This window comes from Celeribacter ethanolicus (genome assembly GCF_001550095.1).
Lineage (GTDB): Bacteria > Pseudomonadota > Alphaproteobacteria > Rhodobacterales > Rhodobacteraceae > Celeribacter > Celeribacter ethanolicus.
Map to the genome: position 1 here is coordinate 1 of NZ_LRUC01000006.1, position 111,712 is coordinate 111,712.

At 61.9% G+C, this 111,712-nt stretch carries 118 protein-coding genes (1 of these 118 cut by a window edge); 51 read left to right on the plus strand and 67 right to left on the minus strand.

The features are described 5' to 3' along the window. Positions 1–616: transposase (locus tag NH195_RS01850; RefSeq protein ID WP_155846031.1), on the plus strand; the 616-nt coding region annotated here is incomplete at its 5' end. 229 nt (positions 617–845) lie between these two features. On the opposite strand, the gene NH195_RS01855 is transcribed toward NH195_RS01850, so the two are convergent. The 3 genes from NH195_RS01855 to NH195_RS01865 are packed head-to-tail and all read right to left on the minus strand — an operon-like array spanning position 846 to position 4,737. Then, a complete protein-coding gene (locus tag NH195_RS01855) occupies positions 846–1,967 on the minus strand; it encodes a polysaccharide pyruvyl transferase family protein (protein ID WP_066702230.1) in 1,122 nt (373 codons plus the stop codon). Next, positions 1,967–3,433, minus strand: a complete 1,467-nt coding sequence (locus NH195_RS01860) for a lipopolysaccharide biosynthesis protein (protein ID WP_066702243.1) — start codon at positions 3,431–3,433, stop codon at positions 1,967–1,969. Before NH195_RS01860 ends, NH195_RS01855 begins: the two co-directional genes overlap by 1 nt. Then, the gene (locus NH195_RS01865) at positions 3,430–4,737 is read right to left on the minus strand and encodes a Coenzyme F420 hydrogenase/dehydrogenase, beta subunit C-terminal domain (protein WP_155846054.1); all 1,308 of its coding nucleotides are present in this window, start codon (positions 4,735–4,737) and stop codon (positions 3,430–3,432) included. The genes NH195_RS01860 and NH195_RS01865 overlap by 4 nt, the downstream gene beginning before the upstream one ends. A gap of 227 nt (positions 4,738–4,964) precedes the next feature. Here NH195_RS01865 and NH195_RS01870 point away from each other — a divergent pair, with 227 nt between their 5' ends. After that, positions 4,965–5,852 carry a glycosyltransferase family 2 protein gene (locus tag NH195_RS01870; protein WP_066702248.1) on the plus strand — a complete coding sequence of 296 codons (888 nt, stop codon included), beginning with the start codon at positions 4,965–4,967 and terminating at the stop codon, positions 5,850–5,852. Positions 5,853–5,869: 17 nt separating this feature from the next. On the opposite strand, the gene NH195_RS01875 is transcribed toward NH195_RS01870, so the two are convergent. The 4 genes from NH195_RS01875 to NH195_RS01890 all read right to left on the minus strand — a co-directional run bounded on the left by NH195_RS01875 (position 5,870) and on the right by NH195_RS01890 (position 8,547). Then, on the minus strand, positions 5,870–6,115 hold the full coding sequence (locus tag NH195_RS01875) for a hypothetical protein (RefSeq protein WP_066702258.1): 246 nt from the start codon (positions 6,113–6,115) through the stop codon (positions 5,870–5,872). A 12-nt stretch (positions 6,116–6,127) separates the two neighbouring features. Next, positions 6,128–6,871, minus strand: a complete 744-nt coding sequence (locus NH195_RS01880; protein WP_066702260.1) for a hypothetical protein — start codon at positions 6,869–6,871, stop codon at positions 6,128–6,130. After that, a complete protein-coding gene (locus NH195_RS01885; protein ID WP_066702262.1) occupies positions 6,868–7,143 on the minus strand; it encodes a spike base protein, RCAP_Rcc01079 family in 276 nt (91 codons plus the stop codon). Before NH195_RS01885 ends, NH195_RS01880 begins: the two co-directional genes overlap by 4 nt. A 135-nt stretch (positions 7,144–7,278) precedes the next feature. Beyond that, positions 7,279–8,547, minus strand: coding sequence for a hypothetical protein (locus tag NH195_RS01890; RefSeq protein ID WP_162265844.1), 1,269 nt, complete (start codon positions 8,545–8,547; stop codon positions 7,279–7,281). A gap of 155 nt (positions 8,548–8,702) precedes the next feature. Between NH195_RS01890 and NH195_RS01895 the strand changes: the two genes are divergently transcribed. Next, on the plus strand, positions 8,703–9,302 hold the full coding sequence (locus tag NH195_RS01895) for a WcaF family extracellular polysaccharide biosynthesis acetyltransferase (RefSeq protein ID WP_066702267.1): 600 nt from the start codon (positions 8,703–8,705) through the stop codon (positions 9,300–9,302). Next, a complete protein-coding gene (locus tag NH195_RS01900) occupies positions 9,289–10,386 on the plus strand; it encodes a glycosyltransferase family 4 protein (protein WP_162265845.1) in 1,098 nt (365 codons plus the stop codon). The genes NH195_RS01895 and NH195_RS01900 overlap by 14 nt, the downstream gene beginning before the upstream one ends. 102 nt (positions 10,387–10,488) lie before the next feature. Here the strand turns inward: NH195_RS01900 and gmd are convergent, their stop codons facing one another. Together gmd and NH195_RS01910 are read right to left on the minus strand one after the other, a co-directional pair. Beyond that, the gene (gene gmd, locus NH195_RS01905) at positions 10,489–11,607 is read right to left on the minus strand and encodes a GDP-mannose 4,6-dehydratase (RefSeq protein ID WP_066702947.1); all 1,119 of its coding nucleotides are present in this window, start codon (positions 11,605–11,607) and stop codon (positions 10,489–10,491) included. 55 nt (positions 11,608–11,662) lie between these two features. Then, entirely contained in the window at positions 11,663–12,916 is a 1,254-nt protein-coding gene (locus NH195_RS01910; RefSeq protein ID WP_066702272.1) for a WcaI family glycosyltransferase, read from the minus strand. A 269-nt stretch (positions 12,917–13,185) separates the two neighbouring features. On the opposite strand from NH195_RS01910, the gene fcl reads away from it, so the two are divergent. Next, entirely contained in the window at positions 13,186–14,166 is a 981-nt protein-coding gene (fcl, locus tag NH195_RS01915; RefSeq protein ID WP_066702278.1) for a GDP-L-fucose synthase, read from the plus strand. Between the two features lie 19 nt (positions 14,167–14,185). Here fcl and NH195_RS01920 read toward each other — a convergent pair whose 3' ends face one another. The 6 genes from NH195_RS01920 to NH195_RS01945 all read right to left on the minus strand — a co-directional run bounded on the left by NH195_RS01920 (position 14,186) and on the right by NH195_RS01945 (position 21,127). Beyond that, positions 14,186–15,568, minus strand: a complete 1,383-nt coding sequence (locus tag NH195_RS01920) for a phosphomannomutase (RefSeq protein WP_066702280.1) — start codon at positions 15,566–15,568, stop codon at positions 14,186–14,188. Between the two features lie 6 nt (positions 15,569–15,574). After that, entirely contained in the window at positions 15,575–17,026 is a 1,452-nt protein-coding gene (locus tag NH195_RS01925) for a mannose-1-phosphate guanylyltransferase/mannose-6-phosphate isomerase (RefSeq protein ID WP_066702282.1), read from the minus strand. A gap of 403 nt (positions 17,027–17,429) precedes the next feature. Continuing rightward, positions 17,430–18,263, minus strand: a complete 834-nt coding sequence (locus NH195_RS01930) for an alpha/beta fold hydrolase (protein WP_066702285.1) — start codon at positions 18,261–18,263, stop codon at positions 17,430–17,432. Positions 18,264–18,269: 6 nt separating this feature from the next. Continuing rightward, positions 18,270–19,568: a TRAP transporter large permease gene (locus tag NH195_RS01935; protein ID WP_066702288.1), complete on the minus strand. Its 1,299-nt coding sequence runs from the start codon at positions 19,566–19,568 to the stop codon at positions 18,270–18,272. 16 nt (positions 19,569–19,584) lie between these two features. Further along, positions 19,585–20,127: a TRAP transporter small permease gene (locus NH195_RS01940; RefSeq protein ID WP_066702290.1), complete on the minus strand. Its 543-nt coding sequence runs from the start codon at positions 20,125–20,127 to the stop codon at positions 19,585–19,587. After that, the gene (locus NH195_RS01945; protein WP_066702292.1) at positions 20,111–21,127 is read right to left on the minus strand and encodes a TRAP transporter substrate-binding protein; all 1,017 of its coding nucleotides are present in this window, start codon (positions 21,125–21,127) and stop codon (positions 20,111–20,113) included. The genes NH195_RS01940 and NH195_RS01945 overlap by 17 nt, the downstream gene beginning before the upstream one ends. 205 nt (positions 21,128–21,332) lie before the next feature. Here NH195_RS01945 and NH195_RS01950 point away from each other — a divergent pair, with 205 nt between their 5' ends. Continuing rightward, positions 21,333–22,043, plus strand: a complete 711-nt coding sequence (locus NH195_RS01950; protein WP_066702295.1) for a GntR family transcriptional regulator — start codon at positions 21,333–21,335, stop codon at positions 22,041–22,043. A 33-nt stretch (positions 22,044–22,076) separates the two neighbouring features. On the opposite strand, the gene NH195_RS01955 is transcribed toward NH195_RS01950, so the two are convergent. Genes NH195_RS01955 through NH195_RS02000 form a run of 10 tightly spaced genes read right to left on the minus strand, consistent with a single transcriptional unit; the run spans position 22,077 to position 29,620 of the window. Next, on the minus strand, positions 22,077–22,643 hold the full coding sequence (locus tag NH195_RS01955) for an antibiotic biosynthesis monooxygenase (protein ID WP_066702297.1): 567 nt from the start codon (positions 22,641–22,643) through the stop codon (positions 22,077–22,079). 10 nt (positions 22,644–22,653) lie between these two features. Then, positions 22,654–22,845: a 2-hydroxymuconate tautomerase gene (locus tag NH195_RS01960; RefSeq protein ID WP_066702299.1), complete on the minus strand. Its 192-nt coding sequence runs from the start codon at positions 22,843–22,845 to the stop codon at positions 22,654–22,656. A 3-nt stretch (positions 22,846–22,848) separates the two neighbouring features. Continuing rightward, a complete protein-coding gene (locus NH195_RS01965; RefSeq protein WP_066702302.1) occupies positions 22,849–23,616 on the minus strand; it encodes a 2-keto-4-pentenoate hydratase in 768 nt (255 codons plus the stop codon). Then, on the minus strand, positions 23,613–24,632 hold the full coding sequence (dmpG, locus tag NH195_RS01970) for a 4-hydroxy-2-oxovalerate aldolase (protein WP_066702305.1): 1,020 nt from the start codon (positions 24,630–24,632) through the stop codon (positions 23,613–23,615). The genes NH195_RS01965 and dmpG overlap by 4 nt, the downstream gene beginning before the upstream one ends. Before the next feature lies 1 nt (position 24,633). After that, positions 24,634–25,578 (minus strand): acetaldehyde dehydrogenase (acetylating), encoded by a 945-nt coding sequence (locus NH195_RS01975; protein WP_066702308.1) that lies wholly within the window; start codon positions 25,576–25,578, stop codon positions 24,634–24,636. Between the two features lie 4 nt (positions 25,579–25,582). Beyond that, on the minus strand, positions 25,583–26,377 hold the full coding sequence (locus NH195_RS01980; RefSeq protein WP_066702311.1) for a 2-keto-4-pentenoate hydratase: 795 nt from the start codon (positions 26,375–26,377) through the stop codon (positions 25,583–25,585). Between the two features lie 11 nt (positions 26,378–26,388). After that, positions 26,389–27,858 (minus strand): 2-hydroxymuconic semialdehyde dehydrogenase, encoded by a 1,470-nt coding sequence (locus NH195_RS01985; protein ID WP_066702314.1) that lies wholly within the window; start codon positions 27,856–27,858, stop codon positions 26,389–26,391. A 19-nt stretch (positions 27,859–27,877) separates the two neighbouring features. Further along, complete coding sequence (locus NH195_RS01990; RefSeq protein WP_202906477.1) at positions 27,878–28,279, minus strand: GlcG/HbpS family heme-binding protein; 402 nt, start codon at positions 28,277–28,279, stop codon at positions 27,878–27,880. 37 nt (positions 28,280–28,316) lie between these two features. Further along, positions 28,317–29,237, minus strand: coding sequence for a catechol 2,3-dioxygenase (locus tag NH195_RS01995; RefSeq protein WP_066702317.1), 921 nt, complete (start codon positions 29,235–29,237; stop codon positions 28,317–28,319). A gap of 35 nt (positions 29,238–29,272) precedes the next feature. Continuing rightward, positions 29,273–29,620 (minus strand): 2Fe-2S iron-sulfur cluster-binding protein, encoded by a 348-nt coding sequence (locus tag NH195_RS02000; RefSeq protein ID WP_066702319.1) that lies wholly within the window; start codon positions 29,618–29,620, stop codon positions 29,273–29,275. Between the two features lie 347 nt (positions 29,621–29,967). On the opposite strand from NH195_RS02000, the gene NH195_RS02005 reads away from it, so the two are divergent. Further along, positions 29,968–30,495: a redoxin domain-containing protein gene (locus NH195_RS02005; protein WP_066702325.1), complete on the plus strand. Its 528-nt coding sequence runs from the start codon at positions 29,968–29,970 to the stop codon at positions 30,493–30,495. A gap of 41 nt (positions 30,496–30,536) precedes the next feature. Here the strand turns inward: NH195_RS02005 and NH195_RS02010 are convergent, their stop codons facing one another. From NH195_RS02010 to NH195_RS02065, 12 genes are all read right to left on the minus strand, one after another. Then, complete coding sequence (locus NH195_RS02010; protein ID WP_066702327.1) at positions 30,537–31,337, minus strand: energy transducer TonB; 801 nt, start codon at positions 31,335–31,337, stop codon at positions 30,537–30,539. Beyond that, complete coding sequence (locus NH195_RS02015) at positions 31,334–31,774, minus strand: ExbD/TolR family protein (RefSeq protein WP_066702334.1); 441 nt, start codon at positions 31,772–31,774, stop codon at positions 31,334–31,336. The genes NH195_RS02010 and NH195_RS02015 overlap by 4 nt, the downstream gene beginning before the upstream one ends. A 4-nt stretch (positions 31,775–31,778) precedes the next feature. Further along, positions 31,779–32,162 (minus strand): ExbD/TolR family protein, encoded by a 384-nt coding sequence (locus NH195_RS02020; protein WP_066702337.1) that lies wholly within the window; start codon positions 32,160–32,162, stop codon positions 31,779–31,781. Positions 32,163–32,164: 2 nt separating this feature from the next. Beyond that, positions 32,165–32,806: a MotA/TolQ/ExbB proton channel family protein gene (locus tag NH195_RS02025; protein WP_066702339.1), complete on the minus strand. Its 642-nt coding sequence runs from the start codon at positions 32,804–32,806 to the stop codon at positions 32,165–32,167. 57 nt (positions 32,807–32,863) lie between these two features. Then, positions 32,864–34,918, minus strand: coding sequence for a TonB-dependent receptor domain-containing protein (locus NH195_RS02030; protein ID WP_066702342.1), 2,055 nt, complete (start codon positions 34,916–34,918; stop codon positions 32,864–32,866). Between the two features lie 95 nt (positions 34,919–35,013). Then, positions 35,014–35,427 (minus strand): DUF2946 family protein, encoded by a 414-nt coding sequence (locus NH195_RS02035; protein ID WP_155846056.1) that lies wholly within the window; start codon positions 35,425–35,427, stop codon positions 35,014–35,016. 75 nt (positions 35,428–35,502) lie between these two features. Then, positions 35,503–36,063: a PqiC family protein gene (locus tag NH195_RS02040; protein WP_066702347.1), complete on the minus strand. Its 561-nt coding sequence runs from the start codon at positions 36,061–36,063 to the stop codon at positions 35,503–35,505. A gap of 3 nt (positions 36,064–36,066) precedes the next feature. Beyond that, on the minus strand, positions 36,067–38,175 hold the full coding sequence (locus tag NH195_RS02045) for an MlaD family protein (protein ID WP_066702349.1): 2,109 nt from the start codon (positions 38,173–38,175) through the stop codon (positions 36,067–36,069). Beyond that, complete coding sequence (locus NH195_RS02050; protein WP_066702351.1) at positions 38,168–38,827, minus strand: paraquat-inducible protein A; 660 nt, start codon at positions 38,825–38,827, stop codon at positions 38,168–38,170. The genes NH195_RS02045 and NH195_RS02050 overlap by 8 nt, the downstream gene beginning before the upstream one ends. Next, positions 38,794–39,432: a paraquat-inducible protein A gene (locus NH195_RS02055; RefSeq protein ID WP_066702353.1), complete on the minus strand. Its 639-nt coding sequence runs from the start codon at positions 39,430–39,432 to the stop codon at positions 38,794–38,796. Before NH195_RS02055 ends, NH195_RS02050 begins: the two co-directional genes overlap by 34 nt. 128 nt (positions 39,433–39,560) lie before the next feature. Further along, positions 39,561–40,403 (minus strand): alpha/beta fold hydrolase, encoded by an 843-nt coding sequence (locus NH195_RS02060; RefSeq protein WP_066702356.1) that lies wholly within the window; start codon positions 40,401–40,403, stop codon positions 39,561–39,563. Then, positions 40,400–40,816: a hypothetical protein gene (locus NH195_RS02065; RefSeq protein WP_238379678.1), complete on the minus strand. Its 417-nt coding sequence runs from the start codon at positions 40,814–40,816 to the stop codon at positions 40,400–40,402. The genes NH195_RS02060 and NH195_RS02065 overlap by 4 nt, the downstream gene beginning before the upstream one ends. 233 nt (positions 40,817–41,049) lie before the next feature. Between NH195_RS02065 and NH195_RS02070 the strand changes: the two genes are divergently transcribed. Together NH195_RS02070 and NH195_RS02075 are read left to right on the plus strand one after the other, a co-directional pair. Further along, complete coding sequence (locus tag NH195_RS02070; protein ID WP_066702365.1) at positions 41,050–41,922, plus strand: dioxygenase family protein; 873 nt, start codon at positions 41,050–41,052, stop codon at positions 41,920–41,922. 117 nt (positions 41,923–42,039) lie between these two features. Continuing rightward, complete coding sequence (locus NH195_RS02075) at positions 42,040–42,930, plus strand: LysR family transcriptional regulator (protein ID WP_066702366.1); 891 nt, start codon at positions 42,040–42,042, stop codon at positions 42,928–42,930. Between the two features lie 18 nt (positions 42,931–42,948). On the opposite strand, the gene NH195_RS02080 is transcribed toward NH195_RS02075, so the two are convergent. Then, positions 42,949–44,112, minus strand: coding sequence for a muconate cycloisomerase family protein (locus NH195_RS02080; RefSeq protein ID WP_066702368.1), 1,164 nt, complete (start codon positions 44,110–44,112; stop codon positions 42,949–42,951). A gap of 173 nt (positions 44,113–44,285) precedes the next feature. Continuing rightward, on the minus strand, positions 44,286–44,447 hold the full coding sequence (gene hemP / locus NH195_RS20725; RefSeq protein WP_081423747.1) for a hemin uptake protein HemP: 162 nt from the start codon (positions 44,445–44,447) through the stop codon (positions 44,286–44,288). Positions 44,448–44,841: 394 nt separating this feature from the next. On the opposite strand from hemP, the gene NH195_RS02085 reads away from it, so the two are divergent. Genes NH195_RS02085 through NH195_RS02100 form a run of 4 tightly spaced genes read left to right on the plus strand, consistent with a single transcriptional unit; the run spans position 44,842 to position 50,712 of the window. After that, positions 44,842–45,897: an efflux RND transporter periplasmic adaptor subunit gene (locus tag NH195_RS02085; protein WP_162265846.1), complete on the plus strand. Its 1,056-nt coding sequence runs from the start codon at positions 44,842–44,844 to the stop codon at positions 45,895–45,897. A 20-nt stretch (positions 45,898–45,917) separates the two neighbouring features. Then, complete coding sequence (locus NH195_RS02090; protein ID WP_066702373.1) at positions 45,918–46,979, plus strand: efflux RND transporter periplasmic adaptor subunit; 1,062 nt, start codon at positions 45,918–45,920, stop codon at positions 46,977–46,979. Next, entirely contained in the window at positions 46,976–50,023 is a 3,048-nt protein-coding gene (locus tag NH195_RS02095; protein WP_066702376.1) for an efflux RND transporter permease subunit, read from the plus strand. Before NH195_RS02090 ends, NH195_RS02095 begins: the two co-directional genes overlap by 4 nt. Then, positions 50,020–50,712, plus strand: coding sequence for a TetR/AcrR family transcriptional regulator (locus NH195_RS02100; protein ID WP_066702379.1), 693 nt, complete (start codon positions 50,020–50,022; stop codon positions 50,710–50,712). Before NH195_RS02095 ends, NH195_RS02100 begins: the two co-directional genes overlap by 4 nt. Here the strand turns inward: NH195_RS02100 and NH195_RS02105 are convergent. The 5 genes from NH195_RS02105 to NH195_RS02125 form a co-directional block, all read right to left on the minus strand. Beyond that, complete coding sequence (locus tag NH195_RS02105; RefSeq protein WP_066702381.1) at positions 50,704–51,363, minus strand: aspartate/glutamate racemase family protein; 660 nt, start codon at positions 51,361–51,363, stop codon at positions 50,704–50,706. The genes NH195_RS02100 and NH195_RS02105 overlap by 9 nt on opposite strands. A 1-nt stretch (position 51,364) precedes the next feature. After that, on the minus strand, positions 51,365–52,201 hold the full coding sequence (locus NH195_RS02110; RefSeq protein ID WP_066702383.1) for an ABC transporter permease: 837 nt from the start codon (positions 52,199–52,201) through the stop codon (positions 51,365–51,367). Between the two features lie 3 nt (positions 52,202–52,204). After that, positions 52,205–53,059, minus strand: coding sequence for an ABC transporter permease (locus tag NH195_RS02115; RefSeq protein WP_066702386.1), 855 nt, complete (start codon positions 53,057–53,059; stop codon positions 52,205–52,207). A gap of 92 nt (positions 53,060–53,151) precedes the next feature. Continuing rightward, positions 53,152–54,417, minus strand: a complete 1,266-nt coding sequence (locus NH195_RS02120; RefSeq protein ID WP_066702389.1) for an ABC transporter substrate-binding protein — start codon at positions 54,415–54,417, stop codon at positions 53,152–53,154. Between the two features lie 32 nt (positions 54,418–54,449). Continuing rightward, positions 54,450–55,424 (minus strand): ABC transporter ATP-binding protein, encoded by a 975-nt coding sequence (locus NH195_RS02125; protein WP_066702392.1) that lies wholly within the window; start codon positions 55,422–55,424, stop codon positions 54,450–54,452. A gap of 249 nt (positions 55,425–55,673) precedes the next feature. Between NH195_RS02125 and NH195_RS02130 the strand changes: the two genes are divergently transcribed. From NH195_RS02130 to NH195_RS02170, 9 genes are all read left to right on the plus strand, one after another. Further along, a complete protein-coding gene (locus NH195_RS02130; protein WP_066702395.1) occupies positions 55,674–56,360 on the plus strand; it encodes a GntR family transcriptional regulator in 687 nt (228 codons plus the stop codon). Next, positions 56,357–57,190, plus strand: a complete 834-nt coding sequence (locus tag NH195_RS02135) for a GNAT family N-acetyltransferase (RefSeq protein WP_155846057.1) — start codon at positions 56,357–56,359, stop codon at positions 57,188–57,190. Before NH195_RS02130 ends, NH195_RS02135 begins: the two co-directional genes overlap by 4 nt. 42 nt (positions 57,191–57,232) lie before the next feature. Beyond that, on the plus strand, positions 57,233–57,916 hold the full coding sequence (locus tag NH195_RS02140) for an HAD family hydrolase (RefSeq protein WP_066702396.1): 684 nt from the start codon (positions 57,233–57,235) through the stop codon (positions 57,914–57,916). Further along, positions 57,906–58,874 (plus strand): sugar-binding transcriptional regulator, encoded by a 969-nt coding sequence (locus NH195_RS02145; RefSeq protein WP_066702400.1) that lies wholly within the window; start codon positions 57,906–57,908, stop codon positions 58,872–58,874. The genes NH195_RS02140 and NH195_RS02145 overlap by 11 nt, the downstream gene beginning before the upstream one ends. 109 nt (positions 58,875–58,983) lie before the next feature. Beyond that, positions 58,984–60,294, plus strand: a complete 1,311-nt coding sequence (locus tag NH195_RS02150; RefSeq protein WP_066702403.1) for an ABC transporter substrate-binding protein — start codon at positions 58,984–58,986, stop codon at positions 60,292–60,294. A gap of 70 nt (positions 60,295–60,364) precedes the next feature. Further along, positions 60,365–61,237: a carbohydrate ABC transporter permease gene (locus tag NH195_RS02155; RefSeq protein ID WP_066702406.1), complete on the plus strand. Its 873-nt coding sequence runs from the start codon at positions 60,365–60,367 to the stop codon at positions 61,235–61,237. A 12-nt stretch (positions 61,238–61,249) separates the two neighbouring features. Next, the gene (locus tag NH195_RS02160) at positions 61,250–62,080 is read left to right on the plus strand and encodes a carbohydrate ABC transporter permease (protein WP_066702409.1); all 831 of its coding nucleotides are present in this window, start codon (positions 61,250–61,252) and stop codon (positions 62,078–62,080) included. A 29-nt stretch (positions 62,081–62,109) separates the two neighbouring features. Beyond that, on the plus strand, positions 62,110–63,114 hold the full coding sequence (locus NH195_RS02165) for an ABC transporter ATP-binding protein (protein ID WP_066702412.1): 1,005 nt from the start codon (positions 62,110–62,112) through the stop codon (positions 63,112–63,114). 107 nt (positions 63,115–63,221) lie between these two features. Then, the gene (locus NH195_RS02170; protein ID WP_066702415.1) at positions 63,222–64,685 is read left to right on the plus strand and encodes a mannitol dehydrogenase family protein; all 1,464 of its coding nucleotides are present in this window, start codon (positions 63,222–63,224) and stop codon (positions 64,683–64,685) included. Here the strand turns inward: NH195_RS02170 and NH195_RS02175 are convergent. From NH195_RS02175 to NH195_RS02185, 3 genes are read right to left on the minus strand one after another with little or no spacing between them, the layout of a single operon-like run. Then, on the minus strand, positions 64,673–65,476 hold the full coding sequence (locus tag NH195_RS02175; protein ID WP_066702419.1) for a metal ABC transporter permease: 804 nt from the start codon (positions 65,474–65,476) through the stop codon (positions 64,673–64,675). The two genes, NH195_RS02170 and NH195_RS02175, sit on opposite strands and share 13 nt — an antisense overlap. Beyond that, a complete protein-coding gene (locus NH195_RS02180; protein WP_066702422.1) occupies positions 65,473–66,279 on the minus strand; it encodes a metal ABC transporter ATP-binding protein in 807 nt (268 codons plus the stop codon). Before NH195_RS02180 ends, NH195_RS02175 begins: the two co-directional genes overlap by 4 nt. Continuing rightward, entirely contained in the window at positions 66,276–66,764 is a 489-nt protein-coding gene (locus tag NH195_RS02185; RefSeq protein WP_066702424.1) for a Fur family transcriptional regulator, read from the minus strand. The genes NH195_RS02180 and NH195_RS02185 overlap by 4 nt, the downstream gene beginning before the upstream one ends. Positions 66,765–66,883: 119 nt before the next feature. On the opposite strand from NH195_RS02185, the gene NH195_RS02190 reads away from it, so the two are divergent. From NH195_RS02190 to NH195_RS02225, 9 genes are all read left to right on the plus strand, one after another. Continuing rightward, on the plus strand, positions 66,884–67,942 hold the full coding sequence (locus NH195_RS02190) for a zinc ABC transporter substrate-binding protein (protein ID WP_066702427.1): 1,059 nt from the start codon (positions 66,884–66,886) through the stop codon (positions 67,940–67,942). Between the two features lie 92 nt (positions 67,943–68,034). Beyond that, positions 68,035–68,829: a S49 family peptidase gene (locus NH195_RS02195; RefSeq protein ID WP_066702430.1), complete on the plus strand. Its 795-nt coding sequence runs from the start codon at positions 68,035–68,037 to the stop codon at positions 68,827–68,829. A gap of 4 nt (positions 68,830–68,833) precedes the next feature. Continuing rightward, positions 68,834–69,001, plus strand: a complete 168-nt coding sequence (locus tag NH195_RS21505; RefSeq protein WP_202906478.1) for a hypothetical protein — start codon at positions 68,834–68,836, stop codon at positions 68,999–69,001. Beyond that, a complete protein-coding gene (locus NH195_RS02200) occupies positions 69,001–69,945 on the plus strand; it encodes a calcium/sodium antiporter (protein WP_066702433.1) in 945 nt (314 codons plus the stop codon). The genes NH195_RS21505 and NH195_RS02200 overlap by 1 nt, the downstream gene beginning before the upstream one ends. Before the next feature lie 9 nt (positions 69,946–69,954). Then, the gene (locus NH195_RS02205; RefSeq protein ID WP_066702438.1) at positions 69,955–70,740 is read left to right on the plus strand and encodes an SDR family oxidoreductase; all 786 of its coding nucleotides are present in this window, start codon (positions 69,955–69,957) and stop codon (positions 70,738–70,740) included. A gap of 342 nt (positions 70,741–71,082) precedes the next feature. Further along, the gene (uvrC, locus tag NH195_RS02210; protein WP_066702958.1) at positions 71,083–72,939 is read left to right on the plus strand and encodes an excinuclease ABC subunit UvrC; all 1,857 of its coding nucleotides are present in this window, start codon (positions 71,083–71,085) and stop codon (positions 72,937–72,939) included. An 18-nt stretch (positions 72,940–72,957) separates the two neighbouring features. Beyond that, positions 72,958–73,524 (plus strand): CDP-diacylglycerol--glycerol-3-phosphate 3-phosphatidyltransferase, encoded by a 567-nt coding sequence (gene pgsA / locus NH195_RS02215; RefSeq protein WP_066702440.1) that lies wholly within the window; start codon positions 72,958–72,960, stop codon positions 73,522–73,524. Continuing rightward, positions 73,514–73,765 (plus strand): molybdopterin converting factor subunit 1, encoded by a 252-nt coding sequence (gene moaD, locus NH195_RS02220; RefSeq protein WP_081423751.1) that lies wholly within the window; start codon positions 73,514–73,516, stop codon positions 73,763–73,765. The genes pgsA and moaD overlap by 11 nt, the downstream gene beginning before the upstream one ends. Positions 73,766–73,779: 14 nt before the next feature. Beyond that, positions 73,780–74,217, plus strand: a complete 438-nt coding sequence (locus NH195_RS02225) for a molybdenum cofactor biosynthesis protein MoaE (RefSeq protein ID WP_066702442.1) — start codon at positions 73,780–73,782, stop codon at positions 74,215–74,217. Positions 74,218–74,298: 81 nt separating this feature from the next. On the opposite strand, the gene NH195_RS02230 is transcribed toward NH195_RS02225, so the two are convergent. The 3 genes from NH195_RS02230 to ubiA form a co-directional block, all read right to left on the minus strand. Continuing rightward, positions 74,299–74,625, minus strand: coding sequence for a hypothetical protein (locus NH195_RS02230; protein WP_066702445.1), 327 nt, complete (start codon positions 74,623–74,625; stop codon positions 74,299–74,301). After that, positions 74,622–76,535: an OmpA family protein gene (locus NH195_RS02235; protein WP_066702447.1), complete on the minus strand. Its 1,914-nt coding sequence runs from the start codon at positions 76,533–76,535 to the stop codon at positions 74,622–74,624. The genes NH195_RS02230 and NH195_RS02235 overlap by 4 nt, the downstream gene beginning before the upstream one ends. A gap of 63 nt (positions 76,536–76,598) precedes the next feature. Further along, the gene (ubiA, locus tag NH195_RS02240; RefSeq protein WP_066702449.1) at positions 76,599–77,564 is read right to left on the minus strand and encodes a 4-hydroxybenzoate octaprenyltransferase; all 966 of its coding nucleotides are present in this window, start codon (positions 77,562–77,564) and stop codon (positions 76,599–76,601) included. A gap of 11 nt (positions 77,565–77,575) precedes the next feature. Here ubiA and NH195_RS02245 point away from each other — a divergent pair, with 11 nt between their 5' ends. The 3 genes from NH195_RS02245 (at position 77,576) to NH195_RS02255 (ending at position 80,278) form a co-directional block, all read left to right on the plus strand. Next, a complete protein-coding gene (locus NH195_RS02245; RefSeq protein WP_066702451.1) occupies positions 77,576–78,313 on the plus strand; it encodes a 16S rRNA (uracil(1498)-N(3))-methyltransferase in 738 nt (245 codons plus the stop codon). Continuing rightward, positions 78,310–78,816, plus strand: coding sequence for a hypothetical protein (locus tag NH195_RS02250; protein ID WP_066702452.1), 507 nt, complete (start codon positions 78,310–78,312; stop codon positions 78,814–78,816). The genes NH195_RS02245 and NH195_RS02250 overlap by 4 nt, the downstream gene beginning before the upstream one ends. Positions 78,817–78,907: 91 nt before the next feature. Next, positions 78,908–80,278, plus strand: coding sequence for a glutamate--cysteine ligase (locus tag NH195_RS02255; RefSeq protein WP_066702454.1), 1,371 nt, complete (start codon positions 78,908–78,910; stop codon positions 80,276–80,278). Between the two features lie 28 nt (positions 80,279–80,306). On the opposite strand, the gene NH195_RS02260 is transcribed toward NH195_RS02255, so the two are convergent. The 7 genes from NH195_RS02260 to NH195_RS02290 all read right to left on the minus strand — a co-directional run bounded on the left by NH195_RS02260 (position 80,307) and on the right by NH195_RS02290 (position 85,368). Continuing rightward, a complete protein-coding gene (locus tag NH195_RS02260; RefSeq protein WP_066702457.1) occupies positions 80,307–80,762 on the minus strand; it encodes a DUF805 domain-containing protein in 456 nt (151 codons plus the stop codon). 108 nt (positions 80,763–80,870) lie between these two features. Next, positions 80,871–81,386, minus strand: coding sequence for a DUF805 domain-containing protein (locus tag NH195_RS02265; protein WP_066702460.1), 516 nt, complete (start codon positions 81,384–81,386; stop codon positions 80,871–80,873). Between the two features lie 85 nt (positions 81,387–81,471). Next, the gene (plsY, locus tag NH195_RS02270) at positions 81,472–82,065 is read right to left on the minus strand and encodes a glycerol-3-phosphate 1-O-acyltransferase PlsY (RefSeq protein WP_066702466.1); all 594 of its coding nucleotides are present in this window, start codon (positions 82,063–82,065) and stop codon (positions 81,472–81,474) included. Between the two features lie 45 nt (positions 82,066–82,110). Further along, positions 82,111–83,376, minus strand: a complete 1,266-nt coding sequence (gene pyrC, locus NH195_RS02275) for a dihydroorotase (RefSeq protein WP_066702467.1) — start codon at positions 83,374–83,376, stop codon at positions 82,111–82,113. Next, entirely contained in the window at positions 83,373–83,888 is a 516-nt protein-coding gene (locus NH195_RS02280; RefSeq protein ID WP_066702472.1) for a hypothetical protein, read from the minus strand. The genes pyrC and NH195_RS02280 overlap by 4 nt, the downstream gene beginning before the upstream one ends. Then, positions 83,885–84,412, minus strand: a complete 528-nt coding sequence (locus NH195_RS02285) for a hypothetical protein (RefSeq protein WP_066702474.1) — start codon at positions 84,410–84,412, stop codon at positions 83,885–83,887. The genes NH195_RS02280 and NH195_RS02285 overlap by 4 nt, the downstream gene beginning before the upstream one ends. Next, positions 84,409–85,368 carry an aspartate carbamoyltransferase catalytic subunit gene (locus NH195_RS02290; protein WP_066702476.1) on the minus strand — a complete coding sequence of 320 codons (960 nt, stop codon included), beginning with the start codon at positions 85,366–85,368 and terminating at the stop codon, positions 84,409–84,411. Before NH195_RS02290 ends, NH195_RS02285 begins: the two co-directional genes overlap by 4 nt. A 117-nt stretch (positions 85,369–85,485) precedes the next feature. Here NH195_RS02290 and NH195_RS02295 point away from each other — a divergent pair, with 117 nt between their 5' ends. The 5 genes from NH195_RS02295 (at position 85,486) to NH195_RS02315 (ending at position 92,429) form a co-directional block, all read left to right on the plus strand. Next, positions 85,486–86,292, plus strand: coding sequence for a uracil-DNA glycosylase (locus tag NH195_RS02295; protein ID WP_066702477.1), 807 nt, complete (start codon positions 85,486–85,488; stop codon positions 86,290–86,292). After that, positions 86,289–86,918, plus strand: a complete 630-nt coding sequence (locus tag NH195_RS02300) for a LysE family translocator (RefSeq protein WP_066702478.1) — start codon at positions 86,289–86,291, stop codon at positions 86,916–86,918. The genes NH195_RS02295 and NH195_RS02300 overlap by 4 nt, the downstream gene beginning before the upstream one ends. Then, positions 86,915–87,457 (plus strand): molybdenum cofactor biosynthesis protein B, encoded by a 543-nt coding sequence (gene moaB / locus NH195_RS02305; RefSeq protein ID WP_066702480.1) that lies wholly within the window; start codon positions 86,915–86,917, stop codon positions 87,455–87,457. Before NH195_RS02300 ends, moaB begins: the two co-directional genes overlap by 4 nt. Before the next feature lie 131 nt (positions 87,458–87,588). Beyond that, positions 87,589–89,046 (plus strand): efflux RND transporter periplasmic adaptor subunit, encoded by a 1,458-nt coding sequence (locus NH195_RS02310; RefSeq protein WP_066702483.1) that lies wholly within the window; start codon positions 87,589–87,591, stop codon positions 89,044–89,046. Positions 89,047–89,051: 5 nt separating this feature from the next. Continuing rightward, positions 89,052–92,429: an efflux RND transporter permease subunit gene (locus NH195_RS02315; RefSeq protein WP_066702485.1), complete on the plus strand. Its 3,378-nt coding sequence runs from the start codon at positions 89,052–89,054 to the stop codon at positions 92,427–92,429. Between the two features lie 13 nt (positions 92,430–92,442). Here the strand turns inward: NH195_RS02315 and NH195_RS02320 are convergent, their stop codons facing one another. Next, positions 92,443–93,237, minus strand: a complete 795-nt coding sequence (locus tag NH195_RS02320) for a protein-disulfide reductase DsbD domain-containing protein (protein WP_081423752.1) — start codon at positions 93,235–93,237, stop codon at positions 92,443–92,445. A gap of 164 nt (positions 93,238–93,401) precedes the next feature. Between NH195_RS02320 and NH195_RS02325 the strand changes: the two genes are divergently transcribed. The 6 genes from NH195_RS02325 (at position 93,402) to NH195_RS02350 (ending at position 98,153) form a co-directional block, all read left to right on the plus strand. Beyond that, the gene (locus NH195_RS02325; RefSeq protein ID WP_066702497.1) at positions 93,402–93,971 is read left to right on the plus strand and encodes a YqgE/AlgH family protein; all 570 of its coding nucleotides are present in this window, start codon (positions 93,402–93,404) and stop codon (positions 93,969–93,971) included. 87 nt (positions 93,972–94,058) lie between these two features. Further along, positions 94,059–95,768 carry an acyl-CoA dehydrogenase family protein gene (locus tag NH195_RS02330; RefSeq protein ID WP_066702501.1) on the plus strand — a complete coding sequence of 570 codons (1,710 nt, stop codon included), beginning with the start codon at positions 94,059–94,061 and terminating at the stop codon, positions 95,766–95,768. Beyond that, a complete protein-coding gene (locus NH195_RS02335) occupies positions 95,768–96,799 on the plus strand; it encodes an MBL fold metallo-hydrolase (protein ID WP_066702503.1) in 1,032 nt (343 codons plus the stop codon). Before NH195_RS02330 ends, NH195_RS02335 begins: the two co-directional genes overlap by 1 nt. 2 nt (positions 96,800–96,801) lie before the next feature. Further along, positions 96,802–97,290 carry a DUF6173 family protein gene (locus NH195_RS02340; RefSeq protein WP_066702506.1) on the plus strand — a complete coding sequence of 163 codons (489 nt, stop codon included), beginning with the start codon at positions 96,802–96,804 and terminating at the stop codon, positions 97,288–97,290. Positions 97,291–97,346: 56 nt separating this feature from the next. Beyond that, positions 97,347–97,481, plus strand: a complete 135-nt coding sequence (locus NH195_RS02345) for an aa3-type cytochrome c oxidase subunit IV (protein WP_066702508.1) — start codon at positions 97,347–97,349, stop codon at positions 97,479–97,481. 39 nt (positions 97,482–97,520) lie between these two features. Beyond that, the gene (locus tag NH195_RS02350) at positions 97,521–98,153 is read left to right on the plus strand and encodes a hypothetical protein (protein ID WP_096805937.1); all 633 of its coding nucleotides are present in this window, start codon (positions 97,521–97,523) and stop codon (positions 98,151–98,153) included. 12 nt (positions 98,154–98,165) lie between these two features. Here NH195_RS02350 and NH195_RS02355 read toward each other — a convergent pair whose 3' ends face one another. From NH195_RS02355 to greA, 4 genes are all read right to left on the minus strand, one after another. Beyond that, positions 98,166–98,489: an AzlD domain-containing protein gene (locus NH195_RS02355; protein ID WP_066702510.1), complete on the minus strand. Its 324-nt coding sequence runs from the start codon at positions 98,487–98,489 to the stop codon at positions 98,166–98,168. Further along, positions 98,486–99,202, minus strand: a complete 717-nt coding sequence (locus tag NH195_RS02360; protein ID WP_066702512.1) for an AzlC family ABC transporter permease — start codon at positions 99,200–99,202, stop codon at positions 98,486–98,488. Before NH195_RS02360 ends, NH195_RS02355 begins: the two co-directional genes overlap by 4 nt. 106 nt (positions 99,203–99,308) lie before the next feature. Beyond that, positions 99,309–100,319, minus strand: a complete 1,011-nt coding sequence (locus NH195_RS02365; protein ID WP_202906479.1) for a hypothetical protein — start codon at positions 100,317–100,319, stop codon at positions 99,309–99,311. Between the two features lie 27 nt (positions 100,320–100,346). Next, positions 100,347–100,817, minus strand: coding sequence for a transcription elongation factor GreA (gene greA / locus NH195_RS02370; RefSeq protein ID WP_066702519.1), 471 nt, complete (start codon positions 100,815–100,817; stop codon positions 100,347–100,349). 408 nt (positions 100,818–101,225) lie between these two features. On the opposite strand from greA, the gene NH195_RS02375 reads away from it, so the two are divergent. The 3 genes from NH195_RS02375 to NH195_RS02385 all read left to right on the plus strand — a co-directional run bounded on the left by NH195_RS02375 (position 101,226) and on the right by NH195_RS02385 (position 105,525). Further along, positions 101,226–102,878 carry an electron transfer flavoprotein-ubiquinone oxidoreductase gene (locus NH195_RS02375; RefSeq protein WP_066702522.1) on the plus strand — a complete coding sequence of 551 codons (1,653 nt, stop codon included), beginning with the start codon at positions 101,226–101,228 and terminating at the stop codon, positions 102,876–102,878. A gap of 120 nt (positions 102,879–102,998) precedes the next feature. Next, positions 102,999–104,705 carry a tetratricopeptide repeat protein gene (locus NH195_RS02380; protein ID WP_066702528.1) on the plus strand — a complete coding sequence of 569 codons (1,707 nt, stop codon included), beginning with the start codon at positions 102,999–103,001 and terminating at the stop codon, positions 104,703–104,705. Then, the gene (locus NH195_RS02385; RefSeq protein ID WP_066702534.1) at positions 104,695–105,525 is read left to right on the plus strand and encodes a 4-(cytidine 5'-diphospho)-2-C-methyl-D-erythritol kinase; all 831 of its coding nucleotides are present in this window, start codon (positions 104,695–104,697) and stop codon (positions 105,523–105,525) included. Before NH195_RS02380 ends, NH195_RS02385 begins: the two co-directional genes overlap by 11 nt. Before the next feature lie 24 nt (positions 105,526–105,549). Here the strand turns inward: NH195_RS02385 and NH195_RS02390 are convergent, their stop codons facing one another. Beyond that, positions 105,550–106,548 carry a polyprenyl synthetase family protein gene (locus tag NH195_RS02390; protein ID WP_066702535.1) on the minus strand — a complete coding sequence of 333 codons (999 nt, stop codon included), beginning with the start codon at positions 106,546–106,548 and terminating at the stop codon, positions 105,550–105,552. Positions 106,549–106,598: 50 nt separating this feature from the next. On the opposite strand from NH195_RS02390, the gene NH195_RS02395 reads away from it, so the two are divergent. From NH195_RS02395 to NH195_RS20730, 3 genes are all read left to right on the plus strand, one after another. Continuing rightward, entirely contained in the window at positions 106,599–106,817 is a 219-nt protein-coding gene (locus NH195_RS02395; protein WP_066702537.1) for a putative signal transducing protein, read from the plus strand. Then, positions 106,814–107,575 carry a tRNA1(Val) (adenine(37)-N6)-methyltransferase gene (locus tag NH195_RS02400; protein ID WP_066702539.1) on the plus strand — a complete coding sequence of 254 codons (762 nt, stop codon included), beginning with the start codon at positions 106,814–106,816 and terminating at the stop codon, positions 107,573–107,575. The genes NH195_RS02395 and NH195_RS02400 overlap by 4 nt, the downstream gene beginning before the upstream one ends. A 133-nt stretch (positions 107,576–107,708) precedes the next feature. After that, positions 107,709–107,876 (plus strand): YdcH family protein, encoded by a 168-nt coding sequence (locus NH195_RS20730; RefSeq protein ID WP_081423753.1) that lies wholly within the window; start codon positions 107,709–107,711, stop codon positions 107,874–107,876. Between the two features lie 9 nt (positions 107,877–107,885). On the opposite strand, the gene yddG is transcribed toward NH195_RS20730, so the two are convergent. The 4 genes from yddG to NH195_RS02420 all read right to left on the minus strand — a co-directional run. Beyond that, a complete protein-coding gene (gene yddG, locus NH195_RS02405) occupies positions 107,886–108,749 on the minus strand; it encodes an aromatic amino acid exporter YddG (RefSeq protein ID WP_066702545.1) in 864 nt (287 codons plus the stop codon). An 87-nt stretch (positions 108,750–108,836) separates the two neighbouring features. Then, positions 108,837–109,559, minus strand: a complete 723-nt coding sequence (gene phbB / locus NH195_RS02410) for an acetoacetyl-CoA reductase (RefSeq protein ID WP_066702547.1) — start codon at positions 109,557–109,559, stop codon at positions 108,837–108,839. 141 nt (positions 109,560–109,700) lie between these two features. Further along, a complete protein-coding gene (locus NH195_RS02415) occupies positions 109,701–110,876 on the minus strand; it encodes an acetyl-CoA C-acetyltransferase (RefSeq protein WP_066702548.1) in 1,176 nt (391 codons plus the stop codon). 152 nt (positions 110,877–111,028) lie between these two features. After that, positions 111,029–111,712, minus strand: the 3' portion of a protein-coding gene (locus tag NH195_RS02420; RefSeq protein WP_066702550.1) for an EAL domain-containing protein. The gene runs 144 nt beyond the window's last position; the window shows 684 of its 828 coding nt (coding positions 145–828); the start codon falls outside the window, past its right edge; its stop codon occupies positions 111,029–111,031.

The window sequence follows — 111,712 nt, forward strand, 5'->3', positions numbered from 1 at the left end:
TACCCGTGTCAAAGACCGGTTCGATCTGCACCCCGAGCGTTTGATCGCAGACACAGCTTATGGATCAGGCCCAATGCTGGGTTGGCTGGTTGAGCGTGAGATTGCGCCGCATATTCCCGTCATCGACAAGGCGGGGCGCAGCGACGGCACTTGGTCACGCGCGGAGTTCGAATGGGACGCGGAGAATGATCAGTATATCTGCCCCGAAGGTCACGAACTGAAGCAGTTCCGGCGAAACTACTCCGACCCGAACCGAGGTCCGACCGGCAAAGGCACAGCCCGCTATCGAGCTTTGAAGGAGGTTTGCCAAACCTGTCCATCGAAACCAACTTGCTGCCCGAATGCAGAAGCCCGCAAAATCACCCGCGAAGAACACGAAGACGCCCGCCAAGTTGCCCGTGATATCGCCAAAACCCACCAATACGATATCTCGATGAAGCTCCGAAAGAAGGTCGAGATGCTCTTCGCGCATCTCAAACGAATTCTTGGCCTGAACCGGCTCAGGTTACGTGGACCCTGCGGCGCAAATGACGAATTCCTCCTCGCCGCAACCGCCCAAAACCTCCGTAAACTGGCCAAGATCTTTCCTGCGCCGCAGCAACCGCGAAAAGCCTGAAAAGAAAGGCGCTCACGCCCATTCGGGAACCGCAAATTCTGCGCTCGCAAACATCAGTTTTTCAACAGAATCGGCGGACTGCGGACATTCGCTGCATCTGACGCGAAAGTCTGCGTCGCTACGCGCCAATATAGGGGGTAATGATTATCTGAGATAGATGTCACAGCCGGGGTCAGATGCAACGCTTACGTTGGAAGCAACGTGCAGGAAGTCGAAAAGTATTGCCCCCTCAGTGTGGCGAGCTGTGTGCAAGCCCCTGTCGCAGAAGCGCCATGGAGGCTGCGCGGCGCGTGTCGAGACGTGTGTTGACACTGCCATAGTCGATTGGTTCCTTCGGCAGATGCGCTGGTCCCTGGCTCGGGATCAGACGGTCTTCCAGCCCCAATTGGGATGCAAGTGAATGGAAGCGATCCGCGCCTCTCCCGTTGTTGATCAGGACAGCGAATTGTTTCTGGAAGAGGATCGAGAAGGCCATGCCGTGAAAGGAATCCGTTATGATGAAGTCGGCATCGTGAAAAGCGCGCAGCCATTCGCCGACGGTTACGCGATGCCCCGCCTTTCCCAGAAGAATTTCCCGTGTGACGGCCTGTGGCCCCAATCGAGCCAGTGCCTGCGTCTCAAGATCTTCAAGGACGGGGGTCGTGTCGAGCACGTATTTGGTCACGCGCGGCGCGACCTCGCTCGGGGCCGCGGGCATCATGCCTTGGTAAAACTCCGCTGGCATCAACAAGGTCGGGTCCAGGACAAGCTGGGCATCCTCGCGGCCGAAGGTTTCATCGCAAATGCGTTTGCCCGTCTCCTCACGAACCGTAACCTGCTCGAACCGGGCGAGCAGATCCGACACCTGGTCCGTCAATTCGTGATCCCGCCACTGCGACCGACCGAACGAGGCGGCATAGGAAATCTTGGCAACTTCGTCCCCAACGAAATCGAGGAAATAGGTCAGCGGGTTCCCGCCATACCGCGCGTAATCCGGGCGCCAGACCTGGTCGCTGCCGACGACGAACGCAGCCAGGCGCCGCCGCTCGACTTCCTGCGACAGGCGCGCGCTTGAGCGCAACAAGGCGGTGGTTTCCGGAAGGTATCGTTTGAGAAACGGGGCGTGAGTGCGCCGGTTCATCTCTCGTTCGCGAAGGCCGCGCACATTCTGTGCCGGAATGCTGCGCAGAAGCGCGGCAAGCGCGCGCTGCAAGAGGCTGCGTCGGGGAGCCGAGCGGAACAACACCGGCTCCCAGCCCTCACGCTGGAGAACATTGTAGAGCGCCACGATCTGCAACATGCCACCGTAATTGTCATTCAGTGGCAGGGTCAAAAGGCCAACCCGTTGCTCTGGTTTCAGAGGTTTTTGCATTACGCTCTCAGCCTTCTTACGAGTTTCCCGACGATCCAGCTTTCGGCGCCTTCGGGGCGCCCTGTCAGGTGCCAGCCACCGAACAGGACGACGAGATAGGTGAAAAGCCCCGTCGCCACGCAGGCGGAGAGCCAGAGGAGTTGCATGCCGACGTTGCTTCCCGTGGGCAAGGCGAGATCTGCGGCAAGGCTGGCCCCCACGAGCGCGGCCAGCGCCACGAATGAGCGCGCACAGCCCCTGAGCTGAACCCAGACCGAGGTTGCGAGCAGATTGGATGCAAGCCCCATGAGCCACAGGATCATCACGGTGGACGCGATGGCACGCGCGGCGGCGGCGGCCACAAGTCCGAAAAACCACGCGGCGGCCAGTGTGGCAGGCAAACGTAACAACAGTTGCAGCGTCTCGCGCACGAGAAGCAGGCGTGGACGCCCCATGGCCATGACCAGGGATTGTGTCGGAATCGTCAGCATCTGCAACGAGATAACCGGCGCCAGCCACCAGATCAGGGGCACCATGGGACGCCAGGCTTCGCCCAGGGCGAGGGGGATGAAACGCGAGGACAGGACCGCGAACAGGAAGCCGATGGGGGCAATCACGGTGAACAGGATTTGTTGCCCGCGCAGATAGGCCTGACGCAGGTGATCCCGGTCGTCGTGCATGGTGGAGAAACCCGCAAAGAGCGGCTGCATGATCGGCTGTGCCAGCGTGTAGGTCACCATCGAGGACAAGTCCCCGGCCATGGAATACTGTCCCAGCTTCGCCTTGCCGAGGATCGCCCCGACGAAAAAGCGGTCCATCTGCATGTTCAGGGTGAAAACCATGCGCGACAGGGTGATCCAGCCGGAAAACGCAAAGATCACCCCGATGCGGTTCAGGCGGAGGCGTGGGCGCCAGGGGGCCAATACATGGGTCGACAGCCCAGCCACGACAGGGTTGACGACGAGCCCGGCGACCAGCGCCCAATAGGATTGCAAAACGATTGCACCGATCACGATGGCCGCGAATGCCGCGACCTTGCCGGCCAGTTGCGACAGGGCCAGCAAGCGGAAATTCACGGATTTCAGTGAGTGCGCGATCCCCGGGCTGGCGAGCCCTTGGATCAGCGGCCCGATGGCCAGCACCCGGATCACCTCGGCCAGCCGCGGATCGTCCAGCCAATATGCGATCGGCTCTGCCACCAGCCACAGGATCGCGGCAATGCCGATGCCGCGCAGCAAGGTGAGGGTGAAGGCAGAGCCGAGGTCATCCTCGGAAATCGTTTCGCCACGGATCAGGGCTTCTGCCACGGGCACTTCGGTCAGAGAATTGGCGATCAGCATCACGCTGCTGGCCAGAGCGACGAGTCCGAAATCCTCTGGCGTGAGAAAACGCGCCACGATCAGGACCGCGATAAAATCGAGACCTTTCGCCAGCCCCTGGGCCGCCACCATGAACAGGGCACTGCGAGAAACCTTGTTGCCGATCATTGTGCCCGCATGCGCCTGCTCAATTCCCGCTTCAGTCGACGCAGGAGGCGTGTCGGGAGACTGCCATAGGTCGCGCGCTTCAGTTGCCGCAAGAGCGGCGCCATTTTGCGGTCGAACTGGGCCAGCGCGCCCTGTTGTTTCGCCACAAGAAACGCGTCGTTGGAGGTTTCCGCCACTTTCAAACGCAGATCGTAGATCTTCCGGCGTTCCGCTGACTGCGCCAACTGGGGCGCAACACGTTTGCGTGGGACGGAGCGACCGGCGTCGATCCTGCGTGCCAGGCGATGTGCCAGACCTTCCCGACGATGCCGCAGGCCGCTGGACTGGCTTCGGGCAACCTCCTGCGGGGTCACGTCTGACAGCACAAGCTCGCCGCTTGCACCGGCCTGCGCAATCCGTTCGGCCAGACGGGCATCGCGGACCACGACGACATTCTCGCCACGCGGATCGTCGACAAAGCCGGGCAACCATGCATCTCCGATGGCGATATCCGCACATTCTGCAAGAACGTCGTCGCAGAATTCGCAGGCCGTGAGACGGAACAGCCCCTCTCCCCAATCCTTGCCTTTCAGATCGGCCATCGGCACGATCTTGGCGGGCTGATCGGGCGTGCTGCCCTTGGCGCGCATGGCGAAACCGTAATCCGAGGCCGGACGATCCAGCAGCTTCTCGCGGAAATCGCACCACGCCAGATTGCCGGGGGCGATGCCACCTTGCCAGGCGAGATATTCGGCAAAATGTGTGGATTTGAGATGGCCGCACACCAGTCCGATCATATAGGGCACCTGATCGCCTGAAAGGTAACCCGAAGAGATCAGGCCCCGTGCCGCCTTGATGAAACAGGGCACGCCAACCAAGGCGGCACGCCCCTCGCTCGCGGCGAGGTCTTGCAGTATCCGGGACATCTCGACCGGATAATAGCGCGATTTCGCGCCATTGCGTACGTCGTCCGGATTGCGCGAAATCGCGTATTCGAACAACAGTGGGTCGTCTGTTCCGGTTGCGCGGACATGGATGACCCGATCAATCTCGCCGCGCTTCAGCAGATCCTCCGCGAGCCATGTCACCAACCCGCCGGAACCACTTTTCATACGGCGTGCCTCATCGGCGACATGCACGGCCAAGGTCGTTCGGTGACGTCCGATTTGCGGGTCTGCCGGAAGCTCTGGCCAAAGCCGCCCGGCCATCGCTGTTTCGTCTTCACCGGCGCCGGACATCGGGCAGATTTCCAGAGGGGGCAGCCCGGCCTCTTCCGCATTTTCCTTGAGTTCGGGCTGAAAGGTGCCGTCGGGTTGCTGGGCCATCTGCAAGGCCGACGGGTGCGCAAAGGCACATGCGCCACATCCCGAGCAATACCCGTCTCGGGCCACTTTGAGAAAACTATCCACTTGTCCGATCCGCGCTCGAGAAGATACCAAACCAATGCGCCCGCTCTCGCCTGAACGATCGAAGGACACCCCTATTGACAGGGGGATTAAGCCTTGAAAAGGCTGTAATCACAAGTGGAAACACGAAAAAATGAGGATGCAGCATGGTTGCTCCCCCCAAAGTCGCGGTTATCGTCGCCTCGCTCGGCCGCCCGGATGCTGTGGCGCTTTTGCTGGACCGGCTGGCTCGTCAGAGCCTTCCGCCGCACCGCACGATCCTGTCTGTCGAAAAGCCTGCGGACCTTCCTCCGGTCATGCCGGACACCCTCAATGTCGAGGTCATCATCGGGCCGAGAGGATCGAGCGTGCAGCGCAACCGAGGGTTGGACCGGCTGGGTGAGGATGCCGATTTCATCGCGATCTTTGATGACGATTACGTGCCGTCGTTGCGGGCACTGGAAGGTATCCTGCGCGGTTTCGAGGTCTGCCCCGATGCGTCCGGCCTGTGCGGGGAGTTGCTTGCGGACGGGGCGTCCGGTCCCGGGGTCGATCCTGAAAGCGCCATTGCAATGGTGGACGCCGAAGATGCCGTCCGCGATCCGCAGCGCAGGGTGACGCGCCTGCCGGGGGTGGGGGTCTATGGCTGTAACATGGTGTTCCGCAGACCCGACATCGGCGATGTGCGTTTCGACGAATCCCTGCCGCTTTACGGTTGGCTGGAGGACAGCGATTTCGGAGCTCGTCTGCCGGGGCCTGTGATCTATTGCGATGCTTTTTTCGGGGTACATTGTGCCGTGAAATCCGGACGGGAAAAAAGCGGCGTCAGGCAAGGTTATTCGCAGGTGATGAACCCGGTCTACCTGCAAAGGAAAGGAACGCTGTCCGCCGGTCGCGCGCTGAAGCTTGTCCTCCGGCCGTTCGCGGCCAACCTGATGCGAACCCGGCGACCGGAGCCCTGGATCGACAGGGCGGGGCGTCTGCGCGGCAATCTGCTGGCCTTCGGCGATTTGCTGCGGGGCCGGATAACCCCGCAGCGCATTACGTCTCTGTAGCCCGGCAACACTGGGGCTCAGGGGCCTGTCGCCGCGATGACCGCCACGGCTTCGGCGGTCAGCAGCTCTTGCCAGTGTTCGGCGATCACGACGCCTTCGAGCACCATCAGGGTCTCGACGACCTCTGTCGGGCATCCCGTCCAGTTGCAACCGAGGTGGCTCGCCGGTTCCTGTCCGTTGGCAGACAGGCGGACGTTGAATCGCAGCCCGACGGCGGCCTCGGTCTCGCTGAGGGCTGTTTGTGTCACAAGAATTGCCGTCATTGTTCCTCTCCCTCACGCAGCCAGATATTGCACGAGTTGCCCGCGTTCGGTGTCGCTCAGAAGCCGGTCGAACTCGACGACACCCTCGATGCGACCACTGTACGGCGTGCCCAGACCACCTCCGGCGTTGATCCCGCCGACAATGCTGGACAGGGTGCCCGCCGCACTGCCGGACTGGCCCGTGGCGCCGATCTGCACCCCGTTGACGAAGAGCCTGACGGTGCTGCCGTCGTGCGAATAGCCAAGCACACAGCGCGTTCCCATCAGCGCGGCGATGCCGTTGCTGATCTTGAGCTGTGTCGTGCCCGCGCCAGCCCAGAGCTGATGCACCCCGGCGACCTGCGCGACGACCAGATAGGAGAGTTGCGTGAAATCGGCTTTGCGGGCGCCGAACACCCCTTGGTAGGTGTCGCCGACAAACGCGGGCGGGAGCGTCGTCGCGACATGAACCTCCCGAAGGCCGGGATACCCCGCAACGGAGGCCACGAGATAGTCGTCGATGCCATCGAAGGACAGGGCACGCGTGCTTGCGGACAGCGTGGGCTTGGTGGCCGCTGTCGACTGAACGAGGTCGCGCCCGGTGCCGAGTGAACCGACAAGACGCCCCACCGGCCCGTTCGCGACGGCAGGCACCGTGCCCGCACTGTCTTGCCAGATCGCGCCGCCGCCGAACACGGACCAAACATTGAGCGGCCCCAGCGTTTCGGGGCGAAAGACCGCTCCGCCCCGGAACAGCTCTGTCGCGAACCCGATCATGCCACTTTCCCGACGACAAATGCCTGGATGCCGCTGGCGGTCGTTCCGGTGGCAAAGACCCGGTTGACCCCGACCGGCAGGATCGAGAAGGCGGCAACCTTGGTGGTGCGCTGCTCACCGGCGACGCTGGTATAAACAAGGGTCCCGGCCGTTTCGACATAGAGCGCCAGCGCCGTGTCCGGCAGATCTGCGCTGTCGGAGGGCGTGACCGGAACGAGGTCATGAGCCGGGCCGTTGAGGCTGGGCATGCGGTTCTTGAACGGGTTGGTCATGGTGTTCCTTTCCTGATGAGCAGCCTGCCCTGTCCAGCGGCGCAGACCTGCGTGAATGGGCAGAGGCTAGGAGAGGTCGTTCAAGAAAGGATGAAAGGAGAGTGCGGTGGTTTTGCCAGAGATTGTATGCTTGCTTCAAGACGTTGCCAAAGCATGGCCTTGGAGGAGCGGTCTCTTTGAGTTTCGAGCCTCCAAGCGAATGCTGTGGCTGCCAAGAATGACCATGGCACCAACAATGAAATCCGTCACAAAATAGTTGGAAGCTGTCATTGCATAGATAACACTGGCTATCGGATAAATCGCAAAGAAGAGTGTCGAAACAGTGCGAATTTTCAGTCTCCAAATCTCATAAACATTTAGAAACGATTTAACGATGACGAAAATCAACACACCCAGCCCGGCTATGCCGTTTCTGTATGCGAGCGCATGTGGCAGGCTGTGGATGTTGTGCACATCCTGACCGCCAAGAAGTGCCGCCCATGTGGTTGAAGCGTCGGGCGCAGCGGAAAAATCGAGTGTTGCGCCAAAGCCCGCGCCGAACATGCCTCTCAGACCACTCTGCGCAAAATAATCTTCGACCAAATTTATTTCGAAAATGCGCTGTTGGAGAGACACGATTTCCCTGATCTCTACGGCTCCTGAGACGAGATTGTTAATCTCAAGAACTCGTCGGTAGAGTTGTGTCCCTTGCGGAATATAGTTCAGCGCGACCCCGTTCACGATGACAAGATAGACCATGAAGCTCGCACTGATTACGGAGAGGAACAATAATCCCCGTCTGGCGACGATTGCTGCGATCAATAAGGCAACAAAAAAGGCCAAAATCCCTGCACGGTTCATCGCGCTAAGGTTGAGGAGTATCGGCGACAGAAAAAAGAGCGCCATAACACCTTTACGAAAAACCACTGCGTAAATTACCGCCCCGACAATTGAGAGCAGAAACAACTGACTCTTTGCGCTGCTTCCCATCAGGGCGATCAGGAGAAACATGACGATCAGAGGTGGAGCCCATGTGTCGAAATCGGCCTCATGCTTGCGCCAATTTACAGCACAGGCAACCAGAATGAGGCCCGCGAAGTTTAGCGCATAAATGAGGTCGGAAACGATATATGATTTATCATTTTGGCCGACCACTCCCATTACAAGTCCGCTTACGATCACCACTATCGCCGTGAGCAAAAGTGCGGAGCCTTCCTTGTAAACGATAATAGGGTAGCCCTTCAGGACCCAAGAAGCCAGATACAGGGTGCAATAGGAAAAAACCGCGAGTGCAAAAAGCGCGCTCATATATGGTATCAGCGCAAATCCGCTCTTTCCTAGGCCGATCGACATGATGGGGGTCGCGGTCGAGACAAGCCCCGCGATTAGGAAGTACAGAGCTACGGGATTTTTATAGCTTTTCAAATACTTGTTTAGTGTACTTCTTGCTATCATACCAAGCCTGTTTTCGTTACAGAACGATTGCCTCTCGGCGAAAGATAGCTATCCTTGTGGTTGAGTTCAAATGCAGACTTTTTTGAATTCAAACACTTATGTGAACCATCGGATACTGACCGCCAATGTCTCGCCATCAGAACCTTGCCCTCTTCACCCTGCCACCCGGCTTTCGGGGGCGCAGTGCCATTGTCGTTCAGCTTTGGTGGATCGTCCAGTCCGTTTTCTTCCACGCATCTCCTCAGGTTGCCTATGGCTGGCGTCGCATGCTGTTGCGGCTGTTCGGGGCGCAAATCGGCAAGGGGGTGATCCTGCGGCCTTCGGTTCGCATCACCTACCCCTGGAAGGTCAGGATCGGGGATCATAGCCAGATCGGTGACCGGGTCGAACTCTACTCCCTGGGCGAGATCGAGATCGGTTCGCATAGTGTGGTCTCGCAGGATTGCTACATCTGCACGGGTGGGCACGATCCGGCGCGCAGCGACTTTGCGATTTACGAAAGCCCGGTTTCCATCGGGGACGGGGTCTGGCTTGCGGCGGGCTGTTTCGTCATGCCCGGCGTGCATGTGCGCAACGGCACCTTCGCGAAGGTCCGCAGTCTTCTGGTGAAAGACACGGAAGAATCCGGGATCTATGCGGGATCGCCGGCCCGATGGGTCGGCAACCGCGCCGAACTTGCACCGCTTGAGATTTCTCCGGAAGGACGTCGACTTGACCGAGACTGAAGTTCGAAACCGGGTGCTTGTGGTTGCACCTTTCCCGCCGCCCGTGCACGGTTTTGCCGTGATCATGGCCGCGCTTGCCGACGAGATCGAGCACAAGGTTTCCCTTGGCCGGGTCGATCTTTCTGCCGACCGGGGCGGGCGCGTCGCAACCCATCTGGCGCAGGCGGGGCGTTGCCTTGCGGCCTGTCTGAGGATTGCCCGTCCGCGCAACAGGGGGGCGATTGCCGCAATCGGTGTCAATGGCGGCCTCGGGCAACTGTACACCATTGCCCTCGCGGCCACGGCCCGGCTGTTCCGTCGGTCTGTGATCCTGCACCACCATTCCTATTTCTACATCAACAGGCCCTCCCGGCTCATGGCCACACTCGTCCGGGTTGCCGGGCCACAGGCCGTACATGTCTTCCTCTCCGAGGCGATGGCGCGGGCCTTTCGTGCCCGATACGCGGCGCCGATCCGGCAGGATGTTCTCAACAACGCGCTTTTCGTGCCGCCTCGTCCGCAGCGCCCCCGCGAGGACGGGCCGTTGCGCATCGGTCTGCTCAGCAACCTGTCGCGGGAGAAGGGGCTGCATGACTTTCTCGCCCTGGCACGTCGTCTGCACGAGGCGGGCAGCCCCGTCGAATGCCTGTTGGGGGGGCCGGCCCGGCTCGATTCGGACCGCAAGCTGATCGAGGAGGCGCAGCAGCGCGGCGAGCTGCTCTGGCGCGGTCCGCTTTACGGGGCGCAGAAGGACGATTTCTTCGACGAGATCGACCTGTTCGTGTTCCCGACGCGCTACGAATTCGAAGCCCAGCCGACGGTGATTTACGAAGCATTCGCTGCGGGTGTGCCGGTGATCGCCCGGCAACGTGGCACGATTGCCGAACAGGTGCGCGCGTGCCTGTCGAGTATTCCGCCGGATGAGGATTTCACCACCTTGGCTGCGGCGCAGATTTCGGCCTTGGCGACCGGACCCGCCGACGGGGTGCAGGCCCTTAGCGACATGGCCCGCGCGTACCATGCCGCCGATGCGGACGAAGGGCGCGCGACGATTGAGCGCCTGTTCTACACACCGACGGGGCAGCCCCCGGAACCGCATTCGTGAAACCGCCTTCGGGGCGACAAGGGCGGTTGTTTGGGTGACGCACCGGCAAAACCAGATGGGCGTCCCCCCGTATGATTTCATGGTCTAAGGGGCGGCGGCCCGTCAGCCTTCCACGCTCACGGGCAGTTCAAGCCCGTGCTGCTTGAGCAGGGCCACGCGCTTGGCGGCTTTCAGGTCTTCCTCGACCATCTCCGCACACATTTCCTGCGCCGTGATTTCCGGCACCCAGCCCAGCTTTTCCTTCGCTTTCGTCGGGTCGCCCAAAAGCGTCTCGACCTCTGCGGGTCGGAAATAGCGGGGGTCGATACGCATGATGACATCGCCGACCTTCAAGGCCGGGGCCTTGTCGCCGGTGATCGCGGCAACTGTGGCAGTTTCCTCCACCCCCTCGCCTTTGAATTCAAGCTCCATGCCAAGCTCGCGCGCTGTCCAGGTGATGAACTCACGCACCGAATACTGCACACCGGTTGCGATCACGAAATCTTCGGGCTCGTCCTGTTGCAGCATCATCCACTGCATCCGTACATAATCCTTGGCATGGCCCCAGTCTCGCAGCGCGTCGATGTTGCCCATGTAGAGGCAGGGCTCCAGGCCCATGGCGATGTTGGACAGGCCGCGGGTGATCTTGCGGGTCACGAAGGTCTCGCCTCGGCGCGGGCTCTCGTGGTTAAAGAGAATGCCGTTGCAGGCATACATGCCGTAGCTCTCCCGGTAGTTCACGGCGATCCAGTAGGCATACATTTTTGCCACGGCATAGGGTGAACGCGGATAGAACGGTGTCGTTTCCTTCTGCGGGATTTCCTGCACCTTGCCGAACAGCTCTGAGGTCGAGGCCTGATAGAACCGGGTCTTCTTTTCCAGCCCAAGGAAGCGGATCGCTTCCAGCAAACGCAACGTACCGGTGGCATCGACATCGGCCGTGTATTCCGGCGCTTCGAAAGACACGGCAACGTGAGATTGCGCGCCGAGGTTATAGACCTCATCGGGCTGAATATCGGAAAGCAGACGCGTCAGGTTGGACGTGTCGGTCAGATCGCCGTAATGCAGTTTCAGCCGCGCCTTGTCGGTGTGCGGATCTTCATAGATGTGATCCACGCGCTGGGTGTTGAACAAGGAGGCGCGACGCTTGATGCCATGGACTTCGTAGCCCTTTTCGAGCAGGAATTCCGCGAGATAGGACCCATCCTGGCCGGTAATTCCGGTAATCAGCGCTTTTTTCATGAAACTGCGTTCCTTATCGTTTTTGGCGAACCGTGCCATATTTCTTTCTGTGATTTTATGGGTGCTTCTCAACAGAGTTGCGACGCTCTGCAAGCTCACCCATTTCCGTCTCGAGGCGATCCAGGATCGCCGTCATATCCCAGTTTTGCAGCGCGGCCTGACGGGCGTGTCGTCCCAGATCCGCACGCCGATCCGGATCGTCGAGAAGCGTCACGATGGCGGCGGCGAAAGCTTCGGCATTGCCCGGTTCGGTCACCAGCCCGGAGCCCTCGACCTCCTGTGCCAGCGCGGTGCCCGGATAGGCGGTGGCCACCACCGGACGCCCCGAGGCCAGCATGTTCGTCAGTTTCGAAGGCAGCACCAATTCCGCCACCCCCGCGATTTGCGGCAGGAGATGCATATCTGCCATGCCAAGCGCGTCGCTCAGCTTCTCGAACGGTTGCAGCGGATAAAACCGAATGTTGGTCAGGCCCTCGGCCTTGGCCTTGAGCGTGTCGAGATAGGGGCCTTCGCCACAGATCACGAAGGTCAGATCGCTGCGCCCAGCAAGAAGGCGCGCCGCCTCGGGGATGATCTCCAGCCCCTGTTTGGCGGCGACATTGCCGGAGTAATAGGCGACATAAGGCGTGTCGATGCCAAGCTCCGCCCGCATCGGCGAGGGGCCGTCGAGCACCTTGATCCGTTGCAGGTTGGCCCAGTTGCGGAATTCGTAGATGCGGGCGTCCGGGATGCCCTTTTCCCGCAGCTTGTCGAGCATCGGGCTGGAAATCGAGCTGATCCGGTCGAACCGGCGCAGCATCCAGCGCTCGAATGCAAGCGCGGCCTTGCCAAGACGGCTCTCCGGCGCGATCGCCCCGGTTGCGAAAGCGGCTTCGACCTCGAAATCCTGAATATGCAGCCAGAGCTTGGCCCCGGTCAGCCGCGCCACCAGCCAGCCGCTCATCGCGGACACCAGAGAGGGGGCGACGACGAACACGATGTCCGGGCGGTCTTTGACCGCATCTGAAAGCAGACGCGGCAATGCAGTTGCAGCAAAACTGGCGTAATGGAGTAGTCTGGACTTGGCCGAAGGCTTGTGCGGGACATAGAGCGGGCAGTGCACGACCCTGGGAGCGTCTGGGTGCCGTTCAGTCCTGTAGCCCAGTTTCGGCCAGCCGTCCCAAATGCGCCACTGCGGGTAATAGGGATGGGCGCAGACCACGGTCATCTCATGCCCCCGGGCGGTGAATGCCTCGGCTAAACCTGTGGAATAGACCGCGATTCCAATCTCCTCCGGCGCATAATTGAGGCTCAGGATTTGTATTTTCACGCTTCTACCCAAACTCTAACTTTCACCCCGGCGGGCGGGCTCACACGGTGTTCCCTTCCGATGTTTGTCACAAACCCGAAGCTCAGCCTAGTGACCGTCTGTGTGAAAGCGCGGATTTCTGCCGGTTACTGTATGTTTCTTGTGCAGATGCAGAAAAAATGACACATCTGGACCGGAAATTGATGTCCGCGCAGCCGTCATGCCGCGATCCGGTGGCACTGGTACATCTGATGCGCGATGATTTAAACTGTTTGTGGACGGGGTAGGCGATGGCGAAGAAAATTTACGTTGCGGGGCATCGTGGCATGGTCGGCGGTGCGATCCTGCGCAAGCTGGCCGCGCGACAGGCGGCAGGCGAGGATCTGGCTCTGATCACCCGGACTTCTGCCGAACTGGATCTGACCGATCAGGCCGCCGTGCGGGCGTTCATGCAAACCGAGAAACCGGATCAGGTCATTCTGGCTGCGGCGAAAGTCGGCGGGATCATTGCCAACAACAGCTATCCGGCGCAGTTCATCTATGAAAACCTGATGATCGAGTGCAACGTGATCCATGCGGCTTACGAGGCCGGGGTTCAGAAGCTGCTCCAACTCGGTTCCTCCTGCATCTATCCCAAGCTGGCAGAACAACCGATGCGTGAAGATGCGCTGCTGACCGGGACGCTCGAACCCACCAACGAACCCTATGCCATCGCGAAGATCGCGGGCATCAAACTTTGCGAAAGCTACAACCGGCAATACGGTGTCGATTACCGTTCCGTCATGCCGACAAACCTTTACGGGCCGGGAGACAATTTCCACCCGGACAACTCCCATGTTCTGCCGGCTCTGATCCGACGCTTTCACGAAGCCGCTCAGGCCGGTACACCGACCGTGACCGTCTGGGGCTCCGGCAAACCCATGCGTGAGTTCCTCCATGTCGATGACATGGCGGAAGCCTCGCTCTTCGTGCTCGATCTCGACCCGGAGATTTACCAGCGCGAGACCGAGCCCATGCTCAGCCATATCAATGTCGGCTCCGGGACGGATGTCACGATTCGGGAACTGGCCGAAACCGTCGCGCGCGTGACCGGGTTCAAGGGGGAATTGGCGTTCGATGCCAGCAAACCCGATGGCACGCCGCGCAAGCTGATGGACGTCAGCCGACTGGCGCGGCTCGGCTGGACCGCGTCGATCCCGCTCTCCCAGGGGATCGAGGAAACCTACGCATGGTTTTTGCGCCAGACCCCGGATGCGCTCCGTTCCAAGTGAGCGGAATGCGCCCTTGCGGTCAGCTCACGGCGCTTGCGACGCTTTGATATGCATGCCTGACGAGGGCGAGGGCTTTGTCTTCGTTTTGCGCCTGCGCGTAGATGCGGAACTCCGGGGCGTTGCCCGAAGGGCGCAGGTGGAGCACGTCCCCGCTGTCGAAATCGACCCTTAGCCCGTCGGTCAGATCGGTGGTCGCGATATGGCCAAAGGGGGCAAAGAAGGCCGTTCGGGCCGTGTCGTCCCGGATCAGGGCGTCGAGAAAGGCTTTGGCCTTTTCGGTGTCGATGTCCTGCACACGGTCGGCGGCGGTAAAGCAGGGCGGGAGGGCGGCCACCAGTTCGGTGAGGCAGGTTCGGGACCTTTGTGCCGCAGCGAGCGGTGCGAGAATCGGCAACATGCAATCGCGGGTCGGCAGGGGAGAGAGCGGGGCGGCAATCCGGGCCTCGAAGCCGAGAAGGAAGCCGCCGTTCGCTTCGAAGCCCACGATCTCCGGATGAGCCGCCCGGGCCATACCCTCGATGACGAAGGGCGAGCCGATACGGGTCAGGATCACCTCATCGAACTCTGGCAGGCGACGCACCATGTCATTGGAGGACACCGGCGTGACCACGGATTTCGCGCCCAGCAGGCGTGCGCTCAGCACGCCGAGAATATCCCCGGGAATGACCTTGCCCGTCTCATCGCTCAGCATGGGACGGTCGGCATCGCCATCGGTGGAGGCAATGGCATCCAGCCGGTGCTCATGGCACCATGACCGCAGTCTGTCGCGAGTCTCGGGATCGACGGCCTCGGTATCGACGGGGATGAATGTGTCGGACTGTGCGAGGGGGACGATCTCGGCGCCGAGGCCGCGGAAGATCGTTTCCATCGTGTCGCGTGCGACGGAGGAATGACGGTAGACGCCGATCCTCAGCCCCCCGAGCGCGTCCGTGCCGAAGGCGTCGATATAGCGCGCGACATAGCGGGCTTCGGCCTCGGGCGCGTCGCGACAGGCGCCGGTCTCGTGACCTTTGTAACGGGACCTCTCGGCATAGGCCGCGTTGATCGCCGCTTCGTCCTGCTTCGACACCTCCCCCTCGGGGAGATAGAATTTGAGCCCGTTGCGGTCCGCAGGGATGTGGCTTCCGGTGACCATGATCGCCGGTGCTTTGGCACCCATCGACGCCAGTGCGAGGGCGGGGGTGCCAAGCGCGCCGCAATCCGCCACGTCGACCCCCGCCGCCTGTGCCGTGTCACGGATCACCTTGGCGATCCGGGGCGAGGACGGGCGCAGATCGCGTCCGAGATAAAGCGTGCCGGGCCGCACTGTGCTCAGGAACGCATGGACGTAATCCGCGACAAGCTCGTCTGTCAGCTCGGTGACGAGACCACGCAAGCCGCTGGTGCCGAATTTCGGAGCCATCTTGTCTTATCCCTTTGCGCCCTGACCGCGGGCATAAACATCCTCATAGCGGATGATGTCGTCTTCACCGACATAGGAGCCGGTCTGTACCTCGATCAGGACCATCGGGACCTTGCCGGGGTTTTCCATGCGGTGGACCGCTCCCAAGGGAATGTAGACGGATTGGTTTTCGGTGACGAGCCGGACTTCGTCATCGACGGTCACGCGCGCCGTGCCCTCGACCACGATCCAGTGTTCGGAGCGATGGAAATGGCTCTGCAGGCTCAGCGCGGCCCCGGGGTGCACGTGGATTCGCTTGACCTGAAACCGTCCGCCGACCACGAGGCTCTCGAACCAGCCCCAGGGGCGGTGGTCTTTCGGAAAATGCGTGGCCTGCGAAGCGCCCTTCGTCTTGAGCGCTGCCACCGCTTTCTTCACATCCTGGGCGCGCGACATATCCGCAACCAGAACCGCGTCGTTCATGGCGATGGCCATGATGTTTTTCAGACCGATCCCGACCAGTTCGAGATGCGCGCTGTCGGAGCGGATCAGGCTGTTTTCGCATTCGATCGCGGTGGCTTCCCCTGAGGTGACGACGCCGTTTTCATCTGGCCCGGTCTCCCGCCAGACCGCATCCCAGCCGCCCAGATCGGACCAGCCGCCGTCAAAGGGCACCACCGCGAGATTGTCGGCTTTTTCCATGACCGCGTAATCTATGGAAATATCCTCGGCCTGTGACCATGGCGCGGGCGCAAGGCGCAGGAAACCGAGGTCGGCCTGGGCCGTCTCGACGGCATTTGTCACCGGGGCGCTCAGACTCGGTGCATATTGAGCAAAGGCCGCAATGATGTCGCGTGCCTTGAACAGGAAAATCCCGGCATTCCAGAGAAAGGTTCCCGCCGCCAGCATGTCGGCGGCATGGGATGCGTCGGGTTTTTCGACGAACTGCTTGAGATCGACGGCGGCGCCGGAGGCATCGGGCTGAGACGCCAGCTCCAGATAGCCATAGGCGGTTTCGGCATGGGTCGGCTTGATCCCGAAGGTGACGAGTTTGCCATTCTCGACCGCAGCCAGGCCTTTTTCAATCGCGGCATGGAAGGCATCCACATCGGGCACGACGTGATCCGAAGGCGCCACCAGCATGATCGCGTCCGGGTCCCTGTCGAGCAGGTACAGCGCCGCAGCCAGAATGGCGGGCGCGGTGTTGCGCCCTTCGGGTTCGATCAGGATCGCTCCGGGATCAATGCCGATTTCCTGCAATTGTTCGGTGACGATAAAGCGAAAATCCGATCCGGTCAGAATGGTCGGCGCGCCGAATTGCAAATCTCCCCGGCTGCCGCTGAGCCGTTTCGCCGAGGCCTGAAACAAGGTTTCATCGTCAATCAGTGGCACGAACTGCTTGGGATAGCTCTTGCGCGACAAGGGCCAAAGCCGTGTCCCGGAACCGCCGCATAGAATGACCGGAGTTATGAGTGGCATGGCTGCGTTCCTATCAAATGACCCAATTTACTGTTTTATTTATAATAAATGTGAAGCTGGCATGAAGTCTAGCCAAGAGAGCCGGGTGCGGGAGAGCAGGGCGGGCTTTTGCCGGTATTGCACAAGAATTTCCCTTGAGGCGGCCCTCTCTCAAGGCCACAGCGACGGTCCTGAAAAACGCCATCCGGAGGTGGCGCCCTGTGTCTGGTTCACCGGTGCACGTCGGAACGCCAAAGCTGGGCCGTAGGGCCGATGACATATGTCAATTTCAGGAAGCTTCTTTTTGTCTTTCCCTGAAACGTGCGGGCCCATGACGTGTCGCGACGGGCCCCCTCTGAACTCACCTTTGTCGGGGCGGGAGGGGCTTTGGGCGAACGGGGCGCGGATCACGCCGTTCGGTCGATCAAAGCAGAAACCCGGTCAGAAGATCGTTGAACCGGGCAGTTTTCTCGATCTGAGTCCAATGGCCGCAATTGCGAAACAGGTGCAGCTCCGAATTGGGCATGAGTTCGAAGAATCGTTTCGAGTTTTCCACCGGGATGACCTTGTCCTCCCTCCCGTGCACGATGAGCGCAGGCGCCTCGATCCGGGCGATGTCGTCCTCGGCGGAGGCCATCATGCGGACACTCTCTTGTCGTGGAGTCGGAAACATGGCGGAGAATTTCTCCATCACACCTTCGCGCAGGGTCGCCCTGTGGCGCATCTCGGCGAGATCGTCGTTCACGAAACGTGTGTCATGGGCGAAGACACCCAGGAGTTTGCGCATATTCTTGAGGCTCGCCTCATAGCCCCAGACCAGATCGAGCCCCTCGGTGATCGGGAACTCGACGCCGACCGCCCCCATGAGCACGATCTTGTCGATCTGCTCCGGATGGCGGATGGCATAGGCCAGCGCCAGCGCACCGCCAAAGGAGTTGCCGACGATGGAGAATTTCTCCAGCCCGAGGGCCTTGGTGAAGCCTTCGAGATGCGCGATCCAGCCGTCGAGACTGAAGTTCAGCTCCTCTGGCGCGTCCGTATAGCCAAAGCCCATCATGTCCGGCGCGAGACAGCGAAACCCGCGGTCCGCCAGAACCGGTATGTTGAGCCGCCAGTTGGCCCAGGCCGACACCCCCGGCCCGGAGCCATGGATGAAGAGCACCGGCGTGGTGCCCTGCGTCGCTTGGCCCATGTCGTGGTAATTGGTGGCAATGCCATCCACCGTGATCGTCAGGCCGATTTCGGGATTCTCAGTCATGACACCTCACATCATATTCGGAAGGAAAAGCGCGATGGACGGGAACAGAAGCAACAGGCCGATTCGCACGATGTCGATGGCGATGAAGGGCAGGAGGCCCTTGTAGATCGTCGTCAGGCCGATGTTGCGTTCCACCGAATTGATGACGAAGACGTTCATCCCGATCGGTGGCGTGATCAGGCCCAACTCAATTGCCATAACCACCATGACGCCAAACCAGATCGGATCGAAGCCGAGGCTGGTCACGACCGGAAACAGGATCGGCACGGTCAGAACCACCATCGCCATCGAGTCGAGCACACAGCCGAGCGCGAGATACAGGATCAGGATCAGAACCATGATGCCCATCGGGTTCAGCGGCAGGGAGGTGAGATATTCGGCCACCTGCTGCGGCGCACGGGTGATGGCGAGGAAGTAGGAGAACAGCAGCGCACCGATGAAGACGAAGAAAATCGAGATCGAAATGCGCAGACTGTCGACGAGACAATATTTGATGTCCGCCCAGCTCAGGCGACGGCGCAGAAGCCCGATGGCCAGCGCACCGACGGCGCCGAGCGATGCCGCCTCCGTGGGCGTCACCACACCGGCGTAGATGCCACCCACGACCAAAAGGAACAGAAGCGCAATGGCCCAGACGTCGCGCAGGGATCTGAAGCGCTCGCCCCAGCCATGCCGCTCGCCCACCGGCATGTCTTGGGGCCGGATGTAGGAGATGAAGGTCACGGTCAGCATGTAGAGTGCGACGGCCAGGATCCCCGGCACGAGACCGGCGATGAACAGCTTGCCGATGTCCTGTTCGGTGATGATGCCGTAGACCGCGAGCACGATGGAGGGCGGGATGAGAATCCCGACCGTGCCACCTGCAGCGATCACGCCGGAGGAGACGGAGTCGGAATAACCCGCCCGGCGCATCTCCGGCAAAGCCACCTTGGTCAGCGTTGCTGCCGTGGCGATGGAGGAGCCGGAGATGGCGGCAAAGCCCGCACAGGACGCGATGGTCGCAAGCGCCAGCCCGCCGCGCCGATGCCCCAGCCAGGCACCGGCCGCGCGGAACAGTTCATGGCTCATCCCGGACCGGGTCGCAAAAGACCCCATCAGGATGAACATGGGGATCATCCCCAGATGATAGGTGGTCGCCGTCGACAGCGGTGAGAGCGAGACGAGGCGCAGCGCCTGCGTCGGGCCGACGACGGCGGCAAATCCGCCGATGCCGACAAGGCTCATGGCGATCGCAATCGGCACGCGGATGGCCATCATCAGAAACAGGACGATGAAGCCCACGATCATAACCGTTTCCCGGTCCATTTTATCCTCTTAATTCTTAGTCTTCGGTCACGAGGACCGACTGGTCCTCATGCGCGTGCGGGGTCTCGTCCCTGAGGATGAGCCAGAGCCGCAAAGCCGTGGTCAGCGTCGCCAGACCCGCTCCGATCACCATCAGCCAATAGGCTGGCCAGATCTGGAACCGCAGGTCATAGGAATGCTCTCCGGTCGCGAACACGTCCTGGGCGTTCTTCGACATCATCACGGTCAGCACGGCAAAGGAGACGAGCACCAGCGAGGTGGAAAAGAAATCCATCACCCTGCGCACGCCTTTTCCGAGCATCTCGTAGAGCAGGTCCACGGAAATATGGGTGCCGGTGTAATTCACCGTCGCCACGCCCCAGAAAATCGCCACACCAAGGGCGAGACGCCCGATGTCGTGGCTGTCGGGGATCGGCGCGGAAAACGCATAGCGCATCACGGCGGAGACAAAGGCCAGAAGCGTCACCAGCCCCATCAGGAAGGCGGCGGCGGTTTCGACCCAGGTGGCGAAACGGCGGAGCCCGAAGGCCCCGCCAGAGGTGTCAGAATTTTGCGTCATGAGCTTCGAGCCGTTCCACGAATGCGTTGTAGATGGCATCGGCATCGAGACCTTTCGCGGTCACATTCGCCTTCCAATCCTCCAAGAGGAAGCTCGAAGCGTCCTTCCACTGGGTCAATTCTTCGTCCGTCAGTTCGAGCACATGGTGCTCCGGGCTTTCCTGGAACAGGCGTTTGCCTTCGTTGTCGAATTCGACCCAGCCCGCGGCGATTTTCGCGCCCCATTCCGGGGAGCAGTGATCGTCGATCACCTGTTGCTGGCTTTCGGACAGGGACTCGTAGCGGTCCTTGTTCATCGCGATGATGAAATTCGTGACATAGAGCGGCATGTCGAGGTGGTAATGAACCACGTCATCCATGCCGAAGATCGAGATCGAGCGCCACGGGAAGGTGATGCCGTCGGCTGCGCCACGTTCAAGCACTTCGCGCGCCTCCGAAGGGCCGACCTGCACCGAGGAGCCACCCATGCTCTGCACGAGCCGCCCGATGGTGCCGTTGGCCGGGCGGATGGTCTTGCCTTTCATGTCGGCGGGGGTCCGGATTTCCGAGGTGGAATGCAGTGTGCCCGGATCGTGCAGATGCACGACACAGAATTTCACGTCGCCCATCTCCTGGTCCTTGTACTCGGCATACCATTCGTTCATTGCCTGCGTGCCGCCGAGACCGGAGCTGATGAAGAAGGGCAGCTCGCCCAGTGCCATGATCGGGAAGCGGCCCGGCGTGTGGCCCGGATTGGCCCAGACGAAATCCGCGATGCCGTATTTGGCGATGTCATATTCGTCTTCGGCCTTGCCGAGCTGACCGGCCGGGAAGAAACTGATGTCGAGCGTGCCGTGCGAGGCCTCGCGAATGCTGTCGGCCCAGACCTGAAACCCTTGGGAATGGAGCGGGTGTTGCGTCGGCAGGTCATGCGAAAAGCTCATTTCGATAACCTTGTCTTCGGCATAGGCCGCGCCGATCATCAGCGCAGCACTCATCGCGCCCGCAAGCAGGTATTTCATGGTGTTATTCCTCCACTGTTTGGGTCGCTGACAGGGCCTCCCAGCCCAAGCGACTCCTCCTCGTGACAGGGAGCTTACGCACATAAATCGTTTAGTCAAAATAAAAACGATAATTTTTTTTGATGGAAGAAAATAAAGCTGATCCTCGACATTTCAGAATAGCGGTGACATTGCTAAAGGCAGCCGCAAGAAACGCTAAACCAAGATGAATCAGCCGCAAAAACGCCCAAAAGACGACAAAACCGACGCGCCGAGCAAAAAGACCGCCATCGAGACGGTGCACGAATTGATCCGTGAACGGGTCATATCGGGCGAGCTTGCCCCCGGTGCCCGTCTGCATGTCGACAGGCTGCGTCAGGAATTCGGGGTGTCCACCTCGACCATGCGGGAGGCAATCTCACGCCTGTTGATCGACAATCTGGTGACCTCGGAACAGCAGCGCGGTTTTCGCGTCGCGCCTTTGTCGCTCAAGGATTTTCGTGACATCACCGATGCGCGCAAGATGATCGAGGCGCAGGCCCTGCGGATTTCTCTCGCCAATCGCACCGAGGAATGGGAGGCCGATCTGGTCGCCGCCTATCACCGCCTGTCGCGGATCGAGGCGCGTCTCATCGGCGAGGGCAAAAACGAATATGCCCATGACTGGGACGAGTGGAATTCCAATTTCCACGACTGCCTCGTGCAGAATTGCGACAATGCCTGGCTGAAACGGTTTCGCAGCACGCTGCACCAGCATTCCTACCGCTATCACCGCCGGCTGATCGGTGATCGCACGCTGCGGCGCGATGTGCGCACGGAGCACAAGGCGATTTTCGATGCGGCCATCTCGGGCGAGGTCGAGACCTGCGTCGCCGCAGTCGAGGCACATATCGAAAAATCCTACACGGATCTCATCCGGCAACACGATCTGACCTGAAAGGGGCGTCTTTCACGGTCTGTTTTCCGGACCTCAGGCGAAGAGCCAGCCTTTCAGCGCCTTGGTCACCCGCGGCATGAAGATATAGGTCATCAGCAGCACCTGGATCACCGCGATGGTCAGCGTCCTGAGCCAATGCGGCCAGCCGGGAACCAGCGGTAACACGATGAGTTGCAGCGGGTAGACCAGCGCAAAGACCACGACGATCAACACGAGGGACATTTTCCAGCGCGGCGCATGTTTCGCCGCCGGAACCTCGGGCAGTTCGAACCAGGCCTCAAGCCCGGTGACGCGTTTGCGTTCGCCTTCGCCCTCGACAATGTCGCCAAGCTTGCCGACCCAATCGGCGCGGGTCTGGCTGTCTTCCCAGGCCTGGCACTGCGCCCATGTGGCGAACCTGTAGATCAACACATAGCGCCCGTCGGTCGCGCCCGAGGGTTTGAGGATGTTGACCCCCATATGACCGGGGAAATCAGAGGCGGCAGCGACAATCCCGTGCAGCCAGTCTTCATAATGCGCCTCGAACCCGGGTTTTACACGGCGCGAGATCGAGACGGTGACCGGGCCTTCCTGGCCCGGTTCCACGAGTGTTTCGGTCATGGCGACCTCTCTAGTCTCTGGTGACGAATTTCTGTTTCCCCGCGACACCCCAGTTTTCCTTGGGAACCTCGCGGATACAGACGCGAATGGCCTCTATCGGGGCACCAATGGCCTCGACCGTCGCCTCCGTCACTTTCTCGATCAGTTTGGCTTTCATCTCCGGCGTGCGGCCTTCGACCAGTGTCACTTCGATGAACGGCATGGTCTAATCTCCGATGTTGAACCCGATCTGGCCGAGGTTTTCGACTTCGAGCAGCACGGATTGTCCCGCTTCCATCGGGATCGCCGCCGTCGCGCCGCCCGCCAGAACGATGTCGCCGGGTTTGAGTTCCTCCCCCGCCGAGGCCACCATGCGCGCCGCCGAGACGAGCGAGCGCACCGGATTGCCGAGGATCGCGGCCGACGAGCCGATTTCCTGCGGACGTCCATTGATCGACAGCACCATGCCAAGGTTTGAAATGTCGATCTCCGGGCTGTGCCATGTGCCGACCACGAAACCGGACGAGGACGAATTGTCCGCGATCACGTCGCCCACATCGAATTTGAACGCCTTGTAGCGGCTGTCGATGATCTCGAGCGCGGGGGCCACGGCCTCCACCGCCGACATGGCCTCAAGGGCAGAAACCTTGCCCGAGAGCGGTTTCTTCATGAGGAATGCGATCTCCGGCTCGACGCGCGGGTGGACGAAGCGCGACATGGAGACCACGCCGCCCTCCTCTTCGCGCATCGCATCGGTCAGACGGCCCCAGGTGACGTCGGAGACGCCCACCTGGATCATCTTGGCCCGCGAGGTCAGGCCCATTTTAATGCCGATCCGCTTTTCGCCCCGCGCGTAGCGGCGCTGCATCGAGAGCGCCTGCACGGCGTAGGCGTCCTCGACGCTCAGCGGATGCGTGTCGGAAATTTGCGGAATTTCCGTGGCCGTGCGGGCTGCCTCGTCCACGTATTCCGCCAGTTCTGCAAGAGTCTTCATGCTGCGGCCTCTTTCGCTTTGACCATATCGAGGGCGACATCGACGATCATGTCTTCCTGCCCGCCGACCATATGGCGTTTGCCCAGTTCCACCAAAATGTCCCGCGTGTCGAGCCCGTACATATCCGCAGCGCGTTCGGCGTGACGCAGGAAGGACGAATAGACCCCGGCATAACCCAGCGTCATGGTTTCGCGGTCCACGCGCACCGGACGGTCCTGCAACGGACGGACGAGATCTTCGGCGGCGTCCTGCAATTTGAACACATCGCATCCATGCTCCCAGCCGTAAAGATCGGCGACGGCGGCGAAAGCTTCGATCGGCGTGTTGCCCGCGCCCGCCCCCATGCCGGCAAGTGAGGCATCGACACGATACGCGCCATGCTCGACGGCGGTGACGGAGTTTGCCACGGACAGCGACAGGTTCTCGTGCATATGCGCGCCGATCTGGGTTTCCGGTTTGAGCGCGGCCTTATAGGCCTCCATCCGGGCGGAGACGTCTTTCATCGTCAGGCGACCACCGGAGTCGGTGCAATAGACGCAATCCGCGCCATAGCTTTCCATCAGCTTGGCCTGTTCGGCGAGCTTTTCCGGCGGGTTCATATGCGCCATCATCAGGAAGCCGGAGACATCCATACCCATCTCTTTCGCAGCGCGAATATGCTGGGCGGCGACATCGGCCTCGGTGCAATGGGTCGCCACGCGGACAGAGGTCACACCGGCGTCAAACGCCTTTTTCAGATCCTCAAGCGTGCCGATGCCTGGCACCAGAAGGCAGGTGAGCTTGGCGTTCTTCACCACTTTCGCGGCCTCAGAAATCCATTCCACATCGGTATGGCGGCCAAAGCCGTAGTTAAAGGTCGAGCCTGCAACCCCGTCGCCATGGGTCACTTCAATCGCATCCACACCGGCCTCGTCGAGAGCCTGCGCAATCGCGCGCACATGGCCCAGATCGTATTGGTGGCGCATCGCATGCATGCCGTCGCGGAGCGTCACGTCCTGAATGTAAACCTTGGTCATCTTATGCGGCCTCCTTGACCCAATTGCGTTTGTGAACGAGGGCTTCGGCGGTCTTCATCGCCGCAGAGGTCATGATGTCGAGGTTGCCCGCATAAGCCGGCAGGTAGTGGGCTGCGCCTTCGACTTCGAGGAAAATCGAGACCTTCAGACCGGTGAATTTGCCGCCGCTTTCCGGGATGGTCAGCGGGTTGTTGTCACCGAAGTGCTCAAACTGAATCTCCTGTTTGAGACGGTAGCCCGGCACATAGGTTTTCACCTCTTCGACCATGTCGAGGATGGATTTGCGGATCGCCTCCTGATCGGCTTCCTCACAGAGGCAATAGACGGTGTCACGCATGATCACCGGCGGCTCGGCCGGGTTCAGAATGATGATCGCCTTGCCGCGCTTCGCGCCGCCGACGGCCTCAATCGCATGCGCGGTCGTTTCGGTGAACTCGTCGATATTGGCGCGTGTGCCGGGGCCTGCGGATTTCGAGGACACAGAGGCGACGATTTCGCCGTAGATCACCGGAGAGACGCGGTTCACAGCGGCCACCATCGGGATCGTCGCTTGGCCACCGCAGGTAACCATGTTGACGTTCATCTGGTCGAGGTTGGCGTCGAGGTTCACCGGGGGAATGGTGAACGGGCCGATGGCGGCAGGCGTCAGGTCGATCACCTGTTTGCCGTCTTTTTGCAGCACTTCGTTGTGATGCTTATGCGCCCCCGCCGAGGTGGCGTCGAACACGATGCGGATGTCCTTGTAGCAGGGCAGTTTCACCAAGCCGTCGATGCCTTCATGGGTGGTCGCCACTTTCAGACGCGCGGCACGGGCCAGACCGTCAGAATTCGGGTCGATCCCGACCATCGCGGCCATTTCCAGCACTTTGGAGTTGCGCATGATCTTGATCATGAGATCGGTGCCGATATTGCCCGACCCGATGATGGCACATTTGATCTTTTCCATTGTCTTATTCCTTTGCGAAAGCAGCACGAACGGAACCCAGACCGTTGATCCGGGCCTCGAAGACATCGCCGGGTTCGGCGCTGACAAAGGGGCCAAGCGCCCCGGAGAGAATGACGTCGCCCGGTCCAAGCGGGCGACCGGCCTTGGCCATGGTCCGCGCCAGCCATAGGGAGGCATTGAGGGGGCTGCCCATACAGGCCGCGCCCGCGCCGACGGAGACCGGCTCGTTGTTGCGGGTCATCACCATGCCGCAGAGACGCGGATCGAAATCGCCGGCGCGTTTCGGGGTTTGGCCGAGGACATAGATCCCAGACGAGGCATTGTCGGCAATGGTGTCGGTGATGCGGATGTCCCAGTCCTTGACCCGCGATCCGACGATTTCGAGCGCCGGAACCACGTAGCCGATGGAAGCCATCAGATCGACCATGGTGATATGCCCGCCGGTCAGCGGAGCGGCGACGACATAGGCGATCTCCGCTTCGACCTTCGGCTGTTGCACCGCCGACATCGGGATTTCTTCGCCGTCCATGTATTCCATATCGGCAAAGAGCATGCCGTAATCCGGCTGATCGACGCCGAGCTGTTTTTGGACGGCGACCGAGGTCAGACCGATCTTGCGACCGGAGAGCACACGCTCTTCGCCCCCCAGCCAGCGCTTGGTGTTGATTTCCTGAACGGCATAGGCCGCGTCCACATCGCCTTCGTCGAGAAGCCCCCTGATCGGCGCGCTGGGCGCGCCATCTTCCCAGGCCTTCCAGAGCTGGTCTGCCGCCTTTTGGATATTTGCTTCGCTTGTCATTTACCTGTCCTTCAGAGTTTCACGCAGACGTTGGTCAGTTCAGAATAGAACTCCAGACCATGCACTCCGCCTTCGCGCCCGATGCCTGAATGTTTCGAGCCACCGAATGCTGTGCGCAGATCGCGCAGGAACCACGAGTTGACCCAAGCCAGACCCACGTCGATCTGACGCGCCACGCGATGCGCCTTGGTCAGGTTCTCGGTCCAGATCGCGGTCGCGAGACCGTATTTCGTATCGTTGGCCAGTTTGATCACCTCTTCTTCGGTGTCGAAAGGCGCGATGTGACACACCGGTCCGAAAATCTCTTCCTTGATGCAGCGCGCATCTTCCGAGAGGCCGGTAAAGATCGTCGGTTCGACCCATGCGCCGCCTTTCAACTCGTCGGGCATCTCGGGTTCACCACCGCCGATCACGACCGTCGCGCCTTCTTCCACGGCGAGTTTGTAATAGGACATCACCTTGGATTTATGTTCCTGCGAAATCAGCGGACCCATGGAGGTTTCCGGGTCCTCGGATGGCCCGAGCTTCATCATCTCGACGCCTTGCTTGAGGCGGGAAACGAACTCGTCAAAAATCGGACGTTCGACATAGACCCGCTCCGTGCCGAGGCAGACCTGACCGCAGTTCGCAAAAGCCGAGCGCAGCGTACCCTCGATCGCCTTGTCCATATCGCAATCGGCAAAGACGATCCCGGCGTTCTTGCCGCCGCATTCCATCGACACCTGACGCAGGCCCTTGGCGGCGGACTGCATGATGATCTCGCCGGTGCGGGTTTCACCGGTGAAGGTGATCGCATCGACATCCGGATGCGCGGTGAGATAAGCGCCCGCGCTGTCCGGGCCGAACCCATGCACCACGTTGAACACACCTTTCGGGATGCCCACGGTGTTCATCACCTCGCCCAAAAGCGTGGTCGTGAGCGGCGTTTCCTCCGAGGGTTTCACGATCACCGTGTTGCCGGAGGCCAGTGCAGGACCGACTTTCCACGTCATCAGCAACAGCGGCAGGTTCCATGGGCTGATCACCGCGATCACCCCCTTGGGTTTGCGCACGCCATAGTTCACCGCACCGAACCCGTCGGGCGTGTCGAGCATGAAGCTTTCAGTGGGGACATTCTTCACCAGATCCGCGAAGATTTTGAAATTCGCCGCGCCGCGCGGGATGTCGACATGCGACGCCAGCCCTTTTGGCTTGCCGGTGTCGAGGATTTCCGCCTCCAGAAAATCGTCAAACCGGCGGTTGATCTCGTCGGCCACGGCATGGAGCATCTCGGCGCGATGGGCCATGGGCAGATAGCCCCATTCGCCGTGAAGTGCGGCGCGCGCGGCTTTCACAGCGGCGTCCACCTCCGGCTGGAGACCCTCATGCACGATGCCGATCTTCTTGCCGGTCACCGGCGAAATATTGTCGAAGGTTCTCCCCGACGTGCCGGGGGTGAATTCCCCGTTGATGAAATGCATCGCTTCTTGTGTGAAGGTCATTAGCCCGTCTCTCATTGTCTCATCCTTCCCTGTGCCCAAGCCCGATGGCGGCCAGCCCGGCCCTTGCACAGATGTCATCTTGTTCCGCCGAGGCACCGGACACGCCAATGCCGCCGATCAGCTCGTCTTCCACGCGGATCGGCACCCCGCCCGGAAAGGCCGCGATATTCGGCTGCCCGGTGATCCCCGAAAGCACGGCCGGTTCCCCGGACAGGGCTTGGTAAAGCTCACCGGACGGCAGGCCGAACCCCGCCGCCGTATAGGCCTTGTCCCGGGCAATCTGACCCGAGGGCAGAAAGGCCCCGTCCCCGCGCAGAAACGCGATCTCTCGCCCGCCTGCATCCACGACACTGGCGTTGACGGCCACGGCCAACTCTTCGGCGCGGGTCACGGCCGCGCGCACCGCCTCGAATGCGGCCATGGCGGTCAATCTGCGGCTGGGACGGGTCGCCTCCATGTCAGGTCACCACCGACAGGAAGGCGTCGTTCATCTGGCGCTCGTAGTAGAAAATCCCGCGGCCCACGTGATTGCCGTCCCAGACCCGCGTCGGGTGATCCTTGTAGGCGGTATAGCCACCACAGAAGACCTCGTTGCGGTTGCCCGACGGATCGAAGAAATAGATCGTCTGTCCGCGCGTGATCCCGTGGCGGGTCGGTCCGATGTCGCGGGAAATGTCGTAGCGCGTCATCACGTCGGCGGCGTGGCCGATATCGCTCCAGTCTTCGAGAAAGAAGGCGACATGGTGCAGCTTGCCCGGCTCCGGGTGGTTCACGAAGGCGATGTCATGCGCCTTGTTCGACACGGTCATCCAGATCGCCAGCGTGCCATCCGGCAGGTCGACGCGCTCCGGAATGTGGAAATCGAGCACCTCGGTGAAGAACTTTTCCACCTCCGGCAGGTTCGGCCCGTAAAGCAGGCAATGGTCCAGCCGCTGGGCGCGCATGCCGCGCGGCTCGTCTTTCCAGACATAGGGATTGTGGGTCTCGGGCGCGGTCTCGGACAGCTCCATATCGGCATAGATGTCAATGCGATGGCCAGAGGGGATCATGAAGGAGATCCGTTTGCCGGTGCCCGGCATTTCGCCTTCTGCCACATCGGTCACGTCGACGCCGTACTCCTCAATCCGCTTGCGGAACCCGTCGACGGCCTCCTGCCCGTCGGCCTTGAAAGCGAAGAAGTCGATACCGGCGCTGTCGGCCTCGCGCAGCACGACCGAGTGGCGATGGAATTCATCAAAGGCCTTCAGGTAGACGCGGCCATCGGCTTCCTGAGAGACGAAATCGAGACCGATCCGGTCGCGATAATGGGTGATGGCTTCGTCCATATCCAGCACTCGGAGCTGGATGATCCCTGGACGCAAAAGTCCTTCTTGAGACATAGGTTTTCCTCCTCTGACACCTATAAATTTGACGATCAGTCGCCGTTTTCGACCGGGCGGCGGGGGCCGAGAAAGGCGGGTTCGAGTTCAAGGTCGCTGCGCGGCGAGATCCGGCAGGCCAGCGCATAGCCTTCGGCGGCCTCCTCCTCCGTGACATGGGTGCGGCTCGATTTCTCGGCCGTGTAACTCCCCTTGGTGACCTTCACGCGGCAGGCGCCACAGCCACCTTTGCGACACCCGACCCGCACCGGGCGCGGGTTGGGGAAATGGATTTTTTGTTCCATGGCCATCAGGACCTTCTGGTCCTCGGCGCACAGGATATCGGTCTCGCATCCTTTGAACCGGATGCTGTGCAGGGCCGAAAGCGGGCTTCCGTCTGGCATTGATGTCTCCTCCTCGGCGCGTCCTCCACACGCTTCGTGGTCTGGATCATGGTGAGAATTAATCGTTGCTGTCAAATAAAAACGATATTTTTTTCTCGATTGACAAACGAACCCGGGATATCACCACATCACTCAGGCGGAATGTGACCACGGGAAAGCCCTTGCGATCTGGCCTGGAGGAGGAGGAGAACCATGGATTTTTCTTTGAATTACAACGAAAAGCGTCAGGGGCGTCCGATCTGTTGCGGCCCCTGGCGCAGGCTGTGCGCTCACGGGGGCGGCCAAATTGACGCAGGGCTTTCACGGCCTTTGTCTCAGGGTCTTTCACAGCACATCGGAGGTGGCCAATGACACAATCTGCTGGCCGTCTGATTCCGGGCACCCCGGCGCCCGCGCTGCGGTTCGATACATTCCGGCACGGTATTTGCGACATCGCAGAGGGTGCGCCTCCGGGCGGAACGCTTGTGGCGTTTCACCGCGGGTCGCATTGCAAATGGTCCCGGCTGCAACTCAAGGAGCTCGATGACCGGATCGGCGATTTCGCCATCCGGGGTGTGCGGGTCTTTGCCGTCGGCTGTGAAACCCAGGCGGATACGGCTGCGCTTCAGGAAAAGATGCAGTTGATCCGCCTGCCGCTTGGCTATGGTCTCGATCCGGAAAGCCTCGCACGGGACTGGGGGCTCCATATCACCCGCAACAGCTCCGAAGAGGGGGCGCCGCCGATTCACATCGAACCGGCTCAGGTTTGGGTCAAGGCGGATGGCACCATCGGTCTCTCTACGGTTCAAAGCGGTCCCAGCCTCTGGCCCGACGCGACCAATCTGGTGCGGGCCATCGACAACACGATGAAATTCCCGGAACGCGGGCAAGGGTGATTTCGGGTCAGGGGGGGACGCCCCTCTGACGTGCGGTCTCCTCAGCGCGGCGAAAAGCTGATCTTCAGATCGAACGTGTAGCTCGGGCGGGTCAAGCTTGCGGGGGCGGGCTTGAACTGCCCGACGCTTTGCACCGCGCGCAGCGCCGCCTGATCGAGCAGACCATTGCCGGAGGAGCGCAGCACCGAAACGCCCGACAGCGCACCGTTACGCGCAACGGAGATTCGCAACAGGACGCTGCCCTGTGTGCCCCGCGCCTCCGAAGGGTAGCGTTTCTTGCGTTCGATGGCGGCGCGCAGAGAGCTGCCCCATTGGCTCAGGTCGCGCTGGGCCCGCCCCGGATCGACCGTCGCGGTTTGTGCTGTGCCTGCCACACCCTGCGCGCCCATTCCACCTGTCCCCGCAGCCTTCTGACCGGCGGCCTCGGCCGATTGCCGGCTTTTCGGGGGCGCGGACGCTTTGGGCGGCTCGGGGCGCGGCGGCTGTTCCGGGGCCTCAGGCGCGTCGAACGGCTCTGTCGCCACGGTCGGGGGGCTGAGGTTCACCGCCATTTTCGGGGCTTCGAGCGGCAGGGGCATCATCGCCGCAAGGTCTGGAGCGCTCTCCGTCGGTACGGGCGTCTCTTGCGCCGGGGCCGTGGCTTGCACCTCCGGGGGCGCAAAATCGTCCCATGTTTCGACAAGGCTTTCGAGCGACGCCGAAGATGCGCTCAGGCTGACAAGCTGGCTGCCGTCTTCGCCTTGCGACTGTTGTCCGCTCGGGTCAGGTGCCCAACCGAGCAGCGCGGCATGCGCCGCGAGCGACAGGGTCAGAAAGCCGAGGATTTCCAACGCCCGGCTCATGGCTGTCCGCGCTCCGCTGTGCCACGGCCCATGGCCACCAGATTGACCTGCTCAAACCCTGCGGCGCCAAGCTCCGGCAAAAGCTCCGCGATCAGCCGCGCGGGGGCGTCCCGGTCGGCATGGAGCAGGAGCACCGGCGCGCAAGTGTCGCCGCCACAGTCCGTCAGGCTCTCAGAAAGCGCCGCCATAAGACTTTGCCGGTCCTCGAAGGCCACATCGAGATCGCGAAAAGCCAGACGACCGTCCGGGCCGAGATACAGCGAAAGATCGCCCTCGGCCTCCTGCGCATGGGCGACATCGGGCAGGTTTACGTCGATCGGCTCCGGCTGTTGCATCTCGCCTGCGATCAGAAAGAAGATCAGCAAGAGAAACACGACGTTGATCATCGGCAGAAGCCCGACCGAAACGCGACTTTTGGGCGGAGAGGCGAATTTCATGGCGCTACTCCATCACGATCAGCCGGGTGATCCCCGCGCCAGACAGGCGATCCACCGCGTCGGCCAACTGCTGCAAATCGGCGTCATGCGTGCGCAGGATCACGGGGGAATCGGGCGACGGCATCAGAGGCCGCAGCCAGCCCGACAGGTGCTCGGCAAAGACCGGCTCGCCGTTCAGGCCGATCTCGCCATTGGCATAGAGATCGACGACGCGCGGCGGCCCGTCCCAGCTTGCGGCACCGTCTCCGCCCGCCGGGTAGAGCGGCAGCACGCTTTGCGCCCCGAAGCGCGACACCAGCATGAAGAACACCAGCAAAAGGAACACCACGTCGATCATCGGCGTGAGATCGGGGCGGCGGGGTTTGCGCGGGTGCTCGAAGGTGAACATGATCAGCGCTCCGGTCGCGGGTCGCTCAACGGGACGAAGATGCGGGTGGCGATGTCTTCCATGTCATGGCGCAGCCCGTCGATCACCGTCTCGAACCATGTCAGCGCGACCTGCGCCGGGATCGCGACGGCCATGCCCGCCGCCGTGGTCAGCAGCGCCTCCCAGATGCCGCCCGCCAATTGCGCGGGATCGGCGCGCGCACCTGCGGCCTGAAGCGCCTGAAACGCGGCGATCATGCCGAGAACCGTGCCCAGAAGGCCCAGAAGCGGCCCGATCGTGGCCGCGAGTTCCAGCCCGCGCAGCCCGGTCGCGGCCCGTTTCAAAAGCCCGCGGGCGAGGCGTTCGACCTCTTCGCGCGCCAGCTCGTCCGGCAGATGTTCGGCACCCTGCACCTCCATGGCGCGATGCGCGAGCCGCGCCCGCAGGCTGCGACGCCCGGCCAGACGGCTGCGGGCGGTCTCGGTCTCGCCCCGCTGCCAAAGCGTGACGGCTTCTTCGGTGTGGCGCCCGCCCGACCAGATGCCGGAGCGCAAGAGGTCCCAGACTTTCCACAGGATCAGCGCCAGAGTGGCCACAGACAGGACGGCAATGGCCCAGATTGCGGGGCCGCCGGAGATCAGGAAATCGAGAGTGTCAGAGGGCATCGAAGCCTCCCTTCGCATGAGAAAACGGGCGCACCCCGAAGAGGTGCGCCCACAGGATCAGAACTGCACCTGCATCGTCAGGTAGATGTTCCGGCCCGGCTCGTTCATCGTCCCGGTCGACTCGCCCAATACGGTTTCCCGGTTCAGGTGATTGGCATAGGCCTTGTCGAAGACGTTATCAATGCCGCCCATCAACCGGACATTCTCGGCGATCTCATAGCTGCCGAACAGATCGAGCGTGGCATAGCCGGGCGTCTCGTCGGAATCGAGCACCGGGTCGATCCGGTCCTGCCCCAGAGCCCAGTTCACCCGCGCCCCCGCCTGCCAGAGATTGGCACCGTAAGTGGCGCTCAGCGATCCCATCAGCGGCGGGATCTGGCCCAGCGGTTTGTCGTCGCTCTCGTTCTCGCCATAGGTGTAGGTCATGTCGCCCGCGAAGGTCCAGGCGCCCGAGGTGACATGCCCGCCCAGTTCGACCCCTGCGATCAGCGCCGAGACATTGTCATAGGAGGTCACCGTGCCGACGGTCTGGCGCAGGATGTAATCGTCCACCTTGTCGACATAGGCCGTGGCGTTGAAACTCCAGTCGGTCTTGGCGATCTCGACGCCGAGATCGAACTGGGTGTGTTTCTCGGGTGCGATTTCCGGGTTCCCGGCCCAGATCGAGGTGCCGACCTGACGCGCCATGGCACGCTCGTTGGCATCCGCCGTGCGCACCGAACGCGACAGTCCGGTAAACAGCATGGTCTCCGCATCGAGCCGATGTTCGAACCGCACCAGCCCGCCGAAATTGTCCTCCGTCACCGCGCCGTCATAGGTCACGCCGTAGACGGTGTTGTAAACGTCGTTCGGGGTGGCGGCACCGGGATAGGTGGCATTGCCATCCGCGTCACCGATGGTCGAGCGCACATGATCGTAGCGCAGCCCGAATTTCAGCGTGTTGACCTCGGAAAGCTTGGTCTTGGTCTCGGCATAAAGCCCGGTCTGGGCGATGGTCACATCCGGCCACATCAGGGCGACAACCGTGCTCGGGTTTTCCGCCTCGATAGCCGGGATCATGCCGCGATAGGCATAGGCGACACGGTTGTTCGACTGGTAATCGACACCGATTTTCGCCGTGGTCGCCCCGAAATCGAACTGGCCTTCGATCTTGCCGCCCATCGTGTCCGAGGTGGTCGGCACGCGCATGCCCATCGGCATCATGTTGGGACGCAGCGAATAGTTGTCCATGACGTGATCGACATTGCTGCTGTAGAGCACGCCTTCGATGCGGGTCAAAACGCCCATGTCGACATCCGTGCCGCCGCGCAGCCGGTAGGTCATGGTCTCGGAGCTCGGGCTGTCCATGCCCGCACCGCCGAACAGCGTGTCGAGCGCCTCGTCCTTTTCGATGTCGAGCGCAAGCTCGGTGCCATCGACGGCATAGCCAAGGGTCAGTCCGGCGCTTTTCTGAGTGAAGGCGCTGCGCACCTCATCGCCATTGCCGTCGTCGTAATTGTCGGCCTCTTTGCGTTCGCCCGAAAGCTCCGCATAGAACCCGTGGCCCAGATCGGCCGAGACCGTTCCGGCAATCGAGCGCCCGTTGCCATTGCTGTTCGCGCCTAGGATCAGATCGCCGGAGACTGGCTTGCCCTCGTCGAATTCGGGGGCGTTGCGTTCGAGTCGCACCGTGCCGCCGGAGCCGCCCGGGCCGCTCGTCACGCTGGCATAGCCGCGTTCGACGATGACCTCGTCGGCGCGATAAAACGATGCCATAGCGCTCGGCGGGTCCATGCGGTTCGGACAACCGCCATAGGTGAAGCTGCCCGCGTCGATGACGTTGAGCTGGTTCTTCTGCATGCCGCGGATGATGATGTCGATGCCGTGGCCGCCCATACGGCTGCCGGAAACGCCCGGCACGGAGGACAGAAGCGCCCCGCCATCGAGACCGGCAGGCACCGGCAAAAGAGCGGGGTCGAAAGCGTAGCTTTGCGCGCCCTGGGTGACGGGCTGCTGATCCTCGACGGAGATCGGATCGAGCACGAGGTCCGCGTCCTGGGCATAGGCCAGCGTGGAAATGGTGCTCAGCAAAAGCGCGGTCGCGCCAAGGCGCACCGTGTGAAAGGTGGTCATATCTGTGTCCCTCTGGGATTTATGAATGTGTCAGATCGTTCCGGGACGGGATGTTCCGATCCCGGTCCCAAGGCCGTTTCGGGCCATGTGAAAGCTCAGACAATCCGAGGGGGTGCCCGCGTCGAGCGGCTGAAATCGCGCTGGGCGATGTAGATTTGATGCGTGTCCGTGGGCGCAATCTCGGCCTTGTGGAGCCGACCTGCCGCTTCGGGCAAAAGGGTTTCGGCAACCAGAAAAGCCGCGCCGACCACACAATAGGGGCAGTCGGCCCCCTGCGATCCGTCGCCGCTGGGAACTTCGCGGACCGTCCCGGTGGCGGTGTCGAAAACGAGGGTCGCGTTGCCGCCGGGCGTGCCGCAAAGCTGGAGCAAGACCTCGGTTTCGGACAGGGTGACGCCGCTTCGGGCATCGGGGCCGAAGGCGATGGAAACCTGAACCGCCAGAAGCGCAGCGAGACACATGGCCCAGAAGCCACGCAAAACCCGCATATTCAAGAAACCGTCCCCCATGACATTCGTATGTTCGGAAGTCTGAACATTTGCAACTGTGAATTTGTTGCGCAGCTTGCGCGCCTGCCTGCGCACTTATCGCGCGAGGCTGGCGGCAATCTGCCCGGCGAGCTGATCCACCGCGCGCCCTGAAGCCGCCGCGATCCCCGCAGGCGTGTCGGAGGCCAGAGGCACGGCGATGGCAAAGGGCACGATGCGTTCGCGCACCACCTGATCGAAGGAGGATACAGCGAACTGCCCCGCGAGATGCAGCTTGCCATCGGCACGGCTGGCCATTTGCGAGACGCGCACATCGACCTCGACCTGCGCCGGACGCGCCAGTGGCCAGGGCTCGGCGGCGACCTGTGCGGTCGTGGTTGCGCTGAGCCGGTCGGCGATCTGCTGGGTCATGGCGCGGGCCGGCGTGTCGGCCCAAAGCGCACCTTCGATCGGGGTCAGCGCCCCGTCCGCGCCTTCGCGCAGGAGCAGATCGTCATTGGCATAGGCAGGAAGCGTGACCTGACGGATTTCCAGCGTCGCCACCCGAAGCGACACGCGCGAGACCTCCGTCGCGGGTGCGCTGGCCATCAGGTAACGCGGATCGGTGTCGCCACAGGCGGCGAGGCTCAGAAGCAGAAGGGGCAAAAGACGTGTCATGGCTTACCGTCCAAACAAGAGGGAATTGGGATTGCGCTCAAGCGTCCGCGCAAGGCTCGAAAGTGCCTCTGCCGCCGAGCGCAGCTCGCGCAGAGTATCAAGCGTATCGCGGTTGAAGCGGGAATTCTGACCGTAGCCTGCCAGAACTCCTTCGGCCTCGCTCACCAGCCCGTCGATCCGCTCCGCGATCTGGGGCAGATCGGCGACGGCGGCCTCGACCGCCTCGGCGGCGCTGCGGGCGGAGGCCAGTGTGGCGTTGGTGTTTTCCACCGCACCGCCTTCGCGCAACTCGGCCAGGGCCGTGCGTGCCTCATCGAGTGCGCCGGTCAGGCTTTCGGGCAGTTTGCGCGTGCTGTCCTGATCTATGAGCTTGTCGGCCCCGTCCAGAAGCTGCGTCGCCATGGTCAGGAATTGCTCAAGTTCAAGCGTATTGGCCTTTTCCGTCAACTGGTTGAGCCCGTCGATCAGATCGGGGACACCGGCGATTTTCTCATCGAAGGCCTCGGCCACCTCGGTCACGGAGGTGGCGGCCTCGGAGGCGTCTTCCAGTGCGGTGACCAGTTTGGCCACGGCTTCGGCCGTGCGCAGATCCTCGGCGATGCCGCGCAGTTCCGCCACCGCCTGACGCAGTTCGCCGGGCAGGGCCTGCGCATCCGGGCCGCCGATCACGGCGCGGGCATCGTCCATCAGCCCGACAAAGGCGTCGGGCGCCGCGCGCAGGTTTTCGTCACCCGCAAGGCTCTCGACCGACGCGAGCGTGGCAATGGCCTGTTCCATCAGCTCCTCGACCGGCAGGTCGTTGACCCGTTTCATCAGCCCCTCGGCGGTCGCGCCGGGATCGGGCAGGTCGGAGGCGACGGAGGGCAAAAGCGGCGCGGTGATCGCGAAGACGCCGAGCGTTGCGGGATCGGCATCGGGCAGCTCCGCAAGCTCCACCGCCAGAGACCGGCTGAAGATGCTTTGCGAAATCAGCCGTGCGCGCAGCCCATCCTTCACGGCGCCTGCGAAAAACGCGATGGTCTGGGCCGGCGGCGTGTCGGGGGCGAGGCCGAGACGGCTCGGGTCGATGGAAATCGTGGCGCGCAGCACGACGATCTGGCCCTCAGGTCCGTCCTCGATGAAAGCGCCAAGGGTCGACACCGCACCGATCTTCACCCCCTTGTAGACGACGGGGGAGCCGACGGTCAGCCCGGCGACGGATTGCTCGAACTCGACCGTCAGATCGACCGGGTTCTCGATCGCCTCCTTGAAAACGCTGGAACGCGCCTCTTCCTCGTTCTCGTAGAGATCGAAAATCTGCCCTTGGCCGATGGGCTGGCCGCCAGAGAACACGGTGTCAAAAGACAGCCCGCCCCGCAGAAGACCGGCAACCGACCCGACCGATAGGTTCAGCCCGCCAGGTCCGATGTTCACGGAAAACCCGGAGGTCTGCCAGAATCGTGTCGCCGAGGTCAGGCGCTTGTCATGCGGCGCGTTGATGAAGGCGTCGACGACCACGCCCGTGCCGCTTTCCAGCAGGCGCGGGGCCTCGATCTTGCCGACTTCGATGCCCTGATAATAGATCGGCGCCCCGGCGGTAAGCTGGCCGCCATCGGCGGTGCGCAGGGTGACTTTCGTGCCCTTCATACCCGGAAGCACCAGCGGCGGCGTGTCGAGACCGGTGAACTGCGTGACGCCGCTTTCCGCCGCATTCGGGTCGAAGGCCGCCTGGATATAGACGCCCGAGAGGACGGTCGAGAGGCCGGAAATGCCACTGGCGGAGACCTCCGGGCGCACGACCCAGAATTCCGCATCCGCAGGCAGCGCCTTGGCTACGGCCCGGTCGATCCGGGCGCGCACCAGAACGGAGGTGAGATCGGCGGAAAACGACACGCTCTCGACCACGCCGACATCGACATCGCGGTAGCGGATCATGGTCTCGTCGGCGGTCACGCCTGCGGCATTCTCGAACAGGATCTCGATCGGCTGTCCGCGCGCGGCCCAGCTTTGCCACGCGATGAACAGCGTGACGGCCAGCGCCGCGAGAGGCACCAGCCAGACAACGGACAGATTGCGCCAAAACGACTGTTTCGGACCTTCGATCAGAGGCTCTGCGATCTGTGGCTCATCCAAGGGAGCGCTCCTTTTCCATTTGTTCGGCCTCTTTCCCCGCATCCCAGATCAGCCTTGAATCAAAACTCAGGGCCGCCAGCATGGTGAAGGCCACCGACAGCGCAAAGCTTACTGCCGCGATCCCCGGCGAGATCGTGGCAGCAAAATCCAGCCGCACCAGAGACGACAGGATCGCCACCACGAATACGTCGATCATGGACCAGCGGCCAATGAATTCAACCACCTCGAAGAGGATATGCCGCCGGTGTGCCGAAAGTCGCACGCGGTGGCTGACGCTGAGCGCGAGATAGGCGATGGCGATGAACTTGGCGACCGGAATGACGATGGAGGCGACGAAGACGATCAGCGCCACCGCGACATCGCCATGGCGCATCAGTTCGATCACCCCGCCGAGGATGGTGTTTTCCAGCGTCTTGCCCAGTGAGGCGGTGCGCAGCATCGGATAGAGATTGGCAGGAATATAAACAACGAGCCCGGCGATCCACCACGCCCAGACCCGTTGCAGAGAGGCTTCGCTGCGTGGCGACAGATGCGCACCGCACCGGGTACAGACCCGCGTGCCAAGCGGGTGCACGCGCCCGCAATGGGTACAGCCGATCAGCCCCGCCTCGCGCGCGGTTACGATTTGCGTCGGGCGTCCAGCGTTTTCCAAACCGTCACTCTGCTCATGAAATTGTCTTTCAGCACTGTCACGATCACCAGCGCGACGAAGGCCCAGAACGCCGGGCCGATGGAAATATGCGCAAGCCCCGCCACCTTGACCAGGGCGACCGCGACGCCGACGACGAACACCTCCGCCATGGCCCAGGGCCTGAGCGCTTCGGCGAGGCGGAACACCGGGGCGGCATATCTTGCGGGGCGCCATCCGAAGGCCATCGGCCCGAGCACATACAAGAGTGCGAGAAACCGCGTCACCGGCAAAACCACGATCAGCGCCGCCATGGCGAGCGTCAAAGGCGCGGTCAGCCCGGTCGAAAACGCCATCACCGTATCCAGAAGCGAACTGCGCCGCACCATACCGGCGGCGCCCAGCTCCAGAAAGGGAAAGAAGATCGCCGCGATCATCAGGATCAGTGCCGCCAGAGCCAGCATGATGATCCGCGTCATCGCCAGCGCCCGCGGCGCCTCGATCACCGCATGACAGCGCGGGCAGCGCAGCGTTTCACCAAGCGCCACGTCCCGGTCATGCATCAGCGCGTCGCAGGACGGGCAGGCGATCACATCGTCGGGCAGGGGAAGCACGGGCACAACACTCATGCGGACAGTGTATCGACCCTTGTCGGGAACGGGAAGGGGATCGGAAAACCGGAAAGATGTGCAAAACGGAAACGCGCGCCCGGAAGGCCGGACGCGCGTGCTTTTGTGCGTGGATTTATTTGGGGGGATTACACAGGCATCTTCGCCAGCGCGTCGATGAAGAACGGACGGAAGCCGTCCGGGTGTTCGCTCATCGGGAAGTGGCCGAGCTCTTCCATCACCGTGCAGGTCGCGCCGGGAATGGCATCCGCCGTGCGCTGGGCATCCTCAGGCGTACAGGTCAGGTCGTAAGAGCCGACCAGAATATGCACCGGGGTTTTGCCCGTGTCGATTTGCGGCAGGCGCGGGATCAGGCTTTCGTCTTTCGTGTAGAAAGACAGATCGCCCCGGAACACCCCCGGCCCGGACTGCATGAACATCCAGAGCGTGTTCCACCGCTCGGCATTCGGCGCGTAGGGCGAGATGTTAGCCGACACCAGCGCTGCGCCCATCTCGCCGCCATGGGCGTCGGGACGGTGGAACCAGTCGATGTCGTACCAGGCCGGTTGGAAATCGGAGGCCTCGATGGCGATGAAGCCCGAGAATTTGTCTCCGTGAAGTGCGGCAAGTTGAAGCGCAATGCGCCCGCCCATGGAACAGCCCGCCAGAACCGGCGTCTCCAGTTCGAGTGCCTCGACGATGGCCAGAACCGTTTCGATATAGGCTTCGGTGGTCAGCAGGTATTCTTCGGTCTCGAACCCTTCCGGCGGCAGGGATTTGCCGTGCCACGGCAGATCGAAGGCGATCAGACGATTGTTCGCAGTCACCTCGGCATCGTTCATCAGGTGACGCCACTGGCGGGTGTCCGCGCCTGCGGTGTGCAGGCAGAGAACCGGACGGCCCTGACCGGCCTCTTCGAAATAGATGCGGTGGGTGCGACCACTCAGGGTGACGGTCACATACCGGCCGACGATGGGATCAATCGCGCTCATGCCGACACCTCCATGCCCGAAGTCGTGTCCCGGCCAAGGGCAAGGAATTCTTTGAAAAAGCGCAGATTTTTGACGAGGACGAGGATGTCGCCATCGACCCGTGCCCGCCCGATCTTCACAAGGCCGAACACATCGTGAAAGCCCGCTTCGGGGATCGGTTGCCAGAACGCCTCGAGCGCCTCCGCATCGGTGCGCAGCGCAAACCGCCACGGCGTCTTGCGGCTCGGCCCGGGGGTCACATCGACCAGATGGCCTTTCTCGAAGGTGAGGTAATATTCGTCTTCGCCAAGTTGAATCAGAACCGTTTCGGAAAACAGCCGTCCCAATCTGAGAAGATGGGCGCGCGCCTCGAGGGCGGTTCCCATGGCGGTCCATTTGTCGAGCATTCCTGCATCATCCCGTGTCTGTGTCATTCGGGGAGACCATGCTTTCGCGTGCGGCATTCAGCAATGTCGAAAGGGGTATCTCCCGATACCCGGAGGCCGCCGCGCGCGCATGAGGTGCTGTCGAGACGTTCGGGTATTGACCGATACCGGGATGCGTATTGGAACGGGGCGTTCGCTCTGAAATCATCGACCCCAGCGTTGAAGACGGGTGTCTTCACCCGCAACATGAAATGCCGCGCCAGGCTTTGAGGAGGACCAAGATGCGCAATGTGACCATTGAGAATGTAACCGAGATTGTTCTGGAATCGTTGGGGAAGAACGGGGACATCACCCCCCGCAACCTCGAGATCATGACCTCTCTGATCCGTCACCTGCATGACTTCTGCCGCGAAGCGAAAATCCAGCACCATGAGTTCCTCTATGCCTGTGATTTCCTCGCCCGCGCTGGTCAGATCACCGATGACAAACGTCAGGAATTCATCCTTCTGGGGGACATCCTTGGTGTCGAGGTGCTGGTCGACATGCTGACCCACCCGATCGAAGGGGATGAGAGCGAATCCACCGTGCTCGGCCCGTTCTACCGCGAAAACCCGCCGGTTCTGCCGAAAGGCGCCTCCACCGTTCAGAAACATTTCGACGACGAGGAAACCGTTTATTTCGAAGGCTATATCCGCGACGCCAATGGCAAGGGCATCGAAGGCGTGATGATGGACGTCTGGGAAGATGCGCCGAACGGCCTCTATGAGAACCACGACCCGGATCAGCCGGATTACAATCTGCGGGGTCGTTTCCTGACCGATGCCGAGGGCCACTATGCCTTCCGCGCCGTGCGTCCGGTGCCCTATCCGATCCCGTCGGATGAAACCGCAGGCGAACTGATCCGCGCCATGGGCCACCACCCGAACCGTCCGGGTCATATGCACTTCATGATCTCGAAAGACGGTTATCGCAGCCTCGTCAGCCAGATTTTCGACAGCTCCAGTGACTTCCTCGAAAAAGACAGCGTCTTCGCCGTCAAGGAAAGCCTCGTGGCTGAGTTCCGTCCGGCCGGTGACGAATACGACACCGATCTCTATGTCCGTTTCGATTTCGTTATGAAAGCGGCGGAAGCAGCGGCTCTGGCTGCGGAATAATCCGCGTAAATCCGCAAAGAGACTGTGACAGAATGACAAGCCCCCGCCGATGCGCGGGGGCTTTCGCTTATCCGCAAAACCGGGTTTCATACCCGGGGCCTAAGGGGAGGAACGGGCGTGGATATCCGGCAGATGAAATATTTCGTGGCGGTCGCCGAGGAGTTGCATTTCGGACGTGCCGCCGAACGGCTCGACATGGCGCAGCCGCCGCTCAGCCGTCAGATCAAACAGATCGAGACGGAGATCGGCGTTCTGCTGTTCAACCGGGGGCGCAATGCGATCACGCTCACACAGGCCGGCGAGCAGCTCTACAAGCGTGTGATCGCCATTCTGGCCCAGATCGACGATGCCATCCTTGAGGCGCGTCGCATCGGGCAGGGCGCCGAGGGGCGGCTGCGTCTGGGCTTTGTCGGCTCCTCGACCTACGGGCTTTTGCCGACCATCGTGAAATCCTACCGGGCGCATTACCCGGAGGTGAATCTCGGTCTTTTCCCGATGAACAACGCCCGCCTGCACCGCGCTCTGGTGCGCCGTGAGATCGACGTGGCCTTTGCTCGCCCGGCGCTGGCCGATTCGGAGTTCCAGACCCGGTTTCTGACCGAAGAGGCCCTGCTCGCCGCCGTACCCGACATGTTCCAACCCGGGCCGGGGGACCGTTTCGATCCTGCCAGTGCGGAGGGGCAGAACATCATCCTCTACCCGGAATTCCCGCGACCGAGCTATGCCGATTTCGTGATATCAAATCTCGAAAGCAAGGGGTTCACCGGGTTCAAGCGGGTGTTCACCATGGATCTGCAAACGGCGCTGAGCCTTGTGGCCATCGGGGAGGGCGTCTGCATCGTCCCCGCCTCGGTCGCGACCGGCAAGCGCAACGGCATTCGCTTCCTCGGCATCGAGCCCGAACTCGACAAGACGGCGCTCTCGGTGAGCCACCGTCTCGACGAACAAGGTGTGCATGTGAAGAATTTCATCCAGATCGCGCAAACCGTCGCGCGCAAGATGCTCTGAGCGGAGCGGGGGCGGGGCTTATGCCCCGACCGCCCGAAGTCCGCCCTGGATGCCGTCGCGATCGAACCGCGCGATCTTGTCCTCGTCCAGCGTCACACCGATGCCCGGACCTTCCGGCAGATGCACTTCGAAATCGCTGTAGCGGAGCGGTGTGGCGAGGATTTCCTCGGCAAAGAGCAGCGGCCCGAACAATTCGCAGCCAAATGTCATCCGGTCCGCCGTGGCAAAGAGATGCAGCGCCGCCGCCGTGCCGACGCCGCTTTCCAGCATGGTGCCGCCATAAAGCCCGATCCCCGCTGCTTCGCCCATGGCGCAGACCTCGCGCGCGCGTTTCAGCCCGCCGGATTGCGCCACCTTGACGGCAAACACATCGGCTGCGCGGTCACAGGCATAGGCCATCGCCGACGCCGGCCCACTCAGGCCCTCGTCGGCCATCACCGCGATGCGATGCGCGGCGGTGAGTTCCGCCATGCCCGCCCGGTCGCTGCCGACAACAGGTTGCTCGGCCAGCGTGCAGCCGATGTCCTCAAGCCCCGAAAGCCCCCAGCGCGCATCGTGCAGCGACCAGGCCTGATTGACGTCGACGCGGATCTGGCCACGGTCGCCCACCGCCTTGGCGATGGCTTCGACATGGGCGATGTCCTCGCGCACCGGGCGTTTGCCGATCTTCAGTTTGAAGATGTTGTGCCGCTTGGTGTCGAGCATCTCATGGGCTTCGTCGATGTCTTTCGCCGAGACGCCGCTGGCCAAAGTCCAGGCACAGGGGATGGACGTCCGCACCGCACCGCCGAAGAGATCCGCCAGCGGCACGCCCTGACGTCGGGCCAACCCGTCCCAAAGCGACATTTCCACGGCGGCCTTGGCGATGTTGTTGCCCTTCACGGCCATGTCCATGCGCTGGATCGCGGCGTTCACATTGTCCGCCGGCTGATCGGCCAGAACGGGCGCGATATAGGTGAGAATGGCGGAGCGAATGCTCTCCGGGCTCTCGACACCATAGCTCAGGCCGCCGATGGAGGTGCCTTCGCCGATGCCCTCGGAACCATCCGAGAACCGGATGCGGACCAGCACGAAGGACTGGGCCAGCATTGTGGTCATCGCCAGAACGTGCCCGCGAATGGTGGGCACGTCGATAATTTTCGCTTCAATCTGTTCGATCCGGGTCAAGGTCTTGGCTTTCATGTCTGATTTGTCACCAGCATGAAGCAGCGCGACGGATCGGTCTATTACCTTACCGGTCTCGGGTGATACTTCCGGGCGGTTTCAGCCGCAGTTGTGAAGCGTCGCGATGAACCGCAGGGCGGCTCTGAGTTCACGGAAGCCCGTCGAAACAGGACGTTGGATGCGCCGACCGGTCATTTGGTCAGAATCAGTTTGCCCGCGCGGGTGATGCGCAGAGTGTAGATCTGGCCGTCCAGGTTGATCTGACGGGTGCTGCCTTCGGCAATCAGGTTGCGGGCGTCGAGCGGGGGGAGTTGACCGGTCTCTGCGGTCAGGGATGTGACATGTGCGTTCATTTCAGGTGCCTTTGGGCTTGTGTCTTTATCAGTCATCTCAATCCGCCTGCCTTTCGGTTGGCGGTGAATTGCTTCACGTTGTTGAGGATCACCAAGACTGGCTGGGCGTTTTCCGCCTCTGCTTGCCATGGGGCCGCGCGGGCTGCGCGACTCACGGGACTTTCCCGTTCTCTTCACTTTGGATATTAAGTCTGAGTTTTTCTGTCAACTTTTTCGTGGCGATATTTTTATCGTCGTCTTGCAACGCCTGAAACTGTGCGAATTTTGCCGCAAAAGGCCGAGGTCCGCTGTTCTCCCGCGTGGCACGAGGAGGGCGGGACCAATTCAAAGTTGACAAATGTGTCAATTCTCATATGTCACGAGAGAACCTCATGACAGTCGGAGCAACGCGATGATGGCGGACCGGAACATGCTTGTGGCGCTTTTTCTGGCGGTGTTGCCGCTGGCGGGGCGGGCGGAGCCGCCTTTGGCCGTCGAGCTGATCACCGCGAAAACCGAGCCGGTGGTGCAGGAATTGCGGGTGATCGGTTCGGTCGAGGCGACCGACAGCTTCCCCGCCTCCTTCCGGCGCGGAGGCCAGATCGACATGCTCAGTGCCGAAGTCGGTCAGCGCTTTTCCGCAGGCGAGGTGATCGCCCGCATCGACCCGACCAATGTCGTCGCTCAGCTTGATGCCGCCCAAGCCAATCTGGACGCAGCGGAGGCCGCGCTCGTGCAGGCGGTGCAGACCCGCGACCGGACACAATCCATGCTGGACCGTGGCGTCGGCACGCAGGCGCAAAACGACGCCGCGCAACAGGATTATCTGGAAGCCAAGGCACAGCGCGATCAGGCCGGAGCGCTGCTGGAAACCGCAGAGCAGGCCTATGAGGATACGGAGTTGAAGGCCGATCGTGACGTGACGGTGATCGAACGCTACGCCGATCTTGGTGAGGTGGTCTCCGCCGGGACTGCCGTTGTCCAGCTCGCCCCGGAAGACCAGCGCCAGGCGGTGTTTCTCGCCCCCGACACGGCGGGGCTGTCCTCGCTGCGCGGTCATGTGATCGAACTCGATCCGGCAGGCCCCGTCGCGGCTTTCGAGGCTACTGTGACAGAGGTTCTGCCGGTGCTCAACGCCACCGGGACCGTGGAAATCCATGCCGATATTCCCGCCGACAAGGTAGCGGATATTCCCATCGGCACCTCGATCACCGGGCGTGTCGCGTTGCGCATGACGCCGCGCATTCTCCTGCCCTGGACCGTTTTGAGCGCCAGTGTCGAGGGCCCCGCCGTCTGGGTGCGCGACCCGAAAACGGGCACGGTGACGCCGAAACAGGTGCGCATCGACAGCTATGAGGATGACATGATTTCCATCGCCGGAGGGTTGGAAGAAGGCGATGTCGTGGTCGGAGCGGGCTCGCATCTTCTGTATGCGGGACGACAGGTCGAAGCGCTGGAGGGCGGAGAATGATGAGCCTTTTGCAAAGAGCCATGCTGACGACCGCGCTTTGCCTGTCGGTCAGCGCGGGCATCGCCGAAGAGGTAACCGTGCCGGAGGTGCCGCGTCCGGTGATCACCGAATTCCTGTCCGCCGATCCGGCGGCGGAGCGTCAGTTCTCCGGCGTGATCCGCGGCCAGGATGTCACCGCTCTGGCGTTCCAGACCAGCGGTCGTCTGGCGACACTCGATGTCGATGCCGGGGATCGGGTGACCGAAGGGCAGGTCATCGCCACGCTCGACCAGATCACGCTGGCGCAGGATGTCGCCGTGGCTCAGGCCGCGCTCTCCGCCGCCGAGGCGCAGGCGGAATTCGCCCAGTCGCAATATGAACGGATCGAGGCTTTGCTCGTCCGGAATGTCGCCTCCACGGCACAGATCGAAGCGGCCCGTGCGGCCCGCGATGCCGCAACCGCCAAGGCCGACAGCGCCCGTGCCGATCTGGCACAGACCGAGGAAGCCGCGCGTTACGGCCATCTGAGCGCGCCGCGCGATGGTATCATCCTGAGCACGGAGGTCGAACCCGGCACCTTGGTGAGTTCCGGGGTGAGCGTCGTCGAGATGGCCGATCCTCTGGGCCGCGAAGCGATCATCGACGTGCCCGAAAGCTTTGCCATGGTGATCCCGGATCACGCCGGTTTCATCGTGCGGCACCGCTCCGCGGGCGTCGATCCGGTGGCCGCCACCTTGAGCGTGATCGAACCGGTCGCGGAAACCAGTCTGGAGACCCGCAGGCTTCGTCTGACGCTCGACAACCCGCCGGAGGATTACCGCATCGGGACGCTGATCACCGCGACCTACGACAGCAACGCGGCCCCCGTGATGACCCTGCCGCAGACCGCGATCGCGGGGACCGACGAGGCTCCGGGCGTCTGGCGGGTCGAGGAGGCGGGGGACGATGCCGGGCGGACTGTCCATTTCGTGCCGGTGACGGTCGGGCGGAGCATCGGGACGCGTGTGGTGATTGCCTCGGGGCTGACCGAGGGAGATGAGATCGTGGTGCGGGGCGTACATGCGCTCGCAGAGGGCCAGAAGGTTGGGGAGCGGCTGCAATGAAAGGGTTCAACCTGTCCGATTGGGCGCTGGGGCATCGCTCCTTCATCTGGTTCATGATGATCGTGGCGGTGGTCGCGGGCACGCTCAGCTACATGAAACTCGGCCGCGAGGAAGATCCGGCCTTCACCATCCGCACCATGGTGGTGACCGCCAGCCTTCCGGGCGCGACCGCCGAGGAAACCGTCACCCAGGTGACCGACCGCATCGAGCGCAAGTTGCAGGAACTGCCCGCGCTCGATGGCACGCGTTCCGTGACCTATCCCGGCATCGCTATGGTCTATGTCGACCTGCGCGATGACATTCCCTCCGATCAGATCACCCCGTCCTGGATCCGCGTGCGGCAGATGATGTCGGACATTCAGGTTGATTTCCCGCAGGAATTCCAGGGGTTTGCCTTCAATGACGATTTCGGAGACGTATTCGGCACGGTCTATGCCTTTACCTCCGACGGCTTTGCACCCGAGGAGTTGAAGGATTATGTCGAGGACATCCGCGACGAGGTCGAGAAAATCGACAACGCGGGCAAGGTCGAGCTGTTTGGTACCCGCGATCAGGTGATCCGCATCGAATTCTCCTCTCGTCGTCTCGCCGCGTTCGGACTTGAGGTGCAAAGCGTGCTCGCCTCGCTCTCGGCCCAGAACGAGATCGTCTCTTCCGGTATGATTTCGACTGCCGGTGAAAACATTCTGCTGCGCGTCTCCGGCCAGTTCGACAGTGCCGAGGCGCTGGCGCAGGCGCCGCTGCGCTCGGGCGACATCTTCTTCACCCTCGCCGATGTGGGCGAGGTGACCGAAGGCTACGAGGATCCGCCCTCGGCATTGTTCCGTTACAACGGCCAGCCCGCCATCGGGCTCAAGATCGGCATGCGCGATGGTGGCAATATCCTCGATTTCGGCACCGCCGTGGATGCGCTGATGACCGAACTGACCGCCGCCCTGCCGATCGGCATCGACGTGCATCACGTCGCCGATCAGCCGAAGGTGGTCGAGGAGTCGGTTGGCCATTTCGTGCAGGCGCTGATCGAAGCGGTGGTGATCGTTCTGGCCGTGAGTTTCGTCTCTCTGGGCATGCGCGCGGGCTTTGTCGTCAGCCTGACGATCCCGCTCGTGCTGGCGCTCACCTTCGTGTTCATGGAGGTCATGGGTATTACGCTTCAGCGGATTTCCCTCGGCGCGCTGATCATCGCGCTGGGCCTTCTGGTCGACGATGCGATGATCGCCATCGAGACCATGATCTCCCGGCTGGAACGCGGCGAGGGGCGGCGCAAGGCGGCGTCCTACGCCTGGACCACCATCGCCTGGCCGATGCTGACCGGCACGCTGATCACCACGGCGGGCTTCATCCCGATCGGGCTTAACAACTCGAACGCCGGGGAATACACCCGCACGCTGTTCTATGTGATCGCGATTTCTCTGGTGTTGAGCTGGATCGTCGCGGTGCTGTTTGCCCCGGTACTCGGCGCGACCCTGTTGCCGAAGAAGTGGAAACACGAACATGGCGAGCCCGGCTGGCTGCGTCGTCGTTTCCATCACCTGCTGCGCCTGTCGATGCGGTTCAGGATCCTCACCGTGCTGATCACCTTTCTGGCCTTCGCGGTCTCTGTCGTCGGCATGAGCAAGGTCGAACAACAGTTCTTCCCAAGCTCGGACCGCCCCGAGGTTCTGGTCGATGTGACCCTGCGCCAGAATGCCAGCATTTACGCCACTGACAGCGCCATCGCCGGGTTCGAAACCTGGCTCGGCCAGCAGGACGAAGTGAGCTACTGGACCAGCTATGTCGGCACCGGTGCGCCGCGTGTGATCCTGACGCTGGAAGCGCTGACACCTGGTCCCAACATCGGGCAGCTTCTGATCGTGACGTCTGACCTGGAGGCGCGCGACCGTCTGATCGCCAAGGTGCGCGCCTATTCCGACGCTCAGCCCGGCACGGAATTCTATCCCAAGACCTTCGAGCTTGGCCCGCCGGTGGGCAAGCCGGTGCAATACCGGATTTCCGGGCCGGATTATGCCGAGCTGCGCGATCACGCCCGCGATTTCGCCGCGGTGATGGCCGGTGACGAGCGGCTGATGTCCATCGCGCCCGACTGGAATGAGCCGAGCCGCGTGGTGCGTGTCGATCTCGATCAGGCCCGGATGCGCCAGCTCGGACTGACGCAATCCGATGTGGCGGGGGTTCTGGCCTCGCTGTTCGAGGGCACCACCGTGACCCAGATCCGTCAGGGGCGCGATCTGATCAACGTGGAAATCCGCGGTGCCGATGAGGATCGCCAGACGCTTTCCGCGCTCGAAAGTCTGCAATTCGCCAACACCCAGGGCGTGTCCATCCCGCTGTCCTCCATTGCGACGCTGGATTGGGTGACCGAACAGCCGCTGATCCGTCAGGAGGACCGCGAACCGGTGATCACCGTCAAGGCGGCGATTGCCACCGACGCCCTGCCCGCCACCATCGTCACCGATCTCGCGCCGCGCGTGGCGGCCTTTGCCGAGACCCTGCCGCGTGGCTATTCGGTCGAGGTGGGGGGCACGGTCGAGAGCAGTTCGGAAAGTCAGGCGCCGATCATGGCGGTGATGCCGATCATGATCCTGATCATGCTGACGCTGACGATGATGCAGGTGCAGAGCTTCCGCCTGATGTTCGTCGTGCTCGCCGTCGCGCCTCTGGGCCTGATCGGTGTGGTGGCCTCCCTGCTGTCGGCCCATGCGCCGATGGGTTTTGTCGCGCTTCTGGGCGTCCTCGCCCTGATCGGTATCCTGATGCGCAACTCGATCATCCTCGTTCAGGCCATCGAGGACCTGCGTGCCGAGGGCAAATCGCGTTGGCAGGCGGTGTTCGAAGCCTCCGACAGCCGCGCGCGTCCGATTCTCCTGACTGCCGCAGCCGCATCTCTGGCGCTGATCCCGATCTCGCGTCAGGTGTTTTGGGGGCCGATGGCCTATGCCATGATGGGCGGCATCATCGCGGGCACGCTGATCACGCTTCTTTTCGCCCCCGCGCTCTATTGCCTCGTCTTCAGCGTGAGGCCGGAGAAGGAGACAGGCGCATGACCAAGGGTTGTCCCAACCCTCTCGATCACCGCACCCGCATCGGTCAGACGCGCCGCGAAAAGACCCGCGAGCGGCTGTGCGAGGCGGCGATCATGGTGTTTGCGGAACGTGGGCTGAACGGCACGGTGATCGACCATGTGGTGCGTCAGGCCGGGGTGTCGCGCGGCACGTTCTACAATTATTTCGACACCATCGAGGATGTGCTCGACGCCGCGCGGGTGATGCTCAAACGCGAGCTGGTGTTGCTGGTCAAGGATTCGGTCGATTTCGACCGCCCGCCCGCCGAACGTGTCGCCTTTGGCCTGCGCGCCTTCATCGAAGTGGCGCGCCAGAACAAGCTGTTCCTCGAATTCTCCGCCCGGCTCGGGCATCAGAGTTACAGCTTTTCGAACCTTTTGAAGGAAACCGCGCCGGGTTTCGTGTCGAGCGCCATTGAGGCCGGGGAATTCAGGCCGATCCCGGAGGGGCTGATCTTCGACCTGATGGAAAGCGGCGCAATCGCCGTGTTGCGGCGTCTGATGGACGGCGAAGAGGTCGATGTCGCGGCCTTCGTGGCGGCGATGCTGCGCGTGCTCGGGTTGAGCTACGAGGCCTCAGTGGCCATTGCCGCGCTTCCGGTCGAGGTGCCGCAACCCGCAGAGGACAGTCTTCTGCTGCGTGCCAACGCGACCTGGAGCGCATCACACTGAGCTGCGGCCCATCCGCACCAGAGCCTCGGCCAGCACCGTCGCGGCCCGCACCCCGTCGATCAGCGTCACCCCGGTCGACAGGCTCAGCGCCGCGTGATGCGTCGTCATGCCCGCACATCCGAGAATGACACTGCCCGCGCCGCGTGCACCCATGGTCCTGATCTCGTCGGAGAGCTTTTCAAGCACGTCCGGGCGGCCTTCTTCCACGTCGAGAACCGGAATGTTTGACGGCACGACCCCGAGACAGGCGCCCTCAAACCCAAGCCGCTCGATGTTGCCCTCGATCACCGGCACCGATCCGGCCATGGTGGTCACCACGCCATAGCTTTGCCCCATCAGGAGCGCCATGTGATAGGCCGCTTGTCCGATGCCGATCACCGGGCAATGTGCCTTGGCGCGCAGCTCCTCAAGTCCGGTATCGTCGAAACAGGCGATCACGATGACCTCGACACCTGCCTCCCGCGCCTTTGGCAAAAGCGCCAGAAGCCCGGGCAGGGCGGCGTCGCCGTCCTCGGGCCCCTGAATGGCGGGCGGGCCGTCGCTATTGGTCCAGCCGAGGATCTCCGCCTCCGGGAGGACCGCCCGTGCGGTTGTCACGACGCTCTCGGTCATTGCCACGGTCGAATTCGGATTGAGAAAGAGGAGCTTCACCTCAGACCCCTTGTCCCGCGTCCGACCCGAACCGCGCCCGGCGTTTGCCAAGGACCCAGACGGTCAAGAGAAACGCCCCGATGATCAGCAGGGAAAAAAGAGTCGTGAGCGTGCCGAGCGCATAGATCACCGGCGTGGTCACATTGGTGGTCATCCCGAAAATCTCCAGAGGCAGGGTGTTGTAGGACCCGGCGGTCAACAGCGTGCGCGCGAACTCATCATAAGAGAGCGTAAAGCCAAACAGTCCCACCCCGATCAGCGAGGGCGCGATGATCGGAAGAACCACATAGCGCACGGTTTGCCAAGGGGAGGCACCTTGGTCGCGGGCGGCTTCCTCGAAGGATTTGTCAAAGCGGTTGAACACGGCGAACATGATCAACAGGCCAAAGGGCAGGGTCCAGGTGAGCTGCGACCCGAACCCCGAGGTGGCCCAGTGAATTTTCAACCCTAACTGGTTGAAGATGAGGCCGACGCCCAAAGAGATCAGGATCGAGGGGATCACCAGCGAGGCGATGATCAGATAGAACAATATGCCGGAACCATAGAAGCGTTTGCGGAAGGCAAAGCCGCCCATGACGGAGACCACGACGGTCGTCACCATGACCATCAGGCCGAGCGCGAAGGAGCGGCGGAAACTGCCCCAGATGTCACCTACGGCCTGTTCCTGAAACAACTCGCGGAACCAGTTGAGCGAAGTGCCCTGCATCGGGAAGGTCAGACCTCCGCCGGGGCCTTGGAACGACAGAATGCCGATGGTCAGGGTGGGGCCGTACAGGAACAGGATGAACAGCGCGAAGAAGGCGGTCAGCACGTAGAAGGATTTCGATTTCTTTTCCATGGCTCAGAGTTCCTTCCGAATATCGACGAAGCGCAACAGGATGCCGATCACGATCAGGACGGTGATCAAAAGGATCACGGCGGTGGCGGCGGCGGACGGGTATTGCAACAGCGCGATGTCGTTCGAAATCAGCCGTCCGACGTTGGCCTTTTGCGACCCGGACATGAACCGCACGGTGATGAAATCGCCCATCACAAGCGTCAGGACAAAGATCGTCCCGATCATGATGCCGGGCTTCGTGAGCGGCAAAATCACATGGGTCAGGGTCTGAAACCCGCTCGCGCCATTGTCGCGCGCCGCTTCGATCAGGGAATGATCAATCCGCGTCATCGTGTTGAATATCGGCACCACCATGAAGAGCGTGTAAAGATGCACAAAGGCCAGGATCACCGAGAAATCGGAATACAAGAGCCACTCCAATGGCTGATCCGTGATGCCCCAGCTTTGCAGCATCGAGTTGGCGATGCCGTTGCGCCCGAGGAACGGAATCCACGAAATCATCCGAATGATGTTCGAGGTCCAGAACGGGATGGTGCAAAGGAGAAACAGCGCGATCTGTGTCGTCTGGTTCTGGATGTGAAAGGCGAGATAATAGGCGACCGTAAACCCGATCGCGAGCGTCATCGCCCATGTGATCGCGGCGTATTTGAACGTCGCGAAGAAGACTTTGTAGGTCACCGGAGAGCCGAACAGAAATTCGTAATTCTCAAAGGAAAACCCCGGGATGATCGAAAACTCGGTGGCCTGCCAGAAGCTCACCACGACGATGGTGATGATCGGCAGGATCAGAAATCCGATCAGTATCAGGGTCAGGGGCGAGGCTTGAAGCCAGCCCTGGATATGACGGTTTTTGAGCATCGCTTGGTTTCTTTCGTCTCAAAATATCCCGGGGGAGGAGACGTGCAGGCGCAACGCCTGCACGGTGGAGGGGGCAGCGCCCCCTCTTTGACTTAGGACGCGATGAACTCGTTCCATTTGCGAACCATATACTGGTTCTCGTCCATGACGGAGTTCCAGCAGGCCACATGCCCCATGCGGTCATAGAAGGCCCCGCCATCGCGCGTCTCGCCCGCCTGCGCCAGAACGTCGCCAGTGGGTGAGGTGATGACGTCGGTCGCGGGTTTGCCTTCGAACCAGTAACCCCACTCGTTCTCGGACATGAACTCTTTCGAGGTTTCCGGCACTGCGGAGTAATAGCCTTGGCGCATCAGGTAGCCACCGACCCAGCCGGAGAGATACCAGTTGATGTATTCATAGGCCGCATCCAGCGCCATGCCGGACAGGTTCGCCGACAGGCCGATGCCGCCGCCCCAGCTCCGATACCCCTCTTTCAGCGGCTGGTAGACGCATTCGATGCCGCGGGATTTCACAGCGGTGATCGCCGGCGACCACATCGACTGGATCACGACTTCGCCCGAGGCCATCAGGTTGACGCTCTCATCGAAGGTTTTCCAGAAGGCGCGGAACTGTCCGTTCTTTTTGGCTTCGGTGAAGATCGCCATGGTCTTGTCGATCTCTTCGCGGGTCATGTTGCCCTTGTCGCCATACTGGATTTCACCCATGGCTTCGCAGACCATCGCCATATCCATGATGCCGATGGAGGAAATGTCGAGGATCGAGGCCTTGCCTTTGAACTCCGGGTTCAGGAGTTCGGTCCAGCTCTCGATCGGACGCCCGATCAGGTCCGGGCGGATGCCCAGCGTGTCGGCGTTGTAGATCGTCGGGATGAGAGTCATCCAGTTGGTCTGTTCTTTGGCAAAGGTCTTTGATCCTTCGCCCTCGACAAAGCCGACGGTATGCGGCGCGGTGCCCTGTGCGATCACGCTTTCAGGGGTCAGTTTGCCGTCTTTGAAAATGCCGACGATCTTGTCGTAATTCGCGATCTTCGACACATCCATCGCCTGAAGGTTGCCGGTCGGCCAAACCTTTTTACAGATCCAATATTCGATGTCAGCGATGTCGAAGCTGTCGGGCTGGGTCGCGGCGCGCTGGGTCACCGAGTCAGAGTCGAGCGCGGTCATCTCAAGCGTGAAGCCAAGGTCTTCCTTCACCTTATTGGCCACATCGTTGAGGTTCGACACGCCGGTGCCGAACTGGCGCAGCGTGATGTCCTTGATCTCCTGAGCCCAGACCATGGGCGCCGGAAGGGCCGAGGCCGCGACGGCGGCCGCACCGCCCTTGAGCACCGCACGGCGCGAGTAACGCATTTTAGACATGTGATTCTTCCCTTGTTGGATGGATCGTAGAGTTAAGCCTGGAGGCGGTGGGCCCGCCCCTCGTCCCAGGCGAGGCTGACCGCATCGCCCGGATTTTTCGGATTCGCATAGAAGGTGCTCTCGGGCACGAGCGCCAAAACCTCTTCGCCCGCCTCGGTCATCGAGGTCATCGCCACATGTGCGCCCTGATATTCGACGGAGGTCACCGTGGCCGACAGGCCGTGATCGCCCAGAACGACCTCATCGGCCCGAAGCGCCACCTTGGCCCCATCCAGCGAAATGACATTATGCCCGCCCATGAACCGCGCCACGAATTCGGTTTTCGGCGCGTTCCACACGTCGCGCGCGGCCCCTGCCTGTTCGATCACCGCATTGTTCATCACGACGATCTCGTCGGCGAGCGCCAGTGCTTCGTCCTGCCCGTGGGTGACGTGGATGAAGGTGATGCCCAATTCGCGTTGCAGACGTTTCAACTCGGCACGCACCTTGATCCGCAGAAAGGGATCGAGCGCCGACAAAGGTTCGTCGAGCAACAGAACCCGCGGTTTCGTCACCAGAGCGCGGGCCAAAGCGACGCGCTGTTGCTGGCCGCCGGAGAGTTGCGCGGGCAGGCGCTGGGCAAAGCTGGTCATATGGACCAGCTCCAGCATCTCGTCGGCGGCCTTATGGCGGCTCGGCTTGTCGACGCCCCTCATCCGAAGCGAAAACGCCACGTTGTCGCGCACCGAGAGATGCGGGAACAATGCGTAAGACTGGAACATCATCGCCGTACCGCGTTTCGCGGGGGGCAGATGGGCAATGTCCAGCCCGTCGAGCACGATCGAGCCGTCGGAGACGCTTTCATGCCCTGCTATCATCCGCAATGTCGTCGACTTGCCACAGCCGGACGGCCCCAGCAGGCACACATAGGTGCCGTTGTGAAACACGTAATTCACATCCCTCACGGCGACCGTGTCGCCATAGCGTTTGGTCAGATGTACGAGTTCGAGATCTTGTCCAGAGCGCATGTCTGTCCGCCTTGTCTGCGTTTCGATGTGCCGACGCTGAGCCGGTTTCCTGCAAGCCCGAAGATTTTTTCGTCCTCCTGACCCTGCGGAACGCGAAATGCCTGTCGATTGGGCGCGTCGTACATAAGAGTGCATTAATTATGCGCTATTATTGTATACAATAATGTGGACGATATTTTTCCACCCCCGGACTTGAGAATCAGTGCCCGGGGCGGAAAGTAGACCGATCAGAAGACGAAGGACGATGTCATGGTGGAGCCGGTTGAGCAGAAAGAAAGCGGAAGCGCGCGGGTTGCGGAAAGTCTCGCCATGGCGATCCACGAACACCGGCTCTCCCCGGGCATGAAGCTCAGCGAGGACGAGGTGGGCGAGATCTACGGTGTCAGCCGCACCGTGGTGCGCGCGGCGCTGCAACAGCTCGCCCATGACCATCTCGTCGAATTGAAACGCAACCGCGGCGCGTTTGTCGCCCAGCCCTCCGTCAAGGAGGCGCGCGAGGTGTTCGAGGCCCGCGCCTTGCTGGAGCCGCGCACCGCCCGCTCCGCCGCCGAACGCGCCACGCCCGAAGACGTCGAAATTCTGCAACGGCACATCGACGAGGAACACGCGGCGCTGCACGCGGGCGACACGGGCCGTGCGCTGCATCTTTCCGGCAAATTCCATGTCGAGATCGCCCGCATTGCCGATCAGACCACAGTTGCCGATTTCATTGCCCAGCTCGTCTCCCGCTCCTCGCTGATCATCGCGCTCTATTGGCAGCGGCGTACAGCACTTTGTGAAAGCCATGCCCATGACGCACTGATCAAGGCGCTCGCCCGTCATGACGGCGCGGCGGCCGAGGAAATGATGAAACACCACCTGCTCGACCTTCTGACCTCGCTCGATCTGCGCGATCAGCCCTCGGTGCCGAAATCCCTCAAGGAGGCGTTGATTTGATCCTGCGCACCGCCAGCGCTGCCGAAGTCGCCACCCTGCTCGACTGGGCGGCGGAAGAGGGCTGGAACCCCGGGCTTGACGACGCGGACCCTTTCGCCAATGCCGACCAGAACGGGTTTTTCGTCGCCGAAAAGAAAAGCGGCCTCGTCGCCGCGATCTCTGTGGTCAATCATTGTCCGGGGTTTGCTTTCCTTGGGCTCTACATCTGTCGCCCGAAATATCGCGGGCGGGGCATCGGACTGAAACTCTGGCAGCACGCGCTCGACCACGCGGGCGACCGCACCGTCGGTCTCGATGGCGTCGCCGCGCAACAGGACAATTACGCCCGCTCGGGGTTCGTCAAAACCGGCACGACGGCGCGGTTTGAAGGCGCTGTGACGGCGCAGGAGGATGCCAATATCCGCCCCGTCTCCCATACGGACCTTGCCGATCTCGGCGGGCTCGACCTTCTGGCCAACGGTTTTCTGCGCCCGCGGTTTCTCTCCGGCTGGTTCGGCGATACCGAAACCCGTCGCACTATGGTGCTCGATGGCCACGACGGCCCGCTCGGTTTCGCCACCGCGCGTCTGTGTCGGGAAGGGTGCAAGATCGGCCCGCTCGTTGCTCCCGATGAGGACAGTGCCCTGCGCCTGATCGCCGCCGCCTGTGCCGCGCTCGGTCAGGGCACGGCCATCCTCGATGTGCCGGAGATGCAGTCCGGCTTTCGTAACACGCTGGTCGAGAGCGATTGGCAGATCACTTTCGAGACCGCGCGCATGTATCGCGGAGAGCCGCCCGCGCCGGGCCATCCCGAAACCCTGTTCGGCGTCGCCACTCTGGAACTTGGATGATCCCGACCGCTCTGGCATAGTCGGCCCGAAGGGGAGGCGGCGATGTTCGATCTGGTGATTTTCGATTGCGACGGGGTCCTGATCGACAGCGAGGTGATTTCCGCCCGCATGTTGATCGCGGAACTGGCCGCATATGGTGTCGAGATCGACACGGCCTATGTCGCGGAGCATTTTCTGGGCCGCAGCTATCCGACCGTGCTCAGGACCATCCGCGACGCCTTCCAGGTTGCCCTCCCCGACGGCTTCGAAACCGGGTATCGCGCCCGGCTGATCGACGGATTCCGGGCCGCCCTCGTGCCGGTCCCGGGTGTGCGCGAGGTTGTCGAACGGCTTGCCGTGCCCTATGCGCTGGCCACCAGCTCGAGTCCGCCGCGCCTGTGCGAATCCCTTGAAATCGCGGGGCTGAACGACCTGTTCGAGGGCTGTGCGACCACCGCTTCCGAGGTGGTTCATGGCAAACCGGCGCCCGATCTCTTTCTCCGTGTGGCGGAGAAATTCTCTGTCGAACCAAGCCGTTGCCTCGTGATCGAGGATTCGCTCGCCGGGGTGCAGGCCGGGCTCGCCGCGGGCATGACCGTCTGGCGCTTCACCGGCGGGAGCCATCTCGCCGGGCTCGATCTCGCCCTGCCTGCCGACGCCACCCCGCATCGCGTGTTTGCAAGTTTCGGGGAATTCTTCCATGCTGCCCCGCAGCTTCTGAACAAGGATCCCAAGCATGCAGCTTAAGCCACAAGGTCTGTCCGAGGAGAGCGAAGTGTCCCCCCGTGACATGGCGGCTCGGGCGGCATGGTTGTCCTTTGTCGGCGGCCTGACCCAGGACCAGATCGCGCAACAACTCGGCATCTCGCGTCAACGCGCACAGCGCCTCGTGGCGCGGGCTTCGGCGGAGGGGTTGATCCGGGTGCGCATCGAACATCCGATCGCGGCCTGTCTCGATCTCGAACGGGCGCTGAAGGCACGGTTCGGGCTGGAGCAGGCCCGCGTCTCTCCGGCGCTTGCCGCGGGGAGCGACCCGCTTCTGGGCCTTGCGCCTTTCGTCGCGCCGGAGCTTGAACGGATCTTCGAGGCGGAGGGGCCCAAGGTCTTTGCGCTTGGCACCGGGCGGACGCTCAAGACCGTGGTCGAGCATCTGCGCACGGTCGAGGGCGCGCATCACAAGCTGGTCTCCCTGATCGGCAATGTCGCCCCGGACGGTTCCGCCTCGTTTTACGAGGTGATCATGCGCTTCGCCGAAAAGACCCGCGCGCGGCATTATCCGATGTCCGCTCCGGTCTCGGCGCGCGACGATGTGGAGCTGGCGCTCTATCGGTCCCTGCCACATGTGAAGGCCTCGCGGGCGCTGGCGAAATCTGCCGATCTCGCCATTGTCGGCATCGGCCAGCTCGGGGATGACGCGCCGCTCTACGTCGACGGCTTCCTGACCGCCGGAGAGCTCACCGATCTGCGCACCGCCGGTGGGGTGGGGGAGATCTGCGGACATATTTTCGACCGCGACGGGCGCTATCTCGACCACCCCGTGAACCACCGCATGGTCGGGGTGCAGGTGCCCGAGGGCCGCATGCCGGTCTATTGCGTCGGTGCGGGGGCAAGCAAGGTTCCCGCCCTGCGCGCGGCGCTTCAGGGGAGGCTCCTGGCCGGGCTGTTCACCGATGAGGAAACGGCCAGAGAATTGATTTCCAAGTAATATTCTCCGGAAAAATCGTGTGGGTGGAAAGCACCTTGACAGACCCACGCACATATATGAGCATTAGTTCATGATATGGGCAAATGCTCAAATCTAATGGGAGGATATCATGAACACGACTTTCCGCGCCCTCATGGGGGCGTGCGCTCTTGCTGCATTGGCGACAGGGGCCACTTCCGAAATCATCACGGTTGCCACCGTCAACAACGGCGACATGATCCGCATGCAGGGTCTGATGGACGATTTTTACGCCAAACATCCCGACATCGAAGTGGAGTGGGTCACGTTGGAGGAAAACGTGCTGCGCCAACGGGTGACGCAGGATGTGGCCACCAAAGGCGGGCAGTTCGACGTGATGACCATCGGGACCTATGAGGTGCCGATCTGGGGTGAGCGTGGCTGGCTTGTGTCGCTCAATGATCTGCCGGAGAGCTATGACGTCGACGATCTTCTGCCCGCGATCCGCGATGGCCTGACCGTCGATGACGAGCTTTACGCTGCGCCGTTTTATGGCGAGAGCTCGATGGTGATGTATCGCACCGACCTGATGGAAAAGGCGGGTCTTGAGATGCCCGACGCCCCGACCTGGGCTTTCATCAAAGAAGCCGCCGCTGCGATGACCGACAAGGACAACGAAGTCTACGGCATCTGCCTGCGCGGCAAGGCGGGCTGGGGCGAGAACATGGCGTTCCTCTCGGCGATGGCCAACTCCTACGGTGCGCGCTGGTTCGATATGGACTGGCAGCCGCAGTTCAACACCGAGGCCTGGGCCAACACGCTCAATGACTATCTTGAGCTGATGAACAATTACGGTCCTCCGGGCGCGTCGGGCAACGGGTTCAACGAGAACCTCGCGCTGTTCCAGACCGGCAAATGCGGCATGTGGATCGACGCCACCGTTGCGGCCTCTTTCGTGACCAACCCGAACGACAGCCAGGTGGCCGACAGCGTCGGCTTCGCGCAGGCACCGGACAACGGTCTTGGCCCGCGTGGCAACTGGCTTTGGGCGTGGAACCTCGGCATTCCGGCGGGCACGCAGAAAGTCGATGCAGCGAAGGCCTTTGTCGAATGGGCGACGTCGAAAGACTACACTGCGTTGGTCGCGTCCAAAGAAGGTTGGGCCAATGTGCCGCCGGGCACGCGTCAGTCGCTTTACGAGAACCCGGAGTATCAGGCCGTGCCGTTCGCCAAGATGACGCTCGAATCCATCCTCTCGGCGGACCCGAAACATCCGACCGTGGATGAAGTGCCTTACGTGGGCGTGCAATTCGTCGCGATCCCGGAATTTCAGGGCATTGGCACCGCTGTCGGCCAGCAATTCTCTGCGGCTCTGGCCGGTCAGATGAGCGCCGAACAGGCTTTGGACAATGCACAGAAACTCACCGAGCGTGAGATGATGAAGGCCGGATACATCAAGTAAACCGTCCTCCTCGCGGGCCGGTCCCCAGTTCCGGCCCGCATTTTTCCCTCTGATCGCCGAGGCACCTGTCATGGCCACGAAACATTCCCGCATGAGCGCGCGGCTCATGATCTCGCCCGCTGTTCTTTTGCTCTTGGGCTGGATGCTGATCCCGCTGTCGATGACACTCTATTTCTCGTTCCTGCGCTACAACCTGTTGATGCCGGGGATGGAGGAATTCACCGGGCTCACGAATTATCGCTTTTTCCTCACCGACCCTGCCTTCTTTGCCGCGCTTTGGAACACGATCGCGCTGGTGGTCGGTGTCCTGGTGGTCACCGTGATCGGCGGCATCCTTTTGGCGCTTTTGCTCGATCAGCCGTTTTTCGGTCAGGGTATCGTGCGCATTCTGGTCATCGCGCCGTTCTTTGTCATGCCGACCGTCTCGGCGCTGGTGTGGAAGAACATGTTCATGAACCCGGTGAACGGTCTCTTTGCCCATGCCGCCAAGGCGCTGGGGTTGCAGCCCTTTGATTTCCTGTCCTCGGCCCCTCTGGCCTCGATCATCGGGATTGTAAGCTGGCAATGGCTGCCCTTTGCGACGCTGATCCTGCTGACGGCTTTGCAGTCTCTCGATCAGGAACAACTCGAGGCGGCTGAGATGGACGGAGCGCCGTGGATCAAGCGGTTCTGGTACATCATGCTGCCGCATCTGGCCCGCGCGATCACCGTGGTGATCCTGATCCAGACGATTTTCCTCTTGTCGGTTTTCGCCGAGATCCTTGTGACCACCAACGGCGGTCCGGGCACGGCGTCCACGAACCTCACCTACCTCATCTACATGCAGTCTCTGCTGCAATTCGATGTGGGCGGTGGCTCCGCCGGTGGCGTCGTCGCCATCATCCTCGCCAATATCGTTGCGATCTTCCTGATGCGGATGATCGGCAAGAATCTCGACGCGTAAGGAGGTGATCCCATGGCACGTTCCGTTTCAACCCGGCGCAAACTGATCACAACTGTCTTCGCATGGGCCATCGGCATCGCGATCTTTTTCCCGATCCTCTGGACCATCCTGACCTCGTTCAAGACCGAGGCCGCCGCCATCGCCGATCCGCCCGTCTGGTTCAACTTCGATTGGACGGTGGAGAATTACGCCACGGTGCAGGAGCGCTCGAATTACTTCCGGCACTTCATGAACTCGGTCATCATCTCCGGCGGCTCGACGCTTTTGGGTCTGATCATCGCGGTGCCTGCCGCATGGTCGATGGCCTTCGTGCCCGCCAAGCGCACCAAAGACGTTTTGATGTGGATGCTCTCGACCAAGATGCTGCCGCCCGTTGGCGTTTTGGTCCCGATTTACCTGTTGTTCCGCGACCTTGGCCTCTTGGATACGCGCATCGGTCTGGTGATCGTTCTGACGCTCATCAACCTGCCGATCATCGTCTGGATGCTCTACACCTATTTCAAGGAAATACCCGGTGAAATTCTCGAAGCTGCTCGGATGGACGGGGCGAGTCTTCGTTCGGAGATCATCCATGTGCTGACGCCGATGGCGATCCCCGGCATGGCCTCGACGGTGCTGTTGAACATCATTCTCGCGTGGAATGAAGCGTTCTGGACCCTCAACCTGACCGCCGCGAAAGCAGCCCCCCTCACGGCTTTCATCGCCAGCTACTCAAGTCCCGAGGGCCTGTTCTACGCCAAGCTTTCCGCCGCCTCCACCATGGCCATCGCGCCGATCCTGATCATGGGCTGGTTCAGCCAGAAACAACTCGTCCGGGGCCTGACCTTCGGCGCAGTTAAATAATGCTGTGAAATAAGAAAAGGACCTTCGACATGGGACGCATCACACTTGATAAAGTGCGCAAGGCCTTCGGCGACATCGAAGTCATTCCGCCCCTGGACCTGACCATCGAAGATGGCGAATTCGTGGTCTTCGTCGGCCCGTCGGGCTGCGGCAAATCCACATTGTTGCGCCTGATCGCAGGGCTCGAAGATGTCTCAGGTGGCCAGATCCGTATCGACCGCGAAGACGCCACCAACCTGCCGCCCGCGAAACGCGGTCTGGCGATGGTGTTCCAGTCTTACGCGCTCTATCCCCATATGTCCGTGCGCAAGAACATCGCCTTTCCGATGAAAATGGCGGGTCTGCCGCAAGACGAACAGGAGCGCCGGATCGAATCCGCCGCCAAGGCGCTCAACCTCACCGATTATCTTGACCGCAAGCCCGGGCAACTGTCGGGCGGTCAGCGTCAGCGCGTCGCCATCGGCCGCGCCATCGTGCGTGAACCGGCGGCGTTTCTGTTCGATGAACCGCTTTCCAACCTCGACGCCGCGCTGCGGGTGGGGATGCGATTGGAAATCTCCGAGCTGCACAAACGCCTCGCCACCACGATGGTCTACGTCACCCACGATCAGGTCGAAGCCATGACCATGGCCGACAAGATCGTCGTCCTGCGTGCCGGCAATATCGAACAGGTCGGCTCTCCGCTTGAACTCTATAATCGCCCCCGAAATGTCTTCGTCGCGGGCTTCATCGGTTCGCCAAAAATGAACCTGATCACCGGGGCAGAGGCGGCCAAACATGGCGCGACCACCATCGGCATCCGTCCCGAACACCTTGTGATTTCGACCGAAGGCGGCGCGTGGAAGGGTGAGATTGGCGTGTCCGAACATCTGGGCTCCGACACCTTCTTTCACGTCACGGTCAACGGTTTTGAGGCGCCTCTGACAGTGCGCGCCTCTGGCGAGGTGTCTCTGTCCTATGGCGACACCGTTTGGCTGACGCCGAATGAGGCCAATCTTCATCGTTTCGACGCCGAGGGGCTGCGGATCGCATGACACGGCTTGCGGGGGAAACGGCACTCATAACGGTGAGGCCGATTACATCGCAGACCAGACCGATAACGTCGACGGTGGGCAATGGATGAGCTGAGGTGAGGCATATCATGAAACTATCCAACATAACCCTCAGGGACTTACCCGAAACGATCAAGCGCCCGGAGTATGACCGGAGCGTGCTCACGCCCGGCATCGTTCATATCGGTCTCGGCAATTTCCACCGCGCGCATCAATCCTGGTATCTGCACCGGTTGATGCAGATGGGATTGGCGCAGGATTGGGCCATCGTCGGCGCGGGTGTGCGGCCCTATGATGAGGAGATGCGTCAGAAATTTGTGGCGCAGGATTATCTGACCACACTGATCGAGCTGGACCCCGCGGGGTCTTCGGCGGAGGTCGTGGGCGCGATGATCGACTATGTTCCGGTCGAAGACGGCAACGGCGCGCTGATCGAACGCATGGCGCAGCCCGACATTCGCATCGTCGCGCTCACCGTCACGGAGGGCGGCTACTATATCGACCCGGCGACCAAAGGTTTTGACGCCACGCATCCGGATATTGTCCATGACGCCGAAAACCCCTGGCGCCCGCGCACGGCCTTTGGCGCCATGGTCGCGGCGTTGAAGCTGCGCCGGGATCGCGGGGTGGGGCCTTTCACGGGGCAGTCTTGCGACAACTTGCAAGGCAATGGCGCGGTGCTGCGCCAGACCGTTGTGTCGCTTGCGCGGCTCTCCGATCCCGATCTGGCGGATTGGATCAATGCCAAGTGTAGTTTTCCCAACGCCATGGTCGATTGCATCGTGCCGGCCACGGGGCCGCAGGAGCTGGAACTGGCGAAGAGCTTTGGCATCGAGGATGCTGTGCCCGTCACGCATGAGAATTTTCGGCAATGGGTGATCGAGGATGCGTTTTGCGCAGGTCGTCCCGACTGGGACAAGGCGGGGGCGGTGTTTTCCAAGGATGTGCACTCTTACGAGACGATGAAAATTCGCATCCTCAACGGTGGGCATCAGGTGATCGCCCCGGTCGGGGAGTTGCTCTCCGTGGTGACGATTTCCGGCTGTATGGAGCATCCTCTGATCGGCCAGTTGTTCGAAAAAGTCGAGCGCGAAGAGATCATGCCCCATGTCGCGCCTGTGCCCGAGTTCACGCCGCAGACCTATGTCGCGCTGATCAAAAAGCGGTTCTCCAATCCGAAGATCGTCGATACCACACGGCGCGTCGCCTTTGACGGTTCCTCGCGTCAGCCGGGGTTCATCGTGCCGTCGATCCGTGCCTGTCTTGCGCGCGGGATCGCGCCGGAGGGGCTGGCGCTGACCTCTGCGCTTTGGGCGCGTTATTGCCTTGGAACACGCGAAGACGGGTTCGAGATTGCGCCCAACGATCCGTTCTGGTCCGATCTGAGGGCTCTGGCCGCACAGGCCAAAGATGAGCCGAAGGTCTGGCTGTCCATGCGCCATATCTATGGCGATCTGGGCGAAGATGTGCGGTTCGCGGCGGCCTTCGAGCGCTGGCTGACGACGATCTGTCGCGAGGGTGTCGAGGCGGCGCTCAGGTCTTATTTGACCTGAGAGCGCAGCAGTCGCACCAGATTGGCCAGCACGAAGATCAGTGCGGCAACCGTCACGATGGTCGGGCCGGTCGGCGTGTCAAAGGTGAACGCGCCCTGAATGCCGCCCAACACCGCCAGCATACCAATGAGCGTGGCGATCAGCGCCATGCGCTCCGGCGTGCGGGAAAACGGCCGCGCACTCGCCGCTGGAATCAACAGCATCGCGGCAATCAGCAGCGTGCCGACCACCTTGATCGCCACCGCGACGACCATCGCCAGCGCCAGCGACAGGATCAACTGTTCGCGCCGGGGCGAAAGTCCCGAGGCCATGGCGAGATCGGGGTTGAGTGTCGTGGTCAAAAGTGCCGACCAGCGCCAGTACAGCAGAACGGAGACCAGCACCGCACCGCCCCAGATCACCGCAAGATCGCTGCGCCCGACGGCGAGAATGTCGCCGAACAGATAGGCGTTGAGATCGACCCGCACGTTGGGAACGAAGGACACGGCAACAAGCCCGAAGGCCAGTGCGCTATGCGCCATCACGCCCAGCATTGTGTCCATGGCAAAGCCGCGCCCCGAGAGGGTCGAGACGGTGAACGCCATCAACAGAGCAATCACAAGGACGCCCGCGAAGATCGACACGTTGAACGCCAGCGCCAGCGCCACCCCCAACAGAGCGGCATGCGCCGTGGCATCGCCGAAATAGGCCATTCGCCGCCAGACGACAAAACAGCCGAGGGGGGCTGCGGCCAGCACAAGTCCGATCCCGGCGAGGATCGCCCGGACCAGAAAGTCATCGAGAAGGCTCATGCGGAAGTTACCTTGTCCTGCGGTTGGTTCTGGCTGTGGTTCTGACCGTGGTCATGCGTGTGCGCATGCGCATGGTCCTGCGCATGGTCGTGATCGCAATGATCAAGGCTGTGGTCGTGCCGGTAGAGCGCCAGTGCGCCATGCGTGCCGGTGCCGAACAGCGCCCGGTATTCCGGCGCGGAGGCGACATGTTCCGGCGCGCCATGGCAACAGACATGGCCATTAAGACAGATCACCCGATCCGAGGTGGACATCACCACATGCAGCTCGTGGCTGACCATCAGCACCGCAACGCCCTTGTTCTGACGTAGCCGCTCGATCTGGCTGTAGAAATCGGCGGAGCCGGTCTGGTCCAACCCCTGTGTCGCCTCGTCGAGGATCAGGAGATCCGGCTCGGACAGAAGCGCACGGGCCAGCAGCACGCGCTGGAACTGCCCGCCCGACAGGTCGGTCATCTGCCGCATGCAAAGATGGCCCGCACCGGCATCGTCGAGCGCGGCATGGGCGGCTTCGTTGCTCACCCGTTTCGGCAGCGACAGGAAGCGCCGTACGGTGAGCGGCAGGGTCGGGTCGATATGCAGCTTTTGCGGCACGTAGCCGATGCGCAGCCCGGGTTTGCGGATGACGGCACCGCTGTCCGGCTGCAAGGCACCGATCACCACTTTCATCAGCGTCGATTTGCCGGAGCCGTTCGGTCCCACGATGGTCACGATCTCGCCCGGTTCGACCGTCATCGACACGTCGTCCAGTACCAGACGCCCGCCGAGATGCAGGGTCACATTGTCGATCTCAATGAGGCTCATCGCTTTTCACTCGCCAGACAATTGGGGCAGGTGCCCTCGGCTTCGAGAACCGCCCGCGAAATGCGAAAGCCGGTGGTTTCGGCGATGTTTGCCAGCAGGCTGTGCGACGGATCTGTCTCGGCCTCCGCCACTGCCTGACAGGTGGTGCAGATCAGGAAGGCAGGCGTGTGCAACTCGCCGGGGTGGGCACAGGCGATGAAGGCGTTGAGCTTCTCGATCTTGTGCACGAAGCCGTGTTTCGTGAGGAAATCGAGCGCGCGGTAAGCCACCGGCGGCTGGCTGCCGAACCCGTCCTCGGCCAGACGGGCGAGCACGTCATAAGCCCCGAGCGCGCGGTGTTCCTCAAGCAGGATTTCCAGCGCCCGTTTGCGCACCGGCGTCAGTTGCAGCCCCGCCTCGCGACAGGACCGGTCCGCCGCGGCGACGGCGTCCGCGACGCAATGGCTGTGATCGTGGTGCTGAAATCCGATCGGGTTCGGGTCCATGGCATCGCTCCGGTATGACGAGTCGCGCGATTGGTTTCGCGACAGAGGCTCTTGATATGTTATCACCTCTGTTATATCAAGCCCGAGACGTAATAACATAACATGCACCAGAGGCCAGAATGACCCTTCGTCCCTCCCTTCTCTCCGCCACGCTCCTTGCCGGGGCACACTTCGCCGCCGCACAGGCCGCCTTTGCCGAGGTGCCGAATGTCGTCACCGACATGGCGCCGATCGATTCGCTCGTGGCCCAGGTCATGGGAGATCTCGGCTCCTCGACCCAGTTGATGCCTCAGGGCAGCTCGCCGCACGGCTATTCCCTGCGCCCGTCGGAGGCCAAGGCGCTGCAAGCCGCCGATATCGTGTTCTGGACCGGTCCGCGCATCGAACCGTGGCTCGATGAGATGATCGACGAGGTGGGGCAAGACGCCCATTCCGTGCCGCTGACGCTTGCCGAAGGCAGCACGATCCTGCCGCTGCGCGAAGGCGCGACTTTTGAGCGCCACGTCCATGGCGACGACGAGCATGATCACGATCATGACGAGGCGGGCCACGATGATCACGACGATCACGCCGAAGAGACACATGACGCGCATGACCACGACGATTATGAACATGACCACGAAGAGGTCCATGATCACGACCATGACGAGGCCGATCTTTCCGGCTCCGACGGCCATGCCTGGCTCGACCCGATGAACGCCCGCCTCTGGCTCGGTGTCATCGCCGAGGAGCTGTCGGAACTCGACCCGGAAAACGCCGGCACCTATGCCGCCAATGCCGCCGCCGGTCAGGCCGCGCTGGACGCACAGATCGCCCGCGTTGAGGCCGAACTGGCACCGCTCTCCGATCTGCGTTTCATCGTCTTCCACGACTCCTTCCAGTATTTTGAAAACCGCTTCGGTCTTCAGGCGACCGGCTCCATCTCGCTTTCGGACGCCACCGCGCCGAGCCCGGCCCGCGTCAAGGAAATTCAGGACAAGATCAAATCCGAAGGCGTCACCTGCGTCTTCTCTGAACCGCAGTTCAACGCCGGTCTCGTGGCTACTGTGCTTGACGGAACCGAGGCAAAGACGACCGTGATCGACCCGCTGGGCGTAGACTTGACGCCGGGTGTCGGATTTTACGGCGATCTAATCGACGCTGCGGCAGAGGCATTCAAAACCTGCGCTGGCGAATAATCCGGTTTCAAATGACCGACCGATAAAAAAAGGGCGCGTGGCAAGGCCTCGCGCCCTTGTTTGTGCGGGGGGCTGACTTTACATCCCAAGGCATGAGCCTCAGCATCCCCTTCCTCGCCTCGCCGCCGAAGGTCAATGTCATCCGCCTGAACGGCGCGATCATGACCCGTCAGGGCGGTTTGAACGACCAAAGCCTCGCCCCCGCGATTGAGCGCGCCTTTCGCAAGGGCAAACCCGCCGCCGTCGCGCTGTCGATCAATTCGCCGGGCGGTTCGCCAGTGCAATCCTCGCTGATCGCGGCGCGGATCATGCGTCTGGCGGCGGAAAAAGAGCTTCCGGTCTATGCGTTTGTCGAGGATGTCGCGGCCTCGGGCGGCTATTGGCTGGCCTGTGCCGCCGACAAGATTTTCGTCGATCCAAGCTCCATCGTCGGGTCCATCGGGGTGATCTCCGCCGGTTTCGGCTTTGATCAGCTTATTGGCAAATACGGTATCGAACGGAGGGTCTATACCTCGGGAAAATCCAAGAGCCAGATGGACCCGTTCCGTCCCGAAAATCCCGAGGACGTCGCCCGGATCAAGTCGCTTCAGGAAGAGATCCATCAGGCCTTCATCGCTCATGTTACCGAATCCCGTGCCGAGCGACTGTCGAAAGAGGCGGAACTCTTCGACGGCTCCTTCTGGACCGGGGCGAAGGGTGTCGACCTCGGGCTCGCCGATGGCATCGGACATCTCGTGCCGACCATGAAGAAGATCTATGGCGACAAGGTCAGACTTGCGGTTTTCGGCCCGAAACGCCCGCTGTTCCGCCGCTTCGGCACCGAACTCGCCTCCGGTCTTACCGCGCAGGTCGAGGAACAGGCCCTTTGGGCCAGATTCGGACTCTGAACAGATGGTTTTCAAGATCATCAGCGTCTTTCTGATCTTCATGATGGTGCTCGCCCTTTTCGGCCGCCTGCGCTTTCCGGGTCAGCAAAAGCTGAACGATATCAAATGTCCGAAATGCGGGCGTTACAGAATTGGTAAAGGCCCGTGCGCCTGTGAAAAGGACAGATCCTGATGGATTTCATTTATGCGGTTGCCGGTCTGATCATCCTGCTGATTGCGGGCGACATGTTGGTGCGTGGCGCCGTGAACCTGTCCCTGCGACTGGGTATTCCGGCGCTGATCGTCTCGCTCACCGTCGTGGCCTTCGGCACCTCCGCGCCGGAGTTGTTGGTGTCCGTGTCGGCGATTTACGACGGCGCGCCGGGGCTGGCGCTCGGCAATGTCATCGGGTCGAACACCGCCAACGTGTTGTTGGTGCTGGGGATTCCGGCACTGATCTCGACGCTGCATGTGATCGACAATTCCACCCGCGCCTCTTACCTCCAGATGATCGGTGCGACCGTGTTGTTCATCCTTCTGGCTCTGCGTGGACGTTTCGATTGGATCGCCGGGGTGATTTTGCTCTTGGCGCTGTTCTCGATGATCGGCCATGCGATCTACAAGGCCCGCTGTCACCGCGTTGCCCAGCGTGAAGTTGCAGCCGAAGAGGTCGAGGGCGCCGATCCCGACATGCCCTGGATCAAGATCGTCGGTTTCCTGCTCGTCGGTCTCATCGGTCTGCCTCTGGGGGCGGATATTCTCGTCGATGCCTCCACCAATATTGCCCGCGCTTTCAATGTGTCCGACGAGGTGATCGGCCTCACCCTCGTGGCACTTGGCACCTCCCTGCCGGAACTCGCCACCACCGTCATGGCCGCACTCAGGAAACAGGCCGATGTCGCCTTCGGCAACGTCATCGGCTCCAACATGTTCAACCTTCTCGGCATCATCGGTGTATCGAGCCTCGTCGGCCAGCTTCCGGTCGACAAGGACCTTATGGATTTCGACATCTGGGTGATGCTCGGAGTTTCCCTCCTGCTCGGCCTGTTCGTGCTCAAACGCATCGACATCACCCGGGTTTGGGGGGGCGTCCTTTCCGTCCTATATGTGCTCTATGTATTGGCTGTTCTGGGCTGAGGAAGACCTATGATGTCGCGTAAGGCGCTTGTGACCGGGGCCGGGAAACGGCTGGGCCGTGCCATGGCCCTGTATCTGGGGGAGATGGGCTTTGACGTGGCCGTGCATTGTCATCGCTCGCGTGCCGAGGCCGCCGATCTGGTTGAAACCTTGCGCGCCATGGGGCGCAAGGCCTCCGTGTTGCAGGCCGATCTGCTCGATGAGGCGCAGGTGGAGACCCTCGTGCCGCGTGCCGTGGACGCGCTCGGCGGACCTTTGACGCTTCTCGTCAACAACGCCTCGATTTTCGAAGACGACACGGTTGAGACCGCCACCCGGCAAAGCTGGGACCGGCATTTCGGGAGCAACCTGCGGGCGCCCTTCGTGTTGATCCAACAGTTCGCCACGCAGGCTCCCGATCCGGTGTGCGATCCCGACGGTCGCCCGCACGCGCAGGCGCTTGTGGTCAACATGATCGACCAGCGGGTGCGCAAGCTCACGCCGCAATTCATGTCCTACACGCTTGCCAAATCCGCGCTCTGGACGCTCACACAAACCGCGGCTCAGGCTCTCGCGCCCCGCGTGCGTGTCAACGGCATCGGTCCCGGCCCGACGCTTCAGGGCGCGCGCCAGAGCCCGGAGGACTTTGCGGAGCAGCAGAAATCAACCCTTTTGGCGCGTGGTGTCGCCCCGTCCGACGTCACTGCCGCACTGGCCTATCTGATCGCCGCTCCTGCGGTGACGGGGCAGCTCATTTGTCCCGATAGCGGTCAGCATCTGGCTTGGGAAACGGCGGATGTCCGGGGGCGGGAGTAAGTCCCGTTAGCCTTTCCAGGCAAAAGTTTTGCACGGCTCGCAGATTTGTTTCATTTTCGTTACTAAAATGTAAATAATATCAAGGGTTTGCGGGATGTGTCGAAAAATATCCTTTGAAATCAAAGCGCTAAAAACGAGGTCATTTTTTGTGCAAACGGGTGAACGCGCATGAATCCAAGGGGAAATCCGTGTTCACGAAAACTTATAAGCAAGGTTATCCACAGAAACGGTGGATGAGTTTGCTCTTGCCCTTGGCGCGATAAGATTGCAGCCAGAGGGGGAATCGGAGGCAGGCAGATGAGTGACGCGACAGGCGCTGAAAAAACCGACCAGACGTCCGACATGTCCCACAAGGACGTGCCGCGCGGCCATGAGGTGATCGCCGATTACGTCAGGAAACTCGACGGTTCGCCCGGCGTGTATCGCATGCTCGATCCCGAACATAACGTGCTCTACGTCGGCAAGGCGAAGAACCTCAAGAACCGTGTGTCGAACTATGCCCGCCCCTCGGGCCATTCCGCCCGCATCGCCCGGATGATCTCCGAGACCTCGCAGATGATGTTCCTCACGACCCGGACAGAGACCGAGGCGCTTCTGCTCGAACAGAACCTGATCAAACAGCTCAAGCCGCGCTACAACGTATTGCTGCGCGACGACAAGAGCTTCCCGAACATCATGTTGACGAAGGACAGCGATTTCCCGCAGTTGTCCAAGCACCGCGGTGCGCGCAAGCGCAAGGCCGCCTATTTTGGCCCCTTCGCTTCTGCCTCCGCTGTGAACCGCACGCTGAACCAGTTGCAGAAGGTCTTTCTTCTGCGCACCTGTTCCGACCCGGATTTCGAGTCCCGTACGCGCCCCTGTCTTCAGTATCAGATCAAACGGTGCACCGCGCCCTGCGTCGGCAAGATCTCGAAAGAGGACTATGCCGAGCTGGTGAACGAGGCCGAACGCTTCCTTCAGGGCCGTCACTCCGGCCTTCAGGAAAAGCTCGCCCATGAGATGCAAACGGCCTCCGACGCAATGGAATTCGAACGCGCCGCCGCCTTCCGCGACCGCATCCGCGCCCTGACACAGGTTCAGACCGCGCAGGGCATCAACCCGCGCACCGTGGGCGAGGGCGATGTGATTGGGCTTCATATGGAGGGCGGGCAGGCCTGTGTGCAGGTGTTCTTCATCCGCGCGCATCAGAACTGGGGCAACAAGGATTTCTACCCGAAAACCAATGGCGCGGAGGCGGAGGAAGTGCTCGCCAGCTTCATTGGCCAGTTCTATGAGAAACGCGATCCGCCCCGTCAGCTCATCCTGTCGCATGACATCGAAGAGCGGGATCTGATGGCCGAAGCGCTGTCGGAAAAAGCGGGCAAGAAGATCGAAATCCTTGTCCCTCAGAGGGGCGAGAAACAGGAACTTGTCGCCTCTGCGCTCCGTAATGCCCGCGAAAGTCTGGGCCGCAAAATGTCCGAGGGGGCCGCGCAGGAAAAACTGCTCGAAGGTCTCAAAGAGGCCTTCGACCTGCCGCGTGTGCCCGCGCGCATCGAGGTCTACGACAACTCCCATATTCAGGGCGCGCATGCGGTTGGCGCGATGATCGTCGCGGGGCCGGAAGGTTTCATGAAGAACCACTACCGCAAATACGACATTCGCGGCGATGACATCACCCCCGGCGACGATTTCGGCATGATGAAAGAGGTTCTGACCCGTCGTTTCAAGCGTCTGTTCAAAGACGATCCCGACCGCTCAAAAGGCCTCTGGCCCGATCTTCTGTTGATCGACGGCGGCGCGGGGCAGGTCTCTGCCGTGCATGAGATCATGGTCAAAGAGGGGGTCACAGACATTCCGATGATCGGCGTCGCCAAGGGCATCGACCGCGATCAGGGCAAGGAAGAATTCCACCGCATCGGCCACCGTGTCATGGCGCTGCGGCGCAACGATCCGGTGCTCTATTTCATCCAGCGCATGCGCGACGAGGCCCACCGCTTTGTCATCGGCACCCACCGCGCGAAACGCTCCAAGGCCATGGGTCTCACCAAGCTCGACGACATTCCCGGCATCGGCGCCACCCGCAAACGTGCGCTTCTGGAGCATTTCGGCTCCGCCAAGGCGGTGGAGGGCGCGCATCTCGACGATCTGATGGCCGTCGACGGAATTTCCGAGAAAGTGGCGCAGACCGTCTACGACTTCTTCCATGAGCACGGGTGAGAGAGTAAGGAGAAAACCATGACATGGAACCTGCCCAATATCCTCACCGTCTTCCGGTTGCTCTGCGCGCCCGGCGTGGCGCTCGTTTTCCTCATCCTGCCGCGCCCCGTCGCCGACTGGGCCGCGCTGATCCTGTTCGCTTCCGCCTCGATCACCGATTTCCTCGATGGCTATCTGGCGCGCAAATGGGATCAGATGTCGAAATTCGGTGCCATGCTTGACCCGATCGCGGACAAGGCGATGGTGGTCACGGCCATCGCGGTACTGACGATGATTCATGGCGCGAACCCGCTGATCGTGATCCCTGCCGCTTTCATCCTTCTGCGCGAAACCTTCGTCTCCGGCCTGCGCGAATTCCTTGGCGATACCGCCGGGACGCTCAAGGTCACCAAGCTCGCCAAGTGGAAAACCACGTTTCAGATGGTCGCCATCGCCGTGCTCTTCGCCTATGGCGCGACCCTGATTGCGCCGCTCTTCACCCTCGGGGTCGTGATCTTCTGGATCGCGGGCCTTCTGACCGTGATCACCGGCTGGGATTACCTGACCAAGGCCATGCCTTACCTGCGAGATCACCATGAAGATTGAGGTGCTCTATTTCGCATGGGTGCGCGAGCGCATCGGCGAACCGCGCGAGACGGTCGAGACCGACGCCGCGACGGTGATGGATTTGGTCGAGGAATTGAAATCCCGCGAAGAGCGCTATGATCTTGCCTTCTCCGATCTCAAATCCTTGCGCGTCGCTCTCGATCAGGAACTGATGGAGTTCGACTCTCCTCTCGAAGGCGTGCGCGAGGTGGCCTTCTTCCCGCCGATGACCGGCGGGTGAGTGGGAGCGAAACCATGCGCATCTCCGTCCAGTCCGAAGATTTCGAACTCGCTCAGGTCCTCAAGGGCTTCGGCAAAGCCCCGAACACTGGCGCGACGGTCAGCTTCACCGGGCTGGTGCGCGACGACACCGGCACACTCGATCATATGGAGATCGAGCACTATCCCGGCATGTGCGAAGCCGCGATCACCAAGATTGCGGAGGAGGCCGGAACGCGCTGGTCCCTCACAGATTGCCTCGTCATCCACCGTTACGGCCAGCTCCGCCCCGGGGATCAGATCATGATGGTCGCCACCGCCGCCCGGCATCGGGTCGAGGCGTTCGAGGCCGCCGAATATCTGATGGACTACCTGAAATCCCGCGCGCCGTTCTGGAAAAAGGAAGTGACGCGCGAGGGGGCCGATTGGGTCGCGGCGAAAGAGGCCGACGAAGACGCGCTCAAGCGCTGGTAGGCCGTTCTGGCGGCTGCGTTACGTGCCCGACAAAAGTCCGACGCAAATCCGACGCTTTGCCGACAGCAAAAACGCGGGGGGTCAGCCCGCGTTCATCCGCTCGATATAGGCCCGAAGTTCCTCTGCCTCCTGACGCGCTTCCCGCAGACCGTCCATCGCCGCGCGCAGCTCCGCCTCGGTCTGGTTGGTCTGCGTCGTCATCTCCGCCTCGCGATGCTGATAATAGGCAATCGCCTGATCGCGTTCTTCCTCCGCCTCGTGCAACTGCTGCGCCATGGTGTCGAGATCGTTCATCTCGCCCTGACCCACCCGCACGAACCGATGCACAAGCCAATGCGCAAACCATCCCATCAGGAAGGCAATGAAAAGCACGATCGCCGTGGCGATGATCAATTCGGTTCCGTTCATTCCGTATCCCCGTTCTCTGTCCCATCCGTACCGGTGTCCGCCGTGTCATCGGTGTCCGCATTTTCCCCCTGCGTCTCCTCCGATGGTACCGTTTGCGGCGCCTCTGCGTTCAGAAGTTTGAATTCGATCCGACGATTTTCCTCACGGCCCTCCTCGGTGCCGTTGTCGGCAATCGGTTCGCTTTCGCCATAGCCTTTCGCGGTGAAGCTCACCCCTGCCACCCGGCGCATCAAAAGCCCGTCGAGCACGGAATTGGCCCGCTGTGTCGAGAGGTTTAGATTCATCGTCTCACCGCCCTGGCTGTCGGTATGGCCGCCGATTTCCATCTCGACCTCCTCGCAATCCTTGAGCGCCTCGGCAATGCGGTCGAGCGTGTCATTGGCCTCGACATTCAACTCGACCGACCCCGGATCGAACACGATCTTGGAACTGGCGACAATGGCGTTGGCCTCGGCGACGCATTCCTCGGGCGTCGGCAGGTCGAGCACCGGATCGAGTTTCTTCACATAGGTCACGTCGATGGTGAATTTCGCGCCATCGCCCAGCTTGTCGGACAGGATGCCGGCGATGGCCGCTTTGGCGTTTTCGTTGCCGGTCTCGCCCCGGATCTCAACCATGTCCTCGCTCATGATCGCCGAGCCGCGGGTCACCTCGCCAAGCGCTTCGATCACCGCCATGGCGCGCATCGCCCAGCCGGAGGGCAGGGTGTCGTCGATGCGCATGGCGGAGTAGACCGAATGAGACCCGAACTCGGCCCGCGCGAGCGCTTCGGTCGCCTGCTTGCTGCGGTCGTCGGGAATGCGTCCACGCAACTGGGTCTGACCTTCGGGCGAACGGGTGACGATGAATTCGGCCCGCTCGTCTTCGGCCTCGGCCTGTTCCGCCTCCGGCAGGGAGGCGTGCAGGACGAAGGTCGGCGGCAGGTCGGCCTCAAGCTCGCCCACCACCGTGTCGAACAAGGCGGGGGAGGTGCCCTCGGCGGCGATCAGGTTCACGTCGCCATCGGTGAAGGTGATGCTGCCCTGACCGAGTTTCGACAGTGCCCGCATGCCGGTTTCTACCGCCACGGCCCATTGCGCCGACGGGGCGCCGAGCCCCACCGTGCAATGCGGATCGTCGATGCCAAGCGATTTTGCCGCGGCCAGAATGCGCAGATGACCCTGCGCGGTCTCGGCGACGCAGGCGTCGAAATGCGGCCCGGTCTCGTCGATCAGGAAGCGCGCGGTAAAGGGCGTGATCACCGGTCGCGGTGCGGCGATGTCGAGCCTGGTGCGGATCGTCTCCGGCAGCTCGGCTTTGAGTTCTTTCTCGAAGGCAGCCTTCTGCGCCTTGCTTTCGGCGAGTGCCGTGACGGTGATCCCATCGGCGGCCAGCGAGATTTTCGAACGCGGCAAAAGCGCGATGGCCTCGAGCCCGAAGTCCATGGCCTCGTCCCAGGCGTCGGGTTGGGGATAATCCGCCTGTTCCATCAGATCGGCGATGGAGCCGGTGCCGCTGGCTTTCTTCAGGTTCTCGATGAAACGGGCGCGGTCCCAGGAGGTGGGCACGAGACCGATCAGGGAGATGCCACTGTCGTTGCGCAGGATCTCGATGGAAAAGCGCGGCGCGGGGATGGCTTCCTGCTGGACCACGTTCATCACGTTGATCACGCGGGCCGGATCGACCACATGGCCCGCCGCACGCTGGGCGGCAAGCTGGGTCTGTTCGTCCGGGGCCACCCCGGTCAGCACGATCTGCAACCCGTCGCCTTCGACATTGACCCAATCGTAGCCCTGCAAAGTCAATTCGTTCCCGACCGCCTTGGTCGATGTGTTCTCGATGAACCGGGCACCGATCGCGGCCCCGGCCAGACAGAGAATGGCACCGATGATCAGCGCGGCGAAGACGGGCAGAAAGTTGGATATACGCATCAAACGAAGTGGCCTGTTGTGAGATGTGGCCTTTTTCTTAGGGGGTTCAGCCCATGGCTGCAATCAAAGGAACACCGCAATGGCAAGAAACAGCGCAGCCAGAAGCCCTGTGTCGCGGTTGGCCCTGAAAAGTTTCAGGCAGACATCGGGATTGTCCGTGTCAAGCCGTGCCATCTGCCAGGTCATGTGCAGCCCCATCGCCCAGGGCGCGCCCAGGGCCACGACAAGGGCCAGAACGGAGCGATCCGAGAGCGCTTCGATGATGCCCGCGGCCATCAGCACGACAGTGATGACGAGAAAGCGCTTGAGCCAGCGCGGTGTTTCTTCGCCAAAGCGCCGCGCGGTGGATTTCACCCCGATCAGCGCATCGTCTTCCTTGTCCTGATGGGCATAGATCGTGTCGTAGAAAATCGTCCAGGCAATGCCCGCGAGATAGAGAAACACCGGCGCCATGCTCAGCTTGCCCGCCACAGCGGCATAGGCCAGAAGCGCGCCCCAGTTGAAGGCGATGCCGAGAAACACCTGCGGCCACCAGGTAAAGCGTTTGGCGAAGGGATAGATCGCGACCGGAAGAAGCGACACAATGCCGAGCAGAATGGCGAGCTTGCCGAAGGTCAGAAGGATGACACAGGCGATGAGGCTCTGAACGATCATCCATGTGGCGGCCTGTTTGACCGTGACCTGCCCCGAGGGGATCGGGCGGCTTTTGGTGCGTTCCACCTTGTCGTCGAAATCCCGATCCGTGATGTCGTTCCATGTACAGCCCGCGCCGCGCATCAGCCACGCCCCCAGAGCACAGCCGATCATGATCCAGATCGTGCGCAGGCTCAGCGTGCCGGCCTCGGCCGACGCCAGAAGCGCGCCCCACCAGCACGGGATCAGCAACAACCATGTGCCCACCGGCCGATCCGCCCGCGACAGCCGAAGATAGGGCCGGGTCCAGGCCGGGGCGCGATGGTCCACCCAATTTCCCTTGACGGCATCGGCAACTTGCCCGTTCATCTCTGGCGTCACGCGGTCATCGGTCATATGTAGGGTCCATGGTTGAAGCGAAAATCAGGCTCTATGTAGATCACCCACTGTCGGTGGGGCAATCCATTCCTCTGGAACGGGAGCAAGCGCATTACCTTTTCGGGGTGATGCGGCTGGCGGAGGGCGCATTTGTCGCGCTGTTCAATTCCCGGGATGGCGAATTCGTGGCCGAAGTCACCGAGGCGGGCAAGCGCGGCGGGGTTCTCACCTGCGTCGAGAAGACGCGCGAACTGCAAATGCCGCCAGATCTCTGGCTCCTGTTCGCGCCGATCAAAAAGGCTCGCACCGATTTCATTGTCGAGAAAGCCGCCGAGATGGGGGCCAAGCGCATTTGCCCGGTACAGACCGAGTTCACCAATTCCGAACGCATCCGGCAGGACCGGTTGCAGGCCCACGCTGTCGAGGCCGCAGAGCAATGCGGCGGGACCTATGTGCCCGAGGTGGCCGATCTGCAAAAGCTCGACCGCCTTCTCGCCGACTGGGACCCGGAGCGTCAGATCATGTTCTGCGACGAAACGCTGGTGGGCGCGGCAGAGGCACTTGGCGCGAAAGAGGGCGATGCCAAAGGCGGCAAATGGGCCATTCTGATCGGACCCGAAGGTGGGTTCTCGGAGACGGAGCGCAAACGCCTTCATGCGCTGCCCTGTGCTCATGCTGTCTCGCTCGGTCCCCGCATCCTGCGTGCCGACACGGCGGCGGTGGCGGCACTGACGGTCTGGCAGCAAAAGCTTGGGGACTGGTCGTGAGGCCGGAAGTGCGCGCGGCACTGGTCCGCTGGCGCGAGGTGATTGTCGGGCTTGTGGTCGTGGCGCTTTTCGCCTGGTGGGCGGCGTCCTCTTATGGCGTGATGCGCTGGATCGCCCTGACCGGCATGGCCCTTGCCGTAACCTTTGCTTTCGCCGCCGTGCAACGCGCCCGGTTCTCGCAAGGCGGCGGCGGCTTTGGCGCGGTCGAGGTGGACGAAGGTGTCGTCAGCTTCTTTTCGCCCCTCACTGGCGGTCAGATCGAGATCGAGGCGATCTCTTCCGTGACCCTGCTGCCCGGTCCGAAAGGCCACGCCCACTGGCAACTCGATGCCTATGGTCAGACGCCGCTGATTATTCCGCTCAATGCCCATGGCGCGGAGGTTCTGTTCGATGTCTTCGTCGGGCTCGACGGGCTGGAGACCGAAAAAATGCTGCGCGAGATCAAATCCAACCCCGACAGGCCCGTGGTGATCTGGCGCAAACGCACAGCCGTTCTGCACTGAGGCAACGACCGGGAATGCCTTGGCCGCATTGACTTCCGTGGGCGCTTGCCACATCTCTACCGGACCAAGAAACGCTTCGGAGTATCCCTAAATGTCCATTCCTCAATCCGGCGGCGGCCCGATCGAAAGCTATGACGACCTCGTTGGGTATTTCGAAGAGGGCTGCAAGCCCAAGGATCAGTGGAAGATCGGCACCGAGCACGAGAAGTTCGGCTATTGCGAAGATAAGCTCATGCCTCTGCCCTATGCGGGCGAGCGTTCGATCAAGGCGATCCTCGAAGGCTTGCAGGACCGCTACGGCTGGAACCCGATCTTCGAGGGTGAATATCTCATCGGGCTTGAACTCAACGGCGCGAATATCTCGCTTGAGCCGGGCGGGCAACTGGAGCTTTCCGGCGCGCCCTTGGACAACATCCACCAGACCTGCGACGAGGTGAACGAGCATCTCAAGGAAGTGCATACGGTGGCCGACGAGATCGGCGCGCGGTTCATCGGGCTCGGCATGGCGCCGACCTGGACCCATGAAGACATGCCGCTGATGCCCAAGGGGCGTTACAAGCTGATGGATTCCTATATGGCGACCGTGGGGGAGACCGGCAAAGACATGATGCGCCGCACCTGCACCGTGCAGGTGAACCTCGATTTCGCCTCAGAGGCCGACATGGTGCAGAAATTCCGCACCGCTCTGGCGCTGCAACCCGTGGCGACCGCTCTGTTTGCCAATTCGCCTTTCAAGGAGGGCAAGCTCAACGGTCATAAATCCTGGCGGTCGCGCATCTGGCGTCACCTCGACGCGTCGCGCACCGGCATGCTGCCCTTCGTGTTCGAGGACGGCATGGGGTTTGAGCGCTACGTCGAATACGCCCTCGATGTGCCGATGTATTTCGTCTACCGCGACGGTAAATATATCAACGCGCTGGGCCAGTCCTTCCGCGATTTCCTCAAGGGCGAACTGCCCGCGATGCCGGGCGAAAAGCCGACGATGTCCGACTGGGCCGATCATCTCACGACGCTCTTCCCGGAAGCCCGGATCAAGAAATACATGGAAATGCGCGGTGCCGATGGCGGCCCGTGGCGTCGTCTCTGCGCGCTTCCGGCCTTCTGGGTCGGGCTGATGTACGATCAGGCCGCGCTCGATGCGACCACCGACCTGATCAAGGGCTGGACTCCCGAATTCCGCGAGGAGCTGCGGGTGGCCGCCTCCGTCGATGGGCTTCAGGCCGAGGTGGCTGGCGTCAGGATGCTCGATCTGGCGCGCGAATGCGTGGCGATTGCCGAAAGCGGCCTAAAGGCGCGCGGGCGCGCGGGCGCGGGCGGCATGGTGCCGGACGAGACCCATTTTCTCAATGCGCTCAAAGACAGTATCGAAACCGGCCATTCCCCGGCGGCGGAACTGATCGAGCGGTTCAACAGCGACTGGAATGGCGACGCGTCAAAGGTCTTCGGCGAATATTCCTATTGAAAAAGGGGCCGGCAGGCCCCTTTTCCTTTTACTGGCGAGTGACCGAAGGGATCGCACTGTCTTCATAGGACAGGGGACCGCCCTCTCCCGAGATCGGATCGGGGCCGAACCGGTTCGGCCCTGTGGTGCCGCGGCTGACCAGCCAGATGAAGAGGACGATGGGGCCGACCAGCGGAATGAGCACGAGCCAGTACCACCAGCCCGATTTGTCACGGTCATGCAGGCGGCGGACCAGAGCGGAAATGCTGGGCAGGAACAGGGCGAGCGAAACGATCGGATAGAAGATCACGATGTCGGAGGTGCGCAAGAAGCTCCCCGGCTCGCTGACCTGAGTCTGGCCGAAAAGTGTCAGGTCGATGATGCTCGCGATGATACTGACGAGAAAGACGAAAAGTGCCCACCACCAATATTCCGCCCGCCGCGCGCGGCCGGAAAAGGTGACGTATTTCTGAAAGCAAATTTTGACGGAGTCGATGAATGTCATGGAGCTGTCCCTTGTTGTTTTCATCAGTCTTCGGTCAACCGGAGTGTGAAACAAGGGGAAATTATGCCGGGAAACAGACGCTCACTCTCCCGGGGCCTTTATGCCGCATCACCCGTTCTGGCCAAGCACCTGACGCCGGTAATACTCGTGTATTTCCTGCCGGCGGGCTTCCTCGAATTCCTCCGAATGGGCTTGTCCGGCCTCCGGAATGCGCATCAGGGCGGCATAACCGGACTGGGCGGAACTGCCTGAAAACCGGTCTTTGGGCCGCGCGCCGCCACCATTTTCGCGATCGCCCCAGCTATTGCGATGCGGCTCTGACGGCAGCACGTAGAAGATCAGCAGAATGATCGGGCCGACGATGGGGGCGAAGGAGATGAAAAACCAGAGTCCTGAACGCCCGATGTCGTGCAATCGCCGGATGGTCATCGACAGGTTGGGGATGATGTTCAGGAGCCAGAACCAGATCAGAAGTGTGCCCCCCTTGGCCAGATCCAGCGCGAGCAGGAGCGTGACGAGCGCGTAATAGGCTGCAAACCACCAGAATTCCGAACGCGAGGCGCGCCCCGAGAAGTTGAAAGCTCTGAAATAGCCGTTTTCTACGGCTTTTAACGGACCGGCCATACTGTCCCCCGACACATCGTTACAGGATGAAATTCGGTGCGGATTCGGGCGGGAATGCGGCGTTGATCGTGCGATTTTGGGAAAATCAGCCCTTTTGCCCGATCTTCGTTTCCGTTCCGGCCTTGAGCCGTGCGATGTTCTCGCGGTGCTTGTAGAAAATCAGCGCCGTCAGCACGAGCACCAGAAGCGCGCCGTACAGAGGATAGAAAAATGCCGTGTAGATCGGCGCCATCAGCGCCGCGACCAGTGCCGAGAGGCTCGAATACCGGGTGATCACCGCCACCAGCAGCCATGTGCCACAGGCCAGAAGCCCGGCAGGGAAACTCAGCGCCAACAATGTGCCGAGGAAAGTCGCAACGCCCTTACCGCCTTTGAAACGCAGGAACACCGGGTAGAGATGCCCGAGCATGGCGAAGAGCCCGGCGATCCCCGCCGCCGGTTCCCCCACGAGCATTCGTGCCAGAACCACCGCCAGCGCGCCTTTGCCGCTGTCGCCCAGAAGGGTGAGAAATGCCGCAAGCTTGTTGCCGGTGCGCAAAACATTCGTTGCGCCGATGTTGCCCGAGCCGATCTTGCGCAGATCGCCAAGGCCAAAGAGCCGCGCCATGACGATGCCAAAGGGGATCGAGCCGAGGAGATAGGCCAAAATGGCGGTAAAGATCAGCATCAGAAGCGTCATCAGGTTTTCCGTGGTTCAAATACTCAAATCGCGTCAGCGGAAGGCTCAGCCCTCGAAGACCCGCATGCCATCGACCCAGGTGCCCTTCACCTTGCCTTGCATCTTGGCGCCGTCAAAGGGGGTATTTTTCGATTTCGATTTGAGCGTGAAGCGATCCATCACAAAAGGCGCATCCGGGTCGAACAGCACAAGATCGGCGGGCGCGCCTTCGACGAGACGCCCACTGGCGAGTCCCAATCGTTTCGCAGGATTGAGCGCCATGGCACGGAACAGCTCCGGCAGGGTCAGTTGACCTGCATGATAAAGCCGCATCGCGGCAGGCAGCAGCGTTTCGAGCGCCACAGCCCCGGAGGCGGCTTCTTCAAACGGCAGGCGTTTGCTTTCCTCGTCCTGCGGCGTGTGCATCGAGGAGATGACGTCGATCAGCCCGGAGGCCACGGCCTCGACCATCGCCAGACGGTCGTCCTCGGAGCGCAGAGGCGGCTTCACCTTGAAGAAGGTGCGATAATTGCCGACGTCCAGCTCATTGAGCGTCAGGTGATGGATCGACACGCCTGCGGTGACGTCAAAGCCATTCTGTTTCGCCCGCTCCAGCGCCGGAAGAGCGCGGGCGGTGGTGATCTGGTCGAAGTGATAGGAGACATTGGTCATCTCAATGAGCGCCAGATCGCGATCGAGCCCCATGCGTTCGGCCATGGGCGACACGGCTGGAAGACCGCGCAGAGCTGCGAATTTGCCAGAGGTCGCAGCGGCGCCGTTCGACAGGCCCGGCTCTTGCGGATGCCCGATCACCAGTGCACCGGTGGATTTCGCATAGGTCAGGGCGCGTTGCAAAACCTTGGTGTCAGCGACCACATGATCGCAATCGGTAAAGGCCACCGCGCCCGCATCGCGCATAAAGCCGATCTCGACCATCTCACGCCCTTCACGTCCCTTGGTCAGCGCCGACATGTGTTTGACCTTGACCACCGCGTCAGAGGCTGCGCGGCGCTGGACGAATTCCAGAACCTCGGGGCTGTCGATGGCGTTCATCGTATCGGGGCGGGTGATCATCGTCGTGACCCCGCCCGCCGCCGCCGCACGCCCTGCGGAGGCAAAGCTTTCCTTGTGCCGCTCACCCGGTTCCGAGACTTTCACCCCCAGATCGACGATCCCCGGCGCAAGACAAAGGCCCCCGCAGTCAATGCTCTCGCCCATCGGCGGCTTGCCTGTGCCGCGCTCGGCAATCATCGGGCCTTCGACACGAAGCCAGCCGATCTCATCGGTCATCGCCTCGGGGTCGATCAGTCGGGCATTGGTGAAAATGGTCATACTGAGCCTTTCTGGATGTCACGGATCAGCCCGTAGATGGAGCGGGCGTCGTGAATAAGCGAAAACGAGGGCGTGCTGTCGAACCGGTCTCCGACGATCGGTTCGGCGCGCCCGCGAAACAGGATGGTGCCGGGGTCCTCGCCGTCGAACTCGACACCCAGCGAGGGGCGCAGATCGAGCGCCAAAAGGGTTTTGCCGGCGAATGGCAGATCATTGGCAAAGAAGGCACGGCGGGTGGTGAGGGAATACCATGTGCGCCGGGCGATGAAGGGCCCGATCAGCATCGGCCCGAGTGCGACCAGAAGACCCGCGACGAAATGAATGAGGCCAAAGAGCCAGAAATCGCCCGCACGATAGGCCATCACCATCCAGAACAGCGCGAAGGCGGCAAAGATCACGCCGAAAAAGGCAAAGGGCAGGGCGGGGCCACGCCACTGGATGCGCAAATCCGGCTGTCCCTGCCAGAGCACCCGCTCATTGGGAAACAGGATATCGCCCCAGCCCTCGGTCATCCGCCGATCCAGACAAAGGCCGCGACGAAGAGCGCGAGGAAGATCAACACGACGGTGGCCACCATGCCGGATATGCGCGCTGCGGATTTCGGCGGTTTGCCCTGCGCCAGTCGACCCTTGGCGCTTTCCGTCTCGATTCCAACAACAGGCGGCAGGTCGATGGGCATGCCATAGCGACCGATCAACGCAAAAGGCGGCTCCGGCGACAGGCGGGTGTCCTTGTCATTGAGGCCCGTCGAATAGAGCATCACAACGACACCTGTGAGCGCGTCGAGCCTGGCGGCGTCCTCGCCAATGTCGAACCCGCTGGCTTCGCCGAGATAGCGGGCAAAACCATAGTCCTTCATCGCGGCCAGATCGAACCATTCCACCGCCTCTGTCGCGGGTGGGGTCCAGAGGCCAAGCGCCTCGGCAAAACTCGCGGACGAGATCAGATCGGTGTTCAAATCCTCCACCGGCCCGTCATAGGACAGGACCCAGACATAGCGTCCGCCGCCGTTCGGAATGTCCTCGGGTTGGTTCAAACCATGACCCCCTTGTCGGCCTCGCGCGATGCCCGAAGGTTGCGGGCCAGCAAATCCATCGCCGCCATGCGCACGGCGACCCCCATTTCGACCTGTTCCTGAATGACCGAGCGATTGATGTCGTCGGCGATGGTGCCGTCGATTTCGACGCCGCGGTTCATCGGCCCGGGGTGCATGACGATGGCGTCCGGTTTGGCATGCGCCAGTTTCTCGGCGTCCAATCCGTAACGATAGAAATATTCGCGCTCAGACGGGATGAATCCGCCGTCCATGCGCTCTTTTTGCAGGCGAAGCATCATGACCACATCGACGTCCTTGAGCCCCTCGGCCATGTCGTCGTAAATCTCACAGCCAAACTCACGGAACTGCTGCGGCACCAGAGTGGGCGGGCCGACAAGGCGCACGCGGTTTTCCATCTTGCCCAGCAGGATCAGGTTCGAGCGCGCGACGCGTGAGTGGGTGACATCGCCGCAAATCGCGATGTTGAGGCGATGCAGCCGCCCCTTGGCGCGGCGGATCGTCAGGGCATCGAGCAGGGCCTGCGTCGGGTGTTCGTGTTTGCCGTCGCCTGCGTTCAGCACGGCGCAGTTGACCTTTTGCGACAAAAGATCGACCGCCCCGGAATGCGGGTGCCGCACCACCAGAAGGTCGGGATGCATGGCGTTGAGCGTCAGGGCGGTGTCGATCAGGGTCTCGCCCTTCTTGATCGAGCTGGCCTGCATCGACATGTTCATCACATCCGCGCCAAGCCGTTTGCCCGCCAGTTCGAAAGACGACTGGGTCCGCGTCGAGTTCTCGAAGAACATGTTGATCTGGGTGAGCCCCCGAAGCGCGTCGGCGTGTTTTTCCGACTGCCGGTTCAGATCGACATAACGCTCTGCCACGTCGAGCACGGCTGTGATCTCGTCGGGGTGAAGCGGCTCGATCCCCAAAAGGTGTTTTTGCCGGAATGCCATGGTGCCCCCTTCTGGTATCTTTGACCCGCTTATAGAAAGCTGCGCCGGAGCGGGCAATGCGCGTTATCGTGCTCACGAGTGATTTACCTCTGCGGGTCCCGCCTGTAGCTTGGCCTCATGGAGACTCAGATCGACTATTGGCAGGCGCACGCTCTGTTGGAGTGGCAGGTGGACCTCGGCGTGACCGAGGCCATCATGGATGCGCCGGTCAATCGCTATGAATTGCCAGATCACAAGCCGAAATCCGCGAAGGCGCAGGCTGCCAGACAGGCCGGGCAGGCTCCGGTCAATCCGGGGCCGAAACCCTCGCGTGCTGAAGAGGGTATCGAGATCGCATCCCGGCTTGCAAAGGGCGCGACCTCTCTGGAGGCTCTGCGGGAGGCGCTGGCGGGGTTCGAGCATTGCGATCTGAAACGCGGCGCGCGCAATCTGGTGTTCTCGGACGGCAATCCCAAGGCGCGTGTGATGATCGTCGGCGAAGCACCGGGACGGGACGAGGACATTCAGGGGAAACCGTTCGTCGGACGCTCGGGGCAGCTTCTCGACAAGATGTTCGCGGCGATCGGCATGGATCGCCACTCACCCGACAGCGAACACGGCCTCTACATCACCAACCCGATCCCGTGGCGCCCGCCGGAGAACCGCGATCCGACGCCCGCCGAGATTGCCATGCTGAAACCGTTTCTCATCCGCCATATCGAGCTGGCCGATCCGGATGTGATCGTGCTCATGGGCAACTGGGCCTGCACCGCGTTGCTTGGCCGTGCGGGGATCACCCGGCTTCGGGGCAACTGGCAGACGGTGCTGGGCAAGCCCGCCATGCCGATGACCCATCCGGCCTATCTGTTGCGCAACCCGATTGCCAAACGCGACGCCTGGGCCGATCTCCTGGACATTCAGGCCCGGCTCAGAGGTGCATCATGATCGTCGATCCGCTGACGCTTGCGGCCTTTCTTCCCGCTGCTCTGGCGCTCAACCTGACGCCGGGGGCGGATATGATGTTTTGTCTGGCGCAAGGGCTCCGGGGCAATCGCAAGGCTGCCGTCGCCGCGAGCGCCGGGATTTCTGCGGGCTCCCTCGTCAACGTGACCCTCGCGGGGCTCGGCCTGGGGGCGTTGGTGGCCGCCAGCCCGCATCTGTTTGCAACGATCCGTTGGATCGGGGTCGCCTATCTGGTCTGGCTTGCGATCCGCACCCTGCGCAGCCCGCATGAGGTCGGAACCACGGGAAAGGCGATGAAATCCCCGGCGCGGGCGTTTCGCGAGGGGTTTTTCGTCAATGTCTCGAACCCGAAAGTGATCCTGTTCATCCTTGCTTTCATTCCGCAATTCGTCGACCCGGAACGCGGCAGTGTTCTGGCTCAATTCCTCATGTTCGGCGCGGTGATCTCGCTCGGCGGCTTTTTCATCAACGCCGCCGTCGGCTGGTTCGCCGTGGGCCTGGGCGGCGTTTTGGCACGCAGTCCGCGCGCTGAACGTCTGTTACGCTATCTTTCCGCATCCGTTTTCGGATTGCTCGCCCTGAAACTCGCCACGGAGCGCCGCGCATGAGCCGCATTGACGACAGCCTCGACTTCATTCCCGTCCGCATCGCCGTGCTGACCGTGTCAGATACGCGCACGCTTGCGGATGACAAGTCCGGCGACACTCTGGTGAAGATGATCGAAGAGGCAGGGCATAAACTCGCAGATCGCAGGGTCGTCACCGATGATCGCCCGCTGATCCGCCACACGCTTCAGGCGTGGATCGAGGACAAGGGCGTCGATGTTGTGATCTCCACAGGCGGCACCGGGCTGACCGGGCGCGATGTCACCGTTGAGGCGCATCGTGATGTCTATGAAAAAGAAATCGACGCTTTCGGCACGGTCTTCACAATTGTGTCCATGCAGAAAATTGGCACCTCCGCCATTCAGTCGCGCGCCACAGGCGGCGTTGCCGGTGGCACCTATCTCTTTGCGCTTCCGGGCTCTACAGGGGCCTGCAAGGATGCGTGGAACGAGATTCTGAAGTTCCAGCTCGATTATCGCCATCGCCCCTGCAATTTCGTGGAAATCTTCCCGCGGCTCGAAGAGCACAAACGCCGTAAGTGACCAACATTCCCGTGAGGTGACGAAAAAGCGCGTCGGGTTTTCCAATTCCCAACGTATGATGTCCATTCACAGGTGCGACAGTTTCGTCCGCTTTCCAGAACCACAGCCAGGCCAGCCAAGGGTTTCCCTGAATGCGATTTCTCCGCCGTTCCCTGATCGGACTTTTCCTCACAGCCGCCACGCTCGCTCTGCTCGCAGGGGCCGGATATAAGGTCAGCTCCGCACTCGAGGCGCGCCGCGCCGCCGAGGCCATGCCGCCGCAGGCCCGTGAGCGGCAGTTCGCAGTCAATGTCACCGAGGTGCGCCCGGAGCGCATCGTGCCGGTGTTGACGAGCTATGGCGAAGTGTCCGCGCGGCGCAGTCTCGAACTGCGCGCGCCGGAGGCCGGGCGGATTGTGGACCTCTCCGAGGCGTTCGAGGAAGGCGGCGTGGTCAAGGCCGGTGACGTGATCCTGAAAATCGACACGGCGGATGCCGAGGCGGCGGTGCGGGTGTCGGAGGCCGATCTGCTGGAGGCCGAGGCCGATCTGCGCGAGGCCGAACGTGCCAAAGACATCGCCGCAGACGATCTCGCGGCGGCTCAGGCGCAGCTCGATCTGCGCAAGGCCGCGCTCGACCGGCAACAGGGGCTGTTCGACCGTGGGGTCGGTTCCGCGGCCTCGCTTGAAGAGGCCGCACTGTCGCATGCCGCTGCGGGACAATCCGTGCTGTCGAAACGTCAGGCGCTTGCCGACAAGGAAGCCGCTGTGGACAGTGCCAGAACCGCCGTGCTGCGGGCGGAGATCGACCTCGACGAGGTGAAGCGCACGCTTGAGGACATGACGGTTACGGCGGCGTTCGACGGGGTGCTGAGCGATGTGTCCGGCGCGCTGGGCACGCTTTTGAGCAACAACGAACAATTCGCGACCCTGATTGCGCCGGAGGAGCTGGAGGTCGCGTTCCGCATTTCCACCGAACAATATGCCCGTCTGGTTCAGGATCGGGGCGCGTTGCCGCAGATGGAGGTCACGGTGACGCTCGACGTGGCGGGGCTTGCGCTGTCGGCCAAGGGGCAGGTGGTGCGCGAAAGCGCCGCCGTAGCAACGGGGCAGAGCGGGCGCACGCTTTACGCCCGTCTCGAAGAGGCACCGGGGTTTCGGCCCGGCGATTTCGTCACGGTTCAGCTCGAGGAGCCTGAACTTTCCGACGTGGCGCTTGTGCCCGCGACTGCCGTGGCGGCGAACGAGACCGTTCTGGCCGTCACGGAGCAGAGCCGCCTGGAGGAGATCCCGGGGCCGGTGCTGCGGCGGCAGGGCGATCATGTGATCATCGGCGCGGAGGCGCTCGCCGGGCGTCAGATCGTGGCCGAACGCACCCCGCTTCTGGGGGCGGGAATCCGGGTCAAGGTGAATGGCGCGGACCCCTCCGCCGCAGGGGCTGGCGTGGAGATGGTCGCGTTGAGCGACGAACGCCGCGCCGCGCTGATCGCATTCGTATCGGGCAACACGAAGATGCCCGAAGAGATGCGCACGCGCGTGCTGGAACAGCTCGCGGCCGAAAAAGTGCCTGCCGATCTTCTGGAGCGGCTTGAACAGCGGATGGGGAGCTGAGCCCCATGAGTGCGCGCAGCCTTGTGAATGCCAGGGGCCTCCTGTCCTATTTCACCCGCCACCGGACGGCGGCGAACCTCGTGCTGGTGCTGCTTCTGGCGGCGGGGCTTGCCTCCCTGCCGAAGATGCGGTCGCAGTTCTTCCCGGATGTGGTGGTCGACACCGTGCGGGTCTCCGTCGCCTGGGAGGGCGCGGGGCCGGAGGATGTCGACAGCGCCATCGTGCAGTTGCTCGAGCCGACGCTGATCGCGGTCGAGGGCGTGCTGGAAAGCAGCGCCACCTCGATCGAGGGGCGGGGCAACATCACGCTGGAATTCGAACCGGGCTGGGATATCCAGCGCGCTGCCGACGATGTGAACGCCGCCCTCGACACCGTGACCGACCTGCCCGAGGGCGCGGACGATCCGGTGGTGCAATGGGGCGGTTGGACCGACAGCGTGACGGATGTGGCGATCACCGGCCCGGTGGGGCTGGACCAATTGGCTCGGTTTGCCGATGAACTCGTGGCGCGGCTCTTTGCCAAGGGCGTGACGCGGACGACGATTTCCGGGGTCGCGGCGCCCGAGACCATCGTCGAAGTGCCGACCCTGAGCCTGATCGAACACGACATTTCCATGGCGGAGATCGCCAGCGCGATTGCCGCCGAGGCGGACACCAGTCCTGCGGGCAGCGTTGGCTCCGGTGGCGCACGGGTGCGTGCGGGCGTGGAAAAGCGCGATGCGGCGGATATCGCGGGGATCGTGCTGCGGACCAATGACGACGGTTCGAAACTGACCATCGGCGACGTGGCGCAGATTCGCGTCGAGGGCGTGGATCGCAAAGAGGCGTTCTTCGTCGGCGACAATCCGGCGGTCTCGGTGCAGGTCGCGCGGTCGGATCAGGGCGATTCCATTGAGATTCAGGGCATCGTCGAGGATGTCACCGCCGAAATGGTCTCGACCCTGCCCGAAGGTGTGAGCCTCGATCTTTACCGCACCCGGGCAGAGTCGATCCAGGCGCGGCTCGATCTCTTGCTGTCGAACGGGGCGATGGGACTTGGGCTTGTCCTCGTGCTGCTGTTCCTGTTCCTGAACGCGCGCACCGCGATCTGGGTGGCGGCGGGGATTCCGGTGGCGATGCTGTCTGCGATTGCGCTGATGTATGCCGCCGGCATCACCATCAACATGATTTCGCTGTTCGCGCTGATCATCACGCTGGGCATCGTGGTCGATGACGCCATCGTCGTGGGTGAACATGCCGATTTTCGCGTCAGGCGGCTGGGCGAGAGCGCTGTCGAAGCCTCGGAGAATGCGGCGAAGCGGATGTTCGCGCCGGTGTTTTCCTCGACCATCACCACGATCATCGCCTTTCTCGGGCTGACGGCCATTTCGGGCCGGTTCGGGGACATGATCTCCGACATTCCCTTCACGGTCATCGTGGTGCTGATTGCGTCCCTGATGGAATGTTTCATCATCCTGCCCAATCACCTCAGCCATTCTTTGGCGGCCCATGCGAAAACCCATTGGTACGACTGGCCGTCACGGCAGGTCGACAAAGGGTTTCGGGTGTTCCGCGAACGGCTGTTCCGGCCAGTGGTCACCTGGTCGATTCGTCTGCGCTATCCGGTGGTGGCCATGGGCATTCTCCTGTTGATGACACAAGTGTCGCTTTTGATCTCGGGACAGGTGCAATGGCGTTTCTTCAACTCCCCGGAGCAGCCGGTGATCAGCGGCAATATCGCCATGGCTCCGACCGCCGTGCGTAGCGACACGCTGGCGATGTTGCAGGAATTGCAGCGGGCGACCGATGCGGTCGCGGCGCGTTACGAAGAGGACTACGGCACCAACCCGCTGGCCTATGCGGTGGCGCAGATCGGATCGAACGCCGGGCGGGGCCTGTCGGGGACGAGCACCAAGGAAGATTATCAACTGGGCGGCATCACCATCGAACTGATCGACGCCGATCTGCGGCCCTATTCTTCCGTGGCCTTCGTCACCGATCTTCAGGAAGAGGTGGTCAACCATCCGCTTGCCGAAACCGTGTCCTTCCGGCGCGGGCGGTTCGGACCGGGGGGCGATGCCATCGACGTCGATCTCTATGGTGCGGATTCGGTGACGCTCAAGGCGGCGGCCGAGGCACTCAAGCTGCGGCTTGGGCAATTCGCGGAGGTCTCGGCGCTTGAGGACAACCTGTCCTACGACAAGGAGGAGATGGTTCTCGAACTGACGCCGCAGGGTGAGGCACTCGGTTTCAACATCAACGATCTGGGCAGCGTTCTGGCCCATCGTCTCGGCGGGATCGAGGCGGCGACCTATCCTTCGGGCATCCGCACGGCAACGATTCAGGTGGAGCTGCCGGAAGAAGACCTGACCGCCGATTTCCTGAGCCGGACCCGGATGCGCACGGCGTCTGGCGCCTATGTGCCGTTGTCGGACATCGTGACGGTGACGCGCACGACCGGATTTTCGACCATCCGGCGCGAAAACGGGCTTCGGATCATTTCCGTCACCGGCGACATGAGCGAGGACAACGCCGCGCGCGCCAGTGAAATTCAGGACGAGATCACCAATGAGATCCTGCCGGAGATCGACGAAACCTTCGGCGTGACCCATCGGATTTCCGGCCTCTCGGAACAGGAAAACCGCTTTCTCTCCGATGCGGTTCTGGGGCTCGCCGGGGTGCTTCTGGGCATTTACCTGACGCTCGCATGGATTTTCTCGAGCTGGACGCGCCCCGTGGTGGTGATGTCGGTCATTCCCTTCGGGTTGATCGGGGCGATTCATGGCCATGCGATCTGGGATGTGCCGCTGTCGATGTTCTCCGTCGTCGGCCTCATCGGCATGACCGGGATCATCATCAACGACTCGATCGTTCTGGTGTCGACCGTGGACGAATATGCCTATGAGCGCGGTCTCGTGCCCGCGATGATCGACGCGGCGGTGGACCGGTTGCGGCCCGTGATGCTGACCACGCTGACCACGGTTCTGGGGCTTGCTCCCTTGCTCTACGAGACCTCCGCCGATGCGCAGTTTCTCAAGCCGACGGTGATCACGCTGGCTTACGGGTTGGGCTTTGGCATGGTCATCGTTCTGGTGATGGTGCCCGCCATCCTGGCGATGCAGCTCGATGTCGGGCGGCAGGTGGCGGCGTTTCGCCGTGGCCTGCGCCATCCCAAACGCAGCGGTGTGGTGGGTAAGGTCCTGATCGGTGCAACTGCGTTTGCCGTATTGTGGTTCGCGCTGACCGTCGGGCCTGTGGTCCTGCCCGGCATGCTGCCCGCGCTCTTTGACGTCACGGGATTTGCCGCCGCACTTGGGCTGTTCCTTCTGGGGCTCCTGGTGGTGTTCTCGGCGATCTATGCGGTTCTTGCCGTGACATCCCACCGCGGACATGAGGTCGCTTGAGACCGTCGCGGGCTCAGTTCCCGGAGCAGCCCTGCGCCTCATAGGCGCTGCCACGGCCGATCACGGTGATTGTCAGTTGCGAGCGGTCGATGAAGAAGGGCTGGGCATCCGAGGGCACGAGATCGCTTTCGACCTGGACCTTGCCGCCGGTCCGGGCAAGCTCGGCTTCCGACACCCAGACGGAGCGGTCGGGATGTTCGATCACCGCGACCTCGTAGGGGCCAAGCTCCGGGACAGACATATCGACGGACACGCGCATGCCATCGGAGATCGGCGCCGCCTTGCAGGTGGCGTTGATGACGCGTTTCGGCTGATCGGCCAGAGCGCTTTCGATTTCGGCGCGCGCACCGTTCGGCCCCCCGGGCGTGAGTGTCGCGTCGAGCGTGGCCTGAAGCGGCATGCAGATGTCCTTGCACACGCCAAGATCCATCGTGCCCGACAGGCGAATGTCGCCATTTCCTTCGGGGATCAGCTCGATCGGCAGGATCAGTTCATGCTCATAGCCCAGATACCACATGCCATTCTCGGAAAAGAGTTCGGGCACCGGCCAGTGCAAATCCATCCGGGCAAGGTTCTCGGACCCGCTCAGTTCGAATGTCGGCGGAATGCCGGTCTCGCCTGGGGTGCGCCAGTAGGTATGCCAGCCCGGGGCAAGCTGCACCCGGATCGCGGCCATGCGGTGACCGTTGTCCATCTGCCATCCGGGCAGAATGTCGATCCGGGCCATATCCGCCGGGTCCTGCGCCAGGGCAGGAGCGGTCAGACCAAGGAAGAGGGCGGAGGCGAGAGGGGCAAGGGATCGGATCATATGTCCGATATAGGCAGGCAGGGGCGTGCCGCAAACTCACATTTGGACGATCCCGGTGTGATCGCGCATCTGTGTTGCCGCAGGAGCGCGACTGGGGCAGTGAAATCGTCGCTTTCGTCGCGCGAAGCCTTGCACCCCGGCGCGTCATGCGGTGAGGTGGGGGCATGAAAGCTCAATCGTCTGACCTCACCGGAAAACTTCTCATCGCGATGCCCGGCATCGGCGACCCGCGTTTCGACGGCGCGGTGGTGTTCATGTGTGCGCATTCCGAGGAAGGCGCGATGGGGCTGATGATCAACAAGGTGTCGCAGGAAATTTCCGTCTCCGATGTGTTTTCCCAGCTCGAGATTCGCGCTACCCCGGATATGCGCCCCCTGCCGGTGCATTTCGGCGGACCGGTCGAGGTGGGGCGGGGATTCGTGCTGCACAGCACGGATTACGACGCCGATCACGCCTCGATGGACGTGGGGCCGGGCTATGCCATGACCGCCTCGCGCGAGATTCTGCGCGACATGGCGCGCGGGGACGGGCCGGCCGAGCGGCTCTTGTGCCTCGGCTATGCCGGTTGGGGGCCGGGGCAGCTCGAGGGCGAGATCGGGCAAAACGGCTGGCTCAGCTGCGATGCGACGACTGAGATCGTGTTCCATACGCCCGATGCTCAGAAATGGCAGGCTGCGCTCCTGTCGCTGGGGGTGAGCCCGGCGCTTTTGTCGGCGGATGCCGGGCGGGCGTGACGCAGCGTTCGGGTTGGGCCTGCGATCCGGCTTCGCTACTCTGAGGACCAAGTTGCAGAACCGTCTGCGCCTGACGAGGAGACAGCCATGACCTATCGCGCCCCGGTTTCGGATTATCAGTTCATTTTCGACCAGATCGTCGATTTCACGGCTGTGCTCGACAGCAGCCCCTTCGAAGAGGTCGACGCGGACACGGTCTCGGCGATTCTCGAAGAGGCGGGCAAGCTTGCGAGCGATGTGATCGCACCGCTGGATCGCGGTGGCGATCTGACGCCTGCCGCGCTTGTGGATGGGGTGGTCAGGACCTCGCCGGGCTTTGCCGCGGCCCATGGCCAGATCGCGGAGGGCGGCTGGATCGGTATGCTGGCGCAGCCGGAGAATGGCGGGATGGGGCTGCCGCTGAGCGTGGCGACGGCGATCAACGAGATGATGTCGGGCGGCTGCCTGTCGCTGTCGTTGCAACCGCTGATGACGCAGGGCCAGATCGAGGCGCTGGAGCATCACGCCTCCGATGCGATCAAGGAGCTTTATATCCCGAAACTCATCTCCGGCGAATGGACCGGCACGATGAACCTGACGGAGCCGGGGGCCGGTTCGGATGTCGGCGCGCTTCGGACCAAAGCGGAACGCAACGACGATGGCTCCTATGCCATCACCGGCCAGAAGATTTTCATCACCTGGGGCGATAACGATTTCTCTGACAACGTCTGTCACCTGGTGCTGGCGCGCCTGCCCGACGGGGGGGCGGGGACGAAGGGCATTTCGCTCTTCATGGTGCCGAAGATGATCCCGGATGCCGAGGGCAATCCCGGCGCGGCCAACAGCCTCAAGGTTGTGAGCCTCGAGCACAAGCTGGGCATTCATGGCTCTCCGACCTGTGTGATGCAATATGACGGTGCGACCGGCTGGCTCGTGGGCGAAGAGCATCAGGGCATGAAATGCATGTTCACCATGATGAACAATGCACGCCTCGGTGTGGGCGTTCAGGGCGTCGGCGTGGCCGAGGCGTCGACGCAAAAGGCGCTGGCCTATGCCCAGGATCGGGTGCAGGGCAAATCGCCCATCGGCACGGAAAACGGCACGATCATCGACCATGCCGACGTGCGCCGGATGCTGGCCCATATGCGCGCGGACACCTTTGTGGCGCGCTCGATTGCGCTGGCCTGCGGTGTGGCGCTCGATCTCGGGCGCACCGACCCGGAGCAACAGGCGCGTGGCGCCTTCCTGATCCCGATTGCCAAGGCCTTCTCCACCGACATCGGCCATGAAGTGGCCCAGCTCGGCGTGCAGGTGCATGGCGGTATGGGCTATATCGAGGAAACCGGAGCGGCACAGTATGCCCGCGATGCCCGGATTACCTCGATCTATGAGGGCACCAACGGTATTCAGGCGATGGACCTTGTCGGCCGCAAGCTGATGGACGGCGGCGAGGCCGGGTTCGCCATTTTGGACGAGATCGAGAGCTTTGCCGAGGCGGCGCGGGCGACCCTGCCGAAACGGGCGATTGCCGTCTGGAATGCCGCCGAGACCCTGCGCGAAGGCATGGAGGCGATGCTCGCCCTGCCGATGAACGACCGGTTTGGCGGTGCCGTGCCCTTCCTGCGCGCCTTTGCGCGGGTGTTGGGCGGGCATTATCACCTCAAGGCGGCGATTGCCGAAGGCGGTGAGGGGCCGCGTTCGCGTCTTGCAGCTTTTTACATCAAACGTATGCTGCCGGAACACGCGGCCCTGTTGGCGCAGGTGCGCCTTGGGGCCGCGGATATTTACGCCCTGAGCCCAGAGGACCTGACCGCCTGATGACTGCCCCGATCCGCACGCCCTTCGAGCCTCCCGAGATCGGGGGCGTGGTGGAGATCGCCGAAGGCGTTCTTTGGTCGCGCATGCCGCTCCCGGTGCCGCTGGCGCATGTGAATGTGTACGCTTTCGATGAGGGCGACGGTTGGACCATCGTCGATACGGGTGTCGATACGGGGAAGTCCCGCGCGCTCTGGCAGGCGCTGATCGAGGGGCCGATGGGCGGCAAACCGATCCGTCGGGTGATCGTGACGCATCACCATCTCGATCACGTTGGCCTTGCCGGGTGGTTCGTGACGGAGCATGGCGCGGAGCTTGTGACAACGCGGACCTCTTACCTGATGGCGCGGATGTTGCAGCTCGATGTGCAGGAGGCGCCGACGCCGGAGATGCTCGCGTTTTGGCGCTCCTGTGGCATGAGCCCGGAGATTTATGAGAAACGCCTCACCGAGCGCCCGTTCAATACTGCCGATGCGGTGCACCCCTTGCCGCTGGGCTATACGCGGATTGTCGACGGGCAGGAGATCGAGCTCGGCGGGCGCCTCTGGACCGTACGCATGGGGGACGGCCATGCGCCGGAGCACGGGACCTTTTGGTCCGGCGACGGGGAACTGGTGATCGGAGGCGATCAGCTTCTCGGCTCGATCTCTCCCAATCTCGGGGTTTCCGCCACCGAGCCGATGGCCGATCCGGTGGGCGATTGGCTGCGGTCCTGCGAAAAATTCGTGCCGCATGCCCGCGACAGTCAGTTGATCCTGACCGGGCACAAACTGCCCTACACCGGGCTGCCCGCACGGCTTCGGCATCTGATCGACAATCACCGCCATGCGCTCGAACGCTTGCGTGAAGTGCTGCATGAACCGCGCACGGCCTGCGACTGTTTCGACGTGCTGTTCAAACGGCCGATCAAGGAGGGCGAATATGGCCTTGCGATGGTCGAGGCCATGGCGCATTGCCGTCATCTCGAGCGGCGCGGCCTTATCACTGGACGAGAGCGGGAGGATGGTGCGATCCTGTGGCAAACAGGAGAGTGAGCATGTCCCAGGGGGATCAGATCCGCACCACCGCCGAGGCGCATGAAGACGCCGCTTTGCCACAGGCTCGGGTGGCCCATGCCGACCCCGGTGCCTGCACCGCCGAACAGAAACCTCTGCCCGAAGCGGTGGCGCGCAAGCCGCTTGAGGAAAAAAGCCCCGCAGAATGGGCCTATGAGCGCCTTATTCTCTATATCCAGAATTTCGAAGAACAGCTCGACAGCGAACATGAGATCGCCATGGGGTTTGCCGGTTCCGACACCGGGGTGCTCCGGATCGAGGGCATCGGCTTTTTCGACCCGGATATCGTGACGTTTTACGGGATGGACGAGGAGGGGACCAGGACCCAGCTCATCCAGCATGTCACCCAGCTCAACGTCATGTTGCAGGCCATGCCGAAACAGACGGAAGACGCGACGCCCGCGCGGATCGGTTTTCGCCTTGCCGCCGACCTGGAACAGGAACTGAACGAGGAACGTCCTGACGGGTGACAGGCGATGACGAGTCATCTACCGTGGCGGAAGGCATATAAGGGAGGAACCGCAGAATGTCTGAGCACAAGCATGGGGATATGGATATTTCCGTTCAGGAGAAAACCTTTGAAGGTTTTGTGAAATGGGCCACCTGGGTCGCGGGTGTGTCCGTTTTTGTTTTGATCATCCTCGCGGTTTTCAATAGTTAACCCCCGTAAGCGTTTCACAAAGGACCGGAGCCCCAAATCGTGTCGTTTCTGTATCGAGCCGTCGGGCTCCTGTCCCTTCTTGTGCTGACCGCCTGCGGGGCGGCCGAACCGAAATGGGCGCCTGACGCCGATGTGGCGCGGTCGCATTACGTGCATGGCGCACCTTATCAACTGACGCTGTTCACCGTGATCAGCAATCGCACAGGCGGCGGCGGGCACAGCGCGCTGATGGTCAATGCCCCGTCCGAGCGGGTGATCTTCGATCCGGCGGGGACCTTTTATCACCCGCATCTGCCGGAACGGAACGATGTGCACTACGGCATGTCCGACGCGGCGGTGGAGTTCTACATCGACTATCACGCCCGCATCACCTGGCATGTGGTGGAACAGACCATCACGGTGAGCCCCGAGGTCGCGACACTGGCGCTGGCCAAGGTTCAGTCCTACGGTGCCGTGCCCAAGGCGATGTGTGCCACCAGCGTGTCGAGCATTCTCGGTGATCTGCCGGGCTTCGAGCGCGCGCCGCAAACCATGTCGCCGAAGAAGCTCATGCAATGGTTCGGGGAGCAGCCGGGGGTGAGTGAGCGCAAGATCTACGATGACAGCCCTGATGAGAACGGCCAGCTCATTCAGGCTCCGCCGCTGCTTCTGCATCACAGCGGCAGTTCCTGATCGGGGGGGCGGTCAGCCGATTACCGCGCCGAGGCCGAAGAACAGGCCCAGACCGGTGATGATCGCCCAGAGCACGTTTTTCGTCCAGACGCCCACAAGGATCGTCGCCGCCGCGCAAAAGAGGCGCAGCGGATCCATGTCCGCCTTGGCGCCCAGAAGCATGGGCGCGACCACGGCGGGCAGAACCGCGACGGGTGTATAGCGCAACAGGCGCAACAGCCATGCGGGCAGCGGACGGTCGCCGACGAGGCCGAGGAAGGAAAACCGGATCAGGAAGGTGCCAATGGCCATTCCGACGATGATGATCCAGATTTGCGTGCTGCTCGCTTCGATCATGCCGCGGCCTTTCTCTTGTCCATCCATATCTCGACCCGCGCGCCCACCACCAGTGCGGCGGCAGCGGCGACCAGAAGCCCGGTGCCATAGGGCATGAACCCGAGGATCAGCACCAGAACGACGGAGGTCAGCGCCGAGGCGACATGCGCGAGCGTCTTGAGCATCGGGGCCACCACCGCCAGGAACGTCACGGGCACGGCGAAATCGACGCCGATGTCGGTCGGGATTTTCTCCCCCAGAAGCGCCCCGGCGAGCGTCATGGCATACCAGGCAATGGCAATCGGGATTGCTGAGCCGAAGAAATAGCCGGTCTTTTCCGAAAGGCTCAGGTCCGGCTCTTTCTCGAACTTGATCGTAGACAGCGCATAGGGCTGATCGTAGAGCATGTAGGAGGCAAAAGCGCGGGTCAGCAGAGACGACTTGCCCAGATGCGGCGTGATCGAAGCCGAATACATGCCCATCCGCAGGTTCACCGCCAGTGCCGTGGCGAGAACGATCAGCGTCGGTGCGTTCTCCGTCATGAGTTGTAATGCGGCAAGTTGGGCCGAGCCCGCGATGACGAGAATCGAAAACCCCATGACTTCAACGACATTGAGGCCCGCCTGGGTGGCAATGGCACCAAAGATCGCGGCGAAGGGCCAGATCACGATGTGAAACGGCAGCCCGTCCTTGGCGCCTTTGAGAAATTGCTGGGCAGCAGGGGAAAGCGACATGGGACTCCGGGGAAACGTCAGGAAGCAAGCTCGCGTACCCTACGATAAGACAGTGACACTTACCAATGTCGATTTGCGAAAGCGGGGTATGCGCAAGCGAAGCGGATCAGTCGAAAGTGCCGGTCACGCGGCCCAGCAACATGAACCCGCGCGCGGTGCGGGTGTCGGTCAGAGCGGCGATTTCTTCATCCGTGGCGGAGTGTTCGAACTCGGCGAAGGTCTTGTCGAACTTGCGCAGGAAATGGTGCACCGCATCGCGGAAGATCGCGTCCTGTTTCATTCGCGCAGAGGCCAGAGCCAGAGACGACCGGTCGCGCACGCCGCCAAGCGGGGCGACGGCATGGCCGCGCTCGCCCTTGGCGAACCGGCGCCAGACTTCGGGCTTGGCGCGGTCCGGGCGCAGATCGTCCATGTAGATACCGTCCTGCGACAGCAGCGTGAGCACGTCCTGCGCCGCATGGATGAGCTGGCTGACCTTGCGATCCGAGAGTGCTCGGCGCAGCGCCCGGAAGCCTTCCTTGTCATCGGCGGTTTCGGGGAAATTCATCGCCTTGATGAAATCCGCGACCGACAGCGGCGGCGCGAGGCTTTCCGAGGGCGTGCCGAGCGCAAGGCTCGCCTGTTCCTCGACAAGCATGGGCGCCGGGATTGCGAGCTTGTCCTCCGGCGGCGTCTGGCCGGGACGGATCGAGGTGAACATCGCCAGTGTCGATTCGGTCTTGCGTTGGGCTGCGGCGATCTCTTCGAGTTTCTTCTCGACCGTGGCGTTCGAGGTGCCACCGCCCTGACCGGAGAGATAGGACTGGCGCATGGCGGAAATCGCGGCCTGGAGCCGACGGCTTTCCTCGCGCATCGTGCGCGATGCGCGCACGGCCAGCGCGCCGACCCAGATCATCGCAATCGGCATGAAAATCGCGATCAGGATCATCACGAAACGGATCGAGGCCAAATCGTCCGGATCGGAGCCGGAGCTTGCAATCATGAAATAGCCGGATGTCAGCGCCAGCCATACCAGAGAGAGCACCGCGGCGATCATCTCCGTCGCGGTGATCCTGGGTTCTTCCTCGGGGCGCTGATAGACGCCCAGTTCGACTTTTTTGGGACCTTCGGTTGCCAAAGGGATCTCCTCGACCGCGTTTACAAATCAGATATACGCGATCTTGAGGATTTCGTAGGACTTTTCGCCGCCAGGGGTGCGCACTTCGACGCTGTCGCCTTCGTCCTTGCCGATCAGGGCGCGAGCGAGCGGAGATTTGATGTTCAGAAGACCGCGTTCGATGTCGGCTTCGTGCTCGCCGACGATCTGATAGGTCTTTTCCTCATCCGTGTCCTCGTCGACGATGGTCACCGTGGCGGCAAATTTCACCGCGCCGGAGAGGGTTTTCGGGTCAATCACATCGGTCAGCGACAGGATGCCTTCAAGCTCCTTGATCCGGCCCTCGATGAAGCTCTGTTTCTCACGCGCCGAATGGTATTCGGCATTCTCCGAGAGATCGCCAAGCTCGCGGGCTTCGGCAATGGCCTGAATGATCGCCGGGCGTTCGACGGATTTCAGGGTTTTCAGCTCGTCGTTCAGCGCGGTGTAGCCCGCGCGGGTCATGAGGATCTTTTCCATCAGGGCACTCATCTGCACGAAAAAAGCACTGCGGGGCCGTCTGGCCCCGGGTGCTCTCAGGTTTTGTCATTGTCGGACTACCTGACCCGGAACGGGGGAGCATTGCAAGGGGGCAGTGTGCGGTTTGTCGCCCTAGTGCCGGAAAATCGCCGCCCACCACATGTCTTTGCTTGGAGCGGCCTGCGACAAAGCCCCCCCGATTCTCGATGGTTCCGGTCTCGCAAGCCGTCCGTATTGCAGGCAGTTTTCGGAGGGAGGTTAACGCGTGTCGCATTTTTTGCCTTCCGGCGAGTTTTTCTGCGTCGTGGGGCCTTCCGGACGTTACGAAATCGTGTCGCGCAAATTGACCAGACCTCACATCGGGGTTACTTAGGCCTTCAATCACCGCCTGAGCCAGGGAGAACAAAGATGTCAGCAATCGAGCGTGAGGCGATGGAATATGACGTTGTGATCGTTGGGGCAGGGCCTGCCGGCCTGTCCGCTGCGATCCGTTTGAAGCAACTGGATGCCGATCTGAGCGTCGTCGTGTTGGAAAAAGGCTCCGAAGTTGGCGCACATATTCTCTCCGGCGCGGTGCTCGATCCGGTGGGGCTGAACGCTTTGATTCCGGATTGGAAAGAGCGTGGCGCGCCGATCACCACTGAGGTGAAGGAAGATCATTTCCATGTGTTGGGCGAAGCCGGTTCGATCCGCATCCCGAACTTCCCTCTGCCGCCTCTGATGTCGAACCACGGCAAATACATCGTGTCGATGGGCAATGTTTGCCGCTGGATGGCGGAGCAGGCTGAGGAACTGGGCGTCGAGATTTTCCCGGGCATGGCGTGCTCTGAGCTGGTTTATGGTGACAATGGCGAGGTCAAAGGCGTCGTTGCCGGTGTTTTCGGGCTTGAGGCCGACGGCACCATCGGGCCGGACACCGAGCCGGGGATGGAGTTGCACGGCAAATACGTGCTGATTTCCGAGGGCGTGCGCGGATCTCTGGCGAAAGAGATCATCGCGAAATACGACCTGCAAAAAGGCCGCGACGTGCAGAAATTCGGTCTCGGCATGAAAGAGATCTGGGAGATCGACCCCGAGAAGCACCGCGAAGGCAAGGTCTGGCACTCGATGGGCTGGCCTCTGGGGTCGAACGCGGGTGGTGGTGGCTTTGTCTACCACGCGGAAAACAATCAGCTTTATCTGGGGTTCGTGGTGCACCTGAACTACAAGAACCCCTACCTCTTCCCCTATATGGAATTCCAGCGCTTCAAACAGCACCCGCTGGTGAAGGAGCTTTTGGAGGGCGGCAAACGCGTCGCTTACGGCGCGCGCGCGATCTCCGAAGGCGGCTATCAGTCGATGCCGAAAGCGGTGTTTCCGGGTGGCGCTTTGCTCGGCTGTTCCGTCGGCCTCGTCAACGTGCCGCGGATCAAGGGCAACCACAACGCGATGCTGTCGGGCAAAGCGGCGGCGGAGCATGCCTTTGCCGCCATTCAAGAGGGGCGCTCCGGCGACACGCTTGAAGGCTACGAGACCGAATTGCGGACCGGTGCGGTCGGCAAGGATCTGAAGCGTGTGCGCAACGTCAAACCGCTATGGTCGAAGTTCGGCCTCACCGCGTCGCTGGCCTTGGGTGGCTTCGACATGTGGACCAACCAACTCTTTGGCGTGTCGCTGTTCGGCACGGTGAAACACGGCAAGACCGACGCGCAATCGACCGGCAAGGTGGCGAAGTTCAAGCCGATCGACTATCCGAAACCCGATGGTGTGATCTCGTTCGACCGGCTCACCAACGTGTCCTTCGCGGCGACGAACCACGAGGAAAGTCAGCCCTGTCACCTGAAACTCAAGGACCCGCAGGTGGCCATCGACGTCGATTACAAGGAATTCGGCGGTCCGTCGCAGCGCTATTGCCCGGCGGGCGTCTACGAATATCTGACGCCCGAAGGAGAAGAGCCGAAGTTCGTGATCAACTTCCAGAACTGCGTGCACTGCAAGACCTGCGACATCAAGGAAACCAGCCAGAACATCACCTGGACGGTGCCCCAAGGCGGCGACGGCCCGAACTATCCGAACATGTAAGCCTCTCACGGCAACGTGTTTTTAAACAATGAGACGGGGGCCAGCACGGCTCCCGTTTGCGTTGCGGTGGGGCGGTTAGGGCGATACTCTCTGCGGGACGAAGCATAAGGGAGACGACAGGTGACAGATCGCGCCGGACGCATGATTTCCGCCCTCACCGCCATGGGGCTTTTGTTCGGAAGCGTGGCCCTGCCATCTCCGGGTCTCGCCGATGCCGGCCCCTATCTGGCCGCGCGGCAAGCGACCATGGACCGCACCTTTCCTGAGCTTGCCGTCTACGCGACGCGGGCGCTGGCGGGGGACCCGGACAATCCGGTGCTGCTCGAATCCGTGATTTCCTCCCGGATTTCCATGGGCGATTTCGATGCGGTGAAAGGCTATGCCAGTCTGCTCAAACAAATCGAGCCCGACAACCAGATCGCGGCCATGGCGCATCTGACCCTTCTGGCGCGGAGCGGCGATTACGAAGGCCTGGTGGCTGCGCTTGACGAAGGGGAAAGCATCAGCGCCGTGGTCGACGGGCTCATGCGCGCCTGGGCGCATGTCGGGTTGGGCAATATGTCCGGGGCGCTTGATCTCTTCGATCAGGGGGCCGGTATGGGGCAGGGGTTCGAGAATTTCGGCGCCTATAACAAAGGGCTCGCGCTCGCATTGGTCGGCGATTACGAAGGCGCGCTTGCGACCCTGTCGCAGCCGAATATGCCGCAAAGCCGGTTTTCCGTGATCGCGCGGATGGAAATCCTCAGCCAGCTCGAACGCAATGAAGAAGCGCTGGCACTTTTGAATGACAGCTTCGGCGAGGGGCCTTTGGACCTCGAACTGGAACACCTGCGCGAGGCTTTGGCGGAGGGCGAGGCCGTGCCCTTCGACGTCGTGCACAGCGCGCGTGACGGCATTGCGGATGTGTTCTTCGCGGTGGCCTCTGCGCTCGATGGCGGTCTGGATGATGCCTATACGCTGCTCTATGCGCGGATCGCCGAGGCGTTGCGCCCGGAGGAGGCGAGCTATGTGCTGAGCGTGGCGACGCTTCTGGAGCGGTTGGAGAATTACGACCTTGCGAACCAGGCACTGGATCGGATTCCGGCGGACGATCCGGCCTTTCCGGTCGCCAGTCTTGCCCGCGCCGAGGCACTCAGATCGTCGGGCAAGACCGAGGCTTCGCTTGAGGTCTTGCGGCAACTGGCGAAATCCCACCCGGAACTGGACGAGGCGCATACCGCTCTGGGCGATGCGCTGCGGCGTCAGGAAGATTATAGCGATGCGGTGAAAGCCTATTCCGTTGTGATCGACCGTCACCAGCCACCGACCCGCGGGCAATGGCCGCTCTATTTCACCCGGGGGACGGCCTATGAACGCATGGGCGAATGGGACAAGGCGGAAGCCGATCTGCGGCAGGCTCTGGCGCTGGAACCGGATCAGCCGCGTGTGCTGAACTATCTCGGGTACTCCTATCTCGAGATGAAAACCAATCTCGACGAGGCCATGGAGATGATCCGTAAGGCGGTCGAGGCGCGCCCCGAGGACGGCTATATCACCGACAGCCTGGCCTGGGGGCTCTACCGGCTGCGGCGTTACGACGAGGCGGTGGAGCCGATGGAGCGGGCGGTCGAGCTGATGCCGGTCGATCCGATCATCAACGATCACCTGGGCGATGTTTACTGGGCCGTTGGGCGCGAGCGAGAGGCGCGGTTCCAGTGGCGGCGCGCGTTGTCGTTCGAGCCGGAAGAGGACGAGGCCAATCGCATTCGCAAGAAACTCGACATCGGTCTTGACCGTGTCTTGAGCGAAGAGGGCGAAGAGCCGACACGGGGCGGCAATGACGGTTAAGGTCTTTGCGCCCGCCAAGATCAACCTGAGCCTGCATGTCTCCGGACAGCGGGAAGACGGCTATCACCTGCTCGACAGTCTGGTGGCCTTCGTCGATCTCGGCGATCAGGTCACGGCCTCTCTGGCCGTACGTTCGGAGCTGAGCGTGACCGGGCCCTTTGCCGAAGGTGTGCCGACGGACGGTAGCAATCTCGTTCTCAAGGCGGCGGAGCTTGCGGGCCTTCCGATGTCCCTGACGCTCGACAAACACCTGCCGCCTGCTTCCGGGATCGGTGGCGGATCTGCCGATGCGGCGGCCACGCTGCGCGCGGCGGCGCGGCTTGGGGCGAGTCCCGTCACCGCGGAGCGTGCGCTGGCGCTCGGTGCGGATGTCCCGGTGTGCCAGCGTTCGAAGCCGATGCGGATGCGCGGGATTGGGGATGTGCTGGAGCCGGTGACGATGCCCGCGTTGCATATGGTTCTGGTCAATCCGAAGGTCGAGGTCTCGACGCCCGAAGTGTTCAAGCGTCTGGAACGCAAGAACAATCTGGAGATGCCGGACCTGCTGCCGCGTTGGCCGGACACGCTTGCTTTCGTCGACTGGCTTTCGACCCAGCGCAACGATCTTGAGAAACCTGCGGTGAAACTCGTGCCCGAAGTGGCGGCGGCTCTGGCGGCGCTGGCCCTGACGCCCGGCGCGCTCATGGTGCGCATGTCCGGCTCAGGCGCGACCTGTTTCGGTCTTTTCGCGGATCGCTATGCGGCGGATGTGGCGGCGTTGCAACTGGCCGAAGGCAATCCGTGGTGGTGGGTCAAATCCGCCAGCACATTGCCGGGATAAGCGCTTCAGCGCGGGGCGAGCGCCTCAGCGCAGTCGCGCGACCACGTAATCGGCAATGTCGGAGAGCATCTCGACGATTTCGCCCTCGGGCAGGGCCGAAAGCACTTCCTTTGCCTTGTCCGCCCATTCGAGCGCGATCACACGGGTTTCTTCCAGAGCGTCGTGTTTGTTCAAAAGCGCGATGGCGTGTTCCAGATCGCCTTCGTCCTGCTTGCCCTTCTCGATGGTTTTCACCCAGAAGGCGCGCTCTTCCGCATCGGCCTTGGCCACCGCCTTGATCAGCGGCAGGGTCAGTTTGCGTTCGCGGAAATCGTCGCCGATATTCTTGCCGGTCTGCTCGGAGCCCCAGTAATCCAGAAGGTCGTCGACGATCTGGAAGGAAATCCCAAGCGCATCGCCGTAATCGAACAGCGCTTTCACAACCGTCTCATCGGCCCCGGCCAACACACCACCGACTTCGGTCGCGGCGGCAAAGAGCGCTGCGGTTTTGCCGCGCACTACTTGGATATAGATGGCTTCGTCGGTCTTTAGGTCTTGCGCGGCGGTCAGCTGCAGCACTTCGCCTTCGGCAATCGTTGCAGAGGCATTCGACAGGATGCGCAGCACGCGCATGTTGTCGGCATCGGTCATCAACTGGAACGACCGGGCAAAGAGATAGTCGCCGACCAGAACCGAAGATTTGTTGTCCCACAGCAGGTTGGCCGTCGGTCGCCCGCGCCGTTGCGCGCTTTCGTCGACCACATCGTCATGCAAAAGCGTGGCGGTGTGGATGAATTCGACCGTGGCCGCGAGATGGATGTGATAGGGGCCGTCATAGCCGCAGGCCTTGGCGGCTGCCAGGGTCAGCATCGGGCGAAGGCGTTTGCCCCCAGCCTCGATCAGATGCGCGGTTACCTCGGGAATGCGCGGCGCATGTTCCGACGACATCCGCTCCCGGATCAGCGCGTTGACGGCCTTGAGTTCGGGCGCCAGAGCGGCGGCCAGTCTTTCGTGCGGCTTCACGGCGGCTTTATCCAGTCCCATGGGACCTCCTCGGCTCGACAAACCTTGCGGTCTGCTCTTTAATCATCGCGATGAAACAGCTTCTGCGCACCACCGACCCCCCCCAGATCGTCTACGCCAAAGCGCTCTTGTCCGGAGAGGATATAGACTGCTTTGAAATGGACGTCCATATGAGCGTCCTCGAAGGCAGCATCGGCATTTTGCCGCGCCGCCTGATGGTGCGCGACGAGGACCTCGCGCAGGCCCGGCGCATTCTCAAGGACAACGATTTCGAGTTGGAGGATTTGTGAACGGGTCTTCTGAGTGCAGCCGCGATGCGTTTCTGGGTGGGCGGCTTCATATATTTCAACCGCGCAAAGGCTATCGCGCCGGGGTCGATCCGGTGCTTCTGGCTGCGGCCACGCCGGCGACTCCCGGTCAGTCCGTGCTGGAGCTTGGCTGCGGCGCGGGTGTCGCGTCCTTCTGTCTGGCCGCGCGCGTGGCGGGGCTGGCACTCACCGGGGTCGAGTTGCAGGGCGTCTATGCCGATCTCGCGCGCCGCAATGCCATGGAGAACGGCACGGAGATGAGCGTGTTCGAAGCCGATCTGCGTCACCTGCCCGGTGCGGTGAAAGAGCAGACTTTCGATCACGTCATCGCCAATCCGCCCTATTACGAACGCCATCGCTCGACAGCCTCCGACGATGCCGGGCGCGATGTGGCGCTCGCCGGGGCGACGCCTTTGTCGGACTGGATCGACGCGGCCACGCGCCGCCTCAAACCCAAGGGATACCTGACGATGATCCAGAAGGCCGATCGCCTGCCGGATATTATGGCCGCCTGTGATGCGCGTCTCGGATCGCTCCGTGTCCGTCCGGTTCAGCCACGTGCGGGGCGCGCGGCGGAGCTTGTGATCCTTCAGGCGCGCAAGGGCGGACGGGCTGCTTTTGTCCTGGACGCACCGCTCGTGATGCATGAGGGCGCGTCACATAAGTACGATTGCGACGATTACACCTCGCAGGTCGTCAAGATTTTGCGAGGCGGCGACGCCTTGCCGTGGGGCACCTAGATTTTGGCGATATTTCGCAAAGGCTAATATTCTGGTCACTTTGTTTCAAAACAAAGCCGTGACACGACTCGAATTCTATGCTGCACTTGTCACACAGCTTTTACATGGCTGACACACTCAGAGAGGAGAAATCATGAGCTTGACGTCCCACATCCAGGAACTGAAGAAAAAGCACCAATCCCTCTCGGAGGCCGTTGAACATGCCCAGCGTTCGCCCGGCGCCGATGGCCTTCGGATCGCAGATCTGAAGAAACAGAAACTCCGCATCAAAGAAGAAATCGCACGCCTCAGCATGGCCTGACGCGTCACATCATCCGGTCTGGCGGCTTTGATAAGCGGCCAGACCGGCTCCGGTCGTGATCAGCAACGCCGACACGATCAGCGCGGTCGAAGGTGCCGCGATTCCAGCTAAAATCAGAACCAGTGTCGACAGAAGCGGAGCCGCATAGGACGCGGTACCCAAGAGCTGAATGTTGCCGCGTTTCACGCCGATATCCCAGACATAGAACGCCGCGCCCACCGGGCCGAGTCCGAGGCCGATCATGCTGGCCCAGCCCATGCCGGTCGAGGGCCAGACGGTCTCTTCCAAAGCCAGATGCGCCAGCAGCGACAGTCCGGCGGTGGCGAGGCAATAGACCGTAACCACCATGCTCGGGATGGTGCCAAGACGCCGCGACAGGACGGAATACCCCGCCCAGGTCACGGCACAGGCCAGCGCTAGCGCATATCCAAGCCCGTGTTCGCCGGAAAAGGACGCGCCTTTGGCCACGATCAGCGCCGCTCCTGCAAAGGACAGAGCTGCGCCGAGTAGGTGCAGCGGGCGCAGCCGTTCGCCGGGCAGAAGGCCGGAAAACAGCACGATCAGCAGGGGCCACAGATAGGCGATCAACCCGGCTTCGGCGGGCGGAGCCGCTCTGAGAGCCGAGAAATAGAGGAAGTGATAGCCGAAAAGGCCGACAGTGCCGAAGGCATAGACCGAAAGCGGAATTCCCTTAAGCTCGCCCCAGCGCCCGGAAGCCGTGGTCCAGATGACCCCGATACTGCCGCCAATGCCAAAACACACCGCGTTCAGTTGAAGCGGTGGCACCTCCGAAGCGCCGACGGTGAAAAGTGCGAGCAGGGCCCAGAGCAGGACGGCGAGAAAGCCGATGGTGGTGGCGGATTGGCGTGTCATGTGGGCGATTAAGCCGGAGCGCACGGTGGCTGCAATACAAAAAGGGCCGCCCAATGGGCGACCCTGCGTCATGCGACCCTGAAACGCTCAGGTGAGATACTGTCCGCCATTGGCGGTGATGGTCGAGCCGGTGACGAACCCCGCATCGTCGGAAGCAAGGAAGACCACGCAGCGTGCGATGTCTTCCGGCTCGCCCAGACGTCCCACGGGGATCGTCGCGATGATGGCTTCGCGGACTTTTTCCGGCACGGCCATGACCATTTCGGTGGCGACATAGCCCGGGCAGATCACGTTCACGGTGATGCCCGCGCGCGCGCCTTCCTGCGCTAGCGCCTTGGTAAAGCCGATGTCACCGGCCTTGGCGGCGGAGTAGTTCGCCTGACCGAACTGGCCTTTCTGACCGTTGATCGAGCTGATGTTGATGACGCGCCCAAACTTGCGGTCACGCATGCCCGGCCACAGCGGGTGGGTCATGTTGAACACGCCCGACAGGTTGGTGTCCATAACTTGCTGCCACTGTTCGCGGGTCATCTTGTGGAACGGCGCGTCGCGGGTGATGCCCGCGTTGTTCACAAGCACGTCGATCGGACCCAGCTCGGCCTCGACCTTGGCGATACCTTCGACGCAGGCGTCGTAATCGGCCACGGACCATTTGTAGGTCTTGATGCCGGTTTCCTCGGTAAATTTCGCGGCGGCCTCGTCATTGCCCGCATAGTTGGCGGCGACGGTATAGCCCGCAGCTTGCAATGCTTTGGCGATGGCGGCGCCGATGCCGCGCGATCCGCCGGTCACAAGAGCGACTCTGGACATGATACTCCTCCTTATCAATCCTGAATTGGTAATCTTGTTATATATAATATTCTGCATTCGCAACAATATTGCTATGCGAATGCAGAAAAATCTTTGCGGATGAGGCAAAAAATCCGTCGCGGGGGCGTGCCCGCTCAGGGATCAATCGCGCTCAATGCAGACCGCAACCCCCATGCCGCCGCCGATGCAGAGCGTGGCGAGGCCTTTCTTGGCATCGCGGCGCACCATTTCGAACAGCAACGTGTTGAGGATGCGGGCCCCGGAGGCGCCGATCGGGTGACCGATGGCAATCGCGCCGCCGTTCACGTTGACGATGGCCGGATCCCAGCCCATGTCCTTGTTCACGGCACAGGCCTGCGCGGCGAAGGCTTCGTTGGCTTCGACCAGATCGAGATCACTGGCCTTCCAACCGGCTTTCGCCAGTGCCTTTTGCGACGCAAAGATCGGGCCTGCACCCATGATCGACGGGTCGAGGCCGACGGTGGCATAAGAGGCGATGCGCGCCATCGGGGCGATCCCGCGTTTCGCGGCGTTTTCGGCGGACATCAGAAGCACACCGGCGGCGCCATCGTTGATGCCGGAGGCGTTGCCCGCAGTGACAGACCCGTCCTTGTCGAAGGCCGGGCGCAGTTTCTGCATGGCCTCGATGGTGGCGCCGTGACGGATGTATTCGTCCTGATCGACCACAATGTCGCCCTTGCGGGTCTTCACTGTGAAGGGCACGATCTCATCGGAGAATTTCCCGGCCTTTTGCGCGGCTTCGGCCTTGTTCTGGGAGGCAAGGGCGAATTCGTCCTGCATTTCGCGGGAGATTTGCCATTGATTGGCGACGTTCTCGGCGGTGATCCCCATGTGGTAGCCGTTAAACGCATCCCAGAGGCCGTCCTTGATCATCGAATCGATGAATTTCATATCGCCCATCTTGTGACCGGCACGCAGGTTGGCGACATGGGGGGACATGGACATGTTTTCCTGACCGCCGGCACATACGATGTCGGCATCGCCGAGCAGGATGTGTTGGGCGGCCAAAGCAACGGTGCGCAGGCCGGAGCCACAGACCTGATTGATGCTCCAGGCGGCGGATTCGATCGGCAGACCGGCTTTGATATGGGCCTGACGGGCGGGGTTCTGGCCTTGGCCTGCGGTCAGCACCTGACCGAGAATGGTTTCCGACACTTCGGCTTTTTCAATTCCGGCTCGTTCCACGAGGGCTTCGAGCACGCAAGCGCCGAGATCGTGCGCGGGGGTGTTGGCGAAAGCACCGGAAAAGCTGCCGACGGCGGTCCGTGCTGCGGATGCGATAACGACATTGGTCATGATAATAGTCTCTCTCCCATTTTGGTTATGGGGAGATTGCCCAAAGGCCGCAATATTTGCAACAAAGTTGCTCGCTCCCCAATGAAAGCTCTATGCTGCGTCCGCAGCATTTTCAACCTTCATGGGGAGGCTGAGGCGCTTTGACGCCGATTTCAACCCGCTTTTTTGCGAATTTCGCGATTGCGCCAGACCGGGTCGATCGTTGCAGCTCCGAAATAATGCCCCTGCATGCAATCGATTCCGATTCCCGTCAGATATTCCGCATCTGCGGCGTTTTCCACGAATTCGGCGACCGTATACATGTCGAAATGCTTCGCCACGGAAACGAGGGCCTGAGTCAGCACCTGATTGTCGGGGCATGAGGCGATGCCACGGATGAACTCTCCGTCGATCTTCACCATGTCGAAATAGAAGTCCTTGAGATAGCGGAAGGCGGTGTAGCCCGCGCCGAAATCGTCCAACGCAAAGGAAATCCCCATGGCCTGGAGTTCGGACATGAAAACGGAAACCAGATCGGGGATCGCCATGGCCGAGCTTTCGGTGATTTCGAGAATCAAACGCTCCGCGATGGTCTGGTCCCTGTGCAGCCCGGTCGTCAGGGTCTCCTTCCAGCGCGGATAGCCGATGGAGCGCGCGGACATGTTGATGGCGAGGCGCAGATCCTTGTGATCGTCGAGGGCCTTGAGGCCGAGTTCGAGCGCGAGGCAGTCGAGTTGACGCCCGGTTTCCGTCGTTTCCGCCACGTCGATGAATTCCCGGGCGGGAATCACGCGACCGCTTTGGTCCAGGACACGGATCAGTCCCTCGTAAAAGGCCGGTCGGTCGGGGCGCAGGGT

Excerpts from the sequence above, each read along its gene's own strand:
- NH195_RS02280 (WP_066702472.1), bottom strand. The coding sequence starts at position 83,888 with ATGACCGAGGGCTGGGGCGATATCCTGTTTCCCAATGAGCGGGTGCTC.
- NH195_RS02000 (WP_066702319.1), bottom strand. The coding sequence starts at position 29,620 with ATGCCAGACGGAAGCCCGCTTTCGGCCCTGCACAGCATCCGGTTCAAA.
- NH195_RS01980 (WP_066702311.1), bottom strand. The coding sequence starts at position 26,377 with ATGACAAGCGAAGCAAATATCCAAAAGGCGGCAGACCAGCTCTGGAAG.
- greA (WP_066702519.1), bottom strand. The coding sequence starts at position 100,817 with ATGGAAAAGATCCTCATGACCCGCGCGGGCTACACCGCGCTGAACGAC.
- NH195_RS01885 (WP_066702262.1), bottom strand. The coding sequence starts at position 7,143 with ATGACCAACCCGTTCAAGAACCGCATGCCCAGCCTCAACGGCCCGGCT.
- NH195_RS02340 (WP_066702506.1), top strand. The coding sequence starts at position 96,802 with ATGTCCCAGGGGGATCAGATCCGCACCACCGCCGAGGCGCATGAAGAC.
- NH195_RS02125 (WP_066702392.1), bottom strand. The coding sequence starts at position 55,424 with ATGCGCTCTGGACAAGATCTCGAACTCGTACATCTGACCAAACGCTAT.
- NH195_RS02080 (WP_066702368.1), bottom strand. The coding sequence starts at position 44,112 with ATGAAAGCCAAGACCTTGACCCGGATCGAACAGATTGAAGCGAAAATT.
- NH195_RS02190 (WP_066702427.1), top strand. The coding sequence starts at position 66,884 with ATGACCCTTCGTCCCTCCCTTCTCTCCGCCACGCTCCTTGCCGGGGCA.
- NH195_RS01995 (WP_066702317.1), bottom strand. The coding sequence starts at position 29,237 with ATGTCTCAAGAAGGACTTTTGCGTCCAGGGATCATCCAGCTCCGAGTG.
- NH195_RS01975 (WP_066702308.1), bottom strand. The coding sequence starts at position 25,578 with ATGGAAAAGATCAAATGTGCCATCATCGGGTCGGGCAATATCGGCACC.
- NH195_RS02095 (WP_066702376.1), top strand. The coding sequence starts at position 46,976 with ATGAAAGGGTTCAACCTGTCCGATTGGGCGCTGGGGCATCGCTCCTTC.
- NH195_RS02235 (WP_066702447.1), bottom strand. The coding sequence starts at position 76,535 with ATGCGTATATCCAACTTTCTGCCCGTCTTCGCCGCGCTGATCATCGGT.
- NH195_RS02010 (WP_066702327.1), bottom strand. The coding sequence starts at position 31,337 with ATGAGCCGGGCGTTGGAAATCCTCGGCTTTCTGACCCTGTCGCTCGCG.
- NH195_RS02315 (WP_066702485.1), top strand. The coding sequence starts at position 89,052 with ATGAGTGCGCGCAGCCTTGTGAATGCCAGGGGCCTCCTGTCCTATTTC.
- NH195_RS02060 (WP_066702356.1), bottom strand. The coding sequence starts at position 40,403 with ATGAGCGCGATTGATCCCATCGTCGGCCGGTATGTGACCGTCACCCTG.
- NH195_RS01940 (WP_066702290.1), bottom strand. The coding sequence starts at position 20,127 with ATGACGCAAAATTCTGACACCTCTGGCGGGGCCTTCGGGCTCCGCCGT.
- NH195_RS01860 (WP_066702243.1), bottom strand. The coding sequence starts at position 3,433 with ATGATCGGCAACAAGGTTTCTCGCAGTGCCCTGTTCATGGTGGCGGCC.
- NH195_RS01985 (WP_066702314.1), bottom strand. The coding sequence starts at position 27,858 with ATGACCTTCACACAAGAAGCGATGCATTTCATCAACGGGGAATTCACC.
- NH195_RS02015 (WP_066702334.1), bottom strand. The coding sequence starts at position 31,774 with ATGAAATTCGCCTCTCCGCCCAAAAGTCGCGTTTCGGTCGGGCTTCTG.
- NH195_RS02290 (WP_066702476.1), bottom strand. The coding sequence starts at position 85,368 with ATGGCATTCCGGCAAAAACACCTTTTGGGGATCGAGCCGCTTCACCCC.
- NH195_RS02195 (WP_066702430.1), top strand. The coding sequence starts at position 68,035 with ATGAGCCTCAGCATCCCCTTCCTCGCCTCGCCGCCGAAGGTCAATGTC.
- NH195_RS02385 (WP_066702534.1), top strand. The coding sequence starts at position 104,695 with ATGACGGTTAAGGTCTTTGCGCCCGCCAAGATCAACCTGAGCCTGCAT.
- NH195_RS02375 (WP_066702522.1), top strand. The coding sequence starts at position 101,226 with ATGTCAGCAATCGAGCGTGAGGCGATGGAATATGACGTTGTGATCGTT.
- NH195_RS01880 (WP_066702260.1), bottom strand. The coding sequence starts at position 6,871 with ATGATCGGGTTCGCGACAGAGCTGTTCCGGGGCGGAGCGGTCTTTCGC.
- NH195_RS02175 (WP_066702419.1), bottom strand. The coding sequence starts at position 65,476 with ATGAGCCTTCTCGATGACTTTCTGGTCCGGGCGATCCTCGCCGGGATC.
- NH195_RS02295 (WP_066702477.1), top strand. The coding sequence starts at position 85,486 with ATGGAGACTCAGATCGACTATTGGCAGGCGCACGCTCTGTTGGAGTGG.
- NH195_RS02260 (WP_066702457.1), bottom strand. The coding sequence starts at position 80,762 with ATGACATTCATCGACTCCGTCAAAATTTGCTTTCAGAAATACGTCACC.
- NH195_RS01920 (WP_066702280.1), bottom strand. The coding sequence starts at position 15,568 with ATGGCTCCGAAATTCGGCACCAGCGGCTTGCGTGGTCTCGTCACCGAG.
- NH195_RS02005 (WP_066702325.1), top strand. The coding sequence starts at position 29,968 with ATGACACAATCTGCTGGCCGTCTGATTCCGGGCACCCCGGCGCCCGCG.
- NH195_RS02020 (WP_066702337.1), bottom strand. The coding sequence starts at position 32,162 with ATGTTCACCTTCGAGCACCCGCGCAAACCCCGCCGCCCCGATCTCACG.
- NH195_RS01925 (WP_066702282.1), bottom strand. The coding sequence starts at position 17,026 with ATGCCACTCATAACTCCGGTCATTCTATGCGGCGGTTCCGGGACACGG.
- NH195_RS02085 (WP_162265846.1), top strand. The coding sequence starts at position 44,842 with ATGGCGGACCGGAACATGCTTGTGGCGCTTTTTCTGGCGGTGTTGCCG.
- NH195_RS02320 (WP_081423752.1), bottom strand. The coding sequence starts at position 93,237 with ATGATCCGATCCCTTGCCCCTCTCGCCTCCGCCCTCTTCCTTGGTCTG.
- NH195_RS01935 (WP_066702288.1), bottom strand. The coding sequence starts at position 19,568 with ATGGACCGGGAAACGGTTATGATCGTGGGCTTCATCGTCCTGTTTCTG.
- NH195_RS02130 (WP_066702395.1), top strand. The coding sequence starts at position 55,674 with ATGGTGGAGCCGGTTGAGCAGAAAGAAAGCGGAAGCGCGCGGGTTGCG.
- pyrC (WP_066702467.1), bottom strand. The coding sequence starts at position 83,376 with ATGACCATTTTCACCAATGCCCGACTGATCGACCCCGAGGCGATGACC.
- NH195_RS02255 (WP_066702454.1), top strand. The coding sequence starts at position 78,908 with ATGTCCATTCCTCAATCCGGCGGCGGCCCGATCGAAAGCTATGACGAC.
- NH195_RS01870 (WP_066702248.1), top strand. The coding sequence starts at position 4,965 with ATGGTTGCTCCCCCCAAAGTCGCGGTTATCGTCGCCTCGCTCGGCCGC.
- hemP (WP_081423747.1), bottom strand. The coding sequence starts at position 44,447 with ATGAACGCACATGTCACATCCCTGACCGCAGAGACCGGTCAACTCCCC.
- NH195_RS21505 (WP_202906478.1), top strand. The coding sequence starts at position 68,834 with ATGGTTTTCAAGATCATCAGCGTCTTTCTGATCTTCATGATGGTGCTC.
- NH195_RS02325 (WP_066702497.1), top strand. The coding sequence starts at position 93,402 with ATGAAAGCTCAATCGTCTGACCTCACCGGAAAACTTCTCATCGCGATG.
- NH195_RS01865 (WP_155846054.1), bottom strand. The coding sequence starts at position 4,737 with ATGGCCCAGCAACCCGACGGCACCTTTCAGCCCGAACTCAAGGAAAAT.
- NH195_RS02245 (WP_066702451.1), top strand. The coding sequence starts at position 77,576 with ATGGTTGAAGCGAAAATCAGGCTCTATGTAGATCACCCACTGTCGGTG.
- NH195_RS02205 (WP_066702438.1), top strand. The coding sequence starts at position 69,955 with ATGATGTCGCGTAAGGCGCTTGTGACCGGGGCCGGGAAACGGCTGGGC.
- NH195_RS02360 (WP_066702512.1), bottom strand. The coding sequence starts at position 99,202 with ATGTCGCTTTCCCCTGCTGCCCAGCAATTTCTCAAAGGCGCCAAGGAC.
- uvrC (WP_066702958.1), top strand. The coding sequence starts at position 71,083 with ATGTCCCACAAGGACGTGCCGCGCGGCCATGAGGTGATCGCCGATTAC.
- NH195_RS02090 (WP_066702373.1), top strand. The coding sequence starts at position 45,918 with ATGCTGACGACCGCGCTTTGCCTGTCGGTCAGCGCGGGCATCGCCGAA.
- NH195_RS01945 (WP_066702292.1), bottom strand. The coding sequence starts at position 21,127 with ATGAAATACCTGCTTGCGGGCGCGATGAGTGCTGCGCTGATGATCGGC.
- moaD (WP_081423751.1), top strand. The coding sequence starts at position 73,514 with ATGAAGATTGAGGTGCTCTATTTCGCATGGGTGCGCGAGCGCATCGGC.
- NH195_RS02035 (WP_155846056.1), bottom strand. The coding sequence starts at position 35,427 with ATGGGGGACGGTTTCTTGAATATGCGGGTTTTGCGTGGCTTCTGGGCC.
- dmpG (WP_066702305.1), bottom strand. The coding sequence starts at position 24,632 with ATGACCAAGGTTTACATTCAGGACGTGACGCTCCGCGACGGCATGCAT.
- NH195_RS02335 (WP_066702503.1), top strand. The coding sequence starts at position 95,768 with ATGACTGCCCCGATCCGCACGCCCTTCGAGCCTCCCGAGATCGGGGGC.
- yddG (WP_066702545.1), bottom strand. The coding sequence starts at position 108,749 with ATGACACGCCAATCCGCCACCACCATCGGCTTTCTCGCCGTCCTGCTC.
- NH195_RS02415 (WP_066702548.1), bottom strand. The coding sequence starts at position 110,876 with ATGACCAATGTCGTTATCGCATCCGCAGCACGGACCGCCGTCGGCAGC.
- NH195_RS02330 (WP_066702501.1), top strand. The coding sequence starts at position 94,059 with ATGACCTATCGCGCCCCGGTTTCGGATTATCAGTTCATTTTCGACCAG.
- NH195_RS02265 (WP_066702460.1), bottom strand. The coding sequence starts at position 81,386 with ATGGCCGGTCCGTTAAAAGCCGTAGAAAACGGCTATTTCAGAGCTTTC.
- NH195_RS02200 (WP_066702433.1), top strand. The coding sequence starts at position 69,001 with ATGGATTTCATTTATGCGGTTGCCGGTCTGATCATCCTGCTGATTGCG.
- NH195_RS02165 (WP_066702412.1), top strand. The coding sequence starts at position 62,110 with ATGGGACGCATCACACTTGATAAAGTGCGCAAGGCCTTCGGCGACATC.
- NH195_RS02110 (WP_066702383.1), bottom strand. The coding sequence starts at position 52,201 with ATGGAAAAGAAATCGAAATCCTTCTACGTGCTGACCGCCTTCTTCGCG.
- NH195_RS01965 (WP_066702302.1), bottom strand. The coding sequence starts at position 23,616 with ATGAAGACTCTTGCAGAACTGGCGGAATACGTGGACGAGGCAGCCCGC.
- NH195_RS02300 (WP_066702478.1), top strand. The coding sequence starts at position 86,289 with ATGATCGTCGATCCGCTGACGCTTGCGGCCTTTCTTCCCGCTGCTCTG.
- NH195_RS02115 (WP_066702386.1), bottom strand. The coding sequence starts at position 53,059 with ATGCTCAAAAACCGTCATATCCAGGGCTGGCTTCAAGCCTCGCCCCTG.
- NH195_RS01950 (WP_066702295.1), top strand. The coding sequence starts at position 21,333 with ATGAATCAGCCGCAAAAACGCCCAAAAGACGACAAAACCGACGCGCCG.
- NH195_RS02040 (WP_066702347.1), bottom strand. The coding sequence starts at position 36,063 with ATGACACGTCTTTTGCCCCTTCTGCTTCTGAGCCTCGCCGCCTGTGGC.
- NH195_RS02070 (WP_066702365.1), top strand. The coding sequence starts at position 41,050 with ATGCGCAATGTGACCATTGAGAATGTAACCGAGATTGTTCTGGAATCG.
- pgsA (WP_066702440.1), top strand. The coding sequence starts at position 72,958 with ATGACATGGAACCTGCCCAATATCCTCACCGTCTTCCGGTTGCTCTGC.
- NH195_RS20730 (WP_081423753.1), top strand. The coding sequence starts at position 107,709 with ATGAGCTTGACGTCCCACATCCAGGAACTGAAGAAAAAGCACCAATCC.
- NH195_RS02055 (WP_066702353.1), bottom strand. The coding sequence starts at position 39,432 with ATGAGTGTTGTGCCCGTGCTTCCCCTGCCCGACGATGTGATCGCCTGC.
- phbB (WP_066702547.1), bottom strand. The coding sequence starts at position 109,559 with ATGTCCAGAGTCGCTCTTGTGACCGGCGGATCGCGCGGCATCGGCGCC.
- NH195_RS01990 (WP_202906477.1), bottom strand. The coding sequence starts at position 28,279 with ATGGCCGCATTCGAGGCGGTGCGCGCGGCCGTGACCCGCGCCGAAGAG.
- NH195_RS01930 (WP_066702285.1), bottom strand. The coding sequence starts at position 18,263 with ATGACTGAGAATCCCGAAATCGGCCTGACGATCACGGTGGATGGCATT.
- ubiA (WP_066702449.1), bottom strand. The coding sequence starts at position 77,564 with ATGACCGATGACCGCGTGACGCCAGAGATGAACGGGCAAGTTGCCGAT.
- NH195_RS01875 (WP_066702258.1), bottom strand. The coding sequence starts at position 6,115 with ATGACGGCAATTCTTGTGACACAAACAGCCCTCAGCGAGACCGAGGCC.
- NH195_RS01855 (WP_066702230.1), bottom strand. The coding sequence starts at position 1,967 with ATGCAAAAACCTCTGAAACCAGAGCAACGGGTTGGCCTTTTGACCCTG.
- NH195_RS02065 (WP_238379678.1), bottom strand. The coding sequence starts at position 40,816 with ATGACACAGACACGGGATGATGCAGGAATGCTCGACAAATGGACCGCC.
- fcl (WP_066702278.1), top strand. The coding sequence starts at position 13,186 with ATGGCGAAGAAAATTTACGTTGCGGGGCATCGTGGCATGGTCGGCGGT.
- NH195_RS02170 (WP_066702415.1), top strand. The coding sequence starts at position 63,222 with ATGAAACTATCCAACATAACCCTCAGGGACTTACCCGAAACGATCAAG.
- NH195_RS02230 (WP_066702445.1), bottom strand. The coding sequence starts at position 74,625 with ATGAACGGAACCGAATTGATCATCGCCACGGCGATCGTGCTTTTCATT.
- NH195_RS02100 (WP_066702379.1), top strand. The coding sequence starts at position 50,020 with ATGACCAAGGGTTGTCCCAACCCTCTCGATCACCGCACCCGCATCGGT.
- NH195_RS01895 (WP_066702267.1), top strand. The coding sequence starts at position 8,703 with ATGTCTCGCCATCAGAACCTTGCCCTCTTCACCCTGCCACCCGGCTTT.
- NH195_RS02185 (WP_066702424.1), bottom strand. The coding sequence starts at position 66,764 with ATGGACCCGAACCCGATCGGATTTCAGCACCACGATCACAGCCATTGC.
- moaB (WP_066702480.1), top strand. The coding sequence starts at position 86,915 with ATGAGCCGCATTGACGACAGCCTCGACTTCATTCCCGTCCGCATCGCC.
- NH195_RS02180 (WP_066702422.1), bottom strand. The coding sequence starts at position 66,279 with ATGAGCCTCATTGAGATCGACAATGTGACCCTGCATCTCGGCGGGCGT.
- NH195_RS02145 (WP_066702400.1), top strand. The coding sequence starts at position 57,906 with ATGCAGCTTAAGCCACAAGGTCTGTCCGAGGAGAGCGAAGTGTCCCCC.
- NH195_RS02160 (WP_066702409.1), top strand. The coding sequence starts at position 61,250 with ATGGCACGTTCCGTTTCAACCCGGCGCAAACTGATCACAACTGTCTTC.
- NH195_RS02150 (WP_066702403.1), top strand. The coding sequence starts at position 58,984 with ATGAACACGACTTTCCGCGCCCTCATGGGGGCGTGCGCTCTTGCTGCA.
- NH195_RS02155 (WP_066702406.1), top strand. The coding sequence starts at position 60,365 with ATGGCCACGAAACATTCCCGCATGAGCGCGCGGCTCATGATCTCGCCC.
- NH195_RS02355 (WP_066702510.1), bottom strand. The coding sequence starts at position 98,489 with ATGATCGAAGCGAGCAGCACGCAAATCTGGATCATCATCGTCGGAATG.
- NH195_RS02225 (WP_066702442.1), top strand. The coding sequence starts at position 73,780 with ATGCGCATCTCCGTCCAGTCCGAAGATTTCGAACTCGCTCAGGTCCTC.
- NH195_RS02120 (WP_066702389.1), bottom strand. The coding sequence starts at position 54,417 with ATGTCTAAAATGCGTTACTCGCGCCGTGCGGTGCTCAAGGGCGGTGCG.
- plsY (WP_066702466.1), bottom strand. The coding sequence starts at position 82,065 with ATGACGCTTCTGATGCTGATCTTTACCGCCATTTTGGCCTATCTCCTC.
- NH195_RS01960 (WP_066702299.1), bottom strand. The coding sequence starts at position 22,845 with ATGCCGTTCATCGAAGTGACACTGGTCGAAGGCCGCACGCCGGAGATG.
- NH195_RS01955 (WP_066702297.1), bottom strand. The coding sequence starts at position 22,643 with ATGACCGAAACACTCGTGGAACCGGGCCAGGAAGGCCCGGTCACCGTC.
- NH195_RS02140 (WP_066702396.1), top strand. The coding sequence starts at position 57,233 with ATGTTCGATCTGGTGATTTTCGATTGCGACGGGGTCCTGATCGACAGC.
- gmd (WP_066702947.1), bottom strand. The coding sequence starts at position 11,607 with ATGAAAAAAGCGCTGATTACCGGAATTACCGGCCAGGATGGGTCCTAT.
- NH195_RS02030 (WP_066702342.1), bottom strand. The coding sequence starts at position 34,918 with ATGACCACCTTTCACACGGTGCGCCTTGGCGCGACCGCGCTTTTGCTG.
- NH195_RS02345 (WP_066702508.1), top strand. The coding sequence starts at position 97,347 with ATGTCTGAGCACAAGCATGGGGATATGGATATTTCCGTTCAGGAGAAA.
- NH195_RS02395 (WP_066702537.1), top strand. The coding sequence starts at position 106,599 with ATGAAACAGCTTCTGCGCACCACCGACCCCCCCCAGATCGTCTACGCC.
- NH195_RS02390 (WP_066702535.1), bottom strand. The coding sequence starts at position 106,548 with ATGGGACTGGATAAAGCCGCCGTGAAGCCGCACGAAAGACTGGCCGCC.
- NH195_RS02025 (WP_066702339.1), bottom strand. The coding sequence starts at position 32,806 with ATGCCCTCTGACACTCTCGATTTCCTGATCTCCGGCGGCCCCGCAATC.
- NH195_RS02310 (WP_066702483.1), top strand. The coding sequence starts at position 87,589 with ATGCGATTTCTCCGCCGTTCCCTGATCGGACTTTTCCTCACAGCCGCC.